This window comes from Staphylococcus equorum (genome assembly GCF_001747895.1).
Lineage (GTDB): Bacteria > Bacillota > Bacilli > Staphylococcales > Staphylococcaceae > Staphylococcus > Staphylococcus equorum_A.
Genome location: NZ_LNNB01000018.1, coordinates 1 through 115,343, shown reverse-complemented (window position 1 = coordinate 115,343; position 115,343 = coordinate 1). Strand labels below are relative to the sequence as shown.

At 32.8% G+C, this 115,343-nt stretch carries 88 protein-coding genes, 2 tRNA genes, 4 pseudogenes, 1 riboswitch and 1 other annotated feature (1 of these 96 running past the window's edge); of the genes and pseudogenes, 66 read left to right on the top strand and 28 right to left on the bottom strand.

The features are described 5' to 3' along the window. The 10 genes and pseudogenes from AST02_RS08465 to rpmH form a co-directional block, all read right to left on the bottom strand. Positions 1–1,141: the 5' portion of a right-handed parallel beta-helix repeat-containing protein gene (locus AST02_RS08465; RefSeq protein ID WP_069817350.1), read on the bottom strand. 806 nt of this gene lie to the left of the window's left edge; 1,141 of the gene's 1,947 nt are visible here — the first part of the coding sequence; its start codon is at positions 1,139–1,141; its stop codon lies beyond the left edge, outside the window. 14 nt (positions 1,142–1,155) lie between these two features. Continuing rightward, complete coding sequence (locus tag AST02_RS08460; protein WP_069817348.1) at positions 1,156–2,589, bottom strand: MFS transporter; 1,434 nt, start codon at positions 2,587–2,589, stop codon at positions 1,156–1,158. 541 nt (positions 2,590–3,130) lie between these two features. Continuing rightward, a complete protein-coding gene (locus AST02_RS08455) occupies positions 3,131–3,691 on the bottom strand; it encodes a helix-turn-helix domain-containing protein (protein WP_069817346.1) in 561 nt (186 codons plus the stop codon). A gap of 232 nt (positions 3,692–3,923) precedes the next feature. After that, a pseudogene (locus AST02_RS08450) lies at positions 3,924–5,378 on the bottom strand (carbon starvation CstA family protein). Between the two features lie 204 nt (positions 5,379–5,582). Continuing rightward, positions 5,583–6,422, bottom strand: coding sequence for a ParB/RepB/Spo0J family partition protein (locus tag AST02_RS08445; RefSeq protein WP_002506209.1), 840 nt, complete (start codon positions 6,420–6,422; stop codon positions 5,583–5,585). A 41-nt stretch (positions 6,423–6,463) separates the two neighbouring features. Continuing rightward, a complete protein-coding gene (rsmG, locus tag AST02_RS08440; RefSeq protein WP_069817344.1) occupies positions 6,464–7,183 on the bottom strand; it encodes a 16S rRNA (guanine(527)-N(7))-methyltransferase RsmG in 720 nt (239 codons plus the stop codon). A gap of 1 nt (position 7,184) precedes the next feature. Next, positions 7,185–9,062 carry a tRNA uridine-5-carboxymethylaminomethyl(34) synthesis enzyme MnmG gene (gene mnmG, locus AST02_RS08435; protein ID WP_069817342.1) on the bottom strand — a complete coding sequence of 626 codons (1,878 nt, stop codon included), beginning with the start codon at positions 9,060–9,062 and terminating at the stop codon, positions 7,185–7,187. A 16-nt stretch (positions 9,063–9,078) separates the two neighbouring features. Further along, positions 9,079–10,458, bottom strand: a complete 1,380-nt coding sequence (mnmE, locus tag AST02_RS08430; RefSeq protein ID WP_141714595.1) for a tRNA uridine-5-carboxymethylaminomethyl(34) synthesis GTPase MnmE — start codon at positions 10,456–10,458, stop codon at positions 9,079–9,081. Between the two features lie 162 nt (positions 10,459–10,620). Beyond that, positions 10,621–10,965, bottom strand: a complete 345-nt coding sequence (rnpA, locus tag AST02_RS08425) for a ribonuclease P protein component (RefSeq protein ID WP_069817419.1) — start codon at positions 10,963–10,965, stop codon at positions 10,621–10,623. Between the two features lie 160 nt (positions 10,966–11,125). Next, on the bottom strand, positions 11,126–11,263 hold the full coding sequence (gene rpmH, locus AST02_RS08420; RefSeq protein ID WP_000240855.1) for a 50S ribosomal protein L34: 138 nt from the start codon (positions 11,261–11,263) through the stop codon (positions 11,126–11,128). Between the two features lie 736 nt (positions 11,264–11,999). Between rpmH and dnaA the strand changes: the two genes are divergently transcribed. The 6 genes from dnaA to gyrA all read left to right on the top strand — a co-directional run bounded on the left by dnaA (position 12,000) and on the right by gyrA (position 21,301). Further along, a complete protein-coding gene (gene dnaA / locus AST02_RS08415) occupies positions 12,000–13,367 on the top strand; it encodes a chromosomal replication initiator protein DnaA (RefSeq protein WP_069817338.1) in 1,368 nt (455 codons plus the stop codon). Between the two features lie 247 nt (positions 13,368–13,614). Further along, the gene (gene dnaN, locus AST02_RS08410; RefSeq protein ID WP_065339128.1) at positions 13,615–14,745 is read left to right on the top strand and encodes a DNA polymerase III subunit beta; all 1,131 of its coding nucleotides are present in this window, start codon (positions 13,615–13,617) and stop codon (positions 14,743–14,745) included. Between the two features lie 525 nt (positions 14,746–15,270). Further along, positions 15,271–15,504, top strand: coding sequence for a S4 domain-containing protein YaaA (gene yaaA / locus AST02_RS08405; RefSeq protein WP_172793137.1), 234 nt, complete (start codon positions 15,271–15,273; stop codon positions 15,502–15,504). Continuing rightward, positions 15,501–16,616 carry a DNA replication/repair protein RecF gene (gene recF / locus AST02_RS08400; protein ID WP_069817336.1) on the top strand — a complete coding sequence of 372 codons (1,116 nt, stop codon included), beginning with the start codon at positions 15,501–15,503 and terminating at the stop codon, positions 16,614–16,616. Before yaaA ends, recF begins: the two co-directional genes overlap by 4 nt. Positions 16,617–16,628: 12 nt before the next feature. Further along, positions 16,629–18,560, top strand: a complete 1,932-nt coding sequence (gene gyrB, locus AST02_RS08395; protein WP_176721542.1) for a DNA topoisomerase (ATP-hydrolyzing) subunit B — start codon at positions 16,629–16,631, stop codon at positions 18,558–18,560. 35 nt (positions 18,561–18,595) lie between these two features. Next, positions 18,596–21,301, top strand: coding sequence for a DNA gyrase subunit A (gene gyrA / locus AST02_RS08390; RefSeq protein WP_069817332.1), 2,706 nt, complete (start codon positions 18,596–18,598; stop codon positions 21,299–21,301). Between the two features lie 71 nt (positions 21,302–21,372). Here gyrA and AST02_RS08385 read toward each other — a convergent pair whose 3' ends face one another. Continuing rightward, on the bottom strand, positions 21,373–22,185 hold the full coding sequence (locus tag AST02_RS08385) for an NAD(P)H-hydrate dehydratase (RefSeq protein ID WP_069817329.1): 813 nt from the start codon (positions 22,183–22,185) through the stop codon (positions 21,373–21,375). Between the two features lie 404 nt (positions 22,186–22,589). On the opposite strand from AST02_RS08385, the gene hutH reads away from it, so the two are divergent. The 10 genes from hutH (at position 22,590) to AST02_RS08335 (ending at position 34,980) form a co-directional block, all read left to right on the top strand. Continuing rightward, positions 22,590–24,098, top strand: a complete 1,509-nt coding sequence (gene hutH, locus AST02_RS08380) for a histidine ammonia-lyase (protein ID WP_069817327.1) — start codon at positions 22,590–22,592, stop codon at positions 24,096–24,098. Positions 24,099–24,167: 69 nt separating this feature from the next. Next, positions 24,168–24,356, top strand: a binding site (T-box leader). Positions 24,357–24,423: 67 nt separating this feature from the next. After that, positions 24,424–25,707, top strand: a complete 1,284-nt coding sequence (serS, locus tag AST02_RS08375; RefSeq protein WP_069817324.1) for a serine--tRNA ligase — start codon at positions 24,424–24,426, stop codon at positions 25,705–25,707. Between the two features lie 329 nt (positions 25,708–26,036). Beyond that, positions 26,037–26,732 carry an AzlC family ABC transporter permease gene (locus tag AST02_RS08370; RefSeq protein WP_069817322.1) on the top strand — a complete coding sequence of 232 codons (696 nt, stop codon included), beginning with the start codon at positions 26,037–26,039 and terminating at the stop codon, positions 26,730–26,732. Next, positions 26,729–27,058 carry an AzlD domain-containing protein gene (locus AST02_RS08365; RefSeq protein ID WP_069817320.1) on the top strand — a complete coding sequence of 110 codons (330 nt, stop codon included), beginning with the start codon at positions 26,729–26,731 and terminating at the stop codon, positions 27,056–27,058. The genes AST02_RS08370 and AST02_RS08365 overlap by 4 nt, the downstream gene beginning before the upstream one ends. A gap of 128 nt (positions 27,059–27,186) precedes the next feature. Beyond that, positions 27,187–27,287, top strand: a riboswitch (SAM riboswitch). Positions 27,288–27,347: 60 nt separating this feature from the next. After that, entirely contained in the window at positions 27,348–28,316 is a 969-nt protein-coding gene (gene metX / locus AST02_RS08360; RefSeq protein WP_069817318.1) for a homoserine O-acetyltransferase MetX, read from the top strand. A 306-nt stretch (positions 28,317–28,622) separates the two neighbouring features. Beyond that, entirely contained in the window at positions 28,623–29,549 is a 927-nt protein-coding gene (locus AST02_RS08355; protein ID WP_176723020.1) for a DUF2232 domain-containing protein, read from the top strand. A gap of 14 nt (positions 29,550–29,563) precedes the next feature. Beyond that, on the top strand, positions 29,564–31,531 hold the full coding sequence (locus AST02_RS08350; protein ID WP_069817314.1) for a DHH family phosphoesterase: 1,968 nt from the start codon (positions 29,564–29,566) through the stop codon (positions 31,529–31,531). After that, a complete protein-coding gene (rplI, locus tag AST02_RS08345) occupies positions 31,528–31,974 on the top strand; it encodes a 50S ribosomal protein L9 (protein WP_057511524.1) in 447 nt (148 codons plus the stop codon). The genes AST02_RS08350 and rplI overlap by 4 nt, the downstream gene beginning before the upstream one ends. 30 nt (positions 31,975–32,004) lie before the next feature. Next, positions 32,005–33,408 (top strand): replicative DNA helicase, encoded by a 1,404-nt coding sequence (gene dnaB, locus AST02_RS08340; RefSeq protein ID WP_069817312.1) that lies wholly within the window; start codon positions 32,005–32,007, stop codon positions 33,406–33,408. A gap of 288 nt (positions 33,409–33,696) precedes the next feature. Then, positions 33,697–34,980, top strand: coding sequence for an adenylosuccinate synthase (locus AST02_RS08335; RefSeq protein WP_069817310.1), 1,284 nt, complete (start codon positions 33,697–33,699; stop codon positions 34,978–34,980). 108 nt (positions 34,981–35,088) lie between these two features. Here AST02_RS08335 and AST02_RS08330 read toward each other — a convergent pair whose 3' ends face one another. After that, entirely contained in the window at positions 35,089–36,303 is a 1,215-nt protein-coding gene (locus tag AST02_RS08330) for a macrolide family glycosyltransferase (protein ID WP_069817308.1), read from the bottom strand. Between the two features lie 288 nt (positions 36,304–36,591). Here AST02_RS08330 and AST02_RS08325 point away from each other — a divergent pair. From AST02_RS08325 to AST02_RS14615, 16 genes and pseudogenes are all read left to right on the top strand, one after another. Then, positions 36,592–36,666 (top strand) — tRNA-Glu (locus AST02_RS08325). Positions 36,667–36,673: 7 nt separating this feature from the next. Then, a tRNA-Asp gene (locus tag AST02_RS08320) sits at positions 36,674–36,746 on the top strand. 235 nt (positions 36,747–36,981) lie between these two features. Then, complete coding sequence (locus AST02_RS08315; protein WP_069817306.1) at positions 36,982–37,443, top strand: MarR family winged helix-turn-helix transcriptional regulator; 462 nt, start codon at positions 36,982–36,984, stop codon at positions 37,441–37,443. A 367-nt stretch (positions 37,444–37,810) separates the two neighbouring features. Beyond that, on the top strand, positions 37,811–39,217 hold the full coding sequence (locus AST02_RS08310) for a DHA2 family efflux MFS transporter permease subunit (protein ID WP_069817304.1): 1,407 nt from the start codon (positions 37,811–37,813) through the stop codon (positions 39,215–39,217). 427 nt (positions 39,218–39,644) lie between these two features. Continuing rightward, a complete protein-coding gene (yycF, locus tag AST02_RS08305) occupies positions 39,645–40,346 on the top strand; it encodes a response regulator YycF (protein ID WP_002506236.1) in 702 nt (233 codons plus the stop codon). Between the two features lie 13 nt (positions 40,347–40,359). Then, positions 40,360–42,192, top strand: a complete 1,833-nt coding sequence (gene walK, locus AST02_RS08300) for a cell wall metabolism sensor histidine kinase WalK (RefSeq protein WP_069817302.1) — start codon at positions 40,360–40,362, stop codon at positions 42,190–42,192. Then, the gene (locus AST02_RS08295; protein WP_069817300.1) at positions 42,182–43,522 is read left to right on the top strand and encodes a YycH family regulatory protein; all 1,341 of its coding nucleotides are present in this window, start codon (positions 42,182–42,184) and stop codon (positions 43,520–43,522) included. The genes walK and AST02_RS08295 overlap by 11 nt, the downstream gene beginning before the upstream one ends. Continuing rightward, complete coding sequence (locus tag AST02_RS08290) at positions 43,523–44,302, top strand: two-component system regulatory protein YycI (RefSeq protein WP_021339330.1); 780 nt, start codon at positions 43,523–43,525, stop codon at positions 44,300–44,302. It begins immediately after the preceding gene. A gap of 532 nt (positions 44,303–44,834) precedes the next feature. Continuing rightward, positions 44,835–45,635 (top strand): MBL fold metallo-hydrolase, encoded by an 801-nt coding sequence (locus tag AST02_RS08285; protein WP_102134920.1) that lies wholly within the window; start codon positions 44,835–44,837, stop codon positions 45,633–45,635. A gap of 601 nt (positions 45,636–46,236) precedes the next feature. Next, positions 46,237–46,716 (top strand): 23S rRNA (pseudouridine(1915)-N(3))-methyltransferase RlmH, encoded by a 480-nt coding sequence (gene rlmH, locus AST02_RS08280; RefSeq protein ID WP_021339332.1) that lies wholly within the window; start codon positions 46,237–46,239, stop codon positions 46,714–46,716. Positions 46,717–46,930: 214 nt separating this feature from the next. After that, positions 46,931–47,731 (top strand): hypothetical protein, encoded by an 801-nt coding sequence (locus AST02_RS08275; RefSeq protein ID WP_069817298.1) that lies wholly within the window; start codon positions 46,931–46,933, stop codon positions 47,729–47,731. 171 nt (positions 47,732–47,902) lie between these two features. Continuing rightward, a complete protein-coding gene (locus tag AST02_RS14115) occupies positions 47,903–48,673 on the top strand; it encodes an HNH endonuclease (RefSeq protein WP_081333362.1) in 771 nt (256 codons plus the stop codon). Positions 48,674–49,353: 680 nt separating this feature from the next. Further along, on the top strand, positions 49,354–49,656 hold the full coding sequence (locus tag AST02_RS14460) for a helix-turn-helix domain-containing protein (protein WP_218086513.1): 303 nt from the start codon (positions 49,354–49,356) through the stop codon (positions 49,654–49,656). Between the two features lie 63 nt (positions 49,657–49,719). Next, complete coding sequence (locus AST02_RS14455) at positions 49,720–49,914, top strand: transposase (RefSeq protein WP_218086512.1); 195 nt, start codon at positions 49,720–49,722, stop codon at positions 49,912–49,914. Then, positions 49,865–50,584, top strand: a pseudogene (locus AST02_RS14110) (IS3 family transposase); the annotation flags it as partial. The gene AST02_RS14455 and the pseudogene AST02_RS14110, both read left to right, overlap by 50 nt. 62 nt (positions 50,585–50,646) lie before the next feature. Continuing rightward, positions 50,647–50,721 (top strand): annotated as a pseudogene (locus tag AST02_RS14615) (hypothetical protein); the annotation flags it as partial. Between the two features lie 56 nt (positions 50,722–50,777). On the opposite strand, the gene AST02_RS08255 reads toward AST02_RS14615, so the two are convergent. Continuing rightward, entirely contained in the window at positions 50,778–51,419 is a 642-nt protein-coding gene (locus tag AST02_RS08255) for a hypothetical protein (RefSeq protein WP_069817296.1), read from the bottom strand. A 22-nt stretch (positions 51,420–51,441) separates the two neighbouring features. Then, positions 51,442–51,906 (bottom strand): hypothetical protein, encoded by a 465-nt coding sequence (locus tag AST02_RS14105; protein ID WP_081333360.1) that lies wholly within the window; start codon positions 51,904–51,906, stop codon positions 51,442–51,444. A 329-nt stretch (positions 51,907–52,235) separates the two neighbouring features. On the opposite strand from AST02_RS14105, the gene AST02_RS08245 reads away from it, so the two are divergent. From AST02_RS08245 to AST02_RS08215, 7 genes are all read left to right on the top strand, one after another. After that, on the top strand, positions 52,236–53,798 hold the full coding sequence (locus tag AST02_RS08245) for an ATP-dependent nuclease (RefSeq protein ID WP_069817294.1): 1,563 nt from the start codon (positions 52,236–52,238) through the stop codon (positions 53,796–53,798). Next, on the top strand, positions 53,786–54,781 hold the full coding sequence (locus AST02_RS08240; protein ID WP_069817293.1) for an AAA family ATPase: 996 nt from the start codon (positions 53,786–53,788) through the stop codon (positions 54,779–54,781). The genes AST02_RS08245 and AST02_RS08240 overlap by 13 nt, the downstream gene beginning before the upstream one ends. Before the next feature lie 80 nt (positions 54,782–54,861). Continuing rightward, on the top strand, positions 54,862–55,554 hold the full coding sequence (locus tag AST02_RS08235) for a hypothetical protein (RefSeq protein WP_069817290.1): 693 nt from the start codon (positions 54,862–54,864) through the stop codon (positions 55,552–55,554). Between the two features lie 501 nt (positions 55,555–56,055). After that, the gene (locus AST02_RS08230) at positions 56,056–59,592 is read left to right on the top strand and encodes a DUF7149 domain-containing protein (protein WP_069817288.1); all 3,537 of its coding nucleotides are present in this window, start codon (positions 56,056–56,058) and stop codon (positions 59,590–59,592) included. Positions 59,593–59,999: 407 nt separating this feature from the next. After that, the gene (locus AST02_RS08225) at positions 60,000–60,566 is read left to right on the top strand and encodes a recombinase family protein (protein ID WP_069817286.1); all 567 of its coding nucleotides are present in this window, start codon (positions 60,000–60,002) and stop codon (positions 60,564–60,566) included. Next, positions 60,563–61,153: a hypothetical protein gene (locus AST02_RS08220; protein WP_069817284.1), complete on the top strand. Its 591-nt coding sequence runs from the start codon at positions 60,563–60,565 to the stop codon at positions 61,151–61,153. The genes AST02_RS08225 and AST02_RS08220 overlap by 4 nt, the downstream gene beginning before the upstream one ends. Before the next feature lie 354 nt (positions 61,154–61,507). Further along, positions 61,508–64,003, top strand: a complete 2,496-nt coding sequence (locus tag AST02_RS08215; protein WP_069817282.1) for a DEAD/DEAH box helicase family protein — start codon at positions 61,508–61,510, stop codon at positions 64,001–64,003. 282 nt (positions 64,004–64,285) lie between these two features. Here the strand turns inward: AST02_RS08215 and AST02_RS14215 are convergent, their stop codons facing one another. Then, positions 64,286–64,378 carry a type I toxin-antitoxin system Fst family toxin gene (locus AST02_RS14215; RefSeq protein WP_107553951.1) on the bottom strand — a complete coding sequence of 31 codons (93 nt, stop codon included), beginning with the start codon at positions 64,376–64,378 and terminating at the stop codon, positions 64,286–64,288. A gap of 515 nt (positions 64,379–64,893) precedes the next feature. Between AST02_RS14215 and AST02_RS08210 the strand changes: the two genes are divergently transcribed. The 3 genes from AST02_RS08210 to AST02_RS08200 all read left to right on the top strand — a co-directional run bounded on the left by AST02_RS08210 (position 64,894) and on the right by AST02_RS08200 (position 70,156). Beyond that, the gene (locus tag AST02_RS08210) at positions 64,894–68,082 is read left to right on the top strand and encodes an AAA domain-containing protein (RefSeq protein WP_069817280.1); all 3,189 of its coding nucleotides are present in this window, start codon (positions 64,894–64,896) and stop codon (positions 68,080–68,082) included. 385 nt (positions 68,083–68,467) lie between these two features. Beyond that, positions 68,468–69,649, top strand: coding sequence for an MFS transporter (locus tag AST02_RS08205; RefSeq protein ID WP_069817278.1), 1,182 nt, complete (start codon positions 68,468–68,470; stop codon positions 69,647–69,649). Positions 69,650–69,712: 63 nt separating this feature from the next. Then, entirely contained in the window at positions 69,713–70,156 is a 444-nt protein-coding gene (locus AST02_RS08200) for a GNAT family N-acetyltransferase (RefSeq protein WP_069817276.1), read from the top strand. Between the two features lie 95 nt (positions 70,157–70,251). Here the strand turns inward: AST02_RS08200 and thrS are convergent, their stop codons facing one another. The 3 genes from thrS to AST02_RS08185 all read right to left on the bottom strand — a co-directional run bounded on the left by thrS (position 70,252) and on the right by AST02_RS08185 (position 74,411). Next, complete coding sequence (gene thrS / locus AST02_RS08195; RefSeq protein ID WP_069817274.1) at positions 70,252–72,165, bottom strand: threonine--tRNA ligase; 1,914 nt, start codon at positions 72,163–72,165, stop codon at positions 70,252–70,254. A gap of 679 nt (positions 72,166–72,844) precedes the next feature. Then, complete coding sequence (locus tag AST02_RS08190; protein WP_069817272.1) at positions 72,845–73,321, bottom strand: nucleoside deaminase; 477 nt, start codon at positions 73,319–73,321, stop codon at positions 72,845–72,847. Positions 73,322–73,370: 49 nt separating this feature from the next. Continuing rightward, positions 73,371–74,411 carry an NAD(P)-dependent alcohol dehydrogenase gene (locus AST02_RS08185; protein ID WP_069817270.1) on the bottom strand — a complete coding sequence of 347 codons (1,041 nt, stop codon included), beginning with the start codon at positions 74,409–74,411 and terminating at the stop codon, positions 73,371–73,373. Positions 74,412–74,661: 250 nt separating this feature from the next. Here AST02_RS08185 and licT point away from each other — a divergent pair, with 250 nt between their 5' ends. The 3 genes from licT to ascB all read left to right on the top strand — a co-directional run bounded on the left by licT (position 74,662) and on the right by ascB (position 78,975). Beyond that, positions 74,662–75,504, top strand: coding sequence for a BglG family transcription antiterminator LicT (gene licT / locus AST02_RS08180; protein WP_069817268.1), 843 nt, complete (start codon positions 74,662–74,664; stop codon positions 75,502–75,504). Between the two features lie 178 nt (positions 75,505–75,682). Continuing rightward, a complete protein-coding gene (gene ascF, locus AST02_RS08175) occupies positions 75,683–77,557 on the top strand; it encodes a PTS cellobiose/arbutin/salicin transporter subunit IIBC (protein ID WP_069817266.1) in 1,875 nt (624 codons plus the stop codon). Further along, on the top strand, positions 77,554–78,975 hold the full coding sequence (ascB, locus tag AST02_RS08170) for a 6-phospho-beta-glucosidase (protein WP_069817264.1): 1,422 nt from the start codon (positions 77,554–77,556) through the stop codon (positions 78,973–78,975). Before ascF ends, ascB begins: the two co-directional genes overlap by 4 nt. 85 nt (positions 78,976–79,060) lie before the next feature. Here ascB and AST02_RS08165 read toward each other — a convergent pair whose 3' ends face one another. After that, entirely contained in the window at positions 79,061–79,795 is a 735-nt protein-coding gene (locus AST02_RS08165) for an NAD-dependent protein deacylase (RefSeq protein ID WP_069817262.1), read from the bottom strand. Positions 79,796–80,093: 298 nt separating this feature from the next. Here AST02_RS08165 and dcuS point away from each other — a divergent pair, with 298 nt between their 5' ends. The 5 genes from dcuS (at position 80,094) to AST02_RS08140 (ending at position 86,572) form a co-directional block, all read left to right on the top strand. Continuing rightward, on the top strand, positions 80,094–81,695 hold the full coding sequence (gene dcuS / locus AST02_RS08160; RefSeq protein ID WP_069817260.1) for a DcuS/MalK family sensor histidine kinase: 1,602 nt from the start codon (positions 80,094–80,096) through the stop codon (positions 81,693–81,695). Continuing rightward, positions 81,696–82,412 (top strand): response regulator, encoded by a 717-nt coding sequence (locus AST02_RS08155; RefSeq protein WP_069817258.1) that lies wholly within the window; start codon positions 81,696–81,698, stop codon positions 82,410–82,412. A 140-nt stretch (positions 82,413–82,552) separates the two neighbouring features. Continuing rightward, the gene (locus AST02_RS08150) at positions 82,553–83,905 is read left to right on the top strand and encodes a 2-hydroxycarboxylate transporter family protein (protein ID WP_069817256.1); all 1,353 of its coding nucleotides are present in this window, start codon (positions 82,553–82,555) and stop codon (positions 83,903–83,905) included. A gap of 29 nt (positions 83,906–83,934) precedes the next feature. Further along, positions 83,935–85,116 (top strand): NAD(P)-dependent malic enzyme, encoded by a 1,182-nt coding sequence (locus tag AST02_RS08145; RefSeq protein ID WP_069817254.1) that lies wholly within the window; start codon positions 83,935–83,937, stop codon positions 85,114–85,116. A gap of 253 nt (positions 85,117–85,369) precedes the next feature. Then, positions 85,370–86,572 carry a GTP-binding protein gene (locus tag AST02_RS08140; RefSeq protein WP_069817252.1) on the top strand — a complete coding sequence of 401 codons (1,203 nt, stop codon included), beginning with the start codon at positions 85,370–85,372 and terminating at the stop codon, positions 86,570–86,572. A gap of 74 nt (positions 86,573–86,646) precedes the next feature. On the opposite strand, the gene AST02_RS08135 is transcribed toward AST02_RS08140, so the two are convergent. After that, positions 86,647–89,922, bottom strand: coding sequence for a choice-of-anchor I family protein (locus AST02_RS08135; protein WP_069817250.1), 3,276 nt, complete (start codon positions 89,920–89,922; stop codon positions 86,647–86,649). Between the two features lie 380 nt (positions 89,923–90,302). Here AST02_RS08135 and AST02_RS08130 point away from each other — a divergent pair, with 380 nt between their 5' ends. Then, positions 90,303–92,012 (top strand): ABC-ATPase domain-containing protein, encoded by a 1,710-nt coding sequence (locus AST02_RS08130; RefSeq protein WP_069817248.1) that lies wholly within the window; start codon positions 90,303–90,305, stop codon positions 92,010–92,012. A gap of 98 nt (positions 92,013–92,110) precedes the next feature. Here the strand turns inward: AST02_RS08130 and AST02_RS08125 are convergent, their stop codons facing one another. Beyond that, entirely contained in the window at positions 92,111–92,353 is a 243-nt protein-coding gene (locus AST02_RS08125) for a hypothetical protein (protein ID WP_069817246.1), read from the bottom strand. 279 nt (positions 92,354–92,632) lie between these two features. On the opposite strand from AST02_RS08125, the gene AST02_RS08120 reads away from it, so the two are divergent. Continuing rightward, on the top strand, positions 92,633–93,634 hold the full coding sequence (locus AST02_RS08120) for an LLM class flavin-dependent oxidoreductase (protein WP_069817244.1): 1,002 nt from the start codon (positions 92,633–92,635) through the stop codon (positions 93,632–93,634). 325 nt (positions 93,635–93,959) lie between these two features. Next, positions 93,960–94,463 (top strand): DUF805 domain-containing protein, encoded by a 504-nt coding sequence (locus AST02_RS08115; RefSeq protein ID WP_069817243.1) that lies wholly within the window; start codon positions 93,960–93,962, stop codon positions 94,461–94,463. 113 nt (positions 94,464–94,576) lie between these two features. On the opposite strand, the pseudogene AST02_RS14380 reads toward AST02_RS08115, so the two are convergent. Together AST02_RS14380 and AST02_RS08110 are read right to left on the bottom strand one after the other, a co-directional pair. Further along, positions 94,577–94,727 (bottom strand): annotated as a pseudogene (locus AST02_RS14380) (IS5/IS1182 family transposase); the annotation flags it as partial. Between the two features lie 175 nt (positions 94,728–94,902). Beyond that, positions 94,903–95,721 (bottom strand): LysR family transcriptional regulator, encoded by an 819-nt coding sequence (locus AST02_RS08110; RefSeq protein WP_069817241.1) that lies wholly within the window; start codon positions 95,719–95,721, stop codon positions 94,903–94,905. Between the two features lie 140 nt (positions 95,722–95,861). On the opposite strand from AST02_RS08110, the gene AST02_RS14610 reads away from it, so the two are divergent. The 3 genes from AST02_RS14610 to proC all read left to right on the top strand — a co-directional run bounded on the left by AST02_RS14610 (position 95,862) and on the right by proC (position 97,553). After that, a complete protein-coding gene (locus AST02_RS14610) occupies positions 95,862–96,116 on the top strand; it encodes a hypothetical protein (RefSeq protein WP_319020793.1) in 255 nt (84 codons plus the stop codon). Between the two features lie 102 nt (positions 96,117–96,218). Continuing rightward, positions 96,219–96,749: a DMT family transporter gene (locus tag AST02_RS14605; protein ID WP_370736929.1), complete on the top strand. Its 531-nt coding sequence runs from the start codon at positions 96,219–96,221 to the stop codon at positions 96,747–96,749. Between the two features lie 30 nt (positions 96,750–96,779). Next, the gene (gene proC / locus AST02_RS08100; RefSeq protein WP_069817239.1) at positions 96,780–97,553 is read left to right on the top strand and encodes a pyrroline-5-carboxylate reductase; all 774 of its coding nucleotides are present in this window, start codon (positions 96,780–96,782) and stop codon (positions 97,551–97,553) included. A 93-nt stretch (positions 97,554–97,646) separates the two neighbouring features. Here proC and AST02_RS08095 read toward each other — a convergent pair whose 3' ends face one another. Beyond that, positions 97,647–99,503 (bottom strand): glycosyltransferase family 2 protein, encoded by a 1,857-nt coding sequence (locus tag AST02_RS08095; RefSeq protein ID WP_081332978.1) that lies wholly within the window; start codon positions 99,501–99,503, stop codon positions 97,647–97,649. 515 nt (positions 99,504–100,018) lie between these two features. Here AST02_RS08095 and AST02_RS08090 point away from each other — a divergent pair. Continuing rightward, a complete protein-coding gene (locus tag AST02_RS08090; RefSeq protein WP_069817237.1) occupies positions 100,019–100,828 on the top strand; it encodes a hypothetical protein in 810 nt (269 codons plus the stop codon). Between the two features lie 379 nt (positions 100,829–101,207). On the opposite strand, the gene bioB is transcribed toward AST02_RS08090, so the two are convergent. Next, positions 101,208–102,191, bottom strand: coding sequence for a biotin synthase BioB (gene bioB / locus AST02_RS08085; RefSeq protein ID WP_069817236.1), 984 nt, complete (start codon positions 102,189–102,191; stop codon positions 101,208–101,210). Between the two features lie 266 nt (positions 102,192–102,457). Between bioB and AST02_RS08080 the strand changes: the two genes are divergently transcribed. Continuing rightward, complete coding sequence (locus AST02_RS08080) at positions 102,458–103,876, top strand: sodium:solute symporter family protein (RefSeq protein ID WP_069817235.1); 1,419 nt, start codon at positions 102,458–102,460, stop codon at positions 103,874–103,876. Between the two features lie 72 nt (positions 103,877–103,948). Here AST02_RS08080 and AST02_RS08075 read toward each other — a convergent pair whose 3' ends face one another. Next, positions 103,949–104,713 carry a 2OG-Fe dioxygenase family protein gene (locus AST02_RS08075; protein WP_069817234.1) on the bottom strand — a complete coding sequence of 255 codons (765 nt, stop codon included), beginning with the start codon at positions 104,711–104,713 and terminating at the stop codon, positions 103,949–103,951. A 411-nt stretch (positions 104,714–105,124) separates the two neighbouring features. Between AST02_RS08075 and AST02_RS08070 the strand changes: the two genes are divergently transcribed. The 3 genes from AST02_RS08070 to AST02_RS08060 all read left to right on the top strand — a co-directional run bounded on the left by AST02_RS08070 (position 105,125) and on the right by AST02_RS08060 (position 108,546). Next, positions 105,125–106,504, top strand: a complete 1,380-nt coding sequence (locus AST02_RS08070) for an LLM class flavin-dependent oxidoreductase (protein WP_069817232.1) — start codon at positions 105,125–105,127, stop codon at positions 106,502–106,504. A 25-nt stretch (positions 106,505–106,529) separates the two neighbouring features. After that, on the top strand, positions 106,530–108,029 hold the full coding sequence (locus AST02_RS08065; RefSeq protein WP_069817230.1) for a sodium:solute symporter family protein: 1,500 nt from the start codon (positions 106,530–106,532) through the stop codon (positions 108,027–108,029). A gap of 127 nt (positions 108,030–108,156) precedes the next feature. Beyond that, entirely contained in the window at positions 108,157–108,546 is a 390-nt protein-coding gene (locus tag AST02_RS08060) for a tautomerase family protein (protein ID WP_002506312.1), read from the top strand. 105 nt (positions 108,547–108,651) lie between these two features. Here AST02_RS08060 and AST02_RS14375 read toward each other — a convergent pair whose 3' ends face one another. Together AST02_RS14375 and AST02_RS08055 are read right to left on the bottom strand one after the other, a co-directional pair. After that, positions 108,652–108,795 (bottom strand): hypothetical protein, encoded by a 144-nt coding sequence (locus tag AST02_RS14375; RefSeq protein WP_176721535.1) that lies wholly within the window; start codon positions 108,793–108,795, stop codon positions 108,652–108,654. A 110-nt stretch (positions 108,796–108,905) separates the two neighbouring features. Beyond that, complete coding sequence (locus AST02_RS08055; RefSeq protein ID WP_069817228.1) at positions 108,906–109,565, bottom strand: DsbA family protein; 660 nt, start codon at positions 109,563–109,565, stop codon at positions 108,906–108,908. 171 nt (positions 109,566–109,736) lie between these two features. On the opposite strand from AST02_RS08055, the gene AST02_RS08050 reads away from it, so the two are divergent. The 5 genes from AST02_RS08050 to AST02_RS08025 all read left to right on the top strand — a co-directional run. After that, positions 109,737–110,459, top strand: coding sequence for an ATP-binding cassette domain-containing protein (locus tag AST02_RS08050; RefSeq protein ID WP_069817226.1), 723 nt, complete (start codon positions 109,737–109,739; stop codon positions 110,457–110,459). Then, positions 110,452–111,897: a hypothetical protein gene (locus tag AST02_RS08045; RefSeq protein WP_069817225.1), complete on the top strand. Its 1,446-nt coding sequence runs from the start codon at positions 110,452–110,454 to the stop codon at positions 111,895–111,897. Before AST02_RS08050 ends, AST02_RS08045 begins: the two co-directional genes overlap by 8 nt. Then, complete coding sequence (locus AST02_RS08040) at positions 111,872–112,189, top strand: hypothetical protein (RefSeq protein ID WP_069817223.1); 318 nt, start codon at positions 111,872–111,874, stop codon at positions 112,187–112,189. Before AST02_RS08045 ends, AST02_RS08040 begins: the two co-directional genes overlap by 26 nt. 481 nt (positions 112,190–112,670) lie before the next feature. Continuing rightward, the gene (locus AST02_RS14545) at positions 112,671–112,970 is read left to right on the top strand and encodes a hypothetical protein (protein ID WP_226957468.1); all 300 of its coding nucleotides are present in this window, start codon (positions 112,671–112,673) and stop codon (positions 112,968–112,970) included. A 627-nt stretch (positions 112,971–113,597) separates the two neighbouring features. Further along, on the top strand, positions 113,598–115,343 hold a 1,746-nt coding region (locus tag AST02_RS08025; protein ID WP_069817220.1), incomplete at its 3' end, for a YSIRK-type signal peptide-containing protein.

Here is a 115,343-nt window from a genome sequence, read left to right as displayed (position 1 = left end):
ACATACCTAAAGAGCAGTTATGAACGTAATTATTATAAACTTGTGTATCTAAAGCCGCATGTAGTTTAATACCAGCAATTTCATATCCAAAAAACGCTCTTCTATTACCAATATTAAATATGTGGTTATTATATATTTCACTAAAAGCGCACCCTAAATGACCCACAATAGCATTTTGTCCACAATCGCTAATTTTATTATTTCTAATAATATGTGATCCTATCGTTTCTTTATTCCAATCAGCGTTAACAGCACTAAAAACTGTTTCTATTTGGTATTGATAGCCAGGTTTATCTTTTCTAATTGAACTAAAGTTTTGTCCAGTAGATATCTCTTTACCAATTGAAACACCACTACACATTGAATCATGTATATAATTATTTTCTACGATCCATTTTTTACTCCAATTCGTATCAATCAAACCAGTCTGTTTAGCTGTAGGTGGAGACCATTGTGTTGCCGCATGCGCTAATTCAAAATTACGAATTGTTATATAATTAGTATGTGTTTGACTTGGCGAAAATACGTGTTCTCTGACATTGATTTCTATTAATTCTTCATTTGGATTATAGTTTTGAAAATTAGCGTAAATCGTAGTACTATTTTCATCTACTTCCGCATACCATAAAAATGTCGATAAATCAGCGTAATCAAAATCAACTTCTTTTTCAGTCCAATGATCAAATACTTTTTCGACGCTTTGTGGATTTTTCAATCTATCAAAAGCATTTACTTCAAATAGTGCATGACCATTTAAATATACTTGCCCTAAAGTCTGATCATTATCAACCTCAAGCCAATCACCAAATAATTTCACTGAAAAAGGATTAAATGTTTTGAATAATTGATTAGGAACTTCTACTTTCCATATATTTCCTTCTACAAGATGCCAATCATTTATTTCTTCAGAGCCTTTTACAGTCACTTTTTCATTTTTTGCACTTTCAAATGTAATTCTGCGAGACTCGCTTAATCCTGAATTTATGTCGTTTATTTCTTCTCTATATATGCCTTCATGAACGATTACAGTGTCCCCAGGTAACGCAAGCGAAGCTGCTTTATTAATTGTTAATAACGGCTCATCCTCAGACCCCTTAGCAAAATCTGATCCTGTTTTAGCTACATATAATTTTTTTGACATAATATAACCTCCGCTTATTTATATATTTGTTTATTTCTCAGTTCTCCCACTTCATTATTTCTTATTTGGTCCTTAACCTTACCTATGAATTTTTCATAATTTAAAAAGAATGTAACAATCATTATCATTATAACCATTAAAAACGGAAAGTATATTTGCATCGATTTTATGGCAAATATAGTACTTTCAGATTGTATTGAAGCTCCTGCGACATAACCACCGAGGGACAATGACCACCCTACAATAGCTGACTGTAGACCTGATCCAATTTTCATCCCAGCACTAGCCAAACTAAACACTGACCCTTGTACTGGCACCCCTGTTTTCCAATATATAATATCGCCAATATCTGCAACAATACCACTGAGTGCAGCAGTAAATGGTACGATTCCTATACCATGTATAACTAAACCTATAACTAACATAGTTAAGTTTTCCGAAAACAAACTCATAATGATATAAGAAATTATTGATATTACTAAACCAATAATGATACTTTTCTTAATTCCAACCTTTTCTGAAAATTTAGCTGCAAGTAGTAAACCTAAAATTGTTGGGATTAAAGTAGCAAAACTTAAAAGTGCCATAACATTTTCATCGTTAAAAATATACGTAGCATAATATATTCTCATGCTATTATCTGTTTGACGTAAATACCATAGTAAATATAAAACAATAGTAATAAGAAAGTATTTTTCTGTCATTAATGTTTTTATAATTAATGTAAAAGGTATGCGGTTTTTTTGTTTTTTGACACCTTTTTTATCAATGTGGTCATATTTCTTAGTTGCAACGTTTCTTTCTTTTACAAAATATCCTGCAATCATTAACGGTATAGCACATAATGCGCCATAAATAATAGATGTAACAGTCCAACCTTGCTGATTACCACCAAATCCATTAACTAAAAATGTGGTAAATGTCGTAATACACAACACACTTAAGTTAGCAAAAATAAAACGGATACTTCCTAATGAAACACGGTCAGTTTCATTTTTAGTCATAAATGAAATAAGAGAAGAATATGCAACATTATTGGCAGTATAAAACACTACTGATATCAAAAAGTATATTGAAAAGATATAAATAATCTTTTCAGTATCACCAAAAGATTGTGGCACATTAAATAATAAAATAGTTAAGATTCCCAAAATAGGAGCGGTCCAAAAGACCCATGGCTTAGCCTTGCCCATCTTTGTATTTGTATTATCAATGATACTTCCCATAAACAAATCCGAAAAACCATCTGCAAACCGACAAATCAATATAATAGTACCTATTACTGAACCAGCAACACCCACTACATCAGTCATATAAATTATTATAAAAGATGCAATAAAGGTCCAACTATAATTCGCTCCAAAATCCCCGATACCAAAAGTAATCTTCTCTGGCATACCTAATCGTTCATTCTTATCACTTTGTTTAGAATCATAACTAACGGACATAATCCCCACCCCATTAATTTTTAATGTATGCCTGCTCATAGATGATTAACAAAACAACTATTCATAAATTAGAATGTCCAAACCAGTAATATGTATAGTTATCTTTACGCGTTAACTTTTAGCGATGCCCCCTTATTTTTGGTTGGTTTGTTAATTTAACTAACCAAATTAACGTTAATATATCACCTTATTTCTTATTTGTAAACGCTTTCTTATATTGGAGTAGTTTTTTACTCCTTAAAATTAAATACAATTTAAGGATAATAATTCACTTAAAATTGGCTATATTCTTTATTTTTTTATTTTGAAATGAATGCCGATGAGCATGCACGTGTCTTTATTTTTAAGGTATTTCATTATCTACATTATCTACAAATAAATTTATTAAATTGTAGGGAGTTGATTACTACTAAACTGCTTGCCCAAACATTTATTGCTATATTTTTTAATAGAAGTTTTCAAAATACTAAAAAGTTCATTCAGTCCCATTTACATAAAAAAGCATCTTTCAAAATTTGAAAGATGCTTTTTACTATATTTTCTATTTGAAAAAATACATACTTAATAGCATAATGATTAAAAAACCGCCTACGATTAATACGAAGCTATATATAAATGTCAGGGTATTTCTTAGTTTTGTAGTATTAACCTCATTAGGATCTTCACCCTTCATAAATGCTACGATTCGATCGTAAGTTTGCATATTATTAGACTTCTTAATTAAATCTACTTTAATAGAAGCGTACATCGCAATAATAAATAGTACAACCTCAATGACAATGCCAACCGTTCCCCAATAATAAAGCGCTGGACCAAATAAAATTGCTACTAATAACATCGGCCACACCATTAAATGTGACCACAAGTTAAAGTTTGTTTGCTTTAATTTCTGTTCCATAATCTCCACATCTCCTTTGACTAAATCGTCTAAAGAAACATCGAACAATGAACTGAGCATAAGTAAATTATGAACATCTGGATAACTCTTATCATTCTCCCAATTAGAAATTGTTTGACGTGAAACATATAATTTCTCTGCTAAATCTTCTTGAGATAAATAATCGCGTTGTCTGAAATACTTAATTTGAGAACCTAAATTCATTTGTCGTGCTCCTTTGACTAGAGATTAATATGGAAATCATTATTAGACTACCAAAGTTCTTTGACATATGCACCTTTTCAATTGTCAAAATGCTTTTACACCCTATGATACCAACGTTTTTTAGACTGCCTTTAGACAGCACAAAAAAGGGCAAGATAGAAATCATAATTTGATTTCATATCCGCCCCACAAGTTTAACTAGCTATCGGCCAAGTACTGCCAATATAAAAACTTAAATCGTTTGTTGCTGATATTGAATTTGGTGATCTAATTCAAACTCTTCACCTGCAGTGATTTTCTTATATTGATAACCAAAGTACAGAACCCATAATACCGTCAGTATAAATGCTATCACATAGCTTAAAGTAAGATCTAATCCTAAACCGATTGGCTGACTGAGAATGTATGTAAATATATTCCATGTCATGAACACGGCTGGTATTGCTGCAACCCAAAAATTCTTTTTAGCCATGAGTAAGTACATAGCACCGACCCACAAAGCAACAGTTGCAGTGGTTTGGTTAGCCCAAGAGAAATAACGCCAAAGTATCGTGAAGTCTACTTGAGTCAAAGCAAAACTAATTACAAATAATGGTGCAGCTACGATAATTCTTTTTACAACACTACGCTGTCCATAATTTAAGTAATCAGCAATAATCATTCTGGCACTACGGAAAGATGTATCCCCGCTCGTAATCGGTAAGACGATTACGCCTAACACTGCGATTGTCCCTAAGACAGAACCTAATAATAAATGAGAAGCTTCACTTACCACTAAAGCTGCTTCGCCACGCGCTAATACATCACTAAGTCCATTGTAACCATTAAATAGACTCATACCTGCTGCTGCCCAAATCATAGCGATAATCCCTTCAGCAATCATCATACCGTAAAAGATAAAACGACCATTATTTTCTTTTTTCGTTGTTCTAGAAATAATTGGCGTTTGTGTCGCATGGAAACCAGATAACGCCCCACAAGTAATCGTGAAGAATAATAATGGGAAAATAGATGCCCCATCAGGATGCATATTTTTTAAATTAATCTCTGGAATAGGTGCGCCTGTTTGAATAAGACGGAAACCAATACCAACCGCACTAATTAATAATAATGCCCCAAATATTGGATAAATACGGCCAATAATTTTATCAATAGGTAAAATTGTAGAAAGAACATAATAAATAAAGATAACAAAAATAATGATGCCTAATGCAATACGTCCGTCTAATAAATCATGTAATAATAATGCCGGACTTGTCACAAATACTGTTCCTGTTAAGAGTAATAATAAAATAGAGAAAATATTAACAAAGTGTTTCATCACTTTTCCTAAAAATTTACCAGCAAGCTCAGGTAAATGAGCCCCTTTATTTCTGATTGAAATCATCCCAGTTAAATAGTCATGAACCGCCCCTGCAAAAATACAACCCACAACAATCCAAATAAATGCGACAGGCCCTTAAAGTGCTCCCATAATTGGTCCGAAAATTGGACCAACACCTGCAATATTTAATAATTGAATCAGTGAATTAGATGATGTCTTCATCGGTAAGTAATCGACATCGTCCCTCTGATGAAATGCTGGCGTCGGACGTTCCTCTTTAGTTCCAAACATCTTATCGATATATTTACCATAAGTGAAATAACCTACAACTAATAAAATAATAGACACGATAAACGTAATCATATTATCATCCCCCCTTTAGATAATGTGTAAGCGTTTTCTTAATTTAATCACAGTTTTTGATTTATCACAATATTACAATGGAATTTTTATATTAACTTAATAAAATTTAAACATTAAAAAAGACTGTTAGATTTCCAATGAGGATTCTAACAGTCAGTGATTTAATCTAGGATCTATTTCCCAGATTGTTTTATTTTGGTTATATTAACGTTTGTATAATTTAATCTTTATTTCATAATAGTCGTCGTGATCTTTAGCTTGATGTTCATATTTAATGCCGCTTTTTTCAATGCTTTCAAGACTTTTACCGACTGCATCACGTGCGTCAGTTAAGTCTTTTTCAAATCCAAATGTTTGAGCCGTCACCTTTTCAGGGCCAACTTTTTGTTTCACTCGTGCTTCTGTTTGTTTTACATTTAGTTTCTGGCTAATAACAGTTTCAACCATTATTTCTTGATCTTCTTCTGACAAACTTAACATTGCACGAGCGTGACGTTCAGTAATCTTACCTTCACGTAAACGTTCGATGACTTTAGGTGCTAATTTTAATAAACGCAATTTATTAGCTATGAAACTTTGGCTTTTACCAACACTTTTAGCTAATTCACTTTGTGTGGTATCCCCGATTTCCAATAACTTTTTATATGCTTCCGCTTCTTCAACGACGGATAGGTTTTCACGTTGAATGTTTTCAATAAGTGCAACCACAGCAGTCTCTTCATCATCTAAATATCTAATAATGACTTCTGCGTGTGTTTTACCAAGTGATTGAAACGCTCTAAATCTACGTTCACCTGCAATGATTTCAAACATATCTTCTTCAATTGGACGTACGACGATAGGCTGTAACAAACCATGTTCTTCTATTGATTCTGCGAGTTCTTTTATCTTATTTGGCTCAAATACTTGTCTTGGTTGATAACGGTTTGGCACAATACGTTCGATATGAATAGATTCAACGCTATTATTATGATCTTCTTCAATATAACCAACAATGTCATCTTTGTTCTTTAAACCAAATAATTTAGAAAAAGGTTTCTTCATTTTCCATGCGCTCCCTCTAAATTAATTGTATTGATTTGCATTTACTTGTTAAGCAATGGAGATTTATTCGGTGTTCCTGGTTTTCTAGGATACTTCTTAGGTGTCTGACTTCTCTTGTCTATAATCATCATTTGTCTCTCGCCTGCTTCTTCTGGCAATTCATATGAAATTGTTTCTCGCACTTTACCACCCAAAATACCTAAACCGAAACGTGCTTCTTCTAATTCTTCTTCACCTTTAGAAGATTTTAAAGCAATGAATTGACCGCCTTTTTTAACTAAAGGCAGACACAATTCACTTAATACTGAAAGTCTAGCAACAGCACGTGCAGTTACGATATCATAAGACTCCCTGTAGACTCCTTTGCCAAACGTTTCGGCACGATCGTGCACGAAATTTACGTTTTCAAGGTCTAGCGCCTCTGCTAATTGATTTAAAAAGTTTATGCGTTTATTTAACGAATCTACAATTATAACTTTTAAATTCGGAAAAATAATTTTCAAAGGAATGCTTGGGAAACCAGCACCAGCACCTACATCACAAATTGTTAATTCTTTAGTCAAATCCGTATAAAAACTTGGCGCAATTGAATCATAAAAATGTTTCAAATACACTTCATGTTCTTCAGTGATACTTGTTAAATTTATTTTTTCATTCCATTCAACAAGCATTTGATAATACGTTTGAAATTGTCGTTGTTGTTCTTCAGAAAGTTCTATACCTTGTGTACTGAGTTGCTTAGTTAACCATTCTACACTCATCTTAATTTTTCACCCTTTGGATTTTTCCTTGTTCAAGAAAAACAAGTAAAATTGAGATATCAGCTGGATTCACACCAGAAATACGAGAAGCTTGCGCAATGTTTAATGGCTTAACTTCTGCTAATTTTTCACGCGCTTCAGTCGCTAAACTATCTACCTTACTATAATCTAAGTCTTCTGGAATTTTTTTCTCTTCCATACGTTTTACTTTTTCAACTTGTTGTAATGACTTGTTGATGTAGCCTTCGTATTTCGTTTGAATTTCCACTTGTTCTTCAACATCAGATGGAAGTACATGTGATTCATCCAGAATTTCAAGAATTAAATCGTAAGTCATTTCAGGACGACGTAACAGCTCTAATGCTAAAATACCATCTTTCAAGCGAGAACCGCCTTGGGCTTCAATAATTTCTTGAACGCGATCATGTGGTTTCACTCGGATACTACCTAAACGTTCTTGTTCTGATTTTATCATGTCTCGTTTTGCATTAAAACGTGCATAACGCTCTTCAGAAATCATTCCTAATTCGTGACCTAAATCAGTTAGACGTAAATCAGCGTTATCGTGTCTTATCAATAGACGATACTCTGCACGAGATGTTAATAAACGGTAAGGTTCATTTGTGCCTTTCGTAACAAGATCATCAATTAATACACCGATATATGCATCAGAACGACTTAAGACAACTTCATCTTTATCTTGTACTCTAGCTGCTGCATTAATACCAGCCATAATACCTTGCCCAGCCGCTTCTTCATAACCTGATGTACCGTTGATTTGACCAGCAGTATATAAGTTTTTGATTTTTTTAGTTTCAAGTGTTGGCCATAATTGTGTAGGTACGAGTGCATCGTATTCAATTGCATAACCTGCACGCATCATGTCTGCTTTTTCTAGACCAGGAATTGTTTCTACCATTTGTCTTTGTACATGTTCTGGAAGACTTGTAGATAATCCTTGTACGTATACTTCATTCGTATTACGTCCTTCTGGTTCTAAGAATAATTGGTGACGTGGTTTATCGTTGAAACGCACAAATTTATCTTCAATTGATGGACAATATCTTGGACCTGTACCTTTAATCATCCCTGAATACATTGCTGAAAGATGTAAATTATCATCAATCACTTGGTGCGTATCAGCATTTGTATATGTTAACCAACATGGTAATTGATCTAAGATATATTCAGTAGTTTCAAAACTAAACGCTCTACCTACATCATCACCTGGTTGGATTTCAGTTTTAGAATAATCAATTGTTTTCGCATTTACACGAGGTGGTGTACCTGTCTTAAATCTAACAACTTCAAAGCCAAGATTTCTTAAATTATCGGCTAATGAAATAGATGGTAATTGGTGGTTAGGGCCACTTGAATATTTCATGTTTCCTAAGATAATCTCACCGCGTAAAAATGTACCTGTTGTAATAATAACTGCCTCTGCCCAGTATTCTGTTCCAATGTTAGTACGTACGCCTTTAATCACATCATCTTCAATCATTAAGTCGTCTACCATGCCTTGCATAATATCAAGGTTATCTTCATCTTCAATTACTTTTTTCATTTCTTGTTGATACAATACTTTATCTGCTTGTGCACGTAATGCTCTCACTGCTGGGCCTTTGCCCGTATTCAACATACGCATTTGAATGTGGGTCTTATCAATCGTTTTGGCCATTTGTCCACCTAAAGCATCAATTTCACGCACGACGATTCCTTTTGCCGGTCCACCAACTGATGGATTACATGGCATAAACGCAATATTATCTAAGTTAATTGTTAACATAAGCGTTTTTGCACCACGTCGAGCTGAAGCAAGTCCTGCTTCAATACCAGCATGCCCGGCTCCTATTACTATTACATCATATTCTTGAGCCATACTATTTTCCTCCTTATTATTTTCCTAAACAGAACTGACTAAATAATTGATCTATCAATTCGTCGCTTGCGGATTCTCCGATGATTTCACCTAATATTTCCCAAGTTCTCGTCAAGTCAATTTGAATCATATCCATTGGTATATCTGATTTTGCAGCATCTATTGCGTCTTGAATTGTATTTCTAGCCTCTTTTAATAATGAAATATGCCTTGAATTAGATACATACGTCATATCTTGATTTTGAACATCGCCACCAAAGAATAAATCTCTAATTTGTATTTCTAATTGATCTATTCCTTCTTGCTTCAACATAGAAGTTTGGATTAACGGCATATCTCCAATCATTGCTTTAACTTCATCTATATCTAATTGTTTATCTAAATCCATTTTATTTACAATAACAATCGCATCTTCGTTTTTAATCACTTCATAAAGTTTACGGTCTTCTTCAGAAAGTGCTTCGTTATAATTTAGTACAAATAAGATTAAGTCTGCTTCGCCTAATGCTTTTCGGGAACGTTCAACACCTATGCGCTCTACAATATCTTCAGTTTCACGAATACCTGCTGTGTCTACTAATCTTAGTGGTACGCCTCGAACGTTAACGTATTCTTCTAATGTATCTCGTGTCGTTCCTGGCACTTCTGTAACAATAGCTTTATTATCTTGGATCAGATTATTGAGCATTGATGATTTACCAACATTCGGTCTACCGACAATTACTGTAGATAAGCCTTCCCTCATAATCTTACCTTGCGTACCAGTTTCTAATAATTTATTAATCTCTTCTTTAATTTCATTTGATTTACCTAATAAAAATTCTGTAGTAGCGTCCTCTACGTCATCATATTCTGGGTAATCTATATTAACTTCGACTTGTGCAAGGATTTCGAGAATGGATTGTCGCTGTCGTTTAATCATATCACTCAAACGGCCTTCTATTTGATTCATTGCAACTTTTGATGCACGATCGGTTTTAGAACGAATAAAATCCATCACTGCTTCTGCTTGAGACAAATCAATACGTCCATTTAAGAATGCACGTTTTGTAAATTCTCCCGGTTCAGCCATACGTGCGCCATTACTCATTGTTAATTCAAGCACTCTATTAATTGTTAAAATACCACCGTGACAGTTGATTTCAACAATATCTTCACGCGTAAACGTCTTCGGTGCACGTAGCACAGAAACCATTACTTCCTCTATAATTTCTTCTGATTCTGGATCAATAATATGACCATAATTAATTGTATGAGATGTTACATCTGCAAGTTTTTGTTTTCCTTTAAATAACTTGTCAGCAACGTTAACTGCATCAGCACCAGATAAACGTACAATACCTATCGCACCTTCGCCCATTGGCGTGGATATACTCGTTATTGTATCTAAATCCATCATCCATCTCGCCTCCTTTATTGTCTAAATTTTATCATTATAATATTGTAAAGAGTTTCCTATCAAAAAGCGAATATCTTGATTGAAAAAATACACAGTTAGTCTTAGGGTTGTCTGAAGTTAGACCAACGGTAGTCTAATAAACCACTTCCCCCACCCTACTTAGATGCGCTTATTAAAAGCCTTTGCTATTTTCAGTACATGTTCAAGGCTCGCTTGAATTTGTAGCGTATCCATATCTTTAGCTGGCTGCCTCGCTATTACCACAATATCTAATGGTAGCATATCTTCTTTGTGTATCTTGAAGTTTTCACGAATAGCTCTTTTAATACGGGTTCTAACCACAGCATTACCTATTTTTTTAGAAACACTTATTCCTAAGCGGAAATGCTCTAAATTTTTGTTGGGTTTTGTGTATACTACAAATTGTCTGTTAGCGACTGATTTCCCTTTTTTATAAATAAATTGAAAATCACCATTCTTTTTAATTCGATACGCTTTTTCCACCAACCATCACTCACTTATCTCTTCATTAGATGTATTATGTTTTATATATATGTTTAATCTATATCATTAATTTTCTTAAATTACTAACGAAAATTAACGTAATTTCCTGTCATTTTCCTTCATTAAAACCAAAAAAAAGACCACTGATGAGTCAGTGATCTTATGCTGATAGTACTTTACGGCCTTTACGACGACGACGCGCCAAAACTTTACGACCATTTTTTGTGCTCATGCGTTTTCTGAAACCATGAACTTTACTATGTTTACGTTTATTTGGTTGATAAGTACGTTTTACCATGCAAAAACACCTCCATCTTTATTCGGTTATCTAACTATTATAATAGATAAATTAATATACGCTTCTGCTCTTAAGTCTTGATTTAACTGTTATTAATTTCTAGTCATAATTCAAGCAACTTCTACAATATAACAAAATATATTTTATAAAGCAAGCATCAATTTGAGTCTTTGCAATTTTATAGGCAATTTAAAAATACTTCCCAATTTAATTACATATAAGGAAGTGTTGGATTATAAATTGTCTAACCTCCCCTATTATAGTAGAAACATTACTATCTAAAAAACAATCCGCATTATCCTTCATTTTTCATTATACATTTTCCATACAATCTTTATAAATTATTTCCCAAGCTCACAAATGGTTCGATTTTTGTTATACTGTTTATTCCTCAAAGTTATCCACTTATGCACAGTCACGGTTTCTATTTTTGTGGATAATATATATGTTATTAACAAGGTCATCTACGTTTTAACAACATATTCACAGTCATTTGACATTGGTCATTGTTAAAAAGTATAATTGTGTGGATAAGTCATGTAAATATTGATAGATACAGGGTTTACTTTATTGAATTATATACTAAACAGCTGTGTATAAATCATAGGGAGTAAATAGTTATCCACCGATTGTGTGTAACTTGTGGATAATTATCAACATGCTGTGATTAGTCTCATTTATACCTGTTGTTTTTGTGTATAACTTTTAAAATTTATGAAAGTTGGAGTTTATTCATATGTCAGAAAAAGAAATTTGGGAAAAAGTCCTAACCTTGGCTCAAGAGAAAGTAAGTTATCCTAGCTATCAAACTTTCCTTAAAGATACTAAGCTTTACTCATTGCAAAATGATGAAGCCATTGTTGTTATCGATGATCCATTTGTTGCCAATTGGTTAAAAACGCATTATGTTGAAATTATTCAAACTGCATTATATGAGGCAATCGGTCATGAAATTATGCCAGTTTTCTATTCTGAAGATCAATTAGAGAGTTTAAAATCAGGTGAGAATCAACACACGAATCCAGACGTTCCACAAAAGAAAAAGTATACACCGGGTGTAGATGAAGCTGTCATTGGCGGCGAACAATTCAATACACACAATACTTTTGATACATTTGTGATCGGACCTGGCAATAGATTTCCTCATGCAGCAAGTCTCGCTGTTGCCGAAGCACCTGCTCAAGCCTATAACCCGCTTTTCATTTATGGTGGCGTTGGTTTAGGAAAAACGCATCTAATGCATGCGATTGGTCATTATGTATTAGAAAATAATCCTGATGCTAAAGTTATTTACACGTCTAGTGAAAAATTTACTAATGAATTTATTAAATCTATTCGTGATAATAAAACTGAGCGTTTTAGAGAAAAATACCGTAATATTGACGTTTTATTAATAGATGATATTCAATTCATCCAAAATAAAGAGCAAACACAAGAAGAATTCTTCCATACTTTTAATGAATTACATCAAGCAAACAAACAAATTGTTATTTCGAGTGATAGACCACCGAAAGAAATTGCTAAATTAGAAGATCGTTTGCGTTCTCGCTTTGAATGGGGATTAATCGTTGATATTACGCCTCCTGATTACGAAACAAGAATGGCTATTTTGCAGAAAAAAATTGGAGAAGAAAATTTAAATATTCCAACTGAAGCATTAACTTATATTGCTAATCAAATCCAGTCTAATATTCGTGAACTTGAAGGTGCACTCACTCGTGTATTAGCATTTTCTAAACTTCAAGGCCAACCGATTACAACTGAATTAACTGCTGCAGCGTTAAAAGATATTATCCAAGCGCCAAAATCGAAAAAAATTACGATTCAGGATATTCAAAAGATAGTTGGACAATACTATAACGTGAGAATTGAAGATTTTAGTGCTAAAAAACGTACAAAATCCATTGCCTATCCGCGCCAAATTGCAATGTACTTATCACGTGAGCTAACTGATTTCTCATTACCTAAAATTGGTGAAGAGTTTGGTGGCCGTGATCATACTACTGTTATCCATGCGCATGAGAAAATAGCTAAAGAAGTAAGTAGTGATTCAACTTTTAAACAAGAACTTGAAAACTTGGAAAAAGAAATTAGAAATCAATAAAAAACTGTACTATAACAGATTAATTGTAGGAAAATTGAGGAATAACGTAGTAACGATAAATTTTGGAGAATTGTGGATAATGTGTAAAAGTCATACACACTGTGCACAAGTTATCCACAGTCGTTAAATAATGCCACACCTGAATTCATATAAGTTATCCCGTAATCCACAAGCCCTACTACTATTACTACTGTTTTAAAACCTATATAATTTATATATAAACGACTGGAAGGAGTTTGAAAATTAGATGGAATTCACAATAAGAAGAGATTATTTTATTGCTCAATTAAATGACACATTAAAAGCCATCTCACCAAGAACTACATTACCAATATTAACTGGTATAAAAATTGAAGTTAAAAATAACGAAGTGATACTTACTGGTTCTGACTCAGAAATATCTATCGAAATCACTATACCTAAACAAGTTGATGGTGAAGACATTATAGAAGTTGCAGAAACTGGATCAGTCGTACTCCCTGGTCGTTTCTTCGTAGACATCATTAAAAAATTACCTGGTAAAGAAGTAAAACTTTCTACAAATGAACAATTTCAAACACTAATTACTTCAGGTCATTCTGAATTTAACTTAAGTGGTTTAGATCCAGATCAATACCCATTGTTACCGCAAGTTTCTCGCGATGATGCGATTCAATTATCTGTAAAAGTACTTAAAAACGTGATAGCACAGACGAATTTCGCAGTGTCCACCTCAGAAACACGCCCAGTACTCACTGGTGTTAACTGGCTTATACAAGATAGTGAATTAATATGCACGGCTACTGATTCACACCGCTTGGCTGTAAGAAAAGTGGTATTAGAAGATGAGTCTGAAAATAAAAATGTCATCATTCCAGGTAAGGCATTATCAGAGTTAAATAAAATAATGACAGATAGTGAAGAAGAGATTGATATCTTCTTTGCATCAAACCAAGTACTATTCAAAGTTGGCAATGTGAACTTTATTTCACGTTTATTAGAAGGTCATTATCCTGATACATCTCGTTTATTCCCAGAGAATTACGAAATTAAATTAGGCATTAATAACGGTGAATTCTATCATGCAATCGATCGTGCATCATTATTAGCACGTGAAGGTGGCAATAACGTTATTAAATTAAGTACTGGTAATGAATTAGTAGAATTATCTTCAACATCTCCTGAAATTGGTACCGTAAATGAAGACGTTAAAGCAAGTAACGTTGATGGTGGCAACTTGAAGATTTCATTCAACTCGAAATATATGATGGATGCATTAAAAGCAATCGATAATGACGAAGTCGAAATAGAATTCTTTGGCACAATGAAACCATTTATTTTAAAACCCAAAGACGATGATTCAGTAACACAATTAATTCTGCCAATCAGAACATATTAGAACTTAATAACTTATCCCTAGACAATTTATTTTGTCTGGGGTTTTTTCTTTTAATTTTTAAATTCAAAAGTAATCGCTTGTCTATATACGTGTATATAAATAAAGCAGGGGACACTTTTTACGAAAAAAATAAATTTCAGAAGTATTTTAAGAGGTATATTTCATTTTTAAAGGCACTGAGCGATTAAATATAAGCATTTATTGTTAATTGTTAGGGTATTTCAATAAAATTTTATAACGCGTCTAAAACACGCTTTAAATGTCATTTTAAATCGCACATATTAAAAATGCTGCTCTAATTTCATATTAAATTTGGAACTTATTGATAGAGAATCAAAAAAACAGAATAAAATCACTCGAAATTTGATATAATATTACATGTAAAACAACCGCTATAACGGGCTTTGTACATAATTATTAAAAAGAAGTGAAAATTAGTTAGAAGAATACGCTTACATGCTGTATTTTACATGAAATTTTTCGTGAAAAAAGGTATAATATATTAGTGAGCTTAAAAGAAACGGAGTGATTGATTTGGTTGAAGAGGTAATCGTTGATGGAGACATTACTTTAGGGCAATTTCTAAAGACAGAAGGTATTATCGAATCTGGCGGACAAGCAAAATGGTTCTTACAAGATTTTGATGTCTTGATAAATGACGAACGTGAAACACGTCGCGGTAAAAAGTTAAACCATCAAGATAGCATTGTCATACCAGAAGTCGGTTCATTTGTTATTTTACATCAAGGTGAAGAATGAGATTAAAGACACTCCAGATAGAAAATTATCGTAACTATGATTCAGTTACCCTTGATTGTCATCCAGAGGTCAATATATTGATTGGCGAGAATGCACAAGGGAAGACAAACCTCCTTGAATCTATTTATACATTAGCATTGGCTAAAAGTCATAGAACGTCCAATGACAAGGAACTTATACGTTTCGGTATGGACTATGCTAAAATAGAAGGTGAACTTAGTTATAGATACGGTGAAATGCCTTTAACGATGTTTATAACCAAAAAAGGTAAGCAAGTTAAAATTAATCACTTGGAACAAAGTAGACTGACTCAATATATTGGTCACTTGAACGTCGTATTGTTTGCGCCTGAAGATTTAAATATTGTCAAAGGATCACCACAAATTAGACGCAGATTTATAGATATGGAGCTTGGACAAATTTCTGCAGTATACTTAAATGATTTGTCCCAGTACCAGCGAATTTTAAAACAAAAAAATAATTATTTGAAGCAACTGCAATATGGTCAAAAGACAGACAGCACAATGCTAGATGTCTTAAATCAACAATTTGCAGCGTATGCACTCAAAATTACGCTCAGACGTGAACATTTTATTAAAGAACTTGAATCACTAGCTAAGCCTATCCATTCTGGAATAACGGACGAGCGTGAGACGTTGTCATTAAAATATTTGCCTAGTATAAAACTCGACAATGAAGAGAAAAGTGAGACGGAACGCTTAGAAGAAGTCTTAACTTTACTCAATGACAATATGGAACGTGAGAAAGATAGAGGCGTTTGTTTATACGGCCCTCACAGAGATGATTTAGGTTTCAATGTAAATGATATGGATGCTCAGACGTATGGCTCTCAAGGCCAACAACGGACTACTGCTTTATCGATAAAACTCGCAGAAATCGAGTTAATGAATATCGAAGTAGGAGAGTACCCTATCTTATTGCTAGATGATGTATTAAGTGAATTAGATGATTCACGTCAATCGCATTTATTAAGCACAATTCAACATAAAGTGCAGACTTTTGTAACTACAACATCAGTCGACGGTATAGAGCATGAAATTATGAAGAACGCTAAACTTTATCGCATTAACCAAGGCGAAATTATAAAGTAATAGAAAGTGAAGGTGGAAGCATTGTCAGATGTGAACAACACGGAAGATTATGGTGCTGGTCAGATTCAAGTATTAGAAGGTCTAGAAGCGGTTCGTAAACGACCAGGTATGTATATAGGTTCAACTTCAGCAAGAGGTTTGCATCATCTTGTATGGGAAATCGTCGATAATAGTATCGATGAGGCACTTGCTGGATATGCCGACGAAGTTGAAATTGTTATAGAAAAAGATAATTGGATAAAAGTTACTGATAACGGACGAGGCATTCCAGTAGGTATTCAAGAAAAAATGGGACGTCCTGCTGTAGAAGTTATTTTGACAGTGCTTCATGCCGGCGGTAAATTTGGCGGCGGCGGATACAAAGTATCTGGTGGCTTACATGGTGTAGGTTCATCAGTAGTTAACGCGTTGTCTGAAGATCTTGAAGTGTACGTTTACAAAGATAACCAAATTTATCATCAGGCCTATAAAAAAGGGATACCGCAATTCGATTTGAAAGTTATCGGAGAAACTGATGAGGCTTCTGGTACGGTAATTCGTTTTAAAGCGGATTCTGAAATATTCACTGAAACTACAGAATATCACTATGAAACGTTACAACAACGTACAAGAGAGCTTGCTTTCTTGAATAAAGGTATTTCAATTACGTTAAGAGATGAACGTGAAGAGGAAGTTAGAGAAGACTCTTATCGCTATGAAGGTGGTATTAAATCTTACGTAGAAATGTTGAATGAAACGAAAGAACCACTTCATGATGAACCGATTTATGTACATGAATCAAAAGATGATATTGAGGTTGAAATCGCATTACAGTATAACAAAGGTTATGCAACTAACTTATTAACATATGCGAATAACATCCACACATACGAAGGTGGTACACATGAAGAAGGATTCAAACGTGCCCTTTCTCGTGTGCTAAACAGCTATGGTATAAACAGTAAAATAATCAAAGAAGATAAAGAGCGACTTTCAGGTGAGGATACACGTGAAGGTTTAACAGCGGTCGTGTCTATCAAACATAGTGATCCACAATTTGAGGGACAAACTAAGACGAAACTTGGTAACTCAGAAGTGCGTCAAGTCGTTGATAAATTATTCTCTGAACTATTTGAAAGATTCTTATACGAAAATCCACAAGTCGGACGTATTGTCGTTGAGAAAAGTATTATGGCATCACATGCACGTCTTGCAGCTAAAAAAGCACGTGAAGTGACACGTCGTAAATCTGCTTTGGAAATCTCAAGTCTACCTGGTAAACTTGCAGACTGTTCTAGTAAAGATCCGTCTCGAAGTGAAATTTTTATCGTCGAGGGTGACTCTGCCGGAGGGTCTACAAAATCAGGCCGTGATTCAGAAACACAAGCGATTTTACCGTTACGTGGTAAGATTTTAAACGTTGAGAAAGCACGATTAGATAGAATACTAAATAACAATGAAATTCGTTCAATGATTACTGCTTTTGGTACAGGAATTGGCGGAGAATTTGATTTAAGTAAAGCACGTTATCACAAGATTGTCCTTATGACAGATGCCGATGTCGATGGCGCGCACATTAGAACATTGCTTTTAACATTCTTCTATCGCTTTATGAGACCGTTATTAGAAGCGGGATACGTGTATATTGCGCAACCACCACTTTTCAAATTGACGCAAGGTAAACAAAAATATTACGTGTTTAACGAACGTGAATTAGATAAGCTTAAAGAAGAACTAGACCCAAGTCCAAAATGGTCGATTTCACGTTACAAAGGTCTCGGTGAAATGAATGCGGATCAATTGTGGGAAACTACAATGAATCCTGAACACAGAGCGTTACTACAAGTATCACTAGATGATGCGATAGAAGCAGACCAAGTATTTGAAATGTTGATGGGCGATGTTGTTGAGAATCGTAGACAGTTTATTGAAGATAACGCAGTCTATGCGAACTTAGATTTCTAATACAATGAACTGAATTTTTGAAGGAGGATATCTTGATGGCTGAACTACCTGAATCAAGAATTAATGAACGAAATATAACCAATGAAATGCGCGAATCGTTCTTAGATTATGCGATGAGCGTTATTGTCTCACGTGCTTTGCCAGACGTTAGAGATGGATTAAAACCAGTACATCGACGTATATTATACGGATTACATGAACAAGGTATGACACCTGACAAATCATATAAAAAATCTGCACGTATCGTTGGGGACGTAATGGGTAAATATCACCCACACGGTGACTCATCGATTTATGAAGCAATGGTAAGAATGGCGCAGGACTTCAGCTATCGATATCCTTTAATTGATGGTCAAGGTAACTTTGGTTCAATGGATGGCGATGGTGCTGCTGCGATGCGTTATACAGAAGCACGTATGTCTAAAATCACGCTTGAAATGTTGAGAGACCTTAACAAAAATACAATTGATTTCATAGATAACTATGATGGTAATGAAAGAGAGCCGTCAGTCTTACCATCAAGGTTCCCGAACTTATTAGTTAACGGTGCTTCGGGTATTGCTGTTGGTATGGCTACTAATATTCCACCGCATAACTTAACAGAAGTTATTAACGGCGTATTAAGTTTAAGTTATAACCCTGACATCACTATTTCTGAATTAATGGAAGATGTCCAAGGTCCTGATTTCCCTACAGGCGCTTTAATTCTTGGTAAAAGTGGCATCCGTCGTGCATTTGAAACTGGACGTGGTTCAGTTATAATGCGTTCTCGTGCTGAAATAGAAGAGCGCGGTGGCGGACGTCAACGTATCGTAGTGACTGAAGTACCTTATCAAGTCAATAAAGCGCGTATGATAGAAAAAATCGCTGAATTAGCTCGAGATAAAAAGATAGAAGGTATTACAGATTTACGTGATGAAACAAGTTTACGTACAGGTGTACGTGTCGTAATTGATGTTCGTAAAGACGCAAACGCAAGTGTTGTTCTAAATAACTTGTATAAACAAACGCCATTACAAACATCATTTGGTGTAAACATGATTGCATTGGTAAATGGTAGACCGAGACTTATCACGCTTAAAGAAGCATTGGTTGAATACTTAGATCATCAAAAAATAGTTGTAAGAAGACGTACTGAATACAACTTGAAAAAAGCATTAGACCGTGCACATATTTTAGAAGGTTTAAGAATTGCACTGGATCATATTGATGAAATCATTAGAGTAATACGTGAATCAGATAACGACAAAATTGCGATGGCAAGCTTGCAAGAGCAATTTAAGTTAACTGAACGCCAAGCTCAAGCAATATTAGATATGCGTTTAAGACGTTTAACTGGTTTAGAACGCGATAAGATTGAATCAGAATACAATGATTTAATTGCTTATATTGAAGAGTTAAAAGCAATTCTTGCAGATGAAGAAAAGCTTTTACAAATCGTGCGTGATGAACTCATTGATGTTCGTGATCGTTTTGGTGACGAACGTAAAACTGAAATTCAACTTGGTGGCCTTGATAATATTGAGGATGAAGACTTAATCCCTGAAGAACAAATTGTTATTACATTAAGTCATAATAACTATATTAAACGTCTACCTGTTTCAACATATAGATCACAACACCGTGGTGGTCGTGGTGTACAAGGTATGAACACGCTCGAAGAAGACTTCGTTAGCCAACTTGTAACGTTAAGCACGCATGATCACGTTTTATTCTTTACGAATAAAGGTCGTGTTTATAAACTTAAAGGTTATGAAGTACCAGAACTCTCACGTCAGTCTAAAGGTATTCCAGTAGTCAATGCCATAGAGTTAGATAGTGATGAATCTATCAGTACAATGATTGCCGTTAAAGATTTAGAAAGTGAAGAAGATTACCTTGTATTTGCAACACTAAAAGGTAGAGTTAAACGTTCTGCGTTAAGCAACTTCTCACGCATAAACAGAAACGGTAAGATTGCTATCAACTTTAAAGATGATGATGAATTGATTGCAGTACGTCTTACAGACGGTGAAACTGATATTCTTATCGGTACTGCGCATGCGTCATTAATTCGCTTCCACGAAACTGCATTACGTCCACTTGGTCGTACAGCAGCAGGTGTGAAAGGTATTACGCTTAGAGAAGGCGATAAAGTTGTCGGCTTAGATGTTACTAAAGCGGAACAAGATGATGAAATCCTAGTCGTTACTGAAAATGGTTACGGTAAACGTACACCTGTAGGAGATTACAGATTATCAAACCGTGGTGGTAAAGGTATTAAGACTGCTACGATTACTGAGCGTAATGGTAATATTGTTTGTATAACATCAGTCACAGGAGAAGAAGACTTGATGGTTGTAACAAATTCTGGTGTTATTATTCGTATTGATGTAAATGACATTTCACAAAATGGTCGTGCAGCCCAAGGTGTGAGATTAATCAAATTAGATGATAACCAATTTGTATCTACTGTAGCTATAGTAAACGAAGAAGATGAAGAAGAAGTTGAAGCAACTGAAGAATCTGGAACAACTGAATCAGGTTTAACAAATGCTCAAACAACGGATTCTGAATCACAAGATGCGTCATCAAGTGATGAAGCGGTTGTAGAAGATAACACACCAGGTAATGGTATCCATACAGAAGTTGAAGATGACAACTCTGAAGAAGATGGCCGTAAAGAAGTAAGAGAAGACTTTATGGATCGTGTTAACGAAGATATCGATAATGCAGATAGCGATGACAACGAAGAAGAATAATCTTTGATTAAAGATAAATACACATATAAAAAGACCTACCTCATTAAGGTAGGTCTTTTTTTCGTTATAAGTTAGCTTTCTAATGATTTCATTGCATGTGGAATCTCGCTTATAAGTCTTGATGGTGGAACGACATACATTTTCTCTGCTAACTGTTCACCAATGAAGCTATGTGCGTATGTTGCACTTGTGACAGCTTCCTGAGTGTCATCAAATTGTCCGACGAAACTCGTAATCATTCCAGCTAGGGTATCACCCATGCCTCCAGTTGCCATAGCAGGCGTACCGATTGGTAATTTATAATCTTTGTCTTTGAAATAAATCTCCGTACCATGCATTTTCAGAACAATAGTTGCTCCAATCCGATCTACCGCTTCACGATTGCGTTCATATGTTTGTTCCTCAATAGGAATGCCACTTAAACGTTCCCATTCTTTTTGATGCGGTGTGAAAATGACATGACAAGTAGGTATTTCAGGTTTCAATTTACTGAAAATCGTTATAGCATCTCCATCTACGATTAGCGTTTGATGCGGTTGGATATTTTGTAGTAAGAATGTGATTGCGTTATTACCCTTGAAATCACAACCTAATCCAGGACCGATTAAGATACAATCTGTGTTTTCAATCATTTTTGTTAACATTTTTGTATCATTAATATCAATAACCATTGCTTCAGGACAACGAGAATGTAGTGCAGCATGGTTCGTTGGATGTGTAGCTACTGTTATTAGTCCACTGCCACTATAAACACATGCACGCGCTGCAAGCATAATCGCGCCACCTAAGTTAGCATTACCTCCAATTAAAAGGATTCTGCCATAATCACCTTTATGTGTATCATCTTCACGTTTAGGAATGCTTACCGATGATAAAGTTTCCATATTGAAACCTCCTTTTAAAATTCATGATAATTTAACGCTATTGATTTTTGAATCATATACGTAAAAGTCAGAGTTTAAAATTACAAAAGTAATTATAAATCTACTTTAAAATCTTCAATTATGCATGCAAAATATTGCTGTCTATTGAAGTGTTTTTATTTTCGAAATTTTTAAGCTATTTTTTAATACAATAGAAAATAATAAACCCGCATTGCATTTAAGTCAATAGGTAAACTTGTTAAGAAATTATTAACTTTTCTAAAATAAAGATTAATGCTCCTTTACCCTATTAAAACAGTGATTTGATACCATGTTACGGATATGTCAAAAGCTATTGTTCTGCTGAAAATGTAAGCGTATACTCGAATTAATCGAATTAAATTCATAAGTAGGGAGATGGAGAAATGACATTACAATTAAATGGAGAAATGCTTACAATTGAAGATATCAAGAAATTTTTATACGAGAAAGATACGGTGGAAGTGACTGAAGAAGCTTTTGAACGTGTAAAGCAGAGCCGTCAAACAGTAGAGAATATTATAGCGAATAAAGAGACAGTCTATGGTATTACAACAGGTTTTGGTTTGTTCAGTGATGTGCGTATTGATGAAGGGGAATATAATCAATTACAAGTGAATCTTATCCGTTCTCATGCATGTGGTATGGGGGACCCATTTTCAGAAGAAGTGTCATTAGTGATGATGGTATTAAGATTAAATACCCTACTTAAAGGACATTCTGGTACTACAGTAGATTTAGTAGAACAGCTCGTATACTTCATTAATAATAGAATTGTGCCAGTAGTTCCTCAACAAGGCTCACTTGGTGCTTCTGGAGATTTAGCACCATTATCTCACTTAGCATTGGCCTTGATTGGAGAAGGTAACGTGTTTTACCAAGGCGAAGAGGTAGACAGTCGGTATGTCTTAAATAACTTGAAACGTAAACCACTAGAATTACAAGCAAAAGAAGGGCTAGCGCTAATTAACGGCACACAGGCGATGACTGCCCAGGGTGTAATTAACTATATAGAAGCAGAGAGTCTAGGCTATCAAGCAGAATGGATTGCTTCACTTACACATCAAGCACTCAATGGTATTACAGATGCTTACAATGAAAAGGTACATAAAGCACGTAACTTCCAAGAACAAATTGATGTAGCTGCGCGTATGTTAGATTGGTTAGAAGGTTCTGAGTTAACAACGACACAAGGTGAAGTACGTGTGCAAGATGCTTATACTTTACGCTGTATCCCACAAATTCATGGGGCAAGTTTCCAAGTGTTCAATTATGTTAAAGAAAAACTAGAATTTGAAATGAATGCTGCAAATGATAACCCACTTATATTTGATGAAGATGATGAAACACTAGTGATATCGGGTGGTAATTTCCATGGACAACCGATTGCTTTTGCTTTAGATTTCTTAAAATTAGGAGTCAGCGAACTGGCTAATGTTTCAGAACGTCGACTAGAAAGACTTGTGAATCCACAATTGAATAATGGCTTACCTGCATTTTTAAGTCCACAACCAGGTTTACAAAGTGGTGCAATGATTATGCAATATGCGGCAGCAAGTTTAGTTTCAGAAAATAAAACACTTGCACATCCAGCCAGTGTCGATTCTATACCGTCCTCAGCGAATCAAGAAGATCATGTATCTATGGGAACAATCGCTTCTCGTCACGGTTATATGATGGTTGAGAATGCACGACGTGTCTTAGCGATAGAGACGATTATTGCATTACAAGCTGTAGAATATAAAGATATTGATAAGCTATCACCAAAAACGTATGAAAAATATCAAACGTTACGCCAAATCATACCTTCAATTACAGAAGATAGACAATTTCATAAAGATATCGCAGCGATATCGCAATATTTACACGATACTGCGTATATGAATGAGATATAATAGACGTCAGCACTGTCACTCTTGAAAAACATAAGGTTATTTGCTATATTTAAAACAAGTTAATAAGTTATTGTTCGTAGGCTAAGTAGTATTAATTGTTTGATTTCAGAGAACTTGTGGTTGGTGTGAACAAGTAATCAACGTTAGTGTGAATCTACCTACTATGAGAAGAACAACCGGCTTTGGCCGTTATTTATGGAGAGTGCAGTCTAATTAGGCTGTTAAATAGGGTGGCAACACGTAGACCACGTCCCTTGTAGAGGGGATGTGGTCTTTTTTGTGTTATTATCCAAACATTTTTAAAAATTGAAAGGATGAATGCGATATGTTAGACATTAAATTATTCCGTAACGAACCTGATTTAGTTAGAGAAAAAGTAACAAAGCGTGGTATGGATGTCCAAGTAGTTGACGATATTTTAGCATTAGATGAAAAACGTCGCCAATTAATTAGCCAAGCTGAAGAAATGAAAGCGCAACGTAACAAAGTAAGTGGAGAGATTGCTCAGAAGAAACGTAATAAAGAAAATGCAGATGACGTTATTGCAGAGATGCGTAAACTTGGAGATGAAATTAAAGTCTTAGATGACGATTTAAACCAAACAGACAGAGATCTTAATAATAAATTATCTCGTATTCCGAATATAATTCAAGATGATGTTCCTGTAGGCGCGTCAGATGAAGAAAACATAGAACTTAAACGTTGGGGCACACCAAGAAACTTTGATTTTGAAGAAAAAGCACATTGGGATCTTGTAGAAGATTTAAAAATGGCTAACTTTGAACGTGGTGCTAAAGTATCAGGTGCTAGATTTGTCTTCTTAACTGGTGAAGGTGCACAATTAGAAAGAGCGTTAATGAACTATATGGTAACGAAACATACAACACAGCATGGTTATACAGAAATGATGGTACCACAATTAGTAAACGCTGATTCAATGTATGGAACAGGTCAATTACCTAAATTTGAAGAAGATTTATTCAAAATTGAAAAAGAAGGGCTGTACACAATTCCAACAGCTGAAGTACCGTTAACGAATTATTACCGTAATGAAATTATAGGTCCTGATGTCTTACCGGCTAAATTCACAGCACAATCAGCATGTTATCGTAGTGAAGCGGGTTCAGCCGGACGTGATACAAGAGGTCTGATTCGATTACATCAATTCGATAAAGTTGAAATGGTTCGTTTTGAAAAACCAGAAGATTCTTGGGATGCGCTTGAAGAAATGACAAATCATGCAGAAGCGATTTTAGAAGAACTTGTGCTACCTTATCGTCGTGTGAATCTGTGTACAGGTGACATTGGATTTGGAGCTAGTAAAACATATGACTTAGAAGTTTGGTTACCAAGCTATAATGATTATAAGGAAATTAGTTCATGTTCAAATATAACTGACTTCCAAGCGCGTCGTGCGAATATCCGTTTCAAACGTGATAAAAATGCTAAACCAGAATTAGTGCATACACTAAATGGTAGTGGGTTAGCAGTGGGACGTACATTTGCAGCAATCGTTGAAAACTATCAAAACGCAGATGGTTCTATTACAATACCAGATGCTTTAGTTCCATTTATGGGCGGTAAAACAGAGATCCGTCCTGTAAAATAAAATTAAATAAGTATGGCTAAAAGAGCGTAGCAAAGACCTTTGTTGCGCTCTTTATTTATATCGAGGTGGGGTAGGGGAGGGGTAAAATTAAGTGGATTTATAAAATTATGTAATTAACCTCAATGGTTTTTCATGTGGAAAATAACAGGTAAGTCTAAAGTATTTCATAAGATTCAGAAAAGTTTAAAACGTTGATAAATAAACTTTTTTAAAACAGAGGGTTGTCTTCCGTCACACAAACGGAATGCTAAAGTGATTGAATAAAACGCCTAATTTATATTAAACTTAAGCTATTGTTTTTAAAAATTGAAAATGAAAGGAGTGAGGTAATGGAAGCGCATGTAACTTTTAAGCAAGGTGTGAAAGAATGTGTTCCTACATTATTAGGGTACGCTGGGGTAGGGTTGTCTTTTGGAATTGTTGCTGTAGCCTCAGGATTTAGTTTGCTTGAAATTATCTTACTCTGCTTACTTGTATATGCTGGTGCTGCACAATTCATCATTTGTGCATTAGTCATCGCAGGTACACCGATTTCTGCGATTGTGTTAACAGCATTTATCGTAAATTCCAGAATGTTTCTACTAAGTATGACGCTTGCACCGAGTTACCAATCATACGGCTTATTAAATCGAATAGGACTTTCAACGCTTATTACAGATGAAACGTTTGGTGTAGCAATTACGCCACATCTTAAAGGAGAAAAAATTAACGATCGTTGGTTATATGGTTTAAATATCACAGCTTATTTGTTTTGGACATTTGCATGTGTTATTGGTGCTATATTTGGAAAATACATAAACAACCCAGAGACGTTAGGTTTAGATTTCGCTATTGCTGCGATGTTTATCTTTTTAGCTGTGTCACAGTTTGAATCAGTTCAACGCTCTCGCATCAAGACGTATTTTGTATTGATCATTACTGTAATTGTGATGATGCTTCTTCTAAGTCTCTTTATGCCGTCTTACGTGGCAATTATTCTTGCTTCTACGGTAGCAGCTGGACTAGGGGTGGTGATGGAACGATGACAACAACGACGCATATGCTTATTATTATTTTGCTTTGTGGTATTGTGACATGGTTTACACGGATTATACCGTTTTTACTTATATCTAAAATTAAACTATCTGAAAGAGTTGTAAAATGGTTGTCGTTTATACCAATCACGTTATTTACTGCTTTAGTTATTGATGGTTTGATTGAACAACAAGATGGCATGATGGGTTATAGCGTTAATGTGCCGTTTCTAATTACGATGGTCCCGACAATAGTGATTGCAGTTATCACACGTAGTTTAACAATTACAATCATAGGTGGCATTGTTATTATGGCTGCATTAAGATGGGTATTTTAATTATTTCATTGATGTAAATCATTTTATCCGTTAGAATGACAATAATTAGAAAATTCCGACATTTTTTAAAAATGAATGGATTGTTGGAACATCAATAGTAGTAATGTAGTGCAATACAATTAAAATAAATCTTATTCCGAGAAGCTAAGGGATTTGGCCCAATGATGCTTCAGCAACCGGCTAAATAAAGTACGGTGCTAAAACCAACGATATAGTCGAATGATAAGTAATTTTCAACTTCTTACTTATTGAATAGTGAGGAGTTTTTTTACTAAGTAGGAGGTAAGTCATGACGAATTATACGGTTGATACATTAGAATTAGGACCATTTACAACAGAGTCAGGAGAAACGATCTCAAACTTAAAATTACGTTACGAACATGTTGGATTGAAAGGTCAACCTCTTGTGGTCGTGTGTCATGCTTTGACAGGCAATCACTTAACATATGGCACAAATGAACAACCTGGATGGTGGAGAGGTATTATTGATGGTGGTTATATGCCGATTAATGATTATCAGTTTTTAACTTTCAATGTAATTGGTAGTCCATTTGGCTCTAGTTCTGCGCTTACGGATGAAGACTTCCCAGAACAACTGACTTTGCGTGATATTGTACGTGCAATTGAATTAGGTATTGAGCATTTAGGCTTTGAACGTATTAATATACTTATAGGTGGCTCTTTAGGTGGCATGCAAGCAGTAGAGTTATTATATAACCGTAAATTTGAGGTTGATAAAGCAGTTATACTTGCTGCTACACAGAGAACATCTTCATATAGTCGTGCATTTAATGAAATTGCGAGACAAGCGATTCATTTAGACCATGAACAAGGTATGAGTATCGCAAGACAACTCGGCTTCTTAACATACCGTTCGTCTAAAAGTTATGAACAACGCTTCTCGCCAGATCAAGTGGTTGCATATCAAAGGCACCAAGGCGATAAGTTTATGAAACACTTTAGTTATGCATGTTATTTAACGCTGCTTGACGTCTTAGACAGCCATGATGTGGATAGAGGGCGTGATGACGTGGACGAAGTGTTCAGTAGACTGGATACTAAGATGATGACGATGGGCTTTGCGGATGACTTACTTTATCCTGATGATCTTGTTTATGCAGTTGGCCAACGCTTCAAATACCATAAACATTTCTTTGTACCTGACAATGTAGGGCATGATGGATTTTTAGTTAATTTTAATGATTGGGCACCTAATTTATACCATTTCTTAAAGGTTTATAAAATCAAGCGTAAATGAGCGTGACTGTACTATAGAATGTTAAATTTAGGACGACACAGCAGAATCAGAATAACCAATAGGACCTACAAAGTAGACTGACTGCTTTGTAGGTCCTATTTTTTCTAGGAAAACACATGGAAATAGCTGTGATCTAGTGAAGTAATAGGGGATTTAGCTGTCTTAATATCAACTGAAAGGATGAATATTAGTTTATCTTCGAATAGTTGAATGTGTAGCGTATGTTTAACTTCTATAGAAATGAGTTGGCAATAATTGTATAAAAGTTTTAAAGAGGTTAAAATAAAAGTTATAGTCAAAAATAGTATGGGAGTGGCGAATTTGTTTTCAAAAATATATCCTAAGGCAACTATACTTAGTATAATCACGCTAGTCGTAGTAGCTTTAGCTTTACATATATTACCACCGCTTGGGCTTGTATTGAGTTTGTTTGCGACAATTCCAGGCATTATTTTATGGCATAAGTCTGTAGAATCATTTGGTTTAACAGCAGTCGTAACAGTTGTATTAACAACTTTATTAGGTAATATATTCGTATTAAGTATCATGGTCCTCGTACTCTTAGTGAGTTTCGTTGTTGGCCAATTATTAAAAGAACGTACATCTAAAGAGCGTATACTTTATATTACAACTACATACGTGAGTATGATCTCGTTAATTGCATTTATGGCATTACAAACATTTGATAAAATACCAACATCAACAACATTAATGAAACCTGTGAAAGATCAAATACATTATTATATTTCTAATGCAGGTGTTGGTTCAGATTATAAACAAATGTTTGAAGAAACTTTCCGTCAATTATCAGTTCAGTTACCAAGTTATGTAATCATTGCAGTATTTATACTTATATTAATCAATTTACTAGTTACTTTTCCAATTTTACGTAAATTCAAAATTGCTACACCAATATTCAAACCATTATATGCGTGGCAAATGAAGCGTTCATTGCTATGGATGTATATGATTGTCCTGCTTTGTGTTATGTTTACTGCCGAACCGAGTGCGTTCCAAAGTATCGTATTAAACTTCGAAATTGTGTTATCATTATGTATGTATATTCAGGGGTTAAGTGTGATTCACTTTTTCGGAAAGGCAAAATCAATGCCGCTCACACTTACTGTGATTTTAATGGCAATAGGGACAATTCTAATGCCACTTACACATATTGTAAGCCTCCTGGGTGTTATAGATTTATGTATTAACTTAAAACGTATCATTAAAAAATGATTTGAGGTGGAAAAATGAATCGTCAATCCACTAAAAAAGCCTTGCTCTTGCCATTTATCATAATGGCGCTCACAGCAATTGCGCTTGTTGTAATATGGTTCGTTTTCAACCAAATTATGGCAGGCATCGCTGCGATTGTCTTAGTGGTTATAATTATAGGGACAGTATTTTTGGTAAGACAAGCTTTACAAAAACTAGATAGCTATGTAGATGATCTGAGTGGTCATATTTCTGAAGGTAGCAACATCGCAATTAAGAATTTACCTATTGGGATGATTATCTTAGACGAAAATGAAAACATAGAGTGGATGAACCATTTTATGTCGGAACGATTAGATCGTAATGTCATTTCCGACCCAGTAAACGAAGTATATCCTAATATCTTAAAGCAATTAGAAAAAACACAAGAAATTGAAATTAAAGAAAATGAATACCATTATCGCGTTCGCTATTCTGAAAGAGAACATGTTTTATACTTCTTTGATATTACAGAAGAAATTCAGACGCAAGAATTATATGAAGAATCTAAACCGATTATCATGACACTATTCTTAGATAACTACGATGAAATCACTCAAAATATGAACGATACACAAAGATCAGAAATCAACTCTATGGTTACACGTGTAATCAGTAGATGGGCGACAGAATATAACATTTATTTCAAACGTTATAGTTCTGATCAATTTGTGGCGTACTTAAATCAACGTATTTTAAAAGATATCGAAGAATCTAATTTTAGTATTTTAAGTCAGCTCCGTGAAAAGAGTGTTGGTTACCGTGCCCAACTTACATTAAGTGTTGGTGTCGGTGAAGGTTCTGAAAATCTCGTCGACCTGGGTGAACTTTCTCAGTCAGGCTTAGATTTAGCGCTCGGTCGTGGTGGCGACCAAGTAGCGATTAAGAGCATGAATGGTAATGTACGCTTCTATGGCGGTAAGACTGACCCAATGGAGAAACGCACACGTGTAAGAGCACGAGTGATTTCACATGCTTTAAAAGATATCTTGATGGAAGGCGACAAAGTAATCATTATGGGACATACACGTCCTGATTTAGATGCGATCGGTGCAGCAATTGGTGTATCCCGTTTTGCAATGATGAATAATTTAGATGCCTACATTGTATTAAATGAATCAGATATCGATCCAACGTTACGTCGTGTCATGGATGCAGTAAATGAAAAGCCAGAACTAAAAGATCGTTTCATTACTTCAGATGAAGCATGGGATATTATGACATCTAAGACTACATTAGTCATCGTAGATACGCATAAACCTGAAATGGTCATTGATGAAAATATTTTAAATAAAGCAAACCGTAAAGTCGTGATTGATCATCATAGACGTGGTGAAAGCTTTATCTCTAGTCCATTGCTTATATATATGGAACCTTATGCAAGTTCGACAGCTGAACTTGTTACAGAATTACTAGAGTATCAACCGACAGAACAACGTCTGACACGTTTAGAATCAACAGTTATGTTTGCTGGTATCATCGTAGATACACGTAACTTTACATTGCGCACAGGGTCTAGAACATTTGATGCCGCAAGTTATTTACGTGCACATGGTGCCGATACGATATTGACTCAGCATTTCTTGAAAGATGATCTTGATACGTATATCAATCGTACTGAGTTGATTCAAACGGTGAAACTGCAAGAGAATGGGGTAGCAATTGCCTATGGCTCTAACGACAAAATCTATCATCCTGTTACAGTTGCACAAGCTGCCGATGAACTGTTAAGTTTAGATGGTGTAGAGGCTTCATATGTAATAGCGAGACGAGAAGATAATCTCATAGGTATGTCTGCCCGCTCACTTGGTGCAGTTAATGTGCAATTAACGATGGAAGCACTTGGCGGTGGCGGTCATTTAACAAATGCAGCTACACAAATGAAAGATGTGACTGTCGATGAAGCAATCGAAAAATTACAACAAGCTATAACAGAACAAATGAGTAGGAGTGAAAATTCATGAAAGTAATATTCACACAAGATGTAAAAGGTAAAGGTAAAAAAGGCGAAGTTAAAGACGTACCAGTAGGTTATGCAAATAACTTCTTAATAAAGAAAAATTATGCGGTGGAAGCAACACCAGGTAACTTAAAACAATTAGAACAAAAAAATAAAGCAGTTGAAGCTGAGCGTCAACAACAAATTGAAGACGCTAAACAATTGAAAGAACAATTAAGTAATATTGAAGTCGAAGTATCTGCTAAAACAGGTGAAGGCGGCAAATTATTTGGTTCAGTAAGTACAAAACAAATCACGCAAGCATTACAAAAACAACACGACATCAAGATTGATAAACGTAAAATGGACTTACCAAATGGTATCCATGCATTGGGTTACACAAACGTGCCAGTTAAATTAGACAAAGAAGTCGAAGGTACTATTCGTGTACACACAGTTGAACAATAATAACGGATTGAGATATGAGGTGTAATCGTAATGGATGGAATGTATGAACAAAATCAAATGCCACACAGTAATGAGGCTGAGCAGTCTGTCTTAGGTGCCATTATCATAGATCCAGAATTGATCAACACAACTCAGGAAGTATTACTTCCTGAGTCCTTTTATAGAGGTGCACATCAACACATCTTTAGAGCCATGATGAACCTCAACGAAGACAACAAAGATATTGACGTGGTAACAATCATGGATCAATTGTCACAAGAAGGACGATTGAATGAAGCGGGTGGTCCACAATATCTAGCTGAACTATCTAGTAATGTGCCAACCACACGTAACATTCAGTACTATACAGAAATCGTATTTAAACACGCAACCAAGCGTAAATTAATACAAACAGCTGATAGTATTGCGAATGATGGTTACAATGATGAACTGGAACTAGATGTAATACTAAACGACGCGGAACGTCGCATATTAGAATTATCATCCACACGTGAAAGTGATGGATTCAAAGACATTAGAGACGTACTTGGTGAAGTATACGAGACGGCAGAATTATTAGATCAAAACAGTGGTCAGACACCAGGTATTCCTTCAGGTTATCGTGATTTAGACCAGATGACAGCAGGGTTTAACCGCAATGATTTGATTATTTTAGCTGCTCGTCCTTCTGTAGGTAAGACTGCCTTCGCGCTTAATATTGCGCAGAAAGTAGCTACAAATGAACGTAATTATTCAGTTGGTATCTTCTCGCTTGAGATGGGTGCTGACCAATTAGCGACACGTATGATTTGTAGTTCGGGCAACGTCGATTCCAACCGATTAAGAACAGGTGCAATGACTGAAGAAGACTGGAATCGTTTTACAATTGCAGTAGGTAAGTTATCGCGTACGAAGATATTTATTGATGATACACCAGGTATCCGTATTACAGATATTCGTTCAAAATGCCGACGCTTGAAACAAGAACACGGCCTAGACATGATAGTGATCGACTATCTACAATTAATTTCAGGTAGTGGTTCACGTTTTTCAGACAACAGACAACAAGAAGTTTCTGAGATTTCTCGTACATTAAAAGCAATTGCCAGAGAACTTGAGTGTCCCGTAATCGCACTAAGTCAGCTATCACGTGGCGTTGAGCAACGTCAGGACAAACGACCGATGATGAGTGATATACGTGAATCTGGTTCGATTGAGCAAGATGCCGATATCGTTGCCTTCCTTTATCGTGATGATTATTACAATCAAGGCGAAGATGAAGAAGACGATGATGACACGAACTATGAACCACAAACGAATGATGATAATGGTGATATCGAAATTATTATTGCCAAACAACGTAACGGTCCTACAGGAACTGTGAAGCTTCACTTTATGAAACAATATAATAAGTTTACAGATATAGATTATGCCCATGCTGATATGATGGGTTAGAAAAAGATAAAATTAATTTTTCCGTACAATAATACAAATTTTTGTTTTATTGTACGGTTTTTGTTTGTATTTTATTCTTGAATCTTAATGTAAGTATGTATCTTTTTTTAATGTAAAATACAATGAAAACATTGGTGTTACTATGTTTATCACATTTATTGGAGCGTTTGAATATTGATGAGAATTAGAAAAATGACGAAAAATCAATGTTCGATTTTTGTTTGCAATATCGTTGTGGTATTGGTAGAATACTCATTGGTTAATTGAGAAAAACTTGGAGGTGCTCATATGTCATCAATAGTAGTCGTTGGGACACAATGGGGAGACGAAGGTAAAGGTAAAATTACGGATTTTCTAGCAGAACAAGCAGATGTTATTGCACGTTTTTCAGGCGGTAATAATGCGGGCCACACAATTATATTTGGTGGAGAAACTTATAAATTGCACTTAGTACCATCTGGTATTTTTTATAAAGAAAAATTATCAGTGATTGGTAATGGTGTAGTCGTAGATCCAGTTGCACTATTAAAAGAATTAGATGCTTTAAATGAACGAGGTATTTCAACAGATAATTTACGTATTTCTAATCGTGCACAAGTTATTTTACCTTATCACTTAAAACAAGATGAATATGAAGAAGAACGCCGTGGAGACAATAAAATTGGCACAACGAAAAAAGGTATCGGCCCAGCTTATGTAGATAAAGCGCAACGTATCGGTATCCGTGTGGCAGATTTATTGGACAAAGAAACATTTGCACAATTATTAAAAAATAACATTGAATATAAAAATGATTACTTCAAAGGTATGTTTGGCAAAGCATGTCCTACTTTTGATGAAATCTTTGAAACATATTATGCTGCAGGACAACGTATTGCACCTTTCGTAGTAGACACTGCTAAAGTATTAGATGATGCCTTTGTAGCAGAAGAAAAAGTATTATTTGAAGGTGCTCAAGGCGTTATGTTAGATCTTGATCACGGTACATACCCATATGTAACTTCAAGTAACCCAGTAGCAGGTAACGTTACTGTAGGTGGCGGTGTTGGTCCAACATTCGTATCTAAAGTTATCGGTGTATGTAAAGCATATACATCTCGTGTAGGTGATGGTCCTTTCCCAACAGAACTATTCGATGAAGATGGGCACCATATCCGTGAAGTTGGCCGTGAATACGGTACAACAACTGGTCGTCCACGTCGTATTGGTTGGTTTGACTCAGTCGTATTACGTCATTCTCGTCGTGCAAGTGGTATCACAGACTTATCAATCAACTCTATTGATGTATTGACTGGTCTTAAAGAAGTGAAAATTTGTACAGCTTATGAATTAGACGGCGTAGAAATTACTGAATACCCAGCAAACTTGAAAGACTTAAATCGTTGTAAACCAATCTTTGAAACACTACCAGGTTGGACTGAAGATATTACGGGTTGTCGTTCATTAGAAGAATTACCTTCAAATGCACGTAGATATTTAGAACGTATTTCTGAGCTATGTGATGTGAAGATTTCAATCTTCTCAGTAGGTCCAGACCGTAATCAAACAAACTTATTAAAATCTTTATGGTAGGAAAGTAATACCAAGTTAGGCTGCTAGTCTAATGATGAAAAAATACCTTGTAGCATTCACCATTAAGGGTGCGTCTACAAGGTATTTTTATTTATAAATAATTGTTATTTAATTGAATTGGCAAACTTTATTGCGAAAAGCGAGTATTTGATCTACTGCATATGCATAACCCGCTTCATCGACAGATTGCACGTTTTTTACTTTTTCGATATGTCTTTGATAATACATTTGATTTTCTAACATTTCTGATACAGCACAGCTTAATTGTTCAGGCGTAATGGCCTCAGCATCAATGTGATGACCTAAATTTAAGTCTGCAATCTGTTTAGCTACCATAGGTTGGTCTGCGCTCTGTGGGAAGGCTAGCATTGGCACATTCATCATCATAGCCTCGTTCGTGCTATTCATGCCCGCATGTGTTAAGAATAACGCTGTATGCTGTAATAACTCAGTTTGTGGTACATAGTTTTTAATTATAAAATTATCCGGTACCTCATCGAAATCGTTGAGATGATTTGTTTCACCGATAGAAACGACGACTGATGCATTGATGTCTGCTAATGCTTTAAAACATTTATTGAAAAAAGCGATATTTTGATTAAAAATAGTTCCTAAAGAAATGTAAATGATTGGTCGTGTTTGATCAATGTCATCCATAAATCCAGAGGGTTGCGGTTGAATGACTGAAGGACCAGTAAAGACATAACGTTGCGCATCAAACAGGTCATAATTCATTTGGAAACCTTTCATTACATAACATAAGTTAAAATCTCCAGGATTATTCATCACTTCAAAGCGTGAAGGCACCTCAACGTTATATGTAGATTCAAGATGTTGTTTCAATTCATTAAATGTTTCATCTGCTTGTTTAATTTCATTGTCATCAACCATTGTTGTTAATTTTTCTGTAAATGCATTAAAACTTTGATTACTATGTGCAAATGATGTAATAGAAGATATTGAAGGGATATTTAATTTTTGGGCAATGATATGACCACAACTAAACATAGAATCGTGAATCATATAATCATAATGCTCATCTTTCGTTTCTTCTAAAATTTGAGGCACAATGATATCCGCAGTTTTCAATAAACCGTTCATTACGTTATATAAATGATGTTGACCATAAGATCTAAAACGATCGAGTATAGCATCAGTAGGTAACGTGCGTACTTCTACACCTGTACCAGCTAATTTCTCTTTATATTTATCGCATATATAATAAACGACGTTTTCACCGCGTTCAACGAGTTCTTTACATACTGCAATAGTTGGATTAAAATGTCCGGGTGATCCTGAGTTGATAAATAATACGTTTGCCAAGGATAAAGCCTCCTAATATATTTTATTACACAAGTTTAGCAAAAAGTTTTGAAAACAAAAAAGATTTTAAGTTGAATAGTTTTGTTTTAAAATATAAATTATTTACATGGCATTGAATCAATTTGAAGTTTTTTGCATTTTCATTAATGGCTTTATAGCAGTTTTTTCAAAATAAATCTTAAAATACTAACTTTATACAATTAATATAGAAAATTATACTAATAAAATTAAAAAAAGAGCTTGTCTTCCTTCTAGAGACTTGGTATAATTTAACTTGTGCTTAAGACAGGCTCCTTGGTCAAGCGGTTAAGACACCGCCCTTTCACGGCGGTAACACGGGTTCGAGTCCCGTAGGAGTCACCATTTTTTAGGTCTCGTAGTGTAGCGGTTAACACGCCTGCCTGTCACGCAGGAGATCGCGGGTTCGATTCCCGTCGAGACCGTATAATGCCCATCCAATAGGATGGGCATTTTTTATTATCATTTGATTATACTAGTGTTATTACATATAGAAGCTATAAAATGAGCTTAATTTGAATTTGATAAAAAAATTGCTTATGATAAATGAGCATATGGTAGACCAATATCAATATTCAGCATAAACATAACGAGATGTCCCAGTGACGATGAGCATTTATTGGCATAGCATCATATGAAATTAATGTGAGGAGTGTAAGTATGGCAAATGATAAAAGTATAGAGGGATTGGATCTCATAGATTTAATTAGTGAACGCCACAGTGCGCTTAGACAAACCTTGGAATCCACAACTTCAGAGCAAATACAAGATGTTCACTTTAGCAGCTCAGAATGGTATCTGATTGATAAAATCAATTATGAGAAACCAACTTTTGCCGAACTTACTAGAAAAATTCATCTTACACGCCAAGCTATTCATAAAGCGATTAAACAATTAGAGCACAAAGGTGTCGTTCAAGTTGAAGCTGTGCCCAATAATAAAAAAGAAAAATGCGTAAACTTAACTACACTAGGTCTGCAGTGTTTTGAACAGTATGTAGAACATAAATTACAACTCGTCTCGCATATAGAAACAATGATTGGTAGTACACAGTTAGAGCAACTTAAACAAGTACTACAGCAAGATTGGCATTTAGAAGATATTGAAATAAATACTAAATAGATGCTTAAGTATCAGGCAATAGAAGCAATTGTTTGATGCTTAATTTTTTTGATAATAAATTCGTCAACTAGGTTGACATTAATTTAAAAAATTTGGTACAGTAAGTAAGTTCATATTGAGCGGACGTTGTTTGTTATCATCATGATTTAAATTATTTCCTGGGTGATACTAAACCGATGTTCAATTTATATAGACTAAAATGAAATGGAAATATAGGAATAAGTAGTAAAGCGTGGAGATGAATTTAATAAAAATGAGTGACAAAGCACGATTGCTATACACTTGAATATGTACTTCAAGGCAACACTCACTTTATTATCTCTTAATTATACTTATACTTCGTTTACCATAAAAAGGAGTATATCAAATGGCAACACAAGTAATAGTGAAAAATCCAAAAATGTACGCACTCGTATTAATGATTGGCGGATTTATGGGTTTGTTTAGTGAAACAGCATTAAATATGGCTTTAACAGATATCATGGCTGATTTTCAAGTTTCAGCAGCAACTGTACAATGGTTAACAACAGGTTATTTACTCGTCATGGCTTGTTTAGTTCCTGCATCTTCGTATTTAATCAAATGGTTTAATACAAAGTCATTAGTTATTACAGGCATATTATTATCTTTATTAGGCGTTATCGTAGGCGCACTTGCACCTAACTTTGGTTTGTTATTGTTAGGACGTATTATACAAGCATTAGGTACAGGTATTTTGTTACCGATTATGATGACCGTACTGATGTTAATCTTCCCAATTGAAAAACGTGGTGCAGTGATGGGTATTATGGGACTTGTTATCACAGCAGGTCCAGCACTGGGGCCGACGTTATCAGGTATTATTATTTCAGCATCAAGTTGGCACTTCATCTTCTGGATTAGCGCAATTTTATATATTGTCGTATTATTGATGGCATTTTCACATGTTGAAAATGTTGGTGAAATTACGAAACCTAGAATTGATATTTTATCGATTTTCTTATCGACGATTGGTTTCGCAGGACTTGTATTCTCACTAAGTTCAATGGCAGAAGCGGCGTTTACAGATGTAATCGTTTGGTTACCATTATTGATTGGTATCATTGGATTAGCAATCTTCATCGTGCGTCAGTTTAAAATCGATTCACCGATGCTTAACCTAAGCGTATTTAAGTACCCAATGTTTATATTAGGTGCGGCAATGGTATTCATAACGATTTTATGTATATTATCTACAGGTATTTTATTACCACTCTATTTAAAAGGTGCGCTATTATTTAGTTCTGTTGTCGCTGGTTTAATCTTATTACCGGGTAACGCAGTGAACTTAGTATTGTCACCGGTTATAGGATCGTTATTTGATCGCTTCGGCGCGAGATACTTTGGTATTATAGGCTTCGTACTTATGTTTATCTCAGCAATCTCATTTGCGTTCATGATTTCAGCGTCTACACCTGTATGGGCAATCATTCTCGCATTCATGGTGCTATTCTTTGGTATATCCATGGTTATGATGCCAGCACAAACCAATGCTTTAAATCAGTTGCCACATCAACTTTATGCAGATGGTTCAGCAACGATTACGACATTAATTCAAGTAGGCGGTTCTGCTGGTACAGCGATTGCCATTACAATTTATACAACGGCAATGAAGTCATTCGGTTCAACTAACCCAAATGCTGCACAAGAAGTTGTACTAGCACACGGTGTCCAATATACCTTCTTCTTTATAGTAGGTTTAACAATAATTGGATTTATACTGTCTCTATTTGTTAAAAAAACGAAAACAATCTAAAAATAATAAGTGATACATATAAATAAGCGACGTATACATGTAGAAATTACAGCGAATGAATCATTATCCGCTGTAACCTAAATACATGACCCGTTACTTCATATATGTATCACTTTTTTTGATTTTGGTATGGATGGATGTATGCGTATTACATGCTTCTTAAAATGGAGCTTAAATGTAGGTTGTATATGGCTTATAGGCAAGAAGTTCGATTGATACGCTGATATTGTTTACACTTGATGCATCTATGATTTATCGATAAGTACCCATTTAATACGAACAATGTTATAATTTTACAATATACAAATATAATTTTCTATTTAGAAAAATAGAATTAATAGGTTATAAATGGTAAATTATACTAGAGAGAAAGACGTAGAATTTTTAAAAATGAACGTACTACAATTTAGAAATGAGGTTTATAAATATGGCTAGAAAAGTTGTTGTAGTCGATGATGAAAAACCAATTGCTGATATTTTAGAATTTAACCTAAAAAAAGAAGGTTACGAAGTATTTTGTGCTTACGACGGTGACGATGCAGTTGATTTAATATATGAAGAAGAACCCGACATCGTGTTATTAGACATTATGTTACCAGGACGTGACGGCATGGAAGTATGTCGTGAAGTACGTAAAAAATTCGAAATGCCGATTATTATGCTTACAGCAAAAGACTCAGAAATTGATAAAGTATTAGGTCTTGAGCTTGGCGCAGATGATTATGTAACAAAACCGTTTAGTACACGCGAATTAATCGCACGTGTGAAAGCAAACTTACGTCGTCATTATTCACAACCAGCACAAGAAGTAGACAATGCATCCAATGAAATTTCTATTAAAGACATTGTTATTTATCCAGATGCATACTCTATCAAAAAACGTGGCGGGGAAATTGATTTAACACACCGTGAATTCGAATTATTCCATTACTTATCTAAACATATGGGTCAAGTAATGACACGTGAACATTTATTGCAAACTGTTTGGGGTTATGACTATTTTGGTGACGTGCGTACAGTAGACGTAACAATTCGACGCTTACGTGAAAAAATCGAAGATGATCCATCTCATCCAGAATATATAGTAACTCGTCGTGGCGTTGGATATTTCCTCCAACAACATGACTAGGGGACGCTTATAAATGAAATGGCTTAAATATTTTCAGTCTTTACACACGAAACTTGTTATTGTCTATGTGTTGCTCATTGTAATCGGTATGCAAATTATCGGTTTATATTTTACCAATAGTCTAGAAAAAGAATTAACACAAACATTTAAAAATAATATTTCGCAATACGCGAAACAAATCGAAATTAATATAGAAAAAGTCTATGACGAAGACAATTCGGTTAATGCTCAAAAAGAAGTTCAAAACTTATTAAATGAGTATGCGAATAGACAAGAAATAGAAGAAATCCGCTTTATTGATAAAGATCAGATTATTATGGCCACTTCAAAGCAGTCTACGCGTAGTCTAATAAATCAAAAAGCGAACGATAACTCTATCCAAAAAGCCTTATCTTTAGGCGAAATTAATAGCCATACGGTGTTAAAAGATTACGGTAACGGCAAACAACGTGTGTGGGTATATAACTTACCAGTTAAAACATCGAACGATGGAACAATAGGTAACGTCTATATCGAAGCGGATATTAACGATGTATTTAAACAACTTAGCAGCATCAACCAAATCTTTATCGTGGGTACAGGGATTTCCTTATTAATTACTGTCATCCTTGGTTTCTTCATTGCGCGTACGATTACGAAACCTATTACAGATATGCGTAACCAAGCCGCAGAGATGTCTAAAGGTAACTATACGCAACGCGTAAAAATATACGGTAACGATGAGATTGGTGAGCTGGCACTTGCCTTTAATAATCTATCGAAACGTGTACAAGAAGCACAAGCGAATACCGAAAGTGAGAAACGTCGTTTAGATTCAGTTATCACCCATATGAGTGATGGTATTATTGCGACCGATCGCCGTGGTCGTGTACGTATTGTTAACGATATGGCATTGACGATGATGGGCTCACTAAAAGAAGATATTATCGGAGACTACATGTTAAACGTCCTTAAATTAGAGGAAGAATTCTCTTTAGATGAAATTCAAGAGAATAATGATAGTTTCTTATTAGATATTAATGAAAACGAAGGCATTATTGCACGTGTGAACTTTAGTACAATCGTTCAAGAAACAGGATTTGTGACAGGTTACATTGCCGTACTACATGACGTTACAGAGCAACAACAAGTAGAACGTGAACGTCGTGAGTTCGTAGCAAATGTTTCACATGAATTACGTACACCACTGACATCTATGAACAGTTACATCGAAGCGTTAGAAAGCGGTGCTTGGGAAGATAAAGAACTTGCACCACAATTCCTATCCGTAACACGTGAAGAAACAGAACGTATGATACGTCTCGTAAATGACCTCTTACAATTATCTAAAATGGATAACGAATCCGATCAAATTACGAAAGAAATCATAGATTTTAATATGTTTATCAACAAAATTATTAACCGTCATGAAATGTCCGATAAAGAAACGACATTTGTTCGTGAAATTCCTAATAATACGATTTTCACAGAAATCGATCCAGACAAAATGACACAAGTATTTGATAATGTCATTACCAATGCGATGAAGTATTCTCGCGGCGATAAACGTGTAGAGTTTCACGTGAAACAGAACGCGTTATACAATCGTATGACGATACGTGTGAAAGATAATGGTATTGGTATTCCGATTAATAAAGTAGATAAAATCTTTGACCGTTTCTACCGTGTGGATAAAGCACGTACGCGTAAAATGGGTGGTACAGGCTTAGGCTTAGCCATTTCCAAAGAAATTGTTGAAGCACATAATGGTCGCATTTGGGCAAACAGTGTAGAAGGACAAGGCACATCAATCTTCATTACACTGCCATGTGAAGTACTAGAAGATGGTGATTGGGATGCGGAGTAAAGAGTTAATCAAATCCATCATCCTATACCTTTTAGTATTAATGAGTGTTGTGCTGACATACATGACGTGGAACTTTTCACCAGACTTAGCGAGCGTAGATCAACAAGATAGTAGCAATAAAGATGCGAAAGCGAATACGATAGGTAAACCGCTTGAGCAAGGCATGAGTAAAGTTGTTGCCCCTTATCAAGTCATTCACTCTAATGGTGAAGATACAGAAGGTATGGAAGCGACACGTGGCAACGTCGAAGAGACGATTAGTCCCTTGAAAAACCAACGTGTATTACATGCCGAACAAATGCATAGTAATCATAATTTGATTATTCCAGACTTAAGCGATGAATTTTTAGTACTGGATTTCAGTTATGACATGCCACTAGCAACCTATTTAGGCCAAGTATTAAACATCGATGCCAAAGTACCAAATAACTTTAAATTCGACCGTTTATTAATTGATGACAATGAAGATGGCAAAGTTAAACTCTATGCTGTTAGTAAAGATCGTCATAATGTCGTACGTATGACGACGACGGCGAAGATCAGTTCATTTGCTAAACAAATGAAAGCACAACAGAAAAGTATGAAGCCATATACAGAGATTATTACGAATAAAGATACCATCGATAAGGCTACGCATATCTTTGCACCGAAGGCACCTAAAGGTTTAAAATCATACCACACGATTTATAATCGCATTAGTGTCGATACGATGAATTCTATACTCTTCAATGACTCTGTAGTCGTACGTAGCACGAAAAGCGGTACAGCGACATACAATAACAACACGGGCGTCGCCAACTACAGTGAAGATAATGAAAAATATCGTTACACGAATCTCTCAGAAGATGAGGATCGTTCAACAAACATGCAAGACAGTATTCCAAGTACTTATGATTACATCAACAATCATGGTGGCTTTACAGACGATTACAGACTGTTCAGCACAGATAATAAAGGCGGCGAACTAACATATCAAATGTTCTTAAACGGCCGTCCAACCTTCAATGATGACGACTTAAATAATATTAAAGTCTCATGGAGCGACAAAGGCGTCTTCAGCTATGCACGTGCATTGTTAAAATCAAATGTCACGATAGACAGCGGTGAAGACGAAATAGATTTACCAGGTGCTGAAACAGTCCGTTCAGAACTGGCAAATAATCCTGAAATCGACTTTGAAGAAGTAACAAACATGACGATTGGTTACAACATGGAACACAAAGATGACGGTAGCGACATCGAAATTCAACGTAATAGTGAATTCAAACCACAATGGTATGTAGAGTATAAAGGCGAATGGCATGCATACAACGATGGGGGGCTAGAATAAATGAACTGGAAACGCGCAAAAACATTATTTATTATCGTATTTATTCTAGTCAACATTAGCCTGATTATTATCTACGTGGATAAAGTGAATAAATCACAAATCAGCGATAGTGAAGACGAAAATGCAGTGAATTTTAAACAAGAAGAAATTAAAATTCCAGAAAACCTCCCAAGTGTGAATGGTTTGAAAATGCAATTACTGACAGCAAGATCGAATGACTTCTCATCTTATGCGAAGACACGTCCAAGTATTACAAGCGAGCATTCAGGCGCAGTAGCTAAAGGTGATATTAGTGACCCAATTAACATCAGTAATGATCAATTCACCGACCTCAAATCGTATGTCAAAGGCAGCGTCTATAAAGGTGAAGATTACGAAATGAGCCATATTGATGATGAAAAAGTTACCTTTGAACAGACATATAATGATTATCCAATTATGAATAATAGTAGAGCGAAATTGGAATTTAACGTTGAAGACGGCAAAGCTTCAAGTTATGAACAAACTGCTATGAAATCTATCGAGCCTTCAGAAGGTACGAATAACGATAAAAAGCAAGTGAACACAGCACGAAGTGCCATCGAGGACCTTTACTATAATCGTTATCTTAAACGCAACGACGAAGTAACCAATGCACGACTAGGCTACTATACTGTTGTTAAAGAGCCGAACGTTCAAGTGCTTGAAGCCAACTGGGAAATCAAAGTAAAACACGGTGACAAGATTAAAACATACTATGTCGAAGCCGTAGCAGACAGTCCGAAAATTATTGAAGAATAATCTTGTGGATAACTGTGGATAAGTTGAGAATGAATTAGGCACACCTTTTGAGTAAGGTGTGTTCATACTGTTGACAAAGTCTCCGACTTTGTTGGCAGTTTTTTTATGCACGCTTTCCGCGGGACTGCCTTAGTCTGTAGTCTTCGACTCGTGTTGTTTCCTCAGGCGTCTCGTCCAAATTTTTACAAAGTTACGTATAATTATTAAATAACTTTTTAGAACGTGATTAATGGAAATTAAAAGATAGATAAGCATCTAAATAAACAATTTGGACATGCTGAAAGCTAAAAGTATGTTAAAATTAAATACTGTTAATGAGAGTTATTAAAGAAGTATGAAATGGTTCATTAGAGTATTATATACTTAGAATTTTGCAGATAGCTTAAGCCAATTTTTGAAAAAGAGCTCGTTTCATATTCTCAAAAACTTAGATAAATTAGTTTATTATAATAAATAATTAGACAGAGGGCATGTTGATGGCACATAAACCGGAGACTGCCCCATAAGTAATAGAAGCAATAGATTAGAAAGGGTGAATCGCTTGATACGTATGAGCGCATTAGCGAGTGGCAGCACAGGGAACGCCACTTATGTGGAAAGTGATAAAGGTAGTATTCTTGTCGACGCGGGTTTGACAGGGAAAAAAATGGAAGAGCTATTTGGACAAATAGATAAACAAATTAAAGATTTAAACGGCATCTTAGTTACACATGAACATACTGATCATATTAAAGGTCTAGGTGTGTTAGCACGTAAATATGGTTTGCCGATTTATGCGAACGAAAAGACATGGACAGCTATTGAAAAGAAAGACAGCAAAATTCCAATGGATCAGAAATTCATTTTTAATCCATATGAAACAAAATCAATTGCTGGATTTGATATCGAATCGTTTAATGTGTCACATGATGCGATAGATCCACAATTCTATATTTTCCATAATAATTATAAGAAATTCACGATTTTAACAGATACAGGTTATGTTTCAGACCGCATGAAAGGTATGATTCAAGGTAGTGATGCCTTTATCTTCGAAAGTAATCACGATGTGGATATGTTACGCATGTGCGGTTATCCATGGAAGACGAAGCAACGTATACTGAGTGATATGGGACATGTTTCAAATGAAGATGCAGGCTTAGCAATGACAGACGTCATCACAGGTAGTACAAAACGCATTTACCTGTCTCACTTATCACAAGACAACAACATGAAAGACTTGGCACGCATGAGCGTTGGACAAGTGCTCAATGAACACGACATCGACACAGAAAAAGAAGTATTGCTATGCGATACCGATAAAGCCAAAGCAACACCAATATATACATTATAGATAATCTTAACTTCTTTGAAATTTAGATTATCTTAATGCAGTAGTGGAAGCTACTGTAATCCATGATCAACATTAAAGCGAATTAGCCGATATCTCAATAGGAGGTATCGGTTTTTTTACATTTTTCTAACGTACATATGAGATAAAATAAATTTAATGAGAGTATTTTTATAGGAAAATTTACTCAATAAAAGAAGGAATATATGGGCATACAACCCTATGTCTTAACTGAAAATAACCATATGCAATTGACGGATAATTATAACAATTGGTGGAATGGTTATGTAGTAAGGATTCAGCAAAGATAGTATGAAGATAATGTAAATCCTGTGAATAAGTATGTAAGACAACCTCGAACTTATCCACGGAATTATACATAGTTATCCAGAGATGTGCACAATTCACAGGGAAGTACCCACATTGTACACAGAGTTATCCACAAATAAACAGGTTATTCACTCATTTTTGTGTAGAAACCGTAAACATTATTAAAAAATAGTATGCATTCCTGTTATAATAAGAGGGAATAGTGTGAATAAGTGTATAACTTGTGGATAAGTCTAACAACTGTCAACTACTACACAATTTTTGGAGGATAACTATGAAGATTACGATACTCACAGTAGGTAAACTAAAAGAGAAATACTGGAAACAAGCTATAGCAGAATATGAAAAAAGATTAGGAGCTTATTCTAAAATAGAAATCATTGAAGTGCCTGATGAAAAAGCACCCGAAAATATGAGTGACAAAGAGATAGAGCAAGTTAAAGAGAAAGAAGGCCAGCGCCTGCTAGCAAAAGTAAAACCACAATCCACAGTGATTACTTTAGAGATTAAAGGAAACATGCTGACGTCAGAAGGATTAGCAAAAGAAATAGAAAGCCGCATGACACGTGGTCAAAGCGACTTTACATTTATTATTGGCGGATCAAATGGTCTACACAAAGAGGTTCTAGACCGCAGCAACTATGCCCTGTCATTCAGTAAAATGACTTTTCCACATCAAATGATGCGCGTCATCTTAATCGAGCAAGTCTACCGTGCTTTTAAGATCATGAGGGGAGAAGCGTATCATAAATGATGCGGTTTTTTCAGCAGCTTTGTAAAGGGATTTTGGACGTATCATACTGTATGAGGTTTATAGGAATTGCAGTTATGTTTTTGTTAATAATATCATAAGTAATATGTTTTTATTGTTCACTTAGAGATTTTAGCATATTAGACTATATGACGATTATTAATTGTAGCTGATATGATGTAAATAGGTTAAATAAATAAGAATTAGGGTGATTGTGATGGAGTGGGCTTATATAATAGCTAAATATTTGCAAAATCTAGGAAGTATAATGGGGTTATTAAGCCCTATTATATATTTTATTTATTCATATTCTGAAAGAAGAATATTGACAGATAAAATTGATGGAATTTTTTCATTGTTCGGTTTATTTTTATTGAATATTATTACCTATTCAATATTTATAATTTCATTATTAGGCTTAATATTCTATAAAGGTGGTTGGGATAATTTTAATCATAGTTTGTATGGAGGAACCCTTTTATCTATTTCAATATTTTTAATATTAATTACGATTGTCTTGGAAATGATCTATCAATCAAAATTAAGAATTACATTTACATTAATAAAAACTTCAAGTTTTTCAGGATTACTTATTAAACAAAAAATTATAGATTCACATAGGATTGTAAAATATCAAGCTTTAAGTGATATTTTTGAAGAAAGAGAAATTAGTAAATTTTACAAAAAAATACATAGAGAAGTTGCATTACCGATATCTGAAGAGTATATAGAAAATAATAATTTTGTTTCTAATGTAAATTATCGACTGAAAAGCATCAAAATATTTAACGAAAAATTTTCGCTTTTTGTTATGGACATTTTAAGCTGGATATCAATATTTCTAATTGGTATAGTAGGTGTCATTATCGCAAAAATATTTGAATTTAAAGACCCTTGGCTACTTTGTATTGTGATTATAATGGCTATTATATCAATGATTAAAAACATGTTTTGTATGAAAACAGTTATCGATAAAAATGAAGAATTGATAAGAAGTGAGTATGAAGATTGGAAGTAGTAATACTAATATAAAGTATGAATATTAATAAAGAAGTACAAAATTTTCATGTGATAAGAAAGGTTTTTTACAGAAAATGTTCGTGTAGGTTCTGATAAAGACCTATTATGTAAACTACAGGATGAGTTAATTTGATTAATATTATTTCTTAAATGGAAGGAAATATGCAAAATGACAAATACACAATGGATAATACCTTGTAACATTCAGTTCTATGATGTTATAGGTGCCTTCAATCAATTTAATGTGATAGATTGGAAGCAAAGTAAACAATTAACTAAAGCTAAAAAAGGAGATATTGTATACATCTACATTTCTTCTCCTGTGAAAAGCATAAAATACCAGTGCTTAATAAACGAAGTGAATAAATCTAATACAACTATAGATGACAGTGAATTTGTGATTAAAGGCGAAAACTATATAAATTACGGTAATTATATGGAGTTAGAGTTATTAAATGAACTTAATGATGAAAAACTAGATTTTACTTCTTTACAAGAAAATGGATTGAACGGGAATGTACAAGGACCATTTCCTTTAAAAGGCGACTTTAAAAAATATGTAAAAGAGATTTCAAATAATAAAAATTCTAAATCAACGACAGAATTAGAGAACACTGAATATATTGAAGGGAAACCTTATATTCAATATGGAATGAAATATGAAAGAAACCAAGCATTAAGAAAAAAAGCCATAGAAATACATGGTACCACTTGTAAAGTTTGTGGTTTCAATTTTAAATCCAGATATGGGGACTTGGGAGAAGGGTTTATTGAAATACATCATATAAAACCTATGTTTTCTATAAAAAAAGAAGTTACCGTGAATCCTGAAGATGATTTAATTCCTCTATGTTCAAACTGCCATAAAATGATTCATAGAAATTCTAAACAGCCTTTATCAATTGAGGAATTAAGTAGAATAGTCAACAGGGAGAATTAATAATATTATCATTTATCATGAAGAAAAATATAAATACTATAGAAGCTGACATAAAATACTTTATTCAAAGGTTATCGCGCTATTACTTAAAAGTATGATGAAGTTACAGAAAACTATTATAAAGAAGAATCGTACAATAAATTCTTAAATCGAGAAATCAAATCTAGTTTGCTGTGATTTATTTGAACATTTAATATTATATGCTCTAATTGCGAAAAAATCTAAGGGTATTCACGGACTAGCAGGCTACCTTATCTTCATCGCACCTATAATGAAGAATGGTATATAAATGAAGTTGATTCTAGATTAGAATGGCAGAAATGCTGTAAAGAGAAAGCTTGTTTATCAAAAGAGTATAGTAAAAAATTATTAACAGATATTGTTAATAAATTGAGCAATACAAACTTTTATAGATAATATGAAAAATAAATGTATAAAAACATCTAAAGTCATTGTATTTTGAACACTTTAATTCAGATTTTAAAACAATCGTTATTAAGACATATTTTGATTTTGAAATCATTAAGGGACTTCTTACTAATAAGAAGTCTTTTTGTGTATCTTATGATAAGCAATTATGTAAAACTCTCTCCAAAATATAAAGGACTATAAAAAAGACCCCAATTAATGATGTGCATCCCCAAAATTGGACTGAAAATCTAACTTTTGGGGTGCATTTTATGGGTAAACATTATAAATATGAATTTAAATTAAAGGTAGTTCAAGAATATTTGAATAGTTCATTAGGTTATAGAGCATTAACAAAGAAATATGAAATATCGAATAAAAGTTTAATCGAAAGATGGGTTACACAATATAAAGAATTTGGACCCGAAGGGTTAAGCAAACGATTGAAAAATAAAGTTTATACTAGAGAATTTAAGCTATCTGTTTTAAGATTTAGACAAGAAAACATGTTGTCTTATCGAGAAACAGCAAGCCATTTTAAAATAAGTAATACCGCCATGATATGTGCTTGGTAACGTAAATTTGAAGAGAATGGTATCCTCGGACTAGTCAACAATCGGAAAGGACGTCCAAGTAAAATGGATAAAAAACATTCGAAAGTAAAGCCTAAATCAACCGAATTAAAAGAAAGTGAACGCGAGGAATTAGAAAGACTAAGAAATGAAAATGAGATGTTGAAAGCAGGTATAGCTTATCAAAAAAAGTTACAAGCCTTGACTCAAAATTACGAAACAAAACATTCGAAAAGTAAAAATCATAAAAGCATTACATGAAACATTTAATTTTGGGCTCAGTCTATTATTTAAAGTTTCAAAAGTAGCTAAATCTGTTTATTACTATTGGCTAGAACGTTTTAAACAACCAAATAAAGATGAGGAATTAATCGAAACAATTAAGGCGATATGCGAAGAATGTGGATATATCTATGGCTATAGAAGAGTTACTCAATCCTTATCAAGTAAGGGATTTAAAGTGAATCATAAGAAGTTAAGAAAGTTAATGAAAGAATTAAAACTTACTTGTACAAAATTTACACATAGAAGACGTAAGTATAAATCTTATAAAGGAAATGTAGGCAAAATAGCGAAACATTTATTAAAACGACGTTTTAATACGATTGGCCCTTATCAAAAAGTAGTGACTGATATTACAGAGTTTAAGTTGAATAATGGATCGAAATTATATTTATCTGCATATATGGATTTATATAGTTCAGAAATTATGAGCTATAGTATTTCAAGTCTCCCTACACTAGATATAGCTATCAATCCACTAAAAGAACTTTTAAATATGTGTCCAAATGTTAATTATCGATTAACTATACATTCAGACCAAGGTTGGCATTATCAAAATGCGAAATACATAAATATTTTAAAAGAAAATAAAGTATTCCAAAGTATGTCAAGAAAAGGAAATTGTCTCGATAATTCAGTTATGGAGAAAGATTTGATCATTTTTATCAACTGGAGCAAGCTATTCAAAACTATATGATTTTTTAGAATGATGAAAGAATTAAATCAAAATTCAAAGGCTTGTCTCCTAAAAATTTTAGGAAACAAACCTTTGAATTATTATACTAAACCAAAGTACAACTTTTGGGGTTCAGTACATTAATTGAGGTCTTTTTAATAATTATTTACTTATATTCATCATATTTACCATCAGCAATTTCCTGCTCTGATTGTTCAATTTCTTCCAATACCTCATCTTGATTTGGCCCATCGTAATACCCTTCTTCAATAGCGTGTTTAGTTTGGATTTCACCCGAAGATAATCCACCATCATATTTTTCTCTTAGTGCTTCTTTCTCACCTTTCGCAATTTCTTCATCAGTTGGACCTTCACCATTTTTATGTGGTACAGCATCATCTTTTGGTAAGCCTGTTTCAGGGTCTAGTTGGTCGTTTGAATAATAGCCATCAGCTGAACCAGGCATGTCAAACATTGCATCACCGTTAGGCATGTTTTCAGTATTCATACCCTCATCGGGAACTGCTCCTGTTTCCGTTTGTTCCTCTACAGGATCTTGCTGTGAAGGTTCTTGTGTAACTTGATTAGATTGTTCATCCTGTACGGATTGCTCCTCTACGGAAGGTTGCGTCTCTTGTTCAGTAGGCTCTTCTGTAGCTTCTTTATCAGATGATTTAGCTTTATCTTCTTGCTTATCATCCTGCTCTGTCTTGTCCTTAGTTGATTCCTTTGTCTTCTCTTCTTCATTGCTACATGCTGTAAGTAATAATAATCCAGTGATTGATGATGCTAATAATAGTTTTTTCATGATTGCTTATCCCCTTATAAGTCTATTTATTTGCCATCATTTCCATTAGTTCAATAATTCTATCATTTTGCGAAATTATCTCGTCATTCTGTTTAATCAGTTCATCCTTTTGTGCAATTTGGACAAAGTCAGTCTTGCGTTGTAATTCTTGAGCCAACATATTAGATTGTTGAGCCATATTCATCGTGAACATACCCATTGTCGAAGCAAAAGTATTTAAACCGCTTTGTATTTTTTGAGCATCTATTGCGTGCTGTGTTATCTCAGAAACCTCTGTAGTTCCAAGTAGATTACTATAATTAACTTCTCCACTTTTTATAGATTCATTACTTCCAATCAATTTGTAAGTTTCTTGTAGCCCTTTTTCTTCATCTTCTTTAAATAGTTCTTTTAATTCTTTCTGTTTCTGTTTGCTTAATTTTTGGAATCTCATACGCTCTTTGAATTTTAATGTCTGAAATAAATCTTTTTTTAAAAAGTTTCCCATAATAATCTCCCCTTTTTAAAATGTGTAATAAGTTCCCTAATTACTAATAATTCTATTGTATAAAACTTTTATATTTTTAGCTAGTATTTTATTTATTATCTTCACTTAATTTGAAGTATTCTGACATTTCTAATTGAATGTTTAATGTGACTAAACACCCATTTTTATATCTAATTCAAGTAATTTTTGTCTACTTAGAGTCTACCCTATTAATACATAAAATTTAAATAATTAACTTTTTGAATTTTGTGTATATAATGGAAAATGAGAAGAACTATATTTCTTATAATTTAGAATTAAATATTTAGTAAGATGAATGGAGCTTAAATATGTTTATAAAAAAATTGAAAATTAAAAACTTCAAACAATTTAAATATCTTGATCTGAATTTAAATCCAAAAAGAAATATCTTTATTGGTGAAAATGGCGCTGGTAAATCTTCTATTATAGAGGGGATTAGTTATGTCTTATCAGGTAACGATAAAGTAATAGAAAAAGTAGGCAAGCAATCTCTTTTTAATACAGAGATAATCAATGATTTTCTCGCTTGTGAGAGAGAGGATAGAAAATATAATGATTTACCAGTTTTATCTATAGAGATATTCATCGACTCAAACACTCATTTTGAACTAGAGGGAAAGCATAATTCAGAAGGCAAAGAACTCAGTGGCCTTGTTATGAAAATAAAACCTAATGATACTTATTCAGAAGAAATCAATGAGTCTTTGCAAGAAAGTGATACATTTCCTTTTGACTATTACAAAATTGAATTTAAAACTTTTGATGGAAGAAATTATAATAGTTACAAAAGATATTTAAGATATTCTTTTATTGATTCTTCTAGAATAAATTCAGCTAATGCTAATCAAAGATTCATAGAAAATATTTATAAAAAGGAAGTTAGTCTTGAGGGCCGGATAAGATTACAACATGAGTATAGAAAACAAACAGAAAACTTCTCTAACAAGGAACTAAATTTGCATAACAAAGGGGACTATGATCTTAGTTTGAGTTCACATAGAGGGAGATTTCTAGAAGAAAATTTAACTATCAGAAAAGAAAATGTAGATATTTCTCAACTAGGTAAAGGAGATCATATGTTTTTTAATATTGATTTTTCCTTATCAAGAAGTCAACAGGACAGTAACATAGTTCTAATAGAAGAGCCCGAAAATCATCTAAGTCACTTAAACATGCATAAATTAATACAAAAAATGGTTGAAGCTGAAGAAAATCAAGTTTTTATTGCTACTCATAGTAATATGATAACTACTAGATTAGATTTGCAGAATGCAATTTTCCTAGCGAATGGTAGTGCCATTAAATTAGAAGATTTAGATGATGACACAGCCCGTTTCTTTATGAAAGCTCCAGATACAAATGTTCTTGATTTTATTTTATCCAATAAGATAATTCTTGTAGAAGGAAATGCTGAATATATTCTTCTGTCTTCATTGTTTAAAAGAATATTTGGTACAGAACTGTATAATAAAAATATTGCTATTATTTCAGTTGGAGGGCTTTCATTTAAAAGATATTTAAATATAGCTTTAGAGCTTGAAAAAAAAGTGGCTGTGATAACTGATAACGATGGCGACTATAAAAAAAATATATTAGATTTATATAACGAATATCAAGCAGATAATATTCAAGTATTTGCTCCAAAAGACAATGAAGATTATACTTTCGAAGTTTCTATCTATAAAAATAACATATCTCTATTAGACTACAACCTTAAAACACCACAGATGAGTAATGGACTCCAAGCTTATATGTTAGACAATAAAGCTGAGTCAGCTTTTAGGATATTAGAAAAAATATATGAGGATGAATTCTATAATGATTTTACAATTCCTGAACATTTATGGGAGGCGTATCGATGGATAAATTAATGTTACATGCTGTAGCAGGTTCTGGAAAGACAACTCATATCTTAAATGATTTGAACACAGAAAAAAGGAGTGCAGTGATTACATATACTGTGGCAAATAAAGAATCTTTAAAGAAGAAAATAGCTAATATATTCTCCTATCCTCCTGAAAACATACATGTGTTTGGGTTATTTGAGTTTTTGTATGGATTTTGTTTTAGGCCGTTGCACATTAACCGTACAAATAGTGGTATATGTTTTGACCGCCCACCTTATTATTTCACAGGGTATTTTAATGACAATAATCAAATATATTCTAACCAACTCTCTAAATTTATAATGAGAGAAGAATTAAATTATTTAGCTAGGATAGATAAATATTTTGACCACATATATATTGATGAAGTTCAAGATCTTCACTCTGACGATTTTGATTGGTTGATGACATTGAGCAACTTAAAAATTCCAGTAACACTAGTTGGAGATTTTTATCAATCCACATTTGCTACAAGTAGAAGAGGGAATAAGAGGGCAACTTTGTTTTCAAGTTACACTGCTTACAAAAGAAAATTTGAAAATAATGGTTATCATTTTGATGAATCAACTCTTAACAAAAGTTATAGGTGTTCAAGCGATATAAGTGAATTTGTCACAAGCAATTTAGGTATAGATATGGATTCCCATCACTTGAAGAAAAGTGAAATAAAGATTATAGAAAAAAAAGAAGAGATAGATAATATCATGAATGACGATGATATCAAAAAATTATTTTACGATAAGTCATCCACTTACTTGGGAAATTGCGATAACTGGGGTAACTCAAAAGGGCAAGAATTTAATGATGTTTGTGTGATTTTAAACCCAACTACACTAAAAAATTTTCCAGATAAATTGGAGGATTCAGCACCAACCACTTTAAAAAAACTATATGTTGCTTGTACTAGAAGTATGAATGATTTATATTTTATCAATCAAAAGTTAGTAGAAAAAACCTTTAAAAAGTAACACTAATAAAATTAGAAATATTTATTTTAAGGAAAATGATTCTAATGACTTAGAGAAAAATAAGTAAAGGAATGAGAAAATTGATAATATTACCTAATTATGAATATGAGGATATAGAGACTTTGTTTGCCAGTTTTCAAGAGACCTTGAAGCCTAAAAGACATGGAACCAAAAAATTTAGTGATTTAACAATAGAAGATGAAAGAGAGTATACAGAAATTATAAAATGGTTGAAGGATAGAGGATATTACATTAAACAATTCCCGAATCTAATTCAAAAGCAGCAAAGCCTTAAAAGTTTTGCATATGATGAGATAAGAAGTTACATCAGAGTTAATAAAGGCTATGATGCATCAGGTTCTATCCCTTGGTCAGAGCGTAGAGAGCTAATTACAAATTTAAAACTATGCAATAGAAGTGACCACAGTTCATTTAACGTCAATAAAGACCTAGACTATATAATTAGAGATATTTCAAATGGGAGAGGATATTTAGATACACAAACTGTAAATGATCAATTAATGACTTTGTGCAATTGCATTGAATACTTCTTAAAAGAAAAAAATAAATTTAAAGTAGTTTCTCCAGAATTATTCTATGGTTTTCTAGATAATAATGATTTAAAAAAATTTAGACAAGACACACAAATTTTTAGACATACTACTAAAGATACTTTGGAAGAAAGAAGATTTTGGAATGATAATAAGAAGAAGTTTTATATACGGTTAGGAATAAATATGGTCACCGAAATTCATCAAAAAAGTAAAGAATAACAACCATATTAATTAGTATTGCACTACGATATTAAAAAGTGTTGTTGTGGGAGGGATTGTTGGTATATTCTTTGAATAAATAAGACTTATATCTTCATTTAAAAATCGACTATAGCTGTCATGTTAATTCCACGCAACGACCGTTAAAAGAAAAATATTTAAAATTTTTGTAAAGATAAAGGGAAATAACATAGATAGAGAATAATGGAAAGTTAAAAGACCTGAGATGAAAATCGTTATATTGTAGTTATGAAGACGATAACCGTATAATTCCAGGTGAATATATTGATGAACATTTTTCAAGAGACATACTTTTATTTGCAATTGAATTTTTTGACGATAATTTAGTAGGATATAGTAGCTACTCTATTGAGAAATCGAAAATAACTGACAAAATTTTTGAAAACTTATCAATTAATTAAATATAAGTAGTAAAATCTTGAATGATATAATTTGATAAAAGACGTTATAATATCCAAATTAGAAAGGATAGATTAGTATATGGATTTTTACAATGTGAATGATTACTTATCCTCATCATTAAAACGGAATACTTCGGGTACTGATGAATATCTTACTTTTAAAGAAAGTTTGAGTAGATTAGTAAAAGATACAAACGTGAATGAATCAGAAGAATTTAATAAGAATATCCTTAGTGAGTTTCTAAAAGTTAATCTTATCAATAATTATGCTATTAATACAAAAGGGCGTACAGATTTAGCAATATATAACACTAATGATTACTACTCTGATGTAGGAGCAATTATTGAGGTCAAACGAAGTAGCAATAAGGCAGAAATGATGAGTATCGATAGAATTAACGTTAAATCTTTACAGGAACTCATTCTATATTATCTAAGAGAAAGAGTAACATATAATAATTTAAAATTAAAAAGACTTATTATAACAGATATAGATAATTGGTTTGTCTTTGATGCTACAGATTTTGAAAAGCATGTATATAATAACAAAAAACTAATTAAATACTATAAACAATTTATTGAAGGACAATTAAGTGGTATAAGCACTGACTTTTTTTATAAAGAAATAGCGAAACCTTTCATAGATGAAGAACTACAATACAGCAAAATACCATGCTTACACTTTACACTAAGTGAATATACTCGATTTCTCGAAGAAAAAAATTATAGTCGAAAACTAGATTCATTACATTTAATCTTTACTCCATTTTTCCTTTTGAAAAAGCCTATTCCTAGAAACAAAAAAAATATAGATAAGAACTTTTATGATGAGCTTCTATACATACTTGGATTGAGAGAAGTTAAGAAAAAAGAAAAGAAAATAATTGCTCGCTTGGATCCTAAAGATCGACAAGCAGGTAGTTTAATAGAAAATATTATCTCAGAAATCAATACATCAAATAAATTAGACAATGTAGATTTTATTTATAGATATGGAAAAACAAAGGATGAACAGCTTTTTAATATTGCATTACAGTTAGTTATTACGTGGATAAATCGCGTTTTATTCATTAAGTTGCTTGAAGGTTTTTTAAAAGATATAAATAATAATAAAGAAAATAAATCGTTCTTTAATAAAAATAATATAGAGAACACTTATGATTTACATTCACTTTTTTTTGAGGTACTGGCTATCCCTTCAAAGGAGCGAGCTACTCATATAAAGCAATCTTTCAAATCCGTTCCTTATTTAAATAGTTCGTTATTTGAGCTAACAAAACTAGAGCAAGAAGTTTTCTCTATTAATTCATTACAGAACATTCAAATGCAAGTATACAATAAAACTAAACTACGTTATAAAGATAGCGGGCCTGTCCGATTTACAGATTATTTGATGGATTTCTTTGGTTACTATAGTTTTAGTGATAAGAAAATGGGTTCTGATCATTCGCAAATTATAAATCCTGCAATTCTTGGGTTAGTTTTTGAAAAGCTAAATGGGTACAAAGATGGTTCTTATTATACACCTGCGAATATTACATCACTCATGACTAACGATACTATAGAACTTGCTGTAATTGATAAATTTAATGAAAAGAAAGGGTTGGAATGTCAGTCATTAATTGATGTATACAACAGCATTGATAACATCCCTGAAGCCAATTCAATTATTGAATCCATTAAGATATGTGATCCTGCCGTTGGCTCTGGCCACTTTTTAATATCAGCGTTAAACAAACTGATATCTATTAAACATGAGCTAGGAATTCTAGTGGATTCTAATAATAAAAGAATTAAGGATTATATATTTAAAATTTCAGATGATGATTTGATTATTTTAGATAACGATGGTGAATTTCAATATAATCCAGATTCTATTGAGAGCCAAAGGTTACAAGAAACAATGTTTAAAGAAAAGAAGAATATAATTGAGAAATGTTTATTCGGTGTTGATATTAATCCTAACTCTGTTAATATTTGTCGTTTACGTTTATGGATTGAACTACTAAAAAGTTCGTATTATGATCCTAAGAAGTCAGGTGTTGATTTTGTATCTTTACCGAATATAGATATAAATATCAAGGTCGGAGATTCTTTACTAAGTGCTTATCCCGTAGATAGTAACGTAGGTGACTTTACAAAAGGCGCAAAATTTAAAGTAGAAGAATATAAAGCCTTGCAAACACAATATATTAATGCAAGTAGTAAGGAAGAAAAAAGGAATTTAGATAATGCTTTAATAAAAATTAAAGCATCTTTTAAAAATGTAATAAAATCTGAACGTAATTTACAAATCAAGAAAAACAAGGTTAATGAAAAAATTTATCATCTAGATAAACAATTAACACTGTTTCAGTTAGAATCTAAAGCGAGTATAAATAAAGAAAGAAAAGCACTAAGAAAAGATTTAAAGAAAATAGAAACAGACCTAGCTTTAATAGAAAAAAGAAAAAATATAGAAAATGTATTTGAGTGGCGTTTTGAAATTCCTGAAATATTGGATAATGAAGCAAAATTTATTGGGTTTGATATTATTATAGGTAACCCACCCTATTTCAATCTGGAAAAAGAATCAAGAGAACTATATGAATCAACCGACTCTTTTTCAAAAGTGAAATATGGTAAAACAAATATAAGTTCTGTATTTATCTATCTCGGTTTATTTAAACTCTTGAAACCTGGTGGCTATTTTAACTTCATTGTTCCAAAAGGATTATCATATGTGAGATCATGGTGGAAAATTAGAGAATTAATATTGAGAGATAGTAAATTATTAGCGAGCTATGATGTAGGTAAAGCATTCGATGGTGTTGGATTGGAACAAATTATTGTGTTTGCTAAAAATGAAGAACCTAATAATCATTTAGTAAAAGTGCAACGAAAAGAAGAAGAACCATTTTTATTACCTCAGTTGTATTTGTATGAAAGAAATAGAATTCTTCATTCTTTAACAGAAGAAAGAAAATCTGTTATCGATTATATTGAGCAGGATACTTTTAAACTTTCAGAAATAGCAACATTTCCTAGAGGGAAGGCAAGAGAGAAGAATATTATATTCTCTAATCAAGAAACTGAAATGAATACTCAATATCTTGGTGGTATAAATATTGAACAATTTAATACTAAAAATAACAATGTACGTAAACCCGATTATTATATTAATAATAGTGATTTAAAAAAAGTGAAAATCCATGAAGATGGTTATACTAACCGTAAGATAATATATCAAAATCTTATGTCGAGTAAACCTAGGATAGTTGCGACAATTGATCAAGAAGAACGACCTAATGATGACACTGTAAATAACCTGTTATTAAACAATGAGTCATTTACTTATGAATATATTGTTGCTATTCTTAATTCACATTTAGCGACTTTTTATCTTAAGTATATGGTGATTAATAATGCTGAATTAACCGTACATTTGGATGGGCAATATGTTGGTCAAATACCTATTAAATATCCAACTGAGGAAGAAAACAAGAAAATTACTGAACTAGTAAATATATTATTAATAGACTATAGCGTTGAAATTCATAAGCAACTTAATTCAATTATATATAGTGTCTATAAATTGAAAGAAAACCATATAAAATTAGTGATGGACAGCATTTGATACTATAAAATTCAACCATTCCTTGCATTAAAAACTTGCGTTCGTATAATGAGATATAGGAGTGATATAATAGTAATCACTTATCAAGAAAATTTTCCAAATATTAATACTTAAAGGTAGAGAAATGGTGAAAAGGAGACGTATTCTTTTTTAAAAATCTAAGTTAGTGATTAAAATATAGTAATTCATATCGAATTTTAAAACGTTCATTTTTGACACAAAACCTCTTAACTATAAATTAAGAGGTTTTTCTTATATATTTAAGTCTAAAAACTTGTGTTATAATCAATGTATCATAAATATCAAAAATCATGAGTTTTTAGACGATGAGAGACGCGCTTATTTGCATCGAGAATTAGATTTCATTAATAAGCACCCATAAAACGATTAAAAGAGGTGGTATTCAAATGGCTAAAATTGGTTATGCACGTGTATCAACACAAGATCAAAGTCTCGATGTACAGACTGATACGCTTGAGGAATATGGTTGTGAACGTATCTTTAGTGAGAAAGCGAGTGGTCGCAAAACGAAAAGAACGGAACTTGATAAGTGTTTGGATTATTTACGTGAAGGCGATATTCTAGTTATCTATAAATTAGATCGTCTTGGCCGTACAACGAAACAATTAATTGAGTTATCACAATGGTTGGATGAAAACAGTATCGATTTACATATTATAGATATGAACGTATCGACCCAAGATGCGATGGGCAAGATTTTTTTTACCATGATGAGTGCATTTGCTGAACTGGAAGCTAACTTATTAAGTGAACGTACGAAAAAAGGATTAGAAGCAGCAAGAGCAAGAGGTCGAAAAGGCGGCAGACCTTCATTGTCTGAGCATAAGAAAAGAGAAATTAAGTTTCTATACGATGAACAAAAACTTACAGGCGAAGAGATTGCTAAGAAAACCGGTGTTAGTAGATCAACTATTTATCGAATTGTAAAAGAGAAACGAGGAAGAAATAAGTGAAAAAAATTATATTATTAATAATATTGATAATAATGCCTTTATTAATGCTATTATATAACGATAGTGAATATAGCCCATATAATAAAGATATTGATAAAATTAATCATGCTAGAATGCATGAACAGGTTATACAAAATGAAAAAGGTATGAAAGAAGCTGATGATCTAAAAAAAACAGTGATAAGTCAAAAAAATTATGAAGATCAATTACTAATAGCTATATTCCTTCCTTTAATAGTATTACTATTAGGAGACGTTCTCAACGATAAAAATAATAATAAAAAAAAAGCGAATTTGCAAAAAAGAAAATATGCTCTTTTAAAAAATAAAGCTAGTATTTGCTTTGAAATAATAGAAAATTCAAATGAACTAAATAAGGGGCAGGATATTCAGTGCATCAAAGAAATAGAGTATTCCTTCCTAAATTATTATAATTCAGAAAATGTTAGTCTTACCAATGAACAAATTTTTTTATGTGAAAGTATTATTTCTAACTTTACCTCATTAATTTACACTCACCAATTCGAAGAAATAAATAAATTAAAAGAAAATTTACATAAGTTTCTACTAAATGATAAATCTATTTGATTTTTATCATCAATAGTACTAGTTATATTAAAATATACAGCCAATTCCTTCATAAGTAAGATTGCCAATTCAATTGATATAATAAACATAAAGTAACACGAAAGTATATTAATATGAAAAAATATTATTGCTATAGTTAAAAGAGAAAAATTAATGTATATTAAAAGAGCTATAGTAAGAAACTAAATTTTCCAGAGGTATAATCTCCTTAAATCAATATCAAGCAGAATGCTATTTGTTAACAAATAGCATTGATTATCTGGGATTTTAAAATTTTTCAACTAAATAAATTATATACTCAAAATATTTAGTTTCAATTTTAAAGTACGATAAACATAACAGTGGGGTGTTAACATGGTAAACTTTAAGAAATTAGATAATTATCAAGAGAGTATAAGTCCAATTGAACCTTGGGAAATTATAAATAGAAATCGTAAACCTAAATATTTTAATGACTTATTTTCAAATCAAAAAGATATTCTAGTGGATTGGTTTAAAAAAAGAAATCAAAAAGATACAGTTATAAAACTACATACCGGTGGAGGTAAGACATTAGTAGGATTGTTGATAGCACAATCAACTATGGACGAATTAGGTGAACCAGTATTATATTTATCGCCGACTAATCAATTAGCTCAACAAACAATCAAGATGGCAGAAGATTTTGGTATAAAAGCTGTATTATATCAAAAAGGGCAACCCCTATCTAATGAATTTAAAAATGGTAAATCCATTATGGTTGCATCTTATAAGGCTCTTTTTAATGGTAAAAGTAAATTTGGTATAGTTGGAAGTGGAACTAAAATTCCTCAAAAAATAGGTGGAATTATCTTAGATGACGCCCATACATCCTTCCCCATCTTGAGAGATAGTTTCACTTTGACTATAAATAAGGCATCACAAGCTTATGGTGAACTTATTGATTTATTCAGAGAAGATTTTAGAACAATTGATAAGATGGGGACTTTAGATGATATAGTATCTAATAAGGAAAATAATATTATAGAAGTACCATATTGGTCATGGCTATCTAAAACCGATGCAGTAGTTGAGATTTTGAATCGGAATAAAATTAATGAAAATATTGAATGGCCATTACTAAGAAATCACCTAAATCTTTGTCATACTTTAATAAATAAAAATGAAATTAACATTACACCAATATTGCCGCTGATTGATCAGTTTAGCAGTTTTACAGAATGTCAAAGAAGAATCTATATGTCTGCGACTATAGCTGACGATAGTAATTTAATTAAAATGTTTGATGCAGATTTCGACTCTGTTCAAAACCCACTTTCTTCTTCTTCTCTAGCTGGTATAAGTGAAAGAATGATATTAACGCCTGATTTGATGCCTTTTTCTTACGATGAAAAAATGAATAAGATGCTTATAGAACATTTCGTTAAATCAGAAGGAGCTAATACCGTTGTTTTGACAAATTCATTTACTGAGTCTGAAAAATATGAAGATATTGGTTATGTTGCTAAGTATAATATTGAAAAATATATTGAAAATTTAAAAAATCAGCGTGTAGAAAAACCTGTGATTTTTTCAAACAGGTATGATGGTATTGATTTACCAAATGATGCATGTCGTTTGTTAGTAATGAATGGCTTACCTAAAGGAAATTCATTATATGAGATATATTTATCATCTATATTAGGTAATGATTCTACAATTGCAAATATAATAGCCCAAAGAATAGAACAAGGCATAGGAAGAGCAGCAAGAGGATCTGGTGATTATTGTGTCGTTTTACTAGTAGGAAAAGAATTATCTGATTGGATAAGTCAAAACAGCAATTTCAATATGTTAACTAGCGCAACAAAATCTCAACTCAAAATTGGGGAGAAAGTAAGTGAGGCAGTAAAAGAACCTGAAGAACTTAAAAATACAATTATACAGAGTTTAGAAAGAGATGAGGATTGGATTGATCATCATAATTCTAACCTCTCAAAATTGCTAGAAGAAAGTACCTTTGAGAAGAATTTCACTTTGGCAAAAGTAGAGAGAAAGAGTTTAGATTTATGGAAATTTGGTTACCATAACAAAGCTATAGACAAACTTGAAAAATATGTAGCTAATCATACATTAGAAGATAGGTTAAGTGGATGGTATGAACATAATATAGCAAGAATAGCATTTGATTGGGGAAATGAGGAAAAGTCAGAAGATAGCTATAAGCAAGCTTTTTATCACAATAACAATTTAAATAGGCCCAAAACAAAAGCTCCTTATCGGAAAATAAATATACCAGGCAAACAATCAAAACAAATAGCTGAAATAATAGGAGCTTATAGACAAAGACAAGCAATTTTACATAAATTTGATGAAATATCTAAAAAGCTACATCCAGATTCGTCATCAAACCAATTCGAAGAATCTCTGGCTGAATTAGGGAGATTTTTAGGATTTAGTTCACAAAGACTTGATTATAATGGCTCAGGACCAGATATTCTATGGTTAATTTCAGAAGAAAAAGCAATCGTAATAGAGGCAAAAAGTAGGAAGAAAGAGAAAAATTCGTTTAATAAAGAAAATCACGGTCAATTATTGGTTGCCGGGGAATGGTTTAGACAAGAATATCCTAACTATGAATTTATACGTGCTAGTGTTCATCCAAATAATAATGCTACCAGTAATGCACAAGCAGAAGAGTCCTATGTTTTAACTTATGCAAAACTAAATTTATTAAAAGATGATATAAGATGTTTTTTAAAAAATTTAATCAATAGTCATTTAGACAAAAGTAGTTTAGAAATAGAGTGCGAAAATTTACTGATTAATACTGATTTGACTTATGATAAAATTATAGATAAATATTTTGAAAGATTTAAAACATCAAGTTAATAGTGTTGGTATAATAACAGACAATTAAAAATTTGTAGTAGCGTATAGTCTTTAATATTCTGTAATCTATTTCATTTATATGGTTATATATCCTTAGGATGTTTAATGAGATATTTGTTTTTGACTCCACTGGTATTTATATTCTAATTTTATTATGACTTTGCATTATAACCACTTATGATGTTATAATGTGTTTAACAAAAAGTAGTTCCATTGGAACACCGAACCCCCAACCTACTGGAATAGGTTGGGGGTTCTTTTTGGTGGGCTGGTGTCGCCTTATTATTTATCGCGGTTGTTTAGCCAAAACGTAAAACCCGCAATTATGCATCCTGAAACAACAGGTGCAATTATACTAACAAAAAGTAGTTCCACTGGTCTCACCTCCTTCCGTCGAATATATCGCCGGAAGTTAAGACGACTCTGTTATTATATCATTTGTGAAAGTGTAAGCATATGCACTTCCGATAAGCTGAATTATGTTTAATAGAAATCATACTATTCTATTAAAATCCTCTATTTCGTGTCTCAATTCTTACATTTAAAATTTCATAAAAACTTCTAATGCTCTAAATTCTACGGGCATCTTTTCAAAAATATCGTTTTGCACTTGTATCAATTAAAAAGCGATATTTAACATCTGAAGCTAAAAATCTCTTACAAGTATCATCAATTTGATCAGCTGAAATTAATTAGATTTATGGTTCAAATGATACTCTTTGTTATTCATAAGAAACCTTAAAATATACATTAGGTCAATGAAAATCCCCCTTATGAAATTATAACTGAATAAAGGCACAATTCGTATTAATATTTATAGCCATTATGAATTTTTTCAGAATATTGTTAAAATAAGGCGAATGAACTTAATTACATAAGGATGAGACAAAATGGCGAATTTAGTTAATGATACTCTATCAGCATGGTTACTAGTAGAATCTTTACAACCTGGTGAAGTTAAATATGACAAGGGAAGCACTTTATCTAAAGGTAATTTTCAAAATAATGAACAACAAAAGCAATTACAAAGTTTTGAAGATTATTATGATATATGGAATGATGAACGATATAAAATTGCAGAGCAACCTCAAAAATACGGTAAAAGAATATTTCGTTTATATAGAAATTGCTTTTATTTTAAAGAAATTGATAAAGAAATTCAAAATATTTTTAACGATAATACAGAAATTTTTAACCCAAATGAAAAGCGTTGTTATGGTTATACATTCCAAACTGATGAAAATGGAAAAGTAGTAACAGATAGTCTACATATCCCTATGATTATGAGTGCACTTAAAGAAATTAGAAAAAATAAGAGTGCAAACATAGAACAAATATTTAATGACTCTAAACGTAAATTCCAGCAAAAATTTAATGGAATTATTGCAGATGAGCCGATTAACAAAGACAAAATTAAGCAATTGGATGAAAAGTACCGTGACTTTTTTGCTGTACTTATTTCTGAAACAAATGGCATATTCAAACATTATTTTACGATTGAATATGTTAAAAATAGTGAATCTCCAGATCCTGATTTTAATAGTTTCTTTATTGGTGATATAGAAAGAGCTCGTAAAGACCCTAACCAAACATTGAAAGCTTATATTGAAGGCATAGATGATACAAAGCGTATTGAAGTAGATGAAAATAAAGAAGTGTTTGAGGAGTTCTTACATCCAGAAAATTTACCAGATGGTCGTTGGCCATCACAAATTGAACATAAATTATCTTTAATGCAACAACTAGCTGTAAATCGTATAACAAGTAGTAATGAACATATTAATACGGTAAATGGTCCTCCAGGGACAGGGAAAACGACTTTATTAAAAGATATCTTTGCACACTTAGTTGTTGAGCGAGCTAAAGCCTTTGCCGTGTTAGATGATCCACGGGATGCTTTTGAAAATGTTAAAATACATGACACAGATGCTTATCCTATTAAAGTGTTAAAAGAGGAATTCACTAAATTTAAAATGGTAGTTGCATCAAGTAATAATGGTGCAGTAGAAAATATATCTAAAGATTTACCAAAAATGGAAGAAGTAGTTCGTAATCCTGAAGGGAAGGCATTTCCAGAATATGAATTAGATTATAGTAAAGCGACTGATGAATTGAAAAGTTTTAGCACGATTGCATCTCGATTAATAGGTGAACCAGCGTGGGGGTTATTTTCAGGCGTATTTGGAAAAAGTGACAATATCAATAAAGTAATGAATCAAATCCTTAATAGTGATTCAAAATCTGATAATCAGCAAACTTCATTAGTGAGGTTGTTGCAAAATGAGAATACTAGTATTGGTTATAATCAATTAAAGCAAAAATGGAAAGTTTGTAAGAAAGACTTTAATGAAGAACTCAAAAAAGTGAAAGAATTAAAACAATTATCAGTTGAAGCATATGATAAATATAAAGAAAATGAACAATTATTAAATAAAGAAAAAGAATTAAAATCAGAAATGGAAATATTGAAAGAAAGTTTAAGTCAAAACCATAAAGATTTATCAAACAAAAACACTGAATTAGAGAATGTAAAAAATGATTTTCAATATATAGAGCAACAAATTGAAACAATTGATGAAATGATTCAAACATATAATCCAAATAATATATTTGAGAAAATGAAGTCATGGTTTGGACAAACTAATGATGACAATCTAGATAAGTGTAAAGAAGATAAAATAAAGTTATTAGAAGAAAAAAAGACTTACCATACAAAAATCAACGATTTACAAAAAGGTATAAAAGAGATAAGTAATAATAATAAAGATTTCGAGCAAAAGATAAAAAATGACGAAGAAAAAGTAAATGACTGTAATATCAAACTGACGGAGTATAATAAATACAAAGATAATTCCAAAGTGACGTTTCCTGAATCTGATTTTTGGGATGAGGATAATTATGAGAAGCGTCAGGTAGAAAATTTGTGGAATTCTAATGAATTACAATATCATCGTGGGTTATTATTTTTAAAAGCAATGGAACTACAAAAATTGATATTAATTGCCAATAATGGTCCAGTTTATTATGCCATGCAAGACTTTAAAGCGCGTAATTCATATCTTGATTCGGCACCAGTTCGTGTGACGAATGCATGGAATGTGATGCATCTTATTTTTCCTGTAGTGAGTACGACCTTTGCAAGTTTCGCATCAATGTATAGAGGATTGCCTAAAGACTTTATTGACTACTTGTTTATAGACGAGGCAGGCCAAGCCCTCCCACAAGCAGCAGTCGGAGCATTATATCGTTCTAAGAAAGTGATAGCAGTTGGAGATCCTATTCAAATAGAGCCAGTAGTAACAATGGAAGATAATTTAATAGCTAATATTAGAAAAGGCTATCATATTCATGAACGTTTACTTTCAAAAGCATCTTCTGTTCAAACTGTAGCTGATTTTGCGAATAAATATGGATATTGGAAGACTCAGACGGATGATGAAGATAGTAAGTATTGGATTGGAATTCCATTATGGGTACATAGAAGATGTTTAAAGCCAATGTTTACTATCGCCAATCAAATTGCCTATGATAATAAAATGGTCTTACCTGAAACTATTACTAATATAGGTAAAACTGGATGGTATGATATTAAAGGTAATTCGGTACAGAGACAATTCGTAAAAGAACAAGGAGATAAAGTCATAGCACTACTTAAAAATGATTGGAAACAAGCTATAGAAAATGGTGAGCATGAACCAAGCGTTTATGTTATTTCCCCATTTACTGAAGTAAAAAAACAAATTCAATTATTAGCAAGAAAAGAATTGATTCAAACTGTAAGTGACGATTCTAAAAAAATAAGTGACTGGATTAAAAATTCAATTGGAACTGTCCATACGTTTCAGGGTAAAGAAGCAAAGAAAGTTTATTTTGTAATAGGAACTGACAATAATCAAGATGGTGCAGTCAATTGGTCATGCGCAAAACCCAATCTATTAAACGTTGCTGTCACAAGGGCTAAAAAAGAATTTTATGTTATCGGTGATAAAGATCGGATTAAATCTAAACCATACTACAGCGTTATTAACTTAGAATCTAATACAGAAGATCTCGATGAAACAATAAAAAGCCGTTCATGATATAAATAAAAGGTTCAATTAGTTAAAAGTAATCTTTCTATATAGTTGAGCATAAGTCATAGTAATATAAACACTTTCGTTGAATTCAAACGAAAGTGTTTTTTTATGAAGAGAGTTGCCCATTCAATAGAAAATAAAAATTATAATATAGTTGATGAACAACACAAATCGATATAAAATAAAAATGTAATTTTACTTCGTGTTAAAAGAGGGGATAACATGTTAAGAAGTATGAGTTTATTAACTTTAGAAGAACAATTCATTTATGAGGTTGAATTCAGTCATTATAAGAGGTTTAGTATGTACTCAAAGATTCTATATAAAGGTGTAATAAAGGTTTTCGAAAAGCTTCACCCTAACACTATGTATTCGGGAAAGTTGAAAAATGCGCAATAACTTTATCTTTACTGAATTTAATCGATTATTGATAAATGACATGATTATTTATCTCATACCACTAATTGGTATAACGTCATGGCAATTCTCTGATTCTAAAATAGTGTTCCTTACGTCAACTTACTCAATAGGCTTTATCATATTTAGTAAATTCTCAGGATATCTCATCGACAAATTTTCTAGTGTGAAAGTGCCTATATTCACATATTTAGTCTATATCATGTTGAATTTGATTTTTATTTTCACTGTACTGCGTAACATGAATGACTTTGCGATTGTATTTATTATTATTGCTGTAATGAGCTTATCTTCAAGTGTCTTAGAAATTAATACAAGCGTTTTTATTCCAGATTATTTTACTGAAGATTTAACTTCTATTAATAGTTTAGTTCAACTAGTTAGATCAGTTGTCAATTTTATATCTCCAATAATAACTTTTACGTTAACTAATAGTATAGATGTCACTATGTTTATATTGCTGCTTTTGCAGATACTAAACTTCTTAATTTATACTTACAAATTAAGAAGATTGGATAGCAATTCGTATAAAAAAGATGTTAATCAGAATAACGAAAAACTTAATCTCAATTCGTTAAAATATATTTTAAAAAATAGAAAACTCATTTTGATAATCATCGTTACAATGGGGATTAATTTTTCAATGACAATACTTACAAATACCATGGTTTTATACTTGGTAAGATATTTAGAATTAAGTAATCAATTAGCAGGAATTATAATAGGATTGCTTTCATTTGGAGCTATAGTTGGTTCGGTACTTCCTAATATAATTATTAAAAAGTTTAGCTTTGAAAAATCAATAGGGGTAGTAAACCTCATTTTAAGTATTCCATTTTTATTACTTATTTCAAAATCATATTTATTCTTCTTAGGTGTATTTTTAGGATATCTCTGTAGAAGCTTTGGGAGTGTTTTAAGAACCACAGTTCAATATGAAATTGTTCCTGAAAATATAAGAGGTAAAGTAAATGCTACGATATATTTATTTACTTGGGGCACTATACCCATAGCTGGTTATTCAGCTTCATTATTATTGGAAGTAATATCACTACACACATTGTATGTGATAATAGCTTTGATTTTCATTCTAGCAAACGGTTTGTTTTTATTTAGTTATAATGAAAATAGTCGTTTAAGAAGAAATGCTTGATTTTAAGATGAGCTTAGAAGATGTGAAAGTAATAAGATGATTTAATTGAAGGGAGCCTTGTTAATGATAAAAAAACTAACTATGCTAGACTCTGAATCAAAAGAAATGATTTCAAATATTTGGCTAAATTCGAATTTAGATGCTCATAGTTTTATAAATCGTGATTATTGGATTGGAAATCTAGACAGAGTAAAAAAGATGTTTCCTGATTCAACCATTTATGTCTACTACGAGGATAATCAAATAGTTGGGTTTGCAGGCTTATATGAAAATTATATTGCAGGGATTTTTATCAATGCTAGTTATCGTAATAAAGGAATAGGAAAGTTGTTTCTGAAAAAATTAAAAACTGATTATAAAATGCTAAAGTTATATGTATATGAGAAGAATGTTAGAGCTACTAAATTTTATCTGGAACATAATTTTGAAATTATATCTAAAGATTTTGAAGATGAAACTCAAGAATATGAATATTTTATGGAATGGAATAAAAATAACTCAAATTAATTCTAAGTCTGCTCGAAGAAAAATAATAGTTAGCCAAAATTTATAAAAAGAAAGGTTTACTAGCTGATTCTAGTAAACCTTTCATCTTCCTAATACTAGTTTAATATATTATTTTCATTCATAACGATTGCTATAAATTCGTTCACATTATACATTTGGCCTTCATTTTCGCCATATTTTCGAACTGATAATGTATTATTACTTACTTCATCATCACCGATAACTATAGTATAGGGAACTTTTTTAATTTGAGCATTTCTAATTTTATAGCCCATTTTTTCTTCGCTTATATCAACACTGATTCTTATACCTTTAGATTTTAATTGCTTTTTAATTTGACTTACATGATTCAAATGTATGTTGTTATTAACAGGTATGACATTAACCTGATTTGGCGCTAACCATAACGGTAAATTGCCAGCATAGTGTTCAAGTAAAATACCTAAAAAGCGATCGATAGATCCATAAATTGCTCTATGAATAACCACAGGTCTTTCTTTTTCATTGGCTTCATTAATATAATTTAAATCGAATTTTTCAGGCATTTGAAAATCAAGCTGTATCGTGCCACATTGGTGACTTCTACCTAATGCATCTTTAATATGGATATCTATTTTCGGTCCATAAAATGCACCATCTTTTTCATTAACTGTATATTTTAAATTATTATATTTTAGAACATTTTCAAGAGATGTTTCGGCAAAATCCCATAAACTTATATCTCCCATGTAGTCTTCTGGACGCGTAGATAACTCGATACTGTAGTCAAACCCGAAGATAGTATATACCTTATCAATTAGATTAAGTACATTAAGAATTTCACTTTCTATTTGGTTTTTACTCACATAAATATGGGCATCATCTTGGTTAAAAGTTCTTACTCTGAACAAACCATTTAAAGAGCCACTTAGCTCATGACGGTGTACTTGACCAAATTCGGCCATTCGAATAGGTAAATCTCTATATGAGTGATGCTCATTTTTATAAATGAGCATATGACCTGGACAATTCATAGGCTTCAATGAATATTTTATATCATCTACTTCTGTAAAATACATATTATCTTTATAGTGATCCCAATGCCCACTATCCTTCCATAATGACTCATTCATTATAAACGGTGTATAAACTTCTTCATAATCTTCTTCAAATTGTAGTTTTCTTAAAAGGTTTTGAAGTTCAAGACGTATAATTTGGCCATTGTGTTTATAAAAAGGCATACCAGGTGCATAATCAGAAAATGTAAACAAATTGAGTTCTTTACCTATTTTTCTATGATTAATGTTTTCATATTTTTTAAGAAATGCTTCGTGTTTTTCTAAGGATTTCCTATTAGAAAATGCGATACCTGATATACGTTGTAGGGACTCATTATCAACATCTCTCAGCCAATTTGTAGATGAAATATTTTCGAGTTTATGATTTTTGAGTTTCGACAAATTATTAATAATTGGATAACTAATTAATGATTTATAGTCTCCAATTTCAGCAATTCTAACCTTACTATCCTCGCTGTTTTCAACATGATATTTCATGTATTTTTTGTCTCCCAATACTTGCTTTGCTGTTTCTATTGGTACCTCAGATACTTCTATTGTTGGATTAGATTCTATAAGCTTATTAAGTGATTTGTTGAGGAGTTTCAAATCATCTTTGTTCAGGTTTTTAATTGGAGTTTGGAAATCACAATAAAAAACTTCATTATTAACGCCTATATCAGCGATTTCAATACCTTCAAAGTGATTTTGAATTACATAACTAATTAAAAAAGATAATGTATATCTCATTGATTCTTCGGCTTCTTGATCTTCAAAAGTAATGAAATTAACTTTACAATCTTCCTCGAGTACATAATTAAGTTCTTTTAATTCGCCGTTAACATATCCTAGGGCAGCTTTTTTTGAAAAAGAGCTACCAATATTTTTAGCAATATGAAGTAACGTTGTTTCTTGGGGCACCTCCAATTCATTATTATTTGATAGTTTAACTTTCACATTATCTGCAAACATTGATAACACTCCTTTTATTTATGATAAAAAAACTGCGCTTATCCCTATAGATATAGGGACGAGCGCAGTCTCGTGGTACCACCCAAATTCCCCTAATTGATTTGTTAACCAATTAGGGCTCATTGAACAACGTAACATGTTATTAAACGATGTATTTTCATACATATCTCCAAAGTAGTAAAGTATTTATAAGTATAGAAGCTTTCAGCCGATGACCTCTAATCCCTGTTTAAGTAAATACTTTTTCTTTTTCTCCGACCATCATCTTAAATTATATATTATCTTATATTAGTTGACTAACTAAAGCAATACTCAATTTCAAAATAATCAGTTTTATTATTTGGTAAGCAATAAGAAACTTATATTGTGATAAAATTATATCAATATATGTATTTAATGTCGTGAAAGTGTATATTTAATAAATCAATTAGTAAAATTTAAAATATCTCATTATTAATCGATAAGCAGAAAGTTATCCTAATTGATTGGGATTATTAAAAAATTAAAACTAATGAATTTGCTTCAAATGTAGTTAAACAAAGTGCCATCTTTCTAAATCGAGTAATGGCAACAGCAACTAATTTAGACATAAAAAACTCCTCAATATTCATCAAATATTGAGGAGAACTATTTTCGTCCAATTTAAGGCGCTTTTTAAAATTTTTAGCAAGAAATCTAACTATTTTTTGTGTAACTTTAAATGTAAAGTGTGTACTTTTTCTGCCAATGCTTGAACTGGACCATCGACATCAGCATTTTCAATAACTTGATGGATAGGTAAACTTTTTACTGGTGATGGTGGTGCGCCTATCTCACTTAGCCACATATTTAATTGTTCAGAAGAACTGGCGTAAACAATTCTTCCAAGACCTACCCAACCATGCGCAGCGGCACACATCGGGCAGTGTTCGCCAGAAGTATAAACCGTTGCTGTCTTGCGCTCTTCTGGTGTTAAATGATTAGCAGCCCATTTCGCTATTTCAAACTCAGGGTGTCTAGTGTGATCACCACCACTAACATGGTTGTGATCTTCAAATAAAACGTTGCCATTAGAGCTCACTAATATAGATCCAAACGGTTCGTCTCCTTTATTCAGTGCCTGTTCTGCTAATTCGACACATCTCTCTAAATAAGTAATATCAGATTCACTAACCATCTAATAGCCTCCTTAGTAATTACAAATGAATATTATTCTTTCAAAAATATTACATAGTACTTGTATCAATTACAAAACGATATTTAACATCTGAAGCTAAGACTCTCTTATAAGCATCATCAATTTGATCAGCTGAAATTAATTCGATTTGAGGTTCAATGTTGTGTTTTGAACAGAAATCTAACATTTCTTGAGTCTCTTTTATACCGCCAATAGCTGAACCAGCAAATGATCTACGATGACCAATTAAATTTGCTACATGTAATGATATAGGCTCTGCGGGTGCCCCAACATTAACGATTGTACCATCTAGCGTTAATAATCCAAGGTAATCATCTAATTTCAGATTCGCGCTCACTGTATTAATAATTAAATCAAATGAGCTTGCAAGTGTTTCAAACGTTGCTTCATCACTTGTTGCATAATAATGTGAAGCACCTAATTTCAAACCATCTTCTTCTTTATTTAATGTTCTTGATAATACAGTTACTTCAGCACCCATAGCATGTGCAATTTGAACAGCCATATGTCCAAGTCCACCCATACCTATAATCGCTACTTTTTTATCTTCATTTGCATTCCAATGATGTAAAGGTGAATAAGTCGTAATGCCAGCACAAAGTAAAGGTGCAGCAGCATCTAAACCAATATTATCAGGAATACGTAATACAAAATCTTCATGTACTACGATATGTGTTGAGTATCCACCTTGAGTTGGTTCACCATATCTGTCTGTACCTGCATATGTACCGACGTTTCCTTTTAAACAGTATTGTTCTTCGCCATTTTGGCAATGTACACATTCCCCACAAGAGTCTACCATGCAACCCACGCCGACACGGTCATCTATTTGATATTTACTAACTTCAGAACCGACTTCTTTAACAATTCCTGAGATTTCATGACCTGGCACTAATGGGTAATTAACGGGACCCCATTCTCCATGTGCAGTGTGAATATCAGAATGGCATATGCCTGCATATTTAATTTCTATTAAAATATCGTTTGTATCAAGATCACGTCTTTTAATTTCCGTAGCATAAAAATCAGAATCTGGACTATTCACAGCTCTAGCTTTAACATTTAACATATATTAATTCCTCCAATATTCGTACATCAGAATATTTCTATTGATATACTTCATTGTTCATAATAAACCTTAAAGTATACTTTAGGTCAATGAATATGACTTCCTATGAAATTATGACTGAACATCCAATTTGGTCGTTTAATAAAGATATTGATTTAGTAACAGAATAACGACGCAGTGCTCATAGCGTTTACAGAGTTGATATTCATTCTACCGATATGGCACAATATACTATAATAAGGGGTGTCATATGAAAATAAATAAAATCATAAATAATAATGTTATCAGTGTCACTCAAAACAACCAGGAACGTGTTGTGATGGGTAAAGGGATTGGGTTTCAGAAGGAAGAAGGGGACATTGTCGAAGAATCAAAGATTGATAAAATTTTTGATTTAAATAACCAAGAAATATCAGACCGTTTTAAAACGTTATTAATTGAAGTGCCAATTGAGGTTGTGCAAGCAGTTGAGAAGATTATTGAAGTTGCAAAAATTGAGTATCATAAAGAGTTAAGTGATACGATTTATGTTGCACTCACTGATCATATTAACTTTGCGATTGAGCGTCAACAAGAAGGTATGGCAATCAAAAACGGCTTATTATGGGAAATAAAAAAGTTCTATCCAACTGAGTATGAAGTTGGGATGCGTGGTTTGGACTGGATTGAAGAAATTGCAGGCGTTAAATTACCAGCTGATGAAGTGGGTTTTATCGCAATTCATTTGTTAAATGCAGAGCATAATAACTTAGCAGATTATAACCAAGTAACTGAAATGGTACAGAACATTTTAAGTTTAGTGAAGTATCACTTTAGATTAGATTTTGATGAAGAAAGCTTAACTTACTTCAGATTTGTAACACATTTAAAGTTTCTTGCACAACGTATTCTGTCGAAGAATCCACTTAATACGAGTGAAATTGAGCTTTACGATATTGTAAAAGAGAAGTATAAAGATGCGTTTAAGTGTGTGAAGAAAATCGAAGTATTTTTAATGAAAAAGTATCAATATGAAATGACAAAAGACGAAGTCTTGTACTTAACTATCCATATACAAAGATTAATTTCTAGAAATGAAAGCGTTGACAATTAATAATTATGTGCTATATTTAGTGTTAATAAAACAAAATAAACAATTAATTGTTTAGGATTGTGACTGTTCGGCAGGCGAGACCTAAACCATTAATAGATGAATTTATCTTGGGATAAGTGTATCTATTTGTGGTTTAGGTCTCGTTTTTTTTGTTCTAAATAAGGCGGGAGTGATAGAAATGGCAAATGATCTAAGACTGGCTGATGAAATACTAAAAAACATCGGCGGTAGTGGTAATGTTAAGAATTTAACGCATTGTATGACACGTTTAAGATTTGTACTAAAGGATGAAAGTAAGGCAAATGATGAAATTATAAAGAATTTGGATGGAGTCATGGGTTTACGTAAACAAGGCGGACAATATCAAATTATCGTTGGGAATAACGTTTCGAAAACATATGCTGAGTTAATAGAATTAGGTGTAGGTGGGGATGATAAGAATAACGAGCCTGTTGAAAAGAAAAAATTAACAATTAAACAAGTTGGTATTAATATTTTAGACGCAATTATTGGTACGATGTCTCCATTAATCCCTGCTATCATTGGTGGGTCAATGATTAAGTTATTAGCAATGCTTTTAAGTATGACGGGTGTGTTATCAGAGGAAAGTTCAACATTTAATATTTTAAATACGATTGGTGACGCACCGTTCTTCTTCTTACCGATACTTGTTGCAGTATCTGCTGCTAGGAAATTTAACAGTAATGTATTCTTGGCATTGGCAGTATCTGGGGTCATGGTCCATCCAGTATTTATGGAGATTATGGAGAAAGCAGCTGAAGGTAAAGAAGCTACATTTGCATTTATTCCAGTTATGTCTGTGAAATATACGTATACGATTATTCCAGCAATTGTCATGACATGGTTGCTGAAATACATTGAAGATTTTGCAGATTATATTACGCCAATTGTCATGAAAAACTTTTTGAAACCAATGTTAATCCTATTAATTGCAGCACCTATAGCGATTATTATTGTTGGCCCTGCTGGTATTTTAATTGGTACAGGGTTAGCTCAAATTGTATTCTTTGTCCATGGTCAATTAGGATTCTTAGCAGTAGCAATTGTTGGTGCATTGTGGCCGTTATTAGTTATGACAGGTATGCACCGCGTGTTCACACCAACAATCGTTCAAACAATTGCAGAAACAGGTAAAGAAGGCATGGTTATGCCATCTGAGATTGGTGCAAACTTATCTCTTGGTGGGGTTTCAATGGCAGTAGCATTTAAAACGAAGAATAGAGAATTACGTCAAACAGCTTTGGCAGCAGCGTCATCAGCAATTATTGCTGGTATTACAGAACCTGCATTATATGGGGTAGCCATTCGATTAAAACGTCCAATGATTGCATCAGTTATAACTGGATTTGTAGCAGGTGCAGTTGCAGGACTTGCAGGACTTGCGAGTCATTCTATGGCAGCACCTGGATTGTTTACGAGTGTACAATTTATAGATAAAGACAATCCTATGAGTATTTTATGGATTATTGTGGTTATGGTCATATCAATTGTGCTTTCATTCATTTTAACGTTAGTGATTGGTTTTGAAGATATACCAGAATCAGAAGATGACTTATTAGATTTAGGAACGAAAGATAATACTACTATTGCATCCCCAATTGAAGGGGAAATCAAACCGATTGCAAGTGTTCAAGATGATGTATTCAGTAGAGAAGTGATTGGAAAGAGTATTGCAATTGAACCAACAGGAAACAAGATTTATGCACCAGTAACCGGTACAGTGACTTCAGTCTTCCCGACAAAACATGCTGTTGGCATTACAGGTGACGAGGGCGTTGAAGTATTAATTCATGTAGGTATTGATACTGTGAAGTTAGAAGGAAAACCATTCACATCTGCAATAGAACAAGGGGACCATGTGAATGTTGGCGATGTTATTGGAACATTTGATTTAGCAGAAATTATTGAAGCGGGTTATGATCCTACAACAATTTTAGTGATTACAAATACTGAAGATTATGACGCAATCACGTCATTCGATAACGTAGACGTTAAAGCACATACATCAATATTAGGAGTGGTTAAAAAATGACTATAAAAACTTTTCCAGAAGATTTTCTTTGGGGTGGTGCTATTGCAGCAAATCAAACTGAGGGCGCATGGGATTTAGGTGGCAGAGGATTAAGTAATATAGACTTAATTCCTCATGGCGCTAATCGACAAGAGATAAAACTAGGGAATAAACAATCTAAATTAAGTGATACAGAATATTATCCAAGTCATACAGGTATTGATTTTTATCATCGTTATAAAGAAGATATTGCGTTACTTGCTGAAATGGGATTGAAAGTGTTTAGAACATCTATTTCTTGGAGTAGAATTTATCCGAATGGTGATGAAGAAACACCAAATCAAGCTGGTATCGATTATTACACTGAGTTATTTAAAACATGTAAAGCGCATAATATGGAGTTACTCGTAACGCTTGCGCATTTTGATATTCCAATGGGTATCGTTGAGCAATATAATGGTTGGAAAAATAGAGAAACAATCAATTTATATGTGAAATTTTCAGAAACTTGTTTTGAATATTTCGGAGCATATGTGAATTACTGGATTCCATTTAATGAAATCAATGTCGTGTTGCACAGTCCATTTTCAGGAGGTGGCTTAACCTTTGACGAAACTGAAAATAAAGAAGCAGTTTTATATCAAGCGGCACATTACATGCTAGTCGCAAGTGCTAGGGCTGTCGAAAGTTGTCATCGCATCACACCAAAAGCGAAAATTGGTTGTATGATTGCAGGCGGTAGTTTCTATCCTTATAGTTGCAACCCAGAAGACGTCTGGCAGTCTATGAATGATGAGAGAACCAATACGTTCTTTGTAGACGTGCAAGCGAAAGGGAAATATCCTTATTATATGGATGCATTCTTTAAAGCTAAAGGTCTCAATATTGATATTGAAAGCGATAAGGAAATATTGAAAGAAACTGTAGATTTTGTAGCGTTTAGTTATTATGCATCTCGAACATCTATTGCTGATATTTCAAGAGTGGAAAAAAATGAAGGCAATATTATTGTCTCTGCTAAAAATCCTTACTTAAAAATGAGTGATTGGGGATGGGTCATTGATCCACTTGGTTTAAGAATTACGATGAACCAAATATATGAAAGATTTGAGAAGCCACTGTTTGTCGTAGAAAATGGCTTAGGTGCGAAAGATGAAGTAGAAGTAGATGGAACCATTCAAGACGATTATCGTATTGATTATATGCAACAACATTTCCAAGCGATGTATGATGGGATTCAAGATGGTGTACCGTTATTAGGTTATATTAGTTGGGGTATTATTGATTTAGTATCAGCATCAACAGGTGAAATGAGTAAAAGATACGGCATGATTTATGTTGATAAAGATAATGCTGGCAATGGCACGTTAGAACGTAAAAAGAAAAAATCATTTGATTGGTATAAACAAGTAATACAACGAAATGGTATAGAAATATAACTTATCTAAAAATAAATGCAAAGGAGAACGCGTCTTATAAAACGCGTTCTCCTTTTTTATAAATGCTTTCACTTCACTACATAACTCACTCTACATATTCTAATTCATTAACCACTTTGACCATGTCGTCATGAATGACTAAAGTTGCGTGGTTATCATAAGGTGTAGGGTCATTATTAATGATAATTAGATTTTGTCCTTTAAAGTTCGAAATAAGTCCTGCTGCTGGTTGGACTACGAGTGACGAACCTAGGACGACTAAAGTATCAGCTTTATTTATTTTATCCAGTGCATTATATATCGTATTTTGATTTAATAATTCCCCATAAAGTACAATATCAGGTCTAATGGGGCTACCGCACACTTCACAATCACGTAAATGCTGTTCCATAATATAATTTTTGAAATATGCCTTATGGCAGTCAATACAATAGAAATGGTTTAATGTACCATGCAGTTCGTCAACATTAAGACTCCCTGCATCAGAATGCAGACCGTCGATGTTTTGAGTGATAACCCCTAATGAACGTTTGTCTTGTTCTAGTTGAGCAATCCATTGATGAACAAGGTTCGGTTGCTTATCAGCTATAAGTAAACGTTTATGATAAAAATCAACAAAGCCTACTGGGTCATCTTGAAGATAATCCGTACTTAATAAATATTCAGGTGCATAGCCATCTTTTGAAATTTCATCAAATAGCCCGCCCATAGAACGAAAATCTGGGACACCACTTGCGACAGATACACCTGCACCTGTAAAAAACGTGATTTTATTAGAATTATTAATGATGTTCTTGAATTGTTCAATCCTGTCATTCATGCATTTCACTCCATTAAAATTTTAAAATCTAAGGAAAAATTTAGAAATCATTTTCACCAACATTCAAACTAATTTTAAGTTGTAAAAAGTAATTTAGCAAACAAAACATATACTTAAGCACTAACATGCGACCGTATATTATCTCTTGTTTATGGGGATATTTACGGTCTTTTTTCAAATTGTATTATTATTCTATTAAATTTCACATTTAAAACTTATACTAATTAATTCTAAAAAGTATGATATATTTCTAATAATTATATGTATAAATTTTAATAACTAAAGGCGGTTTGGGGCTTTGAAGAAACAGAGACTAAAGTTAAGCACACTGATCATTATTGTAGTATGTATTGTAGTGTTATTTTCATTACTTATTACGAGTGTATTGATTAGTAAGACCATTAAAGATACGATACATAAAACAACTGAAGAGAAGGCCGAAGTAATTGGTAAGACCGTTGCTCAGTCTGAGATTGTTCAATCTACTTTGAAAAAAGGTGACAACGATAACAGTATACAAACGTATGTGTCTGAAATACAACAATCAACGGATGTGAGTTTTATTGTTGTGATGGATATGAACGGGATACGAAAATCTCACCCTAATGAAAAACGCATTGGTAAGCATTTTAAAGGTGGCGATGAAACAAATGCGCTGCACGGTAAAGAGAGTGCTTCGATTTCTAAAGGGACGCTCGGTGAATCATTAAGGTCATTTACCCCTGTTTATGCTGATGGTAAGCAAGTTGGAGTAGTTGCCGTTGGTGTACCGATGAAAAGTGTTTCTGAAGCACTTGCAGATGGGAATAAGCAAATTATCATTGGGTCAATTGTTGGACTTATTGTCGGTGCCATTGGTGCATATTTACTGTCTAGATATATTAAGAAAATTTTACTTGGTTTAGAACCATCGAATATTGCTAAGATACTTGGAGAAAGGAACACGATGTTGCAATCTGTTCATGAAGGTATCGTTGCTGTTGATAAAGAAGGTAAGATTAATTTAGTGAATAAATCAGCGATGGATATATTTAATAAGGCAAATTTAAAAGGCAATCCAATCGGCATGAAGATTGATGATTATATGGAGTCTACACAACTACCAAAAGTACTCGAGTTAGGTAAACCAGAATTGGACAAGGAACAAAATATTAATGGAGTGAAGATTTTGGTTAATAGAGTGCCACTGGTTGTAAATAATGAAATTGTTGGTGCAATTTCAACATTTAGAGATAAGACAGAGGTGAACAAACTTTCAGAACAGTTAGTAGGTGTGAAGACGTATGCTGATACATTACGTGCGCAGTCACACGAGTTTAGTAACAGGTTGCACGTGATTTCTGGCCTGCTGCAAATGGAACATTATGAGGATTTAAAACAGTATATACATGAGATTGTTGAACTAGGCAGCCAAGAGAATGGTAGTATTACGTCGAAGATTAAAGATCCTGTGTTAGCTGGATTCTTAATTGGCAAATTAAGTTTGGCGAGAGAACAGAATATTAAATTGTCTATTATCAGCCATACAATGATTCCAGAACCGAAGCATTCATATATTACTCATGAAATGATTACAATTATAGGTAATTTAATAGATAATAGTATAGATTCTTTAAGCGCATCTGCTGTTAGTGAGAAAACAATTGACGTGCATTTGAAATATATAAATAACGCATTAATCATAGATATTGTAGATTCAGGCTTAGGTCTAAAAGGTGAATTAGAACATCAAATTTTTGAAAAGGGCTACTCTTCTAAAGGGGAGGATAGAGGCTATGGGCTGCACCTTGTTCAACAAAGCGTAGAGAAACTTAACGGGGAAATAAATGTAGCTTCTAATGTAGAAGGCAATGTGACATTTTCAGTCGTTATAAATTATTCAGAAAAGGGGGGATTATAAATGTTAAATATCTTAATTGTTGAAGATGATCCAATGGTTGCACAAATAAATCAACAATTTATTAAAAAAATAGATGACCAAACCTCAGTTGATATTGCACAGAATGTTAAAGAAGCTATAAAACATATAGAAAATAAAGAAATTGATTTACTATTGCTGGATATATACATGCCTGAGGAAAATGGACTCACATTTCTTAAATATATAAGAGAGCAAGGTTATAAAATAGACGCAATTCTCATCACAGCAGCTACTGATGTCGAGGATATTCAAACTGCATTTCGTTACGGCGCTGTTGATTATTTAATTAAGCCCTTCGACTTTGAGCGTTTTCAACAATCATTGTTGAGATATAAAAAAGGACTCACATTCTTTAATAAAACGAGTAGTATTAATCAAACTGATATTGATGCTGAGTTTCTTAACAAGGAAATTGTTGACCGTGATTCAGAGTTGAAATTACCAAAAGGTGTGACGGAAGCAACGTTACAAGTGATTATTGATAAAATGAAATACTTTGAAGAAAATGAATTCTCTACAGATGACATCTCAAAGCACGTCAATATTTCGAGAGTTTCTGTAAGAAAATATTTAAAGTTTTTAACGGATATAGAGATTTTAGAAGAATCTTTAAATTATGGTATAGGGCGGCCCATTAATTTCTATAAGGTTAAAAAGGATAATCTTCAGTATTTAAAGGGTTATATAGAATTATAGTGAAGTGTTACCGAATCAAAAGGATTAAATTCCTTTTGATTCGGTTTTTTTAATTACAAAAAGATAATTAAAATTTCATAAGCTATAAATTTATATCGTCTATGAATAGAATAGATTTATACGTAACAAGGGGGTTAATCATGAATACGAAAGCAAATTTGAAAGCGCTTACTAATGAAGGGGTGCCAATAGAGCGCAGCTTTAAAAGTTTAGGAAAAAGGCTGATTCATATTAAAGTGGGCGTGTTACCATTACCACTTTACTTAATACTAGCTGCAATTATATTAGCTGCGTCCGTATATAATACGTTACCTGCAGACATGATTGGTGGATTCGCAGTAATCATGATTTTGGGTATCTTACTAGGCGATCTTGGTCAAAAATTACCGATTTTAAAAGATATCGGGGGACCAGCTATTTTAGCATTACTTGTACCATCTGTTTTAGTGTTTTTAGATGTTATTAACACATCTTCTATGGAAGCGGTAACAAGTTTAATGAAGACATCGAACTTTTTATATTTCTATATTTCTTGTTTGGTTGTTGGAAGTATTTTAGGCATGAATAGTAAAGTGTTAATTCAAGGATTTACACGTATGTTTGTGCCTTTACTAGTGGGAACTATTCTGGCAGTATCTGCTGGTTTATTAGTCGGCCTACTATTTGGCTATGATATTAAGCATACATTGTTTTATATTGTTGTACCTATTATTGGAGGAGGTATTGGTGAAGGTATTCTCCCATTATCCATTGCATACTCAGCTATATTGGGAGGCACAGCTGAATCGTTCGTTTCTCAAATGATTCCAGCAGCAGTAATTGGTAATATATTTGCGGTTGTTACTGCAGGAGTCATGATGCGTGTAGGTGAAAAACATACAAAGCTTTCAGGAAATGGAAAATTAATTAAATCTGAAAACATAGATGAAACGAGTGAGGATAAAGAAGATAAAGAAAAAGTAATTGATTTCTCACTTATGGGAGCAGGTTTACTCATTGCTTGTAGTTTCTTTATTGTTGGTACGCTTGGTCAAAAATTCATAGGTATGCCGGGGCCAGTTATTATGATTCTATTTGCAACGATTATTAAATGTTTGAAAGTAATGCCACACAAAATGGAAGATGGTGCGCATAATTTATATAAATTTGTATCTACAAGTTTGACTTGGCCATTAATGGTAGGTCTTGGAATGTTGTACATACCTTTAGAAGATGTCGTCAAAATTGTTACACCAGCATATGTTGTCATATGTGCATCAGTCGTATTAACCATGATTCTTTCTGGTTATTTTGTAGGTAAATTGATGAAAATGTATCCAGTAGATGCCGCTATCGTGACGGGATGTCATAGTGGCTTAGGTGGTACAGGAGATGTAGCTATATTATCAGCATCTAAACGTATGGCACTTATGCCATTTGCACAAGTTGCTACCAGAATAGGCGGCGTATCAACAGTCATCATGGCAACATTTTTGTTGAAAATGCTAAGTTAAATCACAATACTAAATAAGGGGTAATAAATATGTCAGTAAGAAATGAAACTACAGATTCAATCAGTTTACACCATGAACGTTCAGGAAAAATAGAAATTACGAGTAAAGTAGAGGTTAAGGATGAACAGGATTTGAGTGTCGTATACACGCCTGGTGTATCTGAAGTATGTAAGGCGATTACAGAAGATGAATCAAAAGTAAATTCGTTAACAGCGCGAGGTAATATGATTGCTGTAGTTACGGATGGTACGGCTGTACTTGGACTAGGTGATATTGGACCCAAAGCTGCTATACCAGTTATGGAAGGGAAAAGTATTTTATTTAAAAAATTGGCAAATGTAGATGCATTTCCAATTTCATTAAATACAAAAGATACTGAAGAAATTATATCTATTATAAAAGCGTTAGAACCTAATTTTTCTGGAATTAATCTAGAAGATATATCCGCACCACGTTGTTTTGAAATTGAGAAAAGATTAATTGAAGAACTTGATATTCCAGTATTTCATGATGATCAACATGGAACGGCAATAGTTGTGCTTGCAGCATTAATCAATGCACTTAAATTTGTTCGAAAAGAAAACTATTCTACAAAAATCATTATTAATGGTGCAGGCTCTGCAGGTATTGCGATTGCTAAGTTATTATTAGAAGCAGGATATAATAATATTACGCTGGTCAGTCTAGAAGGTGTCTTAAATAAATCAGAAACGTGGATGAACGGCGCTCAACAAGACATTGCAACATATACAAATCTTGAAGAATCTAGAGGCACATTGGATGATGTCATTCAAAATGCAGATGTATTTATTGGTGTATCAGGTCCCAAAGCATTAACAAAAGATCATGTACAGTCAATGAATGATAACCCAGTTGTTTTTGCATTAGCCAATCCTACCCCAGAAATATACCCAGAAGAAGCAATAGAAGCTGGAGCTACCATCATTGGCACAGGACGTTCGGACTATCCTAACCAAATCAATAATTTATTAGCGTTTCCTGGAATATTTAGAGGCGTGTTAGATGCACAATCAAGTGATATTACTACAGAAATGAAAATAACGGCAGCTAAAGCAATTGCTAGCTCAATAAGAGAAGATCAGTTAGCAGCGGATTTCATCATTCCCAATGCGCTAGATAAAAACGTCGCTCACCAAGTCGCCGAAGCGGTTAAGCATATTGCGAAAAAAGAAGGGGAAATATTAGTTTAGAGTGAAAAAAGGAACAATAAATGAAACAGTTAATAGATTTATAATGCTACGATTTTAATAAGTAACTAAGATGCTAAATAAATATTAAAAGTGCTGACAACAAAATGTAATGTTGTCAGCACTTTTACGATTAAAAATCTTTTCCAAGATAGGGTGATTAACACGTCTTAAAAATATAATATTGACTTTACTTATAATTCACGTTACATTATAAAACGTAATTATTACGATTTATAAAAGGGGAGTTAGTCTAATGAGTAAAATTCCGGTAACTGTTTTAAGTGGCTATTTAGGTTCAGGGAAGACTACGTTGCTCAATCACATTTTAAAAAATCGAGAGGGACGTAAAATAGCAGTTATTGTAAATGATATGAGTGAAGTCAATATCGATAAAGATTTAGTTGCAGAAGGTGGCGGCTTATCCAGAACTGATGAGAAACTAGTTGAATTATCGAATGGCTGTATCTGTTGTACATTGAGAGATGATTTATTAAAAGAAGTAGAACGTCTCGTACACAAAGGAAATATAGATTACATTGTTATTGAATCAACAGGTATTTCAGAACCTGTACCAGTTGCCCAAACATTTTCATACATAGATGACGAACTCGACATTGATTTAACGTCAATATGCCAATTAGACACAATGGTGACAGTAGTAGACGCGAATCGATTCACCAATGATATTAACTCGGAAGATTTATTAGTCGATCGAGACCAAGGTGCTGATGTTACGGATGAACGCACGATTGCAGATTTACTAATCGATCAGGTCGAATTCTGTGATGTCCTTATATTGAATAAAACAGATTTAGTTACTGACGATGAATTACAGAAACTTGAAAATGTACTGAGACAGTTACAACCTGAAGCGAAATTAATTAAAACGGTGAATGCAGAGGTAGAATTAAACGAAATTTTAAATACGGGACGCTTTGATTTTGAAAAAGCGAGTGATTCTGCAGGATGGATTAAAGAATTAACTGAAGGTGGGCATGCGACACATACACCAGAAACTGAAGAATACGGTATAAGTTCCTTTGTTTATTCAAGAAGATTACCGTTTCACGCGGAACGTTTTAATAATTGGTTGGAAAATATGTCAGATAACATCGTTCGTTCCAAAGGTATCGTATGGCTCGCACAATATAATGAAGTCGCCTGTTTATTATCACAAGCTGGGTCATCTTGTAACATTAGTCCAGTGACCTATTGGGTAGCTGCGATGCCATTAGAACAACAAAGACAGGTATTGCAAGAAAGAACAGATGTTGCAGAGACGTGGGATATTGAATATGGAGACCGAAATACACAATTTGTCATTATCGGAACGGATTTAGATATTGAAAAAATTGAACGTGAACTCGATGCATGTTTATTAAATCGTCATGAAATAGAGCAAGGTTGGAGCAATTTACCAGACCCTTATCAATGGGAGATAAGTAAACAACAATAAATCAAAATAGGAAGCATTTGATTATAATGCTTCCTATTTTGGTATTTAATTATTTTACGATAGGTGAATATTATTTATTTCTCTTTTTGTTTTCTGCCAATCAATAGTAGGCAAGCGCCTAAAATTAATGATGACCATAGTGGTACTTGGCTTTGGCTTTGACCTGTGTTTGGTAATTGTTGTGTTTCAGTTGAATGACTATGTTCATTTGTCATGTTTTGCTTATCGAGATGAATGTCTTCTTTATCAAGTTTAGTGTTTGTTGTACCTGTTTTATTAATATTTGTATTATATTGATGATCATTTTGGTTATGTGTTTCTGTAGCTAGCTGATGTATAGGCTGTTCTGATTGTGAAACTGATTTTTGATTTTTCATCGTATTATTATATTGTGTAGCTCTAGGTGCTGTAGAAAGAGCAGTTGATTTAGCTGTCGAGTTGTTATTTAACTGAGTCGAGTCATTTTGAGTATTTGATGGATTTTTTGAAATTAATGCGTCAGGGTTCTCACTTTCTGCATTTTGATCGACAAGAGGACCTTCTGAATTATGTTCAATTTCAGGATTTTCGTCATTTAAATCAATCGTATCATTATCTTCACCATAATCACCGTTTGCAGATGGATGTTCATTTTGAGTGTTGTCTTGGTCGTTAGGTGGTACTTGTTCAGTTCCACTAATCTGATTTAACTCAAATGTAGATGTAGTGCCTGACAATTCAAAGGATACGATTAACATTGCTTTGCCTGTCGGGCTGTCCTCTGCAGAGACAAAAGTAATACCCTCAGGTGAGATATCTTTATTTTGTTCATCATAAAGGTATTGCGTGAATGCAGGAGCAGTAGGGTTCGTAATATTATATATCATGATGCCTCCTACACGTTCTAAGCCGACGAATGCGTAAGTTTGATTGCCGACAGTACCAACTTCTATAGACTCGACTTCAGGACCTTTATCGTCACTTCTACCATCTACTTCTAGTTCATTAAAATCTTCATAATTAGCATTAAAGCGTTCTGGTAAAATATCTTTGATACGCTGTTCAATATCATTGCCACTGTCGTAAACCATAGATAGGTCAGAACCTTTTAATATTGAAAATGAGCGACCACTGAACGTTACGAGTGCATTATATTTTCCATTTTCATCTCTGAATTTGTGAGAAGTTGTCACTTTTAATCTGCCTAATTGATCATCATCAAATAGCCCGTTAGCCACAAGCACATCTAATTCTTCTTGCGTATAACCTTCATAGTATTTAGCGTCTAATTCAATATCATCTTTAATATCTTTGACACGGACTTCCTCTGAATAGCCTTCATAATCTTGTGAATCACCTTCATTGGCTATTAATAAATATGTTTCTCCATTATATTCGTATGAATCAATACCATCTGGTTGTAACATACCGAGTACTGGTACAGGGCGTAACTCTTTTTTACCGTCTTTGTCTGAAGGATCAATAGCATTTTCAGGTAAGGAATAATCTTTATAGGGTAATCCTTGGACTTGTACGAATTCACCTTTTTCAATGTCTAGCTTAGCAATAGCACTTGATTCTTGAATCGTCACGTAAGCATATTTCCCACTTTCATCGGTCACGATATACTCTGGCTCTAAATTTAGATAAGCTTGAGATTTATTAGGACCTAATGCACGAATAGATTCATTCATATGATCTTGTGTTAGTGAAGTAGTGCGAACGTGTGAGTTGTTTAATTCGGTTGGTGCACCTGATGTGTCGATAATTGACACAGAACCTTCTGGATTCACTTTGTAATCGTCAGAGGGTTCACCTTCATTGGCTACAAGTAAACGAGAACCATCTTTTGTGAAAGTTACCATGTCGGGTAGACTGCCTACCGTCAAATCATTTAAGTATTTTCCTGTATCACTATAGAAGACCACGTGACCGGGCTTTGTTTTATCTTTGGCAGGTGCAGAAAGGGCAATATAGTTACCATCAGGATGAACAGCTACACTTGTAAGATCACCTGCTTCAATGCCAGCATCTTGTAGATAAATTCGATTTACGAGCTGAATTTCTTTGTTTTTAGTGTTTTTAATATCTAAAATATCTAATGCTTCTTTATCTCCATTTATCGAATAGGCGTAACCATTTTTAGGGTTGTATTTTACAATTTCTGTACCACCTTTATCAAAGCCAGCACCGCTATCATAACGGCCTGTGTGATTAATGTTGAGTGATGTTGAATCTTTAGAAGCGTTACGTGTATTTCTAATTGTTGGATTTTGAGCAGATGCCATTTGTAAGACTGCTTTTGGCTGTTTGTCTTGTTTTTGGGTATTATGTTGAATCTCTTTTAAAAGTGTTGTGCGTTCTGCATTGGTTAAATTTTCTAAGTCTTTAGTAGATGTGCTGTTAGATGAAATAGCATCACTGTGAATATAATTATTGTTCAATGGTTCTGAAGCGGATTGCGATGCCGATGATGCGTCTTCTATTTTATGTGGTGGGTTTATATTATGCTCTGTTTTGTTGACCGATTTGTTTGTTGAGTCTTGTTGTTTCTGTGCAGTTGCGTTTGCATTATCTGATGAAGCTTTTGAATGTTTTGTGGATTTGTCTGATTCATTTGGAGTGTTCGAATTATCTGTTGTTGCATCTGTTTCATTTAATGGCGTCTTTGAATGCGCTGTTGATGTATTTGAATCCTTTGTTTGCGCTATAGTTTGCTTGGATTCGGCGTCATTTTGGACTTGTTCTTGTGTAGCGTCACTAGATGAAGGGTTTGGTGGCTGGTCAGATTTTGGGTTTTCAACATTTGAATCATTTTGTTTATCTTCTTCTTTAAGAAGCTCTTGTTGTTGAGATTTTTGTGTATTCTGCTCTGTAATTTCTTCTTTATTTGAATCATTTCTTGTTAATGATTCCCTTGAATCTTTAGTGTTGTTATCAATAGTTTGTTCTTCATTAGCATCACTTTCAGTCGGCTGTTCAGGTTTTTGTGTGTCTGAAGCATCATTTAATGCATTTTGTGTGCTCGGTGACTGATTTTCTTTCTTTATGTCATTTTCGTCGGTAGTTTCTTCTTTAGGTTCTTCTGTAGTGCCTTCATTTTGATTATGTATATTTGTTGCTTGATTATTGTTCGAATTATGATTATCTGTAGATGTTGATTTAGATGATGATTCTAATGTATGATCTTGACTACTAGTTTGATCTTGAGCAGTTGTAGTTTCAGTATCATTTTTAATTTGACTATGATCAGCGGCGGAAGCTTGATTACTCATCCCAAGTAATAGACATGTCCCAATTGTAACTGAAACAGTTCCTATCATACTTTTTCTAATAGAATAAATTGTGTTTCTTTTCATATTGTTAAACATAAAATCCCCCTAGATAGATAAATACGTACTTATTAATTATCTCACTAGTATGTTTGTGTATTATTTTTAAAAAATAAAGAATTAGTAAATATGCTTTACCAGAAAATAAATAAAACTATTAATACATAGCGCTATCTATATAAATAACGCAATTTAGAAATATATTTAATTCAATCATATTTGGGAATAGAGTAATCATACATATATTTTGATGTTGCTACGCTGCTTTGTGGGTTTTATTGTCAGAGATAGTGTTACTACAAAAAATAAATATTGTACACAGTTAATCTAATATTTTATACTGGGTAAATATTAGAAAGAGCGTCTAAAGTATTTTAATAAAAAATGAAACAAGAAGAATCACTTGAGGAGGTACGCTATTGAAACAAGCTACAGAATTCGCGCAGTTATTAAGATCATTAGATGGACAGAAGTATGGTGCATATAAGCGCCTAAAGGGAGTGTATCAGTTTAAGCAGTTCCGTTTTGCGATTGATCATGCGCAAGTGGACCCGTATGCGCCACCTTCAAAAATGAGAGTTATCATGACTCGTGAAACAGCAAATATTCCGGACGATATGCTAGATTCAAAAAATAAAATTATTGCAGTATCTGACTTTCTGACTCGAGCGTTTAAAGAAAACATAGAATCGTTGAAACATAGCGATAAACACGCAAAAAGTGCTAGCAATATTTTTATTGATCGTTGTGGTCAAGAGATTTTAGAGCGAACTGCTGTTGTGATCAATAAACAGGACATTGAAGTGAGACTTGAAATTAGTTTGCCAGCCGCAGGTAGAAAAATTTTAGGAAAAGTTGCAGCAAATATATTAACTGACACGTTACCAGAAATTGTAGAGCACGCATTACTTTATAAAAATATTGATCAAGTTGCATTAAAGACACAAGTTACATTAATGTTGGACCAAGCGTTTATTCGTGAAGAACTCGACCGAAGACAGCTTGTATCATTTGTGGCAAATGGTTCTATATTACCACGTAAAAGTGGGGTTTCTGACAAACAATTATCGGGTGCTGTAGCGTTTAATAGTCCGAAAAATGTAGAAGTTGAATTGTCTTTACCGAGTGGAAAAAGCATCACTGGCATGGGCGTTCCGAAAGGGATTACTTTAATCGTAGGCGGCGGTTTTCATGGTAAGTCAACGATACTTGAAGCATTAGAACGTGGTGTCTATAATCATATTGCAAGTGACGGTAGAGAATATGTGATTACTTGTCATGATGCTATGAAAATACGTGCAGAAGATGGACGAAATATAGAAAAAGTGAACATCAGTCCTTTTATAAATAATTTACCGGGAAATAAAGATACACGACAATTCTCGACTGAAAATGCGAGCGGCAGTACGTCACAAGCAACGAATGTGATGGAAGCATTAGAAGCAAATACATCGTTATTGCTGATTGACGAGGACACTTCTGCAACAAACTTCATGATTCGAGATAGCCGTATGCAACAGCTGATTGCGCCTGAGAAAGAACCTATCACACCATTTGCGAGTAAGGTAACATCACTTTATAAAGATTATGATGTTTCTACAATTTTAATTGTGGGTGGCTCGGGGGATTATTTTGAGGCGGCAGATCAAGTGTTGATGATGGATGAGTATGTATTGAAAGATGTTACAGCACAAGCTAAATCCATTGCGGCGTCAAACGATAGTATTAAAAGCATGAACATAGATAAAAAATTCGGTGACATTCCTACGCGAATTCCGTTAAAATCTAGTTTTTCTAAAAAAGGAAAAGAAGATCGTTTTAAAGTCAAAGGACGGTATTCCATTTTATATGGTAAGGAACTTATTGATATATCAGGTTTGGAACAGTTGGTAGATAACAGCCAAACACAGTGTTTAGCGGACATGATTGATTATTATCAGAACCATCTATTAAATGAGCAAGACACTTTAGCTCAAGCGGCTGACAAGCTCTATGATTTTATAGAGCAAAACGGTCTAGATGCACTCTCACAATTTCATGGACATCCAGGAAATTTAGCTTTACCGAGAAAGCAGGAATTCTGTGCAACGCTTAATCGTTACCGTGGATTAAAAGTGAAAAGCACATAAGAAGACGACAAAGTGCTTAATCAAAAGTTATATTATATAGTTTAAAAGGTTTGTTTTTTATATTTTTAGGAAACAAACCTTTTAATTTATCGATGTTTTTAAAGTAGAAATAGTCTTTTGAAAGATTTTCTAAATTTATCCCATGCTGCTATATCAAGGTAGTATTTATCACCCGTTTGTTTAATTACATCTTTTTTTAATAAGTTTTTAAACGTCCTATTGTATTTAATATTTAAACTTTCGTAAGTCCTAGCATGTTCGGGCGAAGTGGCATGCGCTTCGATAAGTTTCTTAGCGACTTTATTCTGTTTCCATATTAAAACTTCTGATCCGTTAGTCATATTAGCCTCCTTTTTAAATAATTATAGCATAATATAATTAAAATATTGTAATGGTCACTACTGAATTATCCTAAAAGAATTGTGATAATAAACTTGGGTGATAAACACGCCATAAACAGTAAATTATCTTTATATCGCCTGGTGTTTTATGATGGAATAAGCAGAGGATTTTTTTAATTGTGTGATGCCCATATACGTTTTAAATATAAAAGTATAGGCGTTATATCAAATTATAAAACCATCCATATTCAATAAGGTTTATAAAGGAGTACTAATTAAATGACAAAACATATACCATTAAGTGTCCTCGAACTTGTAGGCATTTCGGAAAATCAGACAGTCAAAGAAGCACTTGAAGCATCTATGGATAATGCAGAGCTTGTAGATCATCTTGGGTTCAAGAGACTTTGGTTTGCTGAGCATCATAATACAAAAAATCTTGCATCCAGTGCTACATCACAATTGATTGCGATGGCAGCAGCACGAACAGAAAATATTCGTGTAGGCTCGGGCGGTATTATGTTGCCAAACCATTCACCATTGCAGTTAGCTGAAAATTTCGGCACGACTGCTCAACTTTATCCAGGTAGAATTGACCTTGGACTTGGAAGAGCGCCTGGCACTGATCAAAAGACATCTCAACTCATTACGCGTTCTGATAGTGATGCACAGACTTTTGCAAATTCTATTTTTGACCTCATGGGATGGTTCAGTGATGAAGGTCTCGGTAACAGTGTTCCGGTTACTTCGACAGTGGGTACAGGTACGCATATACCAATTTGGGTATTGGGCTCAAGTATAAATGGTGCATCTATTGCTGGACAGCTTGGACTGCCGTATTCTATTGCGACACATTTTGCACCTGATGACTATAAACAAAAAATTGACATGTATCGTTCTACGTTCAAGACAGATGCGCCAACTTCACAGATTGATGAGCCGTATGTCATGGCGGGAATTAATGTCATTGTGGCACCAACTGACGAAGAAGCAGAAAAAATTTGGACAACGACGATTCAAATGATGAGAGACATGCATACTGGTCAGCGACGTAAGCTACAGCCACCTGTTGATCCTGAAGAATTAGGTTCAGAAGAACAAAGAAAAATGATGGAATCAATGTTCAGTATTAAAGCGGTTGGTTCACCTGAAACAGTCCGTAATAAATTAGAAGCATTCACGGAAGAGACCGGAGCAGATGAACTTATCACTGTGACTTATACGTATGATCCAGAAAAAAGAAAACAATCGATGGAACTGCTCGCAGACCTATGGTTCTAAGTGATTGATGCTCAAGGAAGATTTTTCATGGTTGATTAAAGTGAAAAACAAGAATCGCCTGATTAGATTTAAGATAATTGGAACTGTATGTCATTTATGATGTGCAGTTCTTTTTTGATTTTATAAAATTTTATTTTGAAATATGACATCGAAATAGCTATTTGATCAATAGCAGAAACATTCTGTATTTTACATATAAATAAAAAGTGAATAAAACTTATTTTGAAATTGAAATTAAGGATTTAATACATCTTTTTTAAAAGCTATTTGCTATATGCATCTTTAGTTTCGTATACTATTACTATTAAACTAAAGGGGAAATTATATGAACAATTCACAAAATCAAGTTATTCAAAGTTATAAAGAATTTTGGACGCGTTTTTTGGACATTAATGGCAGATCTACTCGTCCTAACTTTTGGCATCCTTTTTGGATTAACTTCGTAATATCTTCGCTTTTAGGAATAGTATCAGCAGGTTTACTAAGCAGTGTATTCGCAATTGCAATTATTATTCCTTCATTTACCGTTATGGCCAGACGTTTACATGATACAAATCGTACGATGGTTCTTGCAATCGTTTCGCATATCAGTGGTTTCATAGCGATGGTGGCAACTATTGTATTTATTGTAGGTGTTTTAGCAGTAGCAAGCTCAGGTAGTGGTGGTATGATTGGTGCTACATTATTAGCTGGTGCATTTGGTGCAGTTGTTGCTGGAGTAATAGCACTATATACTTTATATGTATTAGTTATCACTGGTAATAGAGAACCTAATAATTATGGTTCAGGGGGAAGCTGTGAAATTGACCCTCAAGCTCACACTCATTAGTTAAATAAATGATTTATCTACAGTCTCAGAATGTAGACAAACCCTTCACTAATGTGAACCCCAAAAGTTGGACTTAAAAATCTAACTTTTAGGGGTTTCTTTTATGTCAAAATATTATCAAGACAATATCTCCTCCGCAAGTTCATATACAAAATTTAAATCTAATATCGAATCGACCTTACGTAATAAATGATTATTAGGAACTAATTCAGAGATAGAAATCATTTCATATTGATCTCTTCTATCAATTGATTTATTCAACATAATAAAGACCACCACTGTTTAATTTATTTATTATAATATTTTTTGTGTAATATGGGCAGTGATTTATGCCGACTCCTGCGGGAATAGCACTAGCCGAAGACTACAGGCTAAGGCAGTGCCCGCGGAAAGCGTGCATAAAAAAATGCCAACAAAGTCGGAGACTTTGTCTACAGTCTTATTTTGTGTTTTCTTTTAAGATACTGTGAAAATTATTTATGTGCTTTTCCTTTCTTGCGTAAATACCTATCGTTCGCAAGGCATTTGGAAGTTTAATGTGCGTATACATATCACTGTTCACCTTTTCCATATATGACTGCGGACAGATGGCTACACTTTCACTTGTAGCTATAAAATTTAAAATGGATTCTCTATCTTTGACGTAGGATAAATCCATTTTTTGTGGATTAATATTATTATTTTTAAAATCAAATGTATCACCCGGTGGTTCTAATAAATAGTAATGTTGCTGAGCTAAGACTTCTGCATCAATATGAGTTATTTCATTTAATGCGTTCTGTTTAGAGAATACAAGTTCATAGGGCTCTTCAAACCAATATTCATAATAAACACCTTCTTGTAACTCAATTTGTTCACCTATGACCAAGTCTAATTTACTTTGTTTAAGCTTATTTACTAATTCCTCGGTGCTGTTGGCGGGAAACAATCTGATGCGTTCATTTTGATTATTCATTTTATGCAATTTGTCTAATGGAAAATTTGAAATAATACCTACTTTTAAAACTTCAGTATCTTGATTTTTTAAATAATCAATTTGCTGTTTTACTGATTTAAGTCCTTCATATAGCTTTAAACCTTCATTCGTTAAGCTGACACCTCTAGGGGTTGCATCGAATATTTTATAACCAAAATATTGTTCTATTTGAGCAATTCTTTTCTTAATGCCGGGTGTACTTATATTTCTTTCAAGTGCAGCTTTGTTATAACTTTTAGCTTCAACTACAGAAAACAAATCTTCTATATAATCTATTTCCATACAATCGCCTCTTTTAACTCCTAGTTTATGCTCATTATACTAAGTGATTATTCCATAAAGCACAATACCTTGCTAACATTTAGTTAATGAAGGAGTGATAATTTGTCTAAGAAATTAAACGTATTGAAAAGGATGCAACGATGAAAGCATTAATCCAGTTCATAGCATCAATGGTCATCTTTGGAACGATAGACCTTATCATTAAACAAATAAATTTAACTTCCATAGAAATAGCGATGCTTAGCAGTTTTATTGGTTTTAGTTTTTTATTATTGTTTTACATTATGCGTAAGCAAAGACTAAATTTTACTTTTTTGAAGCATTATAAATGGCTCATCATTATTTCTAGTTTTGCATTAGCAGGTAACTGGGTATTTTTATTTCAATCATATTAATATACGAGTATTGCAAATGCAACTTTAGGCTATTATTTTGGTCCGATTATTGTATTACTGCTATCTCCATTCATTTTAAAAGAAGCATTGAGTAAAAAAAGTGTGTTATGTATTATCGCTTCACTTATAGGCTTGATATTTATTTTAAGTAATGGTTTTCTACAGCCTGGATCAAATGATGTGTTAGGAATTCTAATTAGTATGCTTGCGGGGAGTTGTTACGCCTGTTTAATGCTTACTAATAAGTTTATTAAACAGGGTAGCCGTATGGATTTAACTATTTTTCAATTAGGCATAACAACTTTGATTTTGCTTCCTTTCGTCTTTGGCGTTGGTGGTGGATTTGAAATTCATACACAAATTTCTGCGATACCGTTCATTCTTATTTTAGGCGTTGTTAATACTGGTATTGGTTTTTGGTTATTCTTTTCTGGTATGGAAAAATTAAACGGTCAAAATATTGCATTATTAAGCTATATCGATCCATTAGTCGCAATTTTTATATCGGGCCTTATTTTACGTGAACAATTTACGATGTTACAAATAATTGGAGGAATAATACTGATTGCTTCAACGTTCTTGAGTGAATTTTCATTTAATAAATTAAAAATACGACGAAAACAAGGGTTTTAAATACTAAGCATTTAAAAGGGGCGTTTAAATATGAAAATAGGAATTATTGGTGCAGGCAGTATGGGCTCAGCGATGGTAAAAGGGTTTTATAAATCAAATCACTTAAATATGAATAATATTTATATCAAATCTGGTAAAAGCAATAAAGCTAAAGTACTTGCAGAGCGTGTCAATGCTAATGTAATCGACACATATAATGACTTAGAGCAAAGTGACATGATTATTTTAATGGTTAACGAGAGTGACGCTAGAGGAATTTTGGAAAAATTGAGTGATGTAATGAGTGAAAATACGGTTATCGTTTCTGTCGTACCATCGCTTTCTATCGAAGGAATGGAAGGTATTTTACCGCAAGCACAACCTATTGTTAGTTTATTACCTAATACTGTTGTCGAAATAAATCAAGGTATTTTAGGTTATGCGCATAACCAATATGTTGATGAAGAAACGATTAATTTTGTCTTTAAACCTTTAGGTAATCTGGTTAAAGTGAACGAAAGTGAATTAGATATATTTAGCACACTTTCAGGATGTGGACCGGCTATTGTCGATGTTTTCATTGAAGGCTTATCAGATGGGGCTGTATTAAATGGTATGAATAGGGCGTTGTCTTATAAAGTCATAACTGAAATGCTAATTGGTGCTGCAAAATTAGCCCAAGCGTCTGAAAAACATCCAGCTGAATTGAAAGATGATGTAACTTCTCCTGGAGGGAGTACAATTAAAGCAATCGCTACACTGGAAAAACACGCTTTTAGATATACACTTGTTGATGCAATAAATGCTGTTAATCGTAAAAATTAAGAAAACATCTGACCTGAAACTTTCGCTATCTTCTAAAAATAAACGCAATCCACTTAATAATAGTGAGATTGCGTTTTGTCATCTTAAATATAATTAGCTTAAAGTATTAACAAATTTTTCATTTGCTGTTAAATAATAGCCATCAGCAGTTTTTAATCTCGGTGTAAGTTTGTCAGTGAATGCAAGATCAACAATATCTAATGTCGCTCCAACTTTTAAAGTTTTAATTGGTGCGTCGTTAAAAGCAATACTTTCGTATAGTTTGCATTTTTTTATAACTTCTACTGATTTTGGAATATGAGATACATAACCTTCAATTTTATTAAGATTAATTGGTGTTACCAACGTTTTATCAGCTGTGATGTAGAAATCATCATTTGTGATTAATATAGGCATTTGATCAGTGCTTTTTCCAGTTGCTTTAATTTTAATAAGCTGACCTTTAGCAATTGAGTCTATTGGATCATTGAAATCAGTATTTTTATATCTGTTAATTTCCTGTTTCGCAACAATATGGTCAGGCGCATCCATTAGGTAATGATTTGTATTTGATGAAACATGGTCTTTTTTATCTGAAATAAATTCAATATCAAGATTCTGACGTTTTAATATACTATGGCCATTAACATTTGGATAAGTTGCACGAACTAATACTTGGTCAAAGCCGTTATATTGAATTGAAATATTAAAATCAATATCTTCAAATTTCAAATCGTCTGTTTTAATATAAATAGAGTCATTTTCTAATATGAAATCCACTTGTTTACTAAAACGGTCATCTTGAATTTTGACTAATTTTACTGCATCAATGGATACACTAGGTTGTTTAAACACTTCAATGACATCATAAAATGTATTGTTAATTAATCTTGTACCATTGTATACGGCAGTACATTTTGTCTTAAGTTCAAGCAAGTTACTGAATTTTTCAGGATATTTAAAATAAACCATGTGATCTTTAATATATTTGTGAGTATTTTCTTCAAAAAGCATATATTCAATATAATCTACAAAGTTTTCTTTATTATGATGGTATGTGTTATAAACATTTTTATACTTATCATTTATTAATAATTTTTCCATATCGTAGCCTGCATCTGTGATAACAGACTCAACTTCATTGAATTGTTGATAAAAGAAAGCTTTGTCATTTGAATTTAAGAATGTTTTTGTAACTAAGAAACGAGACATAAAATCCATTTCTATAATACGACATAAGATTTGCTCCTTAGCATATTCAGGTAGTTCCATTTGAATTATTTCTTTAAGTACATCTAAATTAAAATGAGATTTTTCAATCATGTCAGTGGCTTTTATTAATGAAATATTATCAGCATAACGATTTACATGATAGACAGGTTCTGGCGTCATAGAGGCGCTTTGAGATTTACTAATTAATTCAGAATAAAATAGTTTATCTTCTCCATATTTTAAATTTTTGAACTTCATATTATTATCAATAACAGTTGACCGCTTGAATACTTTACCCCAAGGGCCAACAGCTCTGAAGATATTATAAATTTCATGAGGAACGAGTCCATTATCTTCTTTATAAGAAGCGAAGTTAGCTACTTTTCTTATTTCATTATTCATATGTTTGTAACATTGACCAAACCCAATATCTGAATGGTGTGTTTGCATCTGACGAATTAATTTAGGAAAACCTTCTGCTTCTAACCAATCATCAGCGTCTAGTATAGTTATATATTCTCCATTGGCTTCTTGCATACCAACGTTACGTGGGATTGCAGGGCCGCCTGAATTTTCATCTAATTGAATAGCTCGAATAAATTCATATTGTTCAGCGTAACGATTTAATATTGCGTATGAACCATCTGTAGAAACATCATCTACAAAAATAGCTTCAATTTGTGACTTATCAATATTTAGATTAATTAAGGATTGAATACAATTTTCTAAAAAAGATTCTTTGTTATATACTGTTACCACTATTGAAATTAATTTCTGAATTATAATCGCCTCCATATTGCTTGTGATTAAAAGTATTTATCGCTGTTATATATTATTTTCATGTAATGTGCATTCAAATATTAATAAAAGGAAATTAAGTGCTTTTTTGAAAATTCATAAATGGAATACTATACTCTTATTGATTATAGTTCAAGTTTTAGTATCTTATATGTAGAAATACATCAAACATGACGCTAAAAATAATTCGCTTAGAATGTTATTATATTCATTTAACAGGTTTGCGTATTCGTTTCTATGTCCCTTGTAATGTTATAGTTTAAGAAACTCGATAACTTTATTAACAGCTACTGTGTTAAATATTTTAAAGGCACATAATCTTGCTAAGAAATAACATAAGTATTATGATGTCAAAGCTATGGATATGAAGATAAAAAGGATTTATATAATTGGAGAAAACAGTGATGAAAAATCCTCCTTATATATCATTTCATTGGTTGTAAGTTATACGCTATAAGTATTGGAGAATGTTGTCTATGAATCGTTTTAAAAAGATATTTACGAGTAGCACGAAAACGGCAAATAAAAAAGTAATCACTATATATGTCATTTTACGCTTAATTGTTATTTTAAATCTTATGAATGAAATGATATTTATCCATAGATGGGATGTCATTTTCACTCTTGTCTTGACGCTTGTGCTATTTACCATTCCACAACTTACTGAACGCTTATTAAAAATTGAAATTCCTAACTTGCTTGAATTTATTATTATACTGTTTATTTTTAGTTCCACGATTTTAGGTGAACTTGGAGATTTTTACAGTTATTTCAGGTTATGGGACACAATGCTTCATTCGATTAATGGATTTTTAGCTGCAGGTATTGGATTTTCACTAGTATTTTTACTTAATAAAAATGTGAAAGGAATCAATTTAAATCCATTGTTTCTTGCAATCGTTACATTTTGTTTTTCTATGACGATTGGTGTGATGTGGGAGTTTTTTGAATATACTGTTGACCAGAGTATGGGTATGGATATGCAAAAAGACCATGTTGTTCAAAAAGTGAATAGTGCAACGATGGCTAATGAGCACAATACTGTACACCACATTGATAATATTGAGAAAACCGTTATAGAGAGTAGAGATGCGTCGGGCAATCGTGTTGAAAATGTTGTTAATGATGGATATCTTGACGTTGGTATACATGACACAATGAAAGATTTATTTGTGAATTTACTAGGCGCCGCTGCATTTAGTGTGCTAAGTTACTCATACGCGAAATACGACCAGAAAAAATATAAATTTGTGAAGAATTTTATACTTAAAAGAGAAGATAGGTAATTGCGCACTTATGAAAATATAAAGTTAGCTTTGCCTAAAATTAATCCCAAATAGTTAAATCTGAGGATCTCTTATTCATGTAATAAATTTTATAATTTAACTATTTGAGTTTTCATCTACAGAGCGCCTTTTTTGTATTGCGTTTTAAGTAAAATAAGTAATATAGTTAATAAAATGAATGAGGGTAACCAAACAAAATTTAAATTCAACATACCTAGGTAAATACAAACAGAAAGAATGGGTAGGCCGAATGCATTTCCCAGGGAATAAACGCTTTTTACAGTGTGACTCGCGTATGCTGTTACGATTATTTTTCTGAATATGATTCTTGCACCACCAAAAGATAGACCAAAGCATAGCATTAATAGCAGTTTTATTTCTAATTTCCTTTCAATTCATTGTATCCAAAGTCAATTTCAAAACCTAAATCTTGAATCATTTTATAGTCTAATTGATTAGGCTGTCCTCCAGTAATTAAATAGTCTCCTACAAATATTGAATTTGCAGCTTTCAAAGCTAAAGGTTGTAGTGACCGTAAATTAACCTCTCTACCGCCAGCAATTCTAATTTCTTTAGATGGATTAACGAGTCTAAATAAGGCGATAAGTCTTAAGCATTTTATAGGAGTCAATTCATCCATTTCCCCGAACTTTGTGCCTTGAATGGGATGTAAAAAATTAATAGGAATACTATCGGCATCGATTTCTTTTAAGGCAAACGCCATATCAATAATATCCTGATTTGATTCTCCCATACCACAAATGACACCAGAACATGGTGAAATATTGTTTGCTTTCATAATTTCTAAAGTATTGGTTCTATCCTTATAAGTATGTGTGGTTACAACTGCTTCGTGATAGTTTTCGCTCGTATTTATATTATGGTTATATCTATCAACACCAGCTGCTTTGAGTTTTTTAGCTTGTTCCTCATTGGTTAACCCAAGACACGCACATACTTTCAACTGAGGATGATTTGATTTTATTTCTTCTACAGTTCTACTTATATGGTCAATTTCTTTATTACTTGGACCTCTGCCGCTCATAACAATACAATAAGTGCCTATATTGTTTTCATGCGCTACTTTGGCACCACTAACAATTTGTTCTTCTGGTACTAAACTATACCGCTGTTTTTGCTTCATATCCCTAGATTGACCACAATAACCACAATCTTCAGGACAAATGCCACTTTTTGCGTTTAAAATCATGTTTAATTTAACTTTTTTGCCGTAATAGTGTTTTCTTAATATATAAGCTTCGTTTAATAAATCTAATGTGTCTACGTTAGGATCTTCATAAATTTTTAGCAATGTATCTTTAGTTAATGTTTCCCCTTGTAAAATGTTTTCAGCTAATTTCATATTAATTCTCCTCATTTAATTAGGATTTAATAGTTTCTCCTTTTTATAATAAGGCTATTTCTATACAAATGTAAACCTAAATAAACAATTGGTTTACATTAACTTCGAGCTAGCTTAAAATTCTGATGAGGGAATAACGTTTTATATTCAACTGTTTAAGGAAGTCTAATGACATCAACAAAAACTAAAAATTTAGTTTGATTCATGTAAGGAGTCACGATAAACTAAAGGCATTGTGAAAAATATATTTACGAGGGGATAATGTAGTGTTTAATAGTAGCGAACAATTAATTTTAGGATTTACGATCATTATTTATTTTATTTTTCTATTACTAATGTCTGTATACATACAACGAAAAATTAAAACTTATGATGACTATAATATGGCAAGCAGAACGGTAACACTATGGCCACTGATTTTAACATTTGTGAGTACAGGCGTAGGCGGCGCGACACTGTTAGGTTATATGGAAAACGGCTATACATTAGGTATGGGACAACAGTGGATTCATATAACTATGATGGTTGCTGTTATTGTACTTGCATTCTTTTTATTAAAACGTATTAGATTACTAGGTGAAAAGCATAATATGGTGACAATCGGTGATTATACTGCGCTTCGTTATGGCGAATCAGCACGTATTCCTACTGTTATCAGTTTCTTATTTGCTTATTGTGCGATGACAGGTATGCAATTTGTCGCGATTGCTTCTATTTTGAATTTAACAATAGGGTTAAATATGACAGCGGGTATTATTATAGGATGTATCTTACTGACTATAAAAACATACCTAGGCGGTTTAAAGGCTGTGATTTGGCAAGACGTTGTTCAAGGGACGATGCTTACGATTGGTATCATAGTACTATTCTTTGTGGTTATATTCTACTCGGGTAATTGGAGCGAAATTAAAGCGAATGCGAGTAGTCAAAACCAAAATGATATGTTGAACTTCCTTAATATCACACCAAATGAAATTTTAATCTATCTGTTAACATTAGCTTTTTATCAATTTATCAGACAAGATGTGTGGCAACGTATTTGGGCAGCTAAAGACTTGAAAACTGCAAGAAATGGTTACGGCATTTCGATGATTATTGCGGTAGCGTTAGGTGCAATGACAGTATTTATTGGTGTCTATGCTAAGTTTGGTTTGAATATAGATATAACAGAAACACCATTAGTTTATTATAATGTCATCCAAAATGTGTTTCCATTTCCATTAGTACTCATAATGATTATAGTATTATTAGCAGCAGTCATATCTAGTGCGGATTCCTTCTTTATTGCAGGTTCTTCATCTATAGCTAATGATATTATAAAACCAAATGTGAAAAGTCATAATCAGAATAAAATGCTGTTATATAGTAAACTTTCAGTATTGATCGTAGCTGTGATTTCTTTAGTATTGGCACTTATGATTCCAGAATTAGTAAATCTTATGGTAACAGGCACTGCGATGACAGTATCAGGCTTGCTTGCACCAGTGATTTTCGGTCTGTTTTGGAAAAAACCTACCAAACTTGCAGGTAATGTTGCAATGTGGAGTGGACTTGGCTCAGCAGTAATATGGCAAATACTTGGTCATCCGTTTGGTCTGCATCCAATCTTAATTGGATTACCACTTTCAACAATTATGTTATTACTTGTAACATGCTTTGGTAAAAAAGATTACGCGACAGCTTAAAGTATTCACTTTATTAAAAATAAGATTTAGCATAAATAAACCCCCTACTTTTATAAAAGTAGGGGGTTTATATTATTCATCGACATCTGCAACAACTGTTTGTTGGTAATCAATTAATATGACAGATCTAAGACCTGTACCTTGTTCTGAACCTTTTTCAACTGGACTTACATAATGACTGACATTAGGATCGTAAACGCCATAGGATTCTAAAGGGTTCTCCATTTCAAAAACTTCTATTATATTGCTTTCATCTGTATCTTCCGGATTACTCCCAGCAGCTTCCGGCACAGCGATAGCATTCGTTCCACCAACAATATTCTTTCTTTCAATTAAATGAGCAAAAGTAAATGGCTCTCCGTCTTGGTGCAAGCAGTTCGGTGAGGAAACAGCTTTATCTCCGTCATTTTCTACATACAATTTAACGAAATGCACACCCACATGAATCGGTAAGATTTTATCTTCTTCGTTCCAAAACGTTTCATGATAATTGGCTATAATAATAGCGTTTAACAATTTATTACTTCTTATATTTTCATCAATAGAGTGGAATTCTCTATATGAGCCGGAATGTTCTGGATTAAACTTCCCTTGAAAATACGCAGAATAATCAACGCCATTTCTTTCAATTGTAGGAAGCCAAAAAACATCTTCTGTGCCAGGTAAAACGATTGCTCGAGAGTATCTTCTATATCTATTAAGGTTAGGGGCATAATCATCTTCGGGCAGATCAGCAAAGTACGCTAAAATTTCATTATAATCCTGTTCAATACCCTCATAATTTAAACTTTTCATTAAATCATATCTTGAATAACCATCTTTTTGTAATTTATTCATTATTCAATACGTATCCTTTCTATTTTTAAATCTAATAATTTGTGAATATCCGTACTAATTGCGTCCAATTGTTCATGATTCTTATATATGTGACTTAATAATCTCTTTTATATTTTATACCATTGTAAGTAGCAAACACAAATGTCGATAAATTTTGATTTCCTAAAAATGAACAAAAACATTTTACCGATTTAATCCGACTATTCTTATATCAATTACTGTTTTGGTGTTGACGAAGTATGTAATATTCGCTATATTAACTAGCATAGATATTATCTGAAAATTCTATATATTGAGAATTTTCATCTTAGGAAATGAGTAAAGTAATTCAAAAAATATTAAATTAAATTTTAAAATTTCCTCAACAGTCACTATTAAGCACAACGAAACTACATTTAGGAGGAAAAACATATGCCGAAAAAGCAGTTACATTTTAATGGATTTGTTCAAAATTCACCATCCCCACATTCATCTGGTTTATGGAAACATGACAAAGATCAAGGTGCACATCACAATCAATTAGATTACTGGATCAATATCGCGCAGACATTAGAGAAAGGTAAGTTTGATTCTATATTTATTGCAGACGTTTTAGGAACATATAGCGTTTATAATCAATCGAGTGATGCTGCAATTAAGCATGCAGTCCAACTACCTGCGCACGATCCTATACCGATTATTTCTGCTATGGCTGCAGTCACAAAACATATTGGTTTTGCCCCAACAATCTCTACTACATATGCACAACCGTATAGTTTAGCTAGACAATTATCTACATTAGATCATTTAACTAATGGTCGTTTAGGTTGGAATGTTGTCACGTCTTATTTAGAAAGTGAAGCGATTAACTTAGGACTGAAAGAACGGTTACCAAAAGATTTAAGATACAACAGAGCAGATGAATTTCTCCAAGTTGTTTATAAACTTTGGGAAGACAGCTGGGAAGACGGCTCTGTAGTTAATGATAAAGAGACTGATACATACGCAGATCCTGATAAAGTGCATGAAATTAACCATGAAGGTGAATTCTTTAGTGTGCCTGGACCACATATAGTGGAACCATCACCGCAAAGAACACCTGTATTATTTCAAGCTGGCGCTTCAGAAAAAGGTAAAACGTTTGCTGCGAAACATGCAGAAGCGGTGTTCACGAAACATACCTCAGTAGAATCATTGAAAAGCTATGTAGATGATATACACACAAGAGCTGAACAGCATGGCAGAAGTAAGGATGATATTTTAGTGTTTCCTATGGTACTCCCAATTATCGGAGAAACAGAAGAAGAAGCCTATCAAAAATATGAAGCATTAACAGAACATATCAGCTATGAAGGTTCCGCATCATTGTTAAGTGGACATACAGGCATTGATTTTTCAGAGTATGACCCGGACCAGTATATAGAAGATATTGAGACGGAAGCGATGCAAGGCAATCTGAATATGTATACCAAAGACCCACACCATAAATGGACACTCAGAGAAGCTGTGAAAAATCATGGTTTAGGCAATGGCACAGCTAAATTTATTGGAACGAAAGAGCAAGTCGCTGATAAATTTGAAGCATGGGCAGTTGAAGGTGGGGCATCTGGGTTTAATATCGCTCAAAGTTATTCACCTGGTACATTTGAAGAATTTGTTGATCATGTTATCCCTGAATTACAAAAAAGAGGTCTATATAGAACAGAATACGAAGGCACAACACTTCGTGAAAATATGTTCGGTAAAGATCAAAAAACAATAAAGGAAAATCATCCAGCAAAAAACAAGAGTGCAGCGAATACTCTTATATAAATTAATAATAAAGGAGTAAAGAACAATGGATGAAATTTCTCTTTATACATGGATAGGCTTCATATTATTTATGATAGTCATGGTTATTGTCGGATACATGAGTTCACGCAAGATGAAAAATATTGCTGATTTTGCCACTGGTGGCGGCAATATCGGGCCTAGGGTGCTGGGACTATCATTTGCAGCAACATACTTAAGTGCAGCCACCTTTTTAGGCTATCCCGGTTGGTCATATGAATGGGGTCTTAACAACTTATGGTTATTTCTAGCCATGTTTATTGGTGGGCCCACGGGTGTCTTAATGGTTGCTAAAAAGGTAAGGAAATTAAATACAACACAAAAATCTTTATCCCTCCCAGATTGGTTAGGAGATTTCTACGATAGTGACATTATGCGCGTAGGTACTGGCATTATTCTCCTTTTTAATATTTTTTATATAGCCAGTCAGTTTGTTGCAGGCGCAAGGATTTTTGAATATTTACTTGGTATGTCTTATTTTAGCGGACTCGTCTTTATAGCCGTTATTGTCGTACTATACGTGTACGTTGGTGGTGCACTTGCAGATATTTATACTGATGCGATACAAGTTGTCATTATGGCCATTGCAGGTCTTGGTGTATTTATCTCAGGTATCGTTATTTTTTGGAAAGGGAGTATTACAAGTACATTTACTGGTATCGCAAATAATTTATCTAACCAAAATGAAAACTTAGTTAAAGTATTTAATCCAGAATCTGTACATTTCAACTCTTTCGCCATGGTTTTAGGTGCAATCGTTATACAGTGGGCGTTTGCTTCTGCACCGCATTTATTCAATAAAATATTAGGTTTGAAAAACGAAAAAGATTTAGGGAAAATGATCAATACTTATATTATTGTCACGGGGCTTTGTCTACTCGTGTTATTCGGTGGTATATTCGCTCGTGTCGCATTAGGTAATAGCGTTGAAACATCAGATTTAGCACTGCTTGACTATATTATTTGGGCATTTCCTGCAGTGATTGTAGCACTTTTCGGCGTGGTCATTTTAGCTGCAGCGATGTCGACAACAGATGGATTATTTGTATCTATTTCTACAGTATTTGCGAATGATATATTCTTAAAATCCTTAGTTAAACGAAAAATAATTAATATTAGTGATGAAAAAGCCAATAAAATCGCATTTCAAATAAGTAAGATTAGTGTGCCAATTGTAGGTTTATTATCATTTTTACTTGTCTTACAACCTCCAAAACATATGAGCGACATTATGTGGATTGGAATATCAGGCATCGCAGCGGGTACATTAGGCCCTATCCTACATGCCATATACGCCAAGAAGAAAGCACCAGCGAGAGCTGCAGAAATATCTATGTTTGTAGGATTGGGTTCCTATTTAGTCATTTACTTCGGTGGTATTATTCCAAGTACAATGTCAGCAGGTGCAGTAGCAACATTTATCGGTATCGCAACAATTACAATTGCTGCATTTATCATCAAGCCAAAAGATAATCAAAAATATAATGTAGAAGAAGGTAATAATTAATGTTTGTTAATGAGATGTTATCGATATGGTTATATGGTTTTCTAGGAATGTTTGTTGTAGTATTTATTTCGTTAAAAGTCGGATATTCAAATAAAGATAAATAATTAATTTTAAAAGGAGAATTTACATGCCATTAATTAAATTAGACATGATCAAAGGTAGAGAAAAAGAGGAAATTAAAAGTATTTTAGATATCACATATAACGTGATGTTAGATGCATTTCAAGCACCAAAAGGTGATAAATATTTAATTGTGAATCAACATGAAGACTATGAAATGGAAATATTAGATACAGGTTTAGGCATTGAAAGAACGGATGACGTGATTGTATTTACTATCGTTTCAAGACCGAGAACAAAAGAACAAAAAACGACATTCTACAAAAATTTAGTGAATACGTTACATGAAAAAGTAGGCATTCGTAAAGAAGATATTATGATTAGTTTAGTAGAAAATACCGATGAAAACTGGAGTTTCTTTAACGGTGAAGCACAATTTTTAACAGGTGATTTATAATCTAACTAAAGGACATATTATTTCGTTAGGTGACAACACTTATATAAAGCATAAAAAAGACACTTCCACTTAATAGCGGAAGTGTCTTTTTGTGTTTATCAAAAATTAAAATTTATCTTTTAAGTCTTTAGCTTTATCTGTTGCTTGGTCTTTTACTTCTTCTTTTTTCTCGTCGTCATTTTTAATTTCGTTGGCCTTATCTTTAGCTTTATCTGTTGCTTGATCTTTATACTCGTCAAACTTACTCATAAATAAACGCCTCCTTAAAATGTTATATTACTGTGATTCCACATATCAATAAACTTAAACATATTCATTTTTATAATTTATTCAAAAAACGTCTTATTAATGTGAGTAGACTATTTTTCTTTATGAATTAGCGGGCTTATTTCTTTTTCAAAATCAACTTTATTTTCTAAATTTTTTATCTCTTTCCCATTAAAATAAACTGTCGGTGAATATTTGATATTGTACTTATCACTGATATATTTATCTTTTTCAGCATTATCCCAAAATTCACTCTTTTTATTTTTGTAACCTTTTTTTATTTGAATTTTTAATTCATTTTGTATATCAAGAGTATCAAATTTTCTATTTAAAAAAACGTCAATATCGGAGTTTTTAGTTGTTTTTTTATTTAATAACTCATTATGAAAAGTTTCGTATTTTCCTGGAGCAAAATGATTTACCGCATATGCAGCAACAGAGGACTTTAAAGAATGCTCACCTAAAAAGCTCATTTCTATATTTCTGACTTCAATATTATGTTTTTCAAGTAAGTTAGAACTGTTTAAAATCTCATTATTAAATCGTTTACAATCAGGACAGTTGTAATCCTCAAATACTATTAAGATATTACTCTTTTTATTTTTATTAACTTTAGGAACATACTCTGTATCTTTAACTAGATTCTCCCACATTTTAATGTCTTCATTTTCACCAAAAAATTCTCGTCTTAGGATTAATAACAAAAATAATATAATAGTAAAAACAGAAATAAATAATAAGATATTTTTCATTGTGCTACCTCCCTATATTTGAGTGATTTTTTATTAAAACTTACATTTAAGCTAAAGGTGGTATCTATATGACTATTATATAAAAATTTATTGAACGCAACTTTATTTTATTATATAATAAAATGAAGAATAGTTAAAATTAAAATATGGTTGTGTTTTGGAGGGATACCAATGCTACATTTACATAATATACAATTTAGCTATGATGATAAGAAGGCTATTTTGAAAAAAATTTCTTATGACATTAAGTACGGAGATTTTATAGCACTAATTGGGGCAAATGGATCTGGAAAAACGACATTAGTTAAATTAATTAATGGAACACTTTCATTAAAAAAAGGAAAAGTGACCTTAGATGGTGTGAGGAATATTAAAGAATATTTCAAAATAAATACACTTTATTTACCAAGTGATGATATTCTTCCTGGTTTTTTGTCAGGCAGAGAATATTTAGAATTTCTACATAAATTTTATAAAAAAAGATTAGATAATGAAAAACTTAAAATGTTAGCTCGAAAATTATCTTTTGTTAATGATTTAGATAACGTCATTGATGATTATTCAACAGGGATGAAAAAGAAACTTCAAATTATTTTAGCTGTACTTATTAAGCCAAAACTATTAATAATTGATGAAACCTTAAATGGTATGGACATTGAATCTGTATTTATTACAAAAGAAATGCTAAGTAACTTATCTAATGAAAATACTATCATTATTATGTGTAGTCACGATTTATCTTTATTAGAAGATATCTGTAACAAATTCATCATTATAAAGGATGGCGTTATTGCTAAAAGTAATTACATGCAAAATATTCCAATTAGTTTGACGGATACATTTAAAGATGTTTTATCGACTAACCATAAGGAAAAGGAGTCAAGATATGGTTAAAGATATATACGAATTAAATAAATTATATACTTTGGTTTTTATAAGAAAAGTGTTTAATTTTGGAATAATGAAATCTAAATTAGTAAGAGCAGGTATTCTAGGACTTGCTGTTATTCTATTTTTAATTTTACTTTTTTCTATTTATATATTTATGTCTGATATTAAAAGTGAAGTAGATATTATCAGTTTTATCATTAAATCGTACTCGTTAACTGTGTCTTTATGGACGGTTATAACCGTTTTAATTGTAAAAATTGTATTTTCCAAAAGTGATTCTTTTTTTAAAATCACCGAGAACTTTCCAATTACTAAACATACAATTACACTTTCAATTTTTATATTTGAATTATTATTTAGTTTAATTTTGGTAAGTACAATATCAATGGCGTTTATTATCTCTATTTTGTTAAACGGTTACTTGAATTATATAGAAGAGTTAATAACTAATATATTTTATGTGAATATTTTAGTGTTTTTAATATTACAGTTATTAAGTAAAATACTTATATATATATGTACTGTAACGCGAATAACTAAAGTGTACACATTATTAAACACCGTTATGCTAATAAGTATATTTATATATTTATATAAACATACTTATACAGTAGTTAGTAGTATTGCTCAGGATTTTTTAAACCATGAAAGTAAAACTAAAAGTTTAGTCTTACTATTAAATAGTAGCTTAGAAAAATTTGGATTTATATTTACTTCAGTTATTGTTATCGTTGTTTCAATGATACTAGTATCAAGTATTATAAAAATCGTTGGTGAAGTGCATTCTACACCATCTAAATATTTAAAATTACTTGATATACCTAAAAATACAAATCATTTATATGTGTATATTGCTTCTTCATTTAGACACATAAATATGTTGACCAATATAGTAAGTGCGTATGTTTTTTCATTACTTTTAATTTCAATTAATTTAGAAAAATACATATTATATACGTTGTTGATTATTTGTTTTAATGCTATTTATTACTTCGTACAAACCTTAGAAATAAGATACATTTCTTATAATTTTAAATACTCAGCTATTAATGATTACTTATTAATGTTGATTTCCCAAATTATTATTGTTTATATCAGTGGGATTCCGTTGATAATAACTTATATCTGTTTAAATAACGGATTGGATACATTATTTTTTACAACACTTGCCTCTATTACAATAAGTCCTATTTTATTGCTCATGTTAGGGATTTTACTGCCACCTTATAAAGATAATCCATTTACAGTTTTAACAAGTATAATAATTATTTCAGTGCCAATTGTTTTCATAGTTACCGCTACAGAATTATTAAATTTAGGTTTTATTACGAACGTGTTAATTTACGCCTTATTAATAATATTCGCTATTATTTTCAGTGTTTACGGATTAAAAATATTAGAAAAGAGGTTTAAATATGAAAAAAATTCTGCATTTAATTAATAGTATATTCATATCTTTTATTGCAACGTTAACTTTATTGGTTATTTCATTTTTTATTATGATATTTTCTATGAGAGAAGGGAGAAAGACAACATATTTTAATAGCATATTTTTTGAGGCAAAAGAAAATAATGTAAGAGAAACCACGTTGAAACTTGGTGTTGAAAATATAGTTCCAATTATAATTACTTTTATTATTTTAGTAATTATTTCATTTATCTTATTTACACTATTTGATAAAAAAAGAGAGAGTAAGAATGGTTGGAAAAATAAAAAACATCACATTATATAGTTTTAGTCGGATATTTTTTAAAAAGTACTATTTGATTTTTTGCTTACCATGTCTAACGTTGATACCTTTTATAATATTGTTAAAGAAAGAATTAATAATGTTTACCCTGGATTTTTCACTTGTTCTGTATTTAGGTTTAATTACTCCATTTATATTACACGAATATATGTATATTTTATTTATGAAAAAAGAGTATTCAAATTGTGAAATGAAAATTGAATTTTCTTTATTAAAAATTTCATTGCTTCCTAAAATTCCACAAATCAGTAGAAAAACTTTATTAAAAATAGCGTTACTTCCCTTAATAATATTATTCTCAATAGGCATTGTATTCTTTGTTATTTCTTACATCATGAATTATTTTCCGTTACGAATTGTCGGCTTTCTTTTTATGATACATATTATAAATGCTATTCCACCATTTGGAGATGGATTGATGATCATAAAAGCATTATTAAGCAGTAATGAAAGGAGGTGAGAGATGATGGAAGTAGCAAAAGTAAATTATTTTATTATTTCTCTATTAACGATGTTTAAGATAGCTAGAAGTTACATTGTAGAAAAAACTAAAGATTATAAAGAACAGGTTGTTAAAAGTATTCAAAATCGTGAATTCCAATTTAACGCTTGGTATTTAGTTTTAATTGGGATAATTTTAGCTTTAGGAGCAACTGTATTTTTAGGTTTAATGGTATGGTGTGTAGTCAATGGTCATGGTAGCTTCACTGGAATGTGGAAAGCAGCCAGAAAAGGCTACATTTATGCTAAGTGCAGTAGATAAACCTTAGTTATTTGGGGGCATAGTAAGTGATCAGACTTATTATACCCTCTTTTTATAATTCAGATAAAAGTACAAAAGGTAAGAAATTTATAGTTCTTAGAGTCAAGAGAAACCTAATTCAATAATGGACTATGAAAATATTAAAATTAACTTTCTAAATTGCCCTTAAAATTAACTTTTATCAACTATATAGAATATTAGCATATTTAGTTATAAAGGTAGAATGAATTTTACTTCATTAAAATATATTTAATGATAATACCACTGTAGAACAATCTTAATATTTTTCATAAAACAATTTCAGTCTTTTTATTGGAGTTCACTTTATTATCAAAAATCATATACATTCTATAAACCAGACAAACCCTTTGCTATAAAGCACTAGGTTTGTCTTTTAATTTTATTATAGAACCATAAAATTTAAGGGTAAAACGTTTTCAAATACCACATTTTTCAACCGTAAAAAGTATTGGAAATTAATCTTTATTAAGTTGAATTCTAATTAAAATATAAAAATAAACGTGAATAACACGAAAACAAAAATAATTTTTTAATAAAGGAATAGTATTTCTTATGAATACAATGTAATATGTAATCATACCTAATATTAGAGGGGGAATTTGTGCAGTGAGAGAGAGACAGAGGTTTTCTATAAGGAAATTGGGAGTTGGCGTTGGATCCGTATTGATTGGTCTTACGATTTTTGCAACAAGTGGGAACGTTGCATCGGCTGACGAGAGACAAAATAATGGAGAAAATTTTGAATCCGTCGTATCAGATAAAAGTGTAGGCGATATTGGGAGCCCTATACAAAATGGTACAGAAATAGCAAGTGAAGATGAAAAAGGTACGGTTGAATCTGCTCAACAAGAAATTGAAGATGTGAAAGCTGAGGATACACCAGAAGTTTCACAAGAAAAGTCAGAATTATCAAACGAAAGTAAAGAAGAAGTAACACAAGAAGAGTCAGCAACATCAACAGAAGATGTGAAAAGTGCGGAAAAAGTTTCACAAGAAACACCGAAAGCATCACCTGAAGATGATAAAAACATAGATGAGTTAACACCAGAAGAGCCAGCAACATCAACAGAAGATGTGAAAAGTACGGAAGAAGTTTCACAAGAAAAATCAGAATTATCAAACGAAAGTAAAGAAGACGTATCAGAAGTAGCACAAGAAGAGCCAGCAACATCAACAGAAGATGAAAAAGACACAGAAAAAGTGACACAAGAAGATTCAAAAACATCAGCTAAAGATGAAACAGATACAGAAGAAGTAACACAAGAAAAACCAGAACTATCAACAGAAGATGGTAAAGATAAAGAAGAAGCTACACAAGAAGACTCAAAAGCATCGCCTGAGGACGAAAAAGATTCAGAAGAAGTAGCAAAAGATGATAAAGACAAAGAAGAAGTGACACAAGAAGATACAGAAACATCACCTGAGGACGAAAAAGACAAAGAAGAAGTAACACAAGAAGATACAGAGGCATCGCCTGAGGACGAGAAAAAACCAGGAGAAGTAAAAGAAGAACTAACGACACCAACTGAAACTGATAAAAATGCAGAAGAATTGGTTCAAGAAGGCTCAGAAATATCACCTGAAGATGAAAAGGAAATAATCGAACCAGTTGAAGAAGGATCAGAATCAGAAGATGAGGATTTATCAGAAGCTAATGCGACACTTCAACGAAGATCAGATGTAAATAATCAAGCTACAGGAGGCATGCAAACCTATGCTGCACTTGCAGATGTTACACTTTTAGACAATATGGAGTTAACAGCTACTCATGATAATGGCATATTAAATCTACAATTAGAGGGGAGACCTTTAGTTGGTTTAGGTTTAGGAAATACGTATCCAACATTCCAATTGTCTCCTCAATTCCGTGATTTAATGGCAGATCCTAATTTTATAAATGCTATAGAATTAGACTATGATTTACCAGGATTGCTTGGTTTAATAAGAAACACTGGAACTTTAGAGGGCAGCGAATTGACTATTGATCCTAATACAGGTGTAGTTTATGGGACTGTTGAAAGTTTAGTGAATTTAGGTGTTGCTAGTAGAGTTACCTATAATTTGACTATTGATTTAAACCAATTAACAGAAAATGGTATGTTACCTGAATCTGATCAACCGGGTAGACAAGAATATAATTTTTCATCAGCTGCGGGTAGCGGTTTAATAAATCTTGATCTTCTCGCAAATAGCGGAAATGAAACATCTATTGTTATAGAAAACGAAGAGGATTCAGAGTCTATTAGTGAAAGTGAATCATTGAGTACATCAGAGTCACTAAGCGAGAGCGAATCGTTAAGCACATCAGAGTCATTAAGCGAGAGTGAATCACTAAGCACATCGGAATCACTA

Coding starts and splice junctions, on each gene's coding strand:
- AST02_RS08060 (WP_002506312.1), top strand. CDS start 108,157: ATGCCATTAATTAAATTAGACATGATCAAAGGTAGAGAAAAAGAGGAA.
- AST02_RS08185 (WP_069817270.1), bottom strand. CDS start 74,411: ATGTTAAATGTTAAAGCTAGAGCTGTGAATAGTCCAGATTCTGATTTT.
- rpmH (WP_000240855.1), bottom strand. CDS start 11,263: ATGGTAAAACGTACTTATCAACCAAATAAACGTAAACATAGTAAAGTT.
- AST02_RS08135 (WP_069817250.1), bottom strand. CDS start 89,922: ATGTTTAACAATATGAAAAGAAACACAATTTATTCTATTAGAAAAAGT.
- dnaA (WP_069817338.1), top strand. CDS start 12,000: ATGTCAGAAAAAGAAATTTGGGAAAAAGTCCTAACCTTGGCTCAAGAG.
- dnaN (WP_065339128.1), top strand. CDS start 13,615: ATGGAATTCACAATAAGAAGAGATTATTTTATTGCTCAATTAAATGAC.
- AST02_RS14545 (WP_226957468.1), top strand. CDS start 112,671: ATGATGGAAGTAGCAAAAGTAAATTATTTTATTATTTCTCTATTAACG.
- AST02_RS08045 (WP_069817225.1), top strand. CDS start 110,452: ATGGTTAAAGATATATACGAATTAAATAAATTATATACTTTGGTTTTT.
- AST02_RS08335 (WP_069817310.1), top strand. CDS start 33,697: ATGTCATCAATAGTAGTCGTTGGGACACAATGGGGAGACGAAGGTAAA.
- AST02_RS08385 (WP_069817329.1), bottom strand. CDS start 22,185: ATGGAAACTTTATCATCGGTAAGCATTCCTAAACGTGAAGATGATACA.
- serS (WP_069817324.1), top strand. CDS start 24,424: ATGTTAGACATTAAATTATTCCGTAACGAACCTGATTTAGTTAGAGAA.
- AST02_RS14455 (WP_218086512.1), top strand. CDS start 49,720: ATGGATAAAAAACATTCGAAAGTAAAGCCTAAATCAACCGAATTAAAA.
- AST02_RS08460 (WP_069817348.1), bottom strand. CDS start 2,589: ATGTCCGTTAGTTATGATTCTAAACAAAGTGATAAGAATGAACGATTA.
- AST02_RS08125 (WP_069817246.1), bottom strand. CDS start 92,353: ATGACTAACGGATCAGAAGTTTTAATATGGAAACAGAATAAAGTCGCT.
- AST02_RS08245 (WP_069817294.1), top strand. CDS start 52,236: ATGTTTATAAAAAAATTGAAAATTAAAAACTTCAAACAATTTAAATAT.
- AST02_RS08155 (WP_069817258.1), top strand. CDS start 81,696: ATGTTAAATATCTTAATTGTTGAAGATGATCCAATGGTTGCACAAATA.
- rsmG (WP_069817344.1), bottom strand. CDS start 7,183: ATGAGTGTAGAATGGTTAACTAAGCAACTCAGTACACAAGGTATAGAA.
- yycF (WP_002506236.1), top strand. CDS start 39,645: ATGGCTAGAAAAGTTGTTGTAGTCGATGATGAAAAACCAATTGCTGAT.
- AST02_RS08315 (WP_069817306.1), top strand. CDS start 36,982: ATGGCAAATGATAAAAGTATAGAGGGATTGGATCTCATAGATTTAATT.
- AST02_RS14375 (WP_176721535.1), bottom strand. CDS start 108,795: ATGAGTAAGTTTGACGAGTATAAAGATCAAGCAACAGATAAAGCTAAA.
- ascB (WP_069817264.1), top strand. CDS start 77,554: ATGACTATAAAAACTTTTCCAGAAGATTTTCTTTGGGGTGGTGCTATT.
- walK (WP_069817302.1), top strand. CDS start 40,360: ATGAAATGGCTTAAATATTTTCAGTCTTTACACACGAAACTTGTTATT.
- AST02_RS08275 (WP_069817298.1), top strand. CDS start 46,931: ATGGAGTGGGCTTATATAATAGCTAAATATTTGCAAAATCTAGGAAGT.
- metX (WP_069817318.1), top strand. CDS start 27,348: ATGACGAATTATACGGTTGATACATTAGAATTAGGACCATTTACAACA.
- hutH (WP_069817327.1), top strand. CDS start 22,590: ATGACATTACAATTAAATGGAGAAATGCTTACAATTGAAGATATCAAG.
- AST02_RS14105 (WP_081333360.1), bottom strand. CDS start 51,906: ATGGGAAACTTTTTAAAAAAAGATTTATTTCAGACATTAAAATTCAAA.
- proC (WP_069817239.1), top strand. CDS start 96,780: ATGAAAATAGGAATTATTGGTGCAGGCAGTATGGGCTCAGCGATGGTA.
- AST02_RS14610 (WP_319020793.1), top strand. CDS start 95,862: ATGAAAGCATTAATCCAGTTCATAGCATCAATGGTCATCTTTGGAACG.
- AST02_RS08055 (WP_069817228.1), bottom strand. CDS start 109,565: ATGAAAAATATCTTATTATTTATTTCTGTTTTTACTATTATATTATTT.
- AST02_RS08310 (WP_069817304.1), top strand. CDS start 37,811: ATGGCAACACAAGTAATAGTGAAAAATCCAAAAATGTACGCACTCGTA.
- AST02_RS08240 (WP_069817293.1), top strand. CDS start 53,786: ATGGATAAATTAATGTTACATGCTGTAGCAGGTTCTGGAAAGACAACT.
- rplI (WP_057511524.1), top strand. CDS start 31,528: ATGAAAGTAATATTCACACAAGATGTAAAAGGTAAAGGTAAAAAAGGC.
- AST02_RS08115 (WP_069817243.1), top strand. CDS start 93,960: ATGAACAATTCACAAAATCAAGTTATTCAAAGTTATAAAGAATTTTGG.
- AST02_RS08110 (WP_069817241.1), bottom strand. CDS start 95,721: ATGGAAATAGATTATATAGAAGATTTGTTTTCTGTAGTTGAAGCTAAA.
- AST02_RS08370 (WP_069817322.1), top strand. CDS start 26,037: ATGGAAGCGCATGTAACTTTTAAGCAAGGTGTGAAAGAATGTGTTCCT.
- AST02_RS08090 (WP_069817237.1), top strand. CDS start 100,019: ATGAATCGTTTTAAAAAGATATTTACGAGTAGCACGAAAACGGCAAAT.
- AST02_RS08065 (WP_069817230.1), top strand. CDS start 106,530: ATGGATGAAATTTCTCTTTATACATGGATAGGCTTCATATTATTTATG.
- recF (WP_069817336.1), top strand. CDS start 15,501: ATGAGATTAAAGACACTCCAGATAGAAAATTATCGTAACTATGATTCA.
- AST02_RS08040 (WP_069817223.1), top strand. CDS start 111,872: ATGAAAAAAATTCTGCATTTAATTAATAGTATATTCATATCTTTTATT.
- rlmH (WP_021339332.1), top strand. CDS start 46,237: ATGAAGATTACGATACTCACAGTAGGTAAACTAAAAGAGAAATACTGG.
- mnmE (WP_141714595.1), bottom strand. CDS start 10,458: ATGGATTTAGATACAATAACGAGTATATCCACGCCAATGGGCGAAGGT.
- AST02_RS08230 (WP_069817288.1), top strand. CDS start 56,056: ATGGATTTTTACAATGTGAATGATTACTTATCCTCATCATTAAAACGG.
- AST02_RS08120 (WP_069817244.1), top strand. CDS start 92,633: ATGACAAAACATATACCATTAAGTGTCCTCGAACTTGTAGGCATTTCG.
- AST02_RS08355 (WP_176723020.1), top strand. CDS start 28,623: ATGGGAGTGGCGAATTTGTTTTCAAAAATATATCCTAAGGCAACTATA.
- AST02_RS08215 (WP_069817282.1), top strand. CDS start 61,508: ATGGTAAACTTTAAGAAATTAGATAATTATCAAGAGAGTATAAGTCCA.
- AST02_RS08165 (WP_069817262.1), bottom strand. CDS start 79,795: ATGAATGACAGGATTGAACAATTCAAGAACATCATTAATAATTCTAAT.
- AST02_RS08255 (WP_069817296.1), bottom strand. CDS start 51,419: ATGAAAAAACTATTATTAGCATCATCAATCACTGGATTATTATTACTT.
- AST02_RS14460 (WP_218086513.1), top strand. CDS start 49,354: ATGGGTAAACATTATAAATATGAATTTAAATTAAAGGTAGTTCAAGAA.
- licT (WP_069817268.1), top strand. CDS start 74,662: ATGAAAATAAATAAAATCATAAATAATAATGTTATCAGTGTCACTCAA.
- ascF (WP_069817266.1), top strand. CDS start 75,683: ATGGCAAATGATCTAAGACTGGCTGATGAAATACTAAAAAACATCGGC.
- AST02_RS08140 (WP_069817252.1), top strand. CDS start 85,370: ATGAGTAAAATTCCGGTAACTGTTTTAAGTGGCTATTTAGGTTCAGGG.
- AST02_RS08145 (WP_069817254.1), top strand. CDS start 83,935: ATGTCAGTAAGAAATGAAACTACAGATTCAATCAGTTTACACCATGAA.
- AST02_RS08455 (WP_069817346.1), bottom strand. CDS start 3,691: ATGAATTTAGGTTCTCAAATTAAGTATTTCAGACAACGCGATTATTTA.
- AST02_RS08190 (WP_069817272.1), bottom strand. CDS start 73,321: ATGGTTAGTGAATCTGATATTACTTATTTAGAGAGATGTGTCGAATTA.
- mnmG (WP_069817342.1), bottom strand. CDS start 9,062: ATGGCTCAAGAATATGATGTAATAGTAATAGGAGCCGGGCATGCTGGT.
- bioB (WP_069817236.1), bottom strand. CDS start 102,191: ATGAAATTAGCTGAAAACATTTTACAAGGGGAAACATTAACTAAAGAT.
- AST02_RS08225 (WP_069817286.1), top strand. CDS start 60,000: ATGGCTAAAATTGGTTATGCACGTGTATCAACACAAGATCAAAGTCTC.
- AST02_RS08050 (WP_069817226.1), top strand. CDS start 109,737: ATGCTACATTTACATAATATACAATTTAGCTATGATGATAAGAAGGCT.
- AST02_RS08445 (WP_002506209.1), bottom strand. CDS start 6,422: ATGAAGAAACCTTTTTCTAAATTATTTGGTTTAAAGAACAAAGATGAC.
- AST02_RS08365 (WP_069817320.1), top strand. CDS start 26,729: ATGACAACAACGACGCATATGCTTATTATTATTTTGCTTTGTGGTATT.
- gyrA (WP_069817332.1), top strand. CDS start 18,596: ATGGCTGAACTACCTGAATCAAGAATTAATGAACGAAATATAACCAAT.
- AST02_RS08290 (WP_021339330.1), top strand. CDS start 43,523: ATGAACTGGAAACGCGCAAAAACATTATTTATTATCGTATTTATTCTA.
- AST02_RS08075 (WP_069817234.1), bottom strand. CDS start 104,713: ATGAATAAATTACAAAAAGATGGTTATTCAAGATATGATTTAATGAAA.
- AST02_RS14115 (WP_081333362.1), top strand. CDS start 47,903: ATGACAAATACACAATGGATAATACCTTGTAACATTCAGTTCTATGAT.
- AST02_RS08350 (WP_069817314.1), top strand. CDS start 29,564: ATGAATCGTCAATCCACTAAAAAAGCCTTGCTCTTGCCATTTATCATA.
- AST02_RS08205 (WP_069817278.1), top strand. CDS start 68,468: ATGCGCAATAACTTTATCTTTACTGAATTTAATCGATTATTGATAAAT.
- AST02_RS08150 (WP_069817256.1), top strand. CDS start 82,553: ATGAATACGAAAGCAAATTTGAAAGCGCTTACTAATGAAGGGGTGCCA.
- dnaB (WP_069817312.1), top strand. CDS start 32,005: ATGGATGGAATGTATGAACAAAATCAAATGCCACACAGTAATGAGGCT.
- thrS (WP_069817274.1), bottom strand. CDS start 72,165: ATGTTTGCAGATAATGTGAAAGTTAAACTATCAAATAATAATGAATTG.
- AST02_RS08295 (WP_069817300.1), top strand. CDS start 42,182: ATGCGGAGTAAAGAGTTAATCAAATCCATCATCCTATACCTTTTAGTA.
- AST02_RS08210 (WP_069817280.1), top strand. CDS start 64,894: ATGGCGAATTTAGTTAATGATACTCTATCAGCATGGTTACTAGTAGAA.
- AST02_RS08070 (WP_069817232.1), top strand. CDS start 105,125: ATGCCGAAAAAGCAGTTACATTTTAATGGATTTGTTCAAAATTCACCA.
- AST02_RS08200 (WP_069817276.1), top strand. CDS start 69,713: ATGATAAAAAAACTAACTATGCTAGACTCTGAATCAAAAGAAATGATT.